74 protein-coding genes, 1 tRNA gene, 1 pseudogene and 2 riboswitches are annotated in these 93,457 nt (G+C 44.3%); of the genes and pseudogenes, 49 read left to right on the forward strand and 27 right to left on the reverse strand.

The features are described 5' to 3' along the window. The first annotated feature begins 242 nt into the window (after positions 1–242). The 16 genes from hybO to JK188_RS00570 all read left to right on the forward strand — a co-directional run bounded on the left by hybO (position 243) and on the right by JK188_RS00570 (position 15,056). Positions 243–1,361 (forward strand): hydrogenase 2 small subunit, encoded by a 1,119-nt coding sequence (gene hybO / locus JK188_RS00495; protein WP_036956217.1) that lies wholly within the window; start codon positions 243–245, stop codon positions 1,359–1,361. A gap of 2 nt (positions 1,362–1,363) precedes the next feature. Further along, a complete protein-coding gene (gene hybA, locus JK188_RS00500; RefSeq protein ID WP_211887402.1) occupies positions 1,364–2,404 on the forward strand; it encodes a hydrogenase 2 operon protein HybA in 1,041 nt (346 codons plus the stop codon). Next, positions 2,391–3,578, forward strand: coding sequence for a Ni/Fe-hydrogenase cytochrome b subunit (hybB, locus tag JK188_RS00505; RefSeq protein WP_036956223.1), 1,188 nt, complete (start codon positions 2,391–2,393; stop codon positions 3,576–3,578). The genes hybA and hybB overlap by 14 nt, the downstream gene beginning before the upstream one ends. Next, on the forward strand, positions 3,575–5,278 hold the full coding sequence (gene hybC, locus JK188_RS00510; RefSeq protein ID WP_211887404.1) for a hydrogenase 2 large subunit: 1,704 nt from the start codon (positions 3,575–3,577) through the stop codon (positions 5,276–5,278). Before hybB ends, hybC begins: the two co-directional genes overlap by 4 nt. Continuing rightward, on the forward strand, positions 5,278–5,772 hold the full coding sequence (locus JK188_RS00515) for a HyaD/HybD family hydrogenase maturation endopeptidase (RefSeq protein ID WP_154627706.1): 495 nt from the start codon (positions 5,278–5,280) through the stop codon (positions 5,770–5,772). The genes hybC and JK188_RS00515 overlap by 1 nt, the downstream gene beginning before the upstream one ends. A 7-nt stretch (positions 5,773–5,779) precedes the next feature. Beyond that, entirely contained in the window at positions 5,780–6,265 is a 486-nt protein-coding gene (gene hybE, locus JK188_RS00520; RefSeq protein ID WP_211887540.1) for a hydrogenase-2 assembly chaperone, read from the forward strand. Continuing rightward, on the forward strand, positions 6,265–6,606 hold the full coding sequence (gene hypA, locus JK188_RS00525) for a hydrogenase maturation nickel metallochaperone HypA (protein ID WP_211887405.1): 342 nt from the start codon (positions 6,265–6,267) through the stop codon (positions 6,604–6,606). The genes hybE and hypA overlap by 1 nt, the downstream gene beginning before the upstream one ends. A gap of 126 nt (positions 6,607–6,732) precedes the next feature. Beyond that, positions 6,733–7,839 carry a hydrogenase nickel incorporation protein HypB gene (gene hypB, locus JK188_RS00530; RefSeq protein WP_211887407.1) on the forward strand — a complete coding sequence of 369 codons (1,107 nt, stop codon included), beginning with the start codon at positions 6,733–6,735 and terminating at the stop codon, positions 7,837–7,839. Continuing rightward, positions 7,830–8,126, forward strand: a complete 297-nt coding sequence (gene hybG / locus JK188_RS00535) for a hydrogenase maturation factor HybG (protein ID WP_036956233.1) — start codon at positions 7,830–7,832, stop codon at positions 8,124–8,126. Before hypB ends, hybG begins: the two co-directional genes overlap by 10 nt. After that, positions 8,110–9,222, forward strand: coding sequence for a hydrogenase formation protein HypD (gene hypD / locus JK188_RS00540; RefSeq protein WP_108478456.1), 1,113 nt, complete (start codon positions 8,110–8,112; stop codon positions 9,220–9,222). Before hybG ends, hypD begins: the two co-directional genes overlap by 17 nt. Before the next feature lies 1 nt (position 9,223). Continuing rightward, on the forward strand, positions 9,224–10,249 hold the full coding sequence (hypE, locus tag JK188_RS00545) for a hydrogenase expression/formation protein HypE (RefSeq protein WP_211887409.1): 1,026 nt from the start codon (positions 9,224–9,226) through the stop codon (positions 10,247–10,249). A 69-nt stretch (positions 10,250–10,318) separates the two neighbouring features. Beyond that, positions 10,319–11,899, forward strand: coding sequence for an ABC transporter substrate-binding protein (locus JK188_RS00550; protein ID WP_211887411.1), 1,581 nt, complete (start codon positions 10,319–10,321; stop codon positions 11,897–11,899). Beyond that, entirely contained in the window at positions 11,899–12,867 is a 969-nt protein-coding gene (locus JK188_RS00555; RefSeq protein ID WP_211887413.1) for an ABC transporter permease, read from the forward strand. Before JK188_RS00550 ends, JK188_RS00555 begins: the two co-directional genes overlap by 1 nt. Further along, entirely contained in the window at positions 12,864–13,676 is an 813-nt protein-coding gene (locus tag JK188_RS00560; protein WP_211887415.1) for an ABC transporter permease, read from the forward strand. Before JK188_RS00555 ends, JK188_RS00560 begins: the two co-directional genes overlap by 4 nt. Next, entirely contained in the window at positions 13,670–14,455 is a 786-nt protein-coding gene (locus tag JK188_RS00565) for an ATP-binding cassette domain-containing protein (protein WP_211887417.1), read from the forward strand. The genes JK188_RS00560 and JK188_RS00565 overlap by 7 nt, the downstream gene beginning before the upstream one ends. Before the next feature lie 4 nt (positions 14,456–14,459). Next, entirely contained in the window at positions 14,460–15,056 is a 597-nt protein-coding gene (locus tag JK188_RS00570; RefSeq protein WP_211887419.1) for an ATP-binding cassette domain-containing protein, read from the forward strand. On the opposite strand, the gene JK188_RS00575 is transcribed toward JK188_RS00570, so the two are convergent. Beyond that, positions 15,057–15,950 carry a LysR family transcriptional regulator gene (locus JK188_RS00575; RefSeq protein WP_211887421.1) on the reverse strand — a complete coding sequence of 298 codons (894 nt, stop codon included), beginning with the start codon at positions 15,948–15,950 and terminating at the stop codon, positions 15,057–15,059. 98 nt (positions 15,951–16,048) lie between these two features. On the opposite strand from JK188_RS00575, the gene JK188_RS00580 reads away from it, so the two are divergent. The 3 genes from JK188_RS00580 (at position 16,049) to JK188_RS00590 (ending at position 19,423) form a co-directional block, all read left to right on the forward strand. Then, entirely contained in the window at positions 16,049–17,380 is a 1,332-nt protein-coding gene (locus tag JK188_RS00580; protein WP_211887423.1) for an MFS transporter, read from the forward strand. After that, entirely contained in the window at positions 17,381–17,773 is a 393-nt protein-coding gene (locus tag JK188_RS00585) for a hypothetical protein (RefSeq protein WP_211887424.1), read from the forward strand. Between the two features lie 180 nt (positions 17,774–17,953). Further along, on the forward strand, positions 17,954–19,423 hold the full coding sequence (locus JK188_RS00590) for an MFS transporter (protein ID WP_211887426.1): 1,470 nt from the start codon (positions 17,954–17,956) through the stop codon (positions 19,421–19,423). A 61-nt stretch (positions 19,424–19,484) separates the two neighbouring features. Here the strand turns inward: JK188_RS00590 and rpoD are convergent. The 3 genes and pseudogenes from rpoD to rpsU form a co-directional block, all read right to left on the reverse strand. Then, positions 19,485–21,353 (reverse strand): annotated as a pseudogene (gene rpoD / locus JK188_RS00595) (RNA polymerase sigma factor RpoD); the annotation flags it as partial. Between the two features lie 164 nt (positions 21,354–21,517). Next, positions 21,518–23,263, reverse strand: a complete 1,746-nt coding sequence (dnaG, locus tag JK188_RS00600; RefSeq protein ID WP_036956253.1) for a DNA primase — start codon at positions 23,261–23,263, stop codon at positions 21,518–21,520. 118 nt (positions 23,264–23,381) lie between these two features. Beyond that, a complete protein-coding gene (rpsU, locus tag JK188_RS00605; RefSeq protein ID WP_001144069.1) occupies positions 23,382–23,597 on the reverse strand; it encodes a 30S ribosomal protein S21 in 216 nt (71 codons plus the stop codon). Positions 23,598–23,970: 373 nt separating this feature from the next. On the opposite strand from rpsU, the gene tsaD reads away from it, so the two are divergent. Continuing rightward, on the forward strand, positions 23,971–25,002 hold the full coding sequence (gene tsaD / locus JK188_RS00610; RefSeq protein WP_211887428.1) for a tRNA (adenosine(37)-N6)-threonylcarbamoyltransferase complex transferase subunit TsaD: 1,032 nt from the start codon (positions 23,971–23,973) through the stop codon (positions 25,000–25,002). A 92-nt stretch (positions 25,003–25,094) separates the two neighbouring features. On the opposite strand, the gene JK188_RS00615 is transcribed toward tsaD, so the two are convergent. Further along, positions 25,095–26,627 carry a methyl-accepting chemotaxis protein gene (locus JK188_RS00615; RefSeq protein ID WP_036956255.1) on the reverse strand — a complete coding sequence of 511 codons (1,533 nt, stop codon included), beginning with the start codon at positions 26,625–26,627 and terminating at the stop codon, positions 25,095–25,097. A 309-nt stretch (positions 26,628–26,936) separates the two neighbouring features. After that, positions 26,937–27,590 (reverse strand): glycerol-3-phosphate 1-O-acyltransferase PlsY, encoded by a 654-nt coding sequence (gene plsY / locus JK188_RS00620; protein ID WP_036956256.1) that lies wholly within the window; start codon positions 27,588–27,590, stop codon positions 26,937–26,939. Positions 27,591–27,705: 115 nt separating this feature from the next. Here plsY and folB point away from each other — a divergent pair, with 115 nt between their 5' ends. Continuing rightward, positions 27,706–28,065: a bifunctional dihydroneopterin aldolase/7,8-dihydroneopterin epimerase gene (gene folB, locus JK188_RS00625; RefSeq protein ID WP_154599822.1), complete on the forward strand. Its 360-nt coding sequence runs from the start codon at positions 27,706–27,708 to the stop codon at positions 28,063–28,065. Positions 28,066–28,121: 56 nt separating this feature from the next. Here folB and JK188_RS00630 read toward each other — a convergent pair whose 3' ends face one another. Both JK188_RS00630 and JK188_RS00635 read right to left on the reverse strand, forming a co-directional pair. After that, positions 28,122–29,357, reverse strand: a complete 1,236-nt coding sequence (locus tag JK188_RS00630) for a multifunctional CCA addition/repair protein (RefSeq protein ID WP_211887430.1) — start codon at positions 29,355–29,357, stop codon at positions 28,122–28,124. A gap of 10 nt (positions 29,358–29,367) precedes the next feature. Beyond that, a complete protein-coding gene (locus JK188_RS00635) occupies positions 29,368–29,979 on the reverse strand; it encodes a TIGR04211 family SH3 domain-containing protein (RefSeq protein WP_036956260.1) in 612 nt (203 codons plus the stop codon). A gap of 280 nt (positions 29,980–30,259) precedes the next feature. On the opposite strand from JK188_RS00635, the gene JK188_RS00640 reads away from it, so the two are divergent. The 3 genes from JK188_RS00640 to hldE all read left to right on the forward strand — a co-directional run bounded on the left by JK188_RS00640 (position 30,260) and on the right by hldE (position 35,600). Continuing rightward, on the forward strand, positions 30,260–31,222 hold the full coding sequence (locus JK188_RS00640; protein ID WP_211887431.1) for a CYTH domain-containing protein: 963 nt from the start codon (positions 30,260–30,262) through the stop codon (positions 31,220–31,222). 11 nt (positions 31,223–31,233) lie between these two features. Beyond that, positions 31,234–34,077 carry a bifunctional [glutamate--ammonia ligase]-adenylyl-L-tyrosine phosphorylase/[glutamate--ammonia-ligase] adenylyltransferase gene (glnE, locus tag JK188_RS00645; RefSeq protein ID WP_211887433.1) on the forward strand — a complete coding sequence of 948 codons (2,844 nt, stop codon included), beginning with the start codon at positions 31,234–31,236 and terminating at the stop codon, positions 34,075–34,077. 95 nt (positions 34,078–34,172) lie between these two features. Then, the gene (gene hldE, locus JK188_RS00650; RefSeq protein WP_036956264.1) at positions 34,173–35,600 is read left to right on the forward strand and encodes a bifunctional D-glycero-beta-D-manno-heptose-7-phosphate kinase/D-glycero-beta-D-manno-heptose 1-phosphate adenylyltransferase HldE; all 1,428 of its coding nucleotides are present in this window, start codon (positions 34,173–34,175) and stop codon (positions 35,598–35,600) included. 88 nt (positions 35,601–35,688) lie between these two features. On the opposite strand, the gene ubiK is transcribed toward hldE, so the two are convergent. After that, a complete protein-coding gene (ubiK, locus tag JK188_RS00655) occupies positions 35,689–35,967 on the reverse strand; it encodes a ubiquinone biosynthesis accessory factor UbiK (RefSeq protein WP_006662951.1) in 279 nt (92 codons plus the stop codon). Positions 35,968–36,192: 225 nt separating this feature from the next. Further along, positions 36,193–36,360: riboswitch (FMN riboswitch) on the forward strand. Between the two features lie 154 nt (positions 36,361–36,514). On the opposite strand from ubiK, the gene ribB reads away from it, so the two are divergent. Together ribB and ygiD are read left to right on the forward strand one after the other, a co-directional pair. Further along, a complete protein-coding gene (gene ribB / locus JK188_RS00660) occupies positions 36,515–37,168 on the forward strand; it encodes a 3,4-dihydroxy-2-butanone-4-phosphate synthase (protein ID WP_036956267.1) in 654 nt (217 codons plus the stop codon). 170 nt (positions 37,169–37,338) lie between these two features. Further along, positions 37,339–38,142 (forward strand): 4,5-DOPA dioxygenase extradiol, encoded by an 804-nt coding sequence (gene ygiD, locus JK188_RS00665; protein ID WP_249215470.1) that lies wholly within the window; start codon positions 37,339–37,341, stop codon positions 38,140–38,142. Positions 38,143–38,234: 92 nt separating this feature from the next. Here ygiD and JK188_RS00670 read toward each other — a convergent pair whose 3' ends face one another. The 3 genes from JK188_RS00670 to tolC all read right to left on the reverse strand — a co-directional run bounded on the left by JK188_RS00670 (position 38,235) and on the right by tolC (position 41,900). After that, a complete protein-coding gene (locus JK188_RS00670; RefSeq protein WP_036956269.1) occupies positions 38,235–39,395 on the reverse strand; it encodes a glutathionylspermidine synthase family protein in 1,161 nt (386 codons plus the stop codon). A gap of 6 nt (positions 39,396–39,401) precedes the next feature. Further along, positions 39,402–40,109, reverse strand: coding sequence for a DUF1190 family protein (locus JK188_RS00675; protein WP_211887435.1), 708 nt, complete (start codon positions 40,107–40,109; stop codon positions 39,402–39,404). A gap of 408 nt (positions 40,110–40,517) precedes the next feature. Next, a complete protein-coding gene (gene tolC / locus JK188_RS00680) occupies positions 40,518–41,900 on the reverse strand; it encodes an outer membrane channel protein TolC (RefSeq protein WP_211887437.1) in 1,383 nt (460 codons plus the stop codon). A gap of 308 nt (positions 41,901–42,208) precedes the next feature. Between tolC and nudF the strand changes: the two genes are divergently transcribed. The 7 genes from nudF to ftsP all read left to right on the forward strand — a co-directional run bounded on the left by nudF (position 42,209) and on the right by ftsP (position 51,295). Then, positions 42,209–42,847: an ADP-ribose diphosphatase gene (gene nudF, locus JK188_RS00685; protein WP_211887439.1), complete on the forward strand. Its 639-nt coding sequence runs from the start codon at positions 42,209–42,211 to the stop codon at positions 42,845–42,847. Between the two features lie 133 nt (positions 42,848–42,980). Then, the gene (gene cpdA / locus JK188_RS00690; RefSeq protein WP_211887441.1) at positions 42,981–43,820 is read left to right on the forward strand and encodes a 3',5'-cyclic-AMP phosphodiesterase; all 840 of its coding nucleotides are present in this window, start codon (positions 42,981–42,983) and stop codon (positions 43,818–43,820) included. Then, positions 43,820–44,410 carry an esterase YqiA gene (yqiA, locus tag JK188_RS00695; protein WP_211887443.1) on the forward strand — a complete coding sequence of 197 codons (591 nt, stop codon included), beginning with the start codon at positions 43,820–43,822 and terminating at the stop codon, positions 44,408–44,410. Before cpdA ends, yqiA begins: the two co-directional genes overlap by 1 nt. Positions 44,411–44,528: 118 nt before the next feature. Beyond that, the gene (gene parE, locus JK188_RS00700; protein ID WP_211887445.1) at positions 44,529–46,424 is read left to right on the forward strand and encodes a DNA topoisomerase IV subunit B; all 1,896 of its coding nucleotides are present in this window, start codon (positions 44,529–44,531) and stop codon (positions 46,422–46,424) included. 36 nt (positions 46,425–46,460) lie between these two features. Continuing rightward, positions 46,461–48,716, forward strand: a complete 2,256-nt coding sequence (gene parC / locus JK188_RS00705; protein ID WP_036956278.1) for a DNA topoisomerase IV subunit A — start codon at positions 46,461–46,463, stop codon at positions 48,714–48,716. Between the two features lie 56 nt (positions 48,717–48,772). Further along, a complete protein-coding gene (locus tag JK188_RS00710; RefSeq protein ID WP_036956280.1) occupies positions 48,773–49,501 on the forward strand; it encodes a 1-acylglycerol-3-phosphate O-acyltransferase in 729 nt (242 codons plus the stop codon). A 378-nt stretch (positions 49,502–49,879) separates the two neighbouring features. Beyond that, positions 49,880–51,295, forward strand: a complete 1,416-nt coding sequence (gene ftsP, locus JK188_RS00715; protein ID WP_036956282.1) for a cell division protein FtsP — start codon at positions 49,880–49,882, stop codon at positions 51,293–51,295. Positions 51,296–51,345: 50 nt separating this feature from the next. Here ftsP and JK188_RS00720 read toward each other — a convergent pair whose 3' ends face one another. After that, positions 51,346–51,960, reverse strand: a complete 615-nt coding sequence (locus JK188_RS00720) for a LysE family translocator (RefSeq protein WP_187129638.1) — start codon at positions 51,958–51,960, stop codon at positions 51,346–51,348. A gap of 202 nt (positions 51,961–52,162) precedes the next feature. Between JK188_RS00720 and folA the strand changes: the two genes are divergently transcribed. After that, positions 52,163–52,657: a type 3 dihydrofolate reductase gene (folA, locus tag JK188_RS00725; RefSeq protein WP_036956287.1), complete on the forward strand. Its 495-nt coding sequence runs from the start codon at positions 52,163–52,165 to the stop codon at positions 52,655–52,657. A 79-nt stretch (positions 52,658–52,736) separates the two neighbouring features. Here the strand turns inward: folA and apaH are convergent, their stop codons facing one another. The 6 genes from apaH to lptD all read right to left on the reverse strand — a co-directional run bounded on the left by apaH (position 52,737) and on the right by lptD (position 59,502). Next, positions 52,737–53,564: a bis(5'-nucleosyl)-tetraphosphatase (symmetrical) ApaH gene (gene apaH / locus JK188_RS00730; RefSeq protein WP_036956289.1), complete on the reverse strand. Its 828-nt coding sequence runs from the start codon at positions 53,562–53,564 to the stop codon at positions 52,737–52,739. A gap of 2 nt (positions 53,565–53,566) precedes the next feature. Then, a complete protein-coding gene (gene apaG, locus JK188_RS00735) occupies positions 53,567–53,944 on the reverse strand; it encodes a Co2+/Mg2+ efflux protein ApaG (RefSeq protein WP_211887447.1) in 378 nt (125 codons plus the stop codon). A gap of 18 nt (positions 53,945–53,962) precedes the next feature. Next, positions 53,963–54,772, reverse strand: coding sequence for a 16S rRNA (adenine(1518)-N(6)/adenine(1519)-N(6))-dimethyltransferase RsmA (gene rsmA, locus JK188_RS00740; protein WP_036956293.1), 810 nt, complete (start codon positions 54,770–54,772; stop codon positions 53,963–53,965). Beyond that, on the reverse strand, positions 54,769–55,761 hold the full coding sequence (gene pdxA, locus JK188_RS00745; RefSeq protein ID WP_211887449.1) for a 4-hydroxythreonine-4-phosphate dehydrogenase PdxA: 993 nt from the start codon (positions 55,759–55,761) through the stop codon (positions 54,769–54,771). Before pdxA ends, rsmA begins: the two co-directional genes overlap by 4 nt. Beyond that, complete coding sequence (gene surA / locus JK188_RS00750; protein ID WP_036956295.1) at positions 55,742–57,064, reverse strand: peptidylprolyl isomerase SurA; 1,323 nt, start codon at positions 57,062–57,064, stop codon at positions 55,742–55,744. Before surA ends, pdxA begins: the two co-directional genes overlap by 20 nt. Positions 57,065–57,132: 68 nt before the next feature. After that, positions 57,133–59,502, reverse strand: a complete 2,370-nt coding sequence (gene lptD, locus JK188_RS00755; RefSeq protein WP_211887544.1) for an LPS assembly protein LptD — start codon at positions 59,500–59,502, stop codon at positions 57,133–57,135. Positions 59,503–59,706: 204 nt separating this feature from the next. Here lptD and djlA point away from each other — a divergent pair, with 204 nt between their 5' ends. Further along, on the forward strand, positions 59,707–60,522 hold the full coding sequence (djlA, locus tag JK188_RS00760; RefSeq protein ID WP_036956297.1) for a co-chaperone DjlA: 816 nt from the start codon (positions 59,707–59,709) through the stop codon (positions 60,520–60,522). Between the two features lie 71 nt (positions 60,523–60,593). On the opposite strand, the gene rluA is transcribed toward djlA, so the two are convergent. From rluA to thiB, 6 genes are all read right to left on the reverse strand, one after another. Continuing rightward, entirely contained in the window at positions 60,594–61,244 is a 651-nt protein-coding gene (gene rluA, locus JK188_RS00765) for a bifunctional tRNA pseudouridine(32) synthase/23S rRNA pseudouridine(746) synthase RluA (protein ID WP_132496533.1), read from the reverse strand. Between the two features lie 76 nt (positions 61,245–61,320). Beyond that, positions 61,321–64,227, reverse strand: a complete 2,907-nt coding sequence (rapA, locus tag JK188_RS00770) for an RNA polymerase-associated protein RapA (protein ID WP_211887451.1) — start codon at positions 64,225–64,227, stop codon at positions 61,321–61,323. Positions 64,228–64,560: 333 nt separating this feature from the next. After that, on the reverse strand, positions 64,561–66,912 hold the full coding sequence (locus JK188_RS00775; RefSeq protein ID WP_211887453.1) for a DNA polymerase II: 2,352 nt from the start codon (positions 66,910–66,912) through the stop codon (positions 64,561–64,563). A 75-nt stretch (positions 66,913–66,987) separates the two neighbouring features. Continuing rightward, entirely contained in the window at positions 66,988–67,686 is a 699-nt protein-coding gene (gene thiQ, locus JK188_RS00780; protein ID WP_211887455.1) for a thiamine ABC transporter ATP-binding protein ThiQ, read from the reverse strand. Next, a complete protein-coding gene (thiP, locus tag JK188_RS00785) occupies positions 67,679–69,283 on the reverse strand; it encodes a thiamine/thiamine pyrophosphate ABC transporter permease ThiP (RefSeq protein WP_211887457.1) in 1,605 nt (534 codons plus the stop codon). Before thiP ends, thiQ begins: the two co-directional genes overlap by 8 nt. After that, positions 69,259–70,263, reverse strand: a complete 1,005-nt coding sequence (thiB, locus tag JK188_RS00790; RefSeq protein WP_211887459.1) for a thiamine ABC transporter substrate binding subunit — start codon at positions 70,261–70,263, stop codon at positions 69,259–69,261. Before thiB ends, thiP begins: the two co-directional genes overlap by 25 nt. 62 nt (positions 70,264–70,325) lie before the next feature. Then, a riboswitch (TPP riboswitch) is annotated at positions 70,326–70,418 on the reverse strand. 113 nt (positions 70,419–70,531) lie between these two features. On the opposite strand from thiB, the gene rppH reads away from it, so the two are divergent. The 13 genes from rppH to JK188_RS00855 all read left to right on the forward strand — a co-directional run bounded on the left by rppH (position 70,532) and on the right by JK188_RS00855 (position 90,114). Further along, positions 70,532–71,065, forward strand: coding sequence for an RNA pyrophosphohydrolase (rppH, locus tag JK188_RS00795; RefSeq protein ID WP_006659219.1), 534 nt, complete (start codon positions 70,532–70,534; stop codon positions 71,063–71,065). A gap of 4 nt (positions 71,066–71,069) precedes the next feature. Further along, a complete protein-coding gene (gene ptsP / locus JK188_RS00800; protein WP_211887461.1) occupies positions 71,070–73,316 on the forward strand; it encodes a phosphoenolpyruvate--protein phosphotransferase in 2,247 nt (748 codons plus the stop codon). 100 nt (positions 73,317–73,416) lie between these two features. After that, positions 73,417–74,313, forward strand: a complete 897-nt coding sequence (lgt, locus tag JK188_RS00805) for a prolipoprotein diacylglyceryl transferase (protein ID WP_036956312.1) — start codon at positions 73,417–73,419, stop codon at positions 74,311–74,313. Positions 74,314–74,503: 190 nt separating this feature from the next. Beyond that, positions 74,504–75,355: a thymidylate synthase gene (locus JK188_RS00810; protein ID WP_036956314.1), complete on the forward strand. Its 852-nt coding sequence runs from the start codon at positions 74,504–74,506 to the stop codon at positions 75,353–75,355. Positions 75,356–75,786: 431 nt separating this feature from the next. Then, positions 75,787–76,308 (forward strand): prepilin-type N-terminal cleavage/methylation domain-containing protein, encoded by a 522-nt coding sequence (locus tag JK188_RS00815; protein WP_211887463.1) that lies wholly within the window; start codon positions 75,787–75,789, stop codon positions 76,306–76,308. Beyond that, positions 76,302–76,916, forward strand: coding sequence for a prepilin peptidase-dependent protein (locus JK188_RS00820; protein ID WP_211887464.1), 615 nt, complete (start codon positions 76,302–76,304; stop codon positions 76,914–76,916). Before JK188_RS00815 ends, JK188_RS00820 begins: the two co-directional genes overlap by 7 nt. Continuing rightward, positions 76,913–77,356: a DUF2509 family protein gene (locus JK188_RS00825; RefSeq protein WP_211887466.1), complete on the forward strand. Its 444-nt coding sequence runs from the start codon at positions 76,913–76,915 to the stop codon at positions 77,354–77,356. Before JK188_RS00820 ends, JK188_RS00825 begins: the two co-directional genes overlap by 4 nt. After that, positions 77,353–77,751 (forward strand): type IV pilus modification PilV family protein, encoded by a 399-nt coding sequence (locus tag JK188_RS00830; RefSeq protein ID WP_211887468.1) that lies wholly within the window; start codon positions 77,353–77,355, stop codon positions 77,749–77,751. Before JK188_RS00825 ends, JK188_RS00830 begins: the two co-directional genes overlap by 4 nt. Further along, positions 77,729–81,103 (forward strand): exodeoxyribonuclease V subunit gamma, encoded by a 3,375-nt coding sequence (recC, locus tag JK188_RS00835; RefSeq protein ID WP_211887470.1) that lies wholly within the window; start codon positions 77,729–77,731, stop codon positions 81,101–81,103. Before JK188_RS00830 ends, recC begins: the two co-directional genes overlap by 23 nt. A gap of 16 nt (positions 81,104–81,119) precedes the next feature. After that, positions 81,120–84,014 (forward strand): pitrilysin, encoded by a 2,895-nt coding sequence (gene ptrA, locus JK188_RS00840; RefSeq protein WP_211887471.1) that lies wholly within the window; start codon positions 81,120–81,122, stop codon positions 84,012–84,014. Then, on the forward strand, positions 84,011–87,622 hold the full coding sequence (gene recB / locus JK188_RS00845; RefSeq protein WP_211887472.1) for an exodeoxyribonuclease V subunit beta: 3,612 nt from the start codon (positions 84,011–84,013) through the stop codon (positions 87,620–87,622). The genes ptrA and recB overlap by 4 nt, the downstream gene beginning before the upstream one ends. Next, positions 87,622–89,514, forward strand: coding sequence for an exodeoxyribonuclease V subunit alpha (gene recD, locus JK188_RS00850; protein ID WP_211887546.1), 1,893 nt, complete (start codon positions 87,622–87,624; stop codon positions 89,512–89,514). The genes recB and recD overlap by 1 nt, the downstream gene beginning before the upstream one ends. A gap of 24 nt (positions 89,515–89,538) precedes the next feature. Then, complete coding sequence (locus JK188_RS00855) at positions 89,539–90,114, forward strand: hypothetical protein (protein WP_036956323.1); 576 nt, start codon at positions 89,539–89,541, stop codon at positions 90,112–90,114. Positions 90,115–90,229: 115 nt separating this feature from the next. Here the strand turns inward: JK188_RS00855 and argA are convergent, their stop codons facing one another. Next, on the reverse strand, positions 90,230–91,570 hold the full coding sequence (gene argA, locus JK188_RS00860; protein WP_154637118.1) for an amino-acid N-acetyltransferase: 1,341 nt from the start codon (positions 91,568–91,570) through the stop codon (positions 90,230–90,232). Between the two features lie 393 nt (positions 91,571–91,963). Here argA and amiC point away from each other — a divergent pair, with 393 nt between their 5' ends. Further along, a complete protein-coding gene (amiC, locus tag JK188_RS00865) occupies positions 91,964–93,214 on the forward strand; it encodes an N-acetylmuramoyl-L-alanine amidase AmiC (protein WP_036956325.1) in 1,251 nt (416 codons plus the stop codon). Between the two features lie 145 nt (positions 93,215–93,359). Here the strand turns inward: amiC and JK188_RS00870 are convergent. Beyond that, positions 93,360–93,436, reverse strand: a tRNA-Met gene (locus JK188_RS00870). Between the last annotated feature and the right edge of the window lie 21 nt (positions 93,437–93,457).

Here is a 93,457-nt window from a genome sequence, read left to right on the forward strand (position 1 = left end):
CAGGATCAAGTGATTAAAAAGCGGTAGGACTAGGATCTCATTTATATTTACACATCAGGTAATTCTAATAAGGTCTCTGCTTATTAGGTGTAATTGGTGAAGCGATTTTGAATACAAATAATACCTAAATTCCTATGCATATTTCTAATATGTGGCGGATTTTATTTATTTTTTGAATGCAAAATCGTAAAGAAAAATAGCCTAATAAATAGGCTCTAAGCCACTCATAATAGGAAATAGAAATGGCAGGAGATAACTCTATTCTTTCTCCCCATGGCATTAATCGCCGTGACTTTATGAAGTTGTGTACAGCGCTTGCTGCGACAATGGGGTTAAGTGGAAAAGCCGCCGCTCAAATGGCTGATGCGGTGAGTGATCCAGAACGTCCACCCGTCATTTGGATTGGTGCTCAAGAGTGTACAGGATGCACAGAATCGTTGCTGTGTGCGACTCACCCAACCCTCGAAAATTTAATTCTCGATACCATTTCTCTCGAATATCACGAAGTTCTCTCTGCGGCTTTTGGTGAGCAGGTTGAAGAGAACAAGCACAATGCTATTGAAAAATATAAAGGTAAGTATGTTTTAGTGGTCGATGGTTCGATTCCACTGAAAGATGATGGCATCTACTGCATGGTGGCCGGAAAACCTATCGTTGAGCATATCCGTATGGCTGCTGAAGGTGCGGCTGCGATTATTGCTATCGGATCTTGCGCTTCTTGGGGTGGGGTTGCTGCGGCTGGGGATAACCCAACAGGCGCGGTTGGCTTAAATGAAGTTATCAAAGATAAAACCGTTATCAACATTCCGGGTTGCCCGCCAAACCCACATAACTTCTTAGCAACAGTTGCCCACCTGATCACCTATAACCGTCCACCAGCGTTGGATAGCAAAAATCGTCCAATGTTCGCGTACGGTCGATTAATTCATGAACACTGTGAACGCCGTCCACACTTTGATGCGGGGCGCTTCGCAAAAGAGTTCGGCGATGCTGGTCACCGTGAAGGTTGGTGTTTATACCATTTAGGCTGTAAAGGGCCAGAAACTTACGGCAACTGTTCAACCTTGCAATTTTGTGACGTTGGCGGCGTGTGGCCAGTGGCAATCGGGCATCCATGCTACGGCTGTAACGAAGAAAATGTGGGCTTCCACAAAGGTATCCACCAATTAGCGAATGTGGAAAACCAAACACCACGTTCCGAAAAACCGGATTTGAATAATAAAGAAGGTGGACAAGTTTCTGCAACTGCCGTGGGGTTAATCGGTGGTGTAGTCGGTCTGGTGGCGGGTGTCAGTGTGATGGCTGTGCGTGAGTTAGGGCGTCAAAAACGTCAAAATGATACCAACTCACGGGGAGAATAACCGTGGATAGACGAAATTTCCTTAAGCTCTCAGCTGGGGGAGCGCTGCTTGCAAGCACCACTTCACCGAGCTTGGCGGGAGCGGAAAATAGGCCGCCAATTCCGAATGCGCTGGGTATGCTGTATGACTCGACACTCTGTGTTGGGTGCCAAGCGTGCGTCACCAAGTGTCAAGATATTAACCATCCTGAGCGCAACCCTGTTGGTCCTCAAACATGGTCAAACAATGACAAACTGACGCCATACACCAACAACGTGATCCAAGTGTGGAGCGATGGCTCAGGCTTGCATAAAGATCAGGAAAAAGATGGCTACGCCTACATTAAAAAACAGTGTATGCACTGCGTTGATCCTAACTGCGTCTCTGTTTGTCCTGTTTCTGCGCTAACCAAAGACCCAAAAACAGGCATCGTGCATTACGACCCAGATATCTGTACGGGTTGTCGTTATTGCATGGTGGGTTGCCCATTCAACATTCCTAAATATGCTTATGACGACAAATTTGGTGCAATTCATAAATGTGAGCTGTGTAACCAAAAAGGCGTAGAGCGCTTAGATAAAGGCGGTTTACCGGGTTGTGTTGAAGTGTGTCCAACAGGCGCGGTGATTTTTGGTACTCGTGAAGAGCTTCTCGCCGAAGCGAAAAAACGTTTATCGCTGAAAGTGGGCGAAGAGTACGGCTTCCCTCGCCAAACTGTTCATCACAATGACCCGAACGTGATGCCAGCACCGAAATACCAGCAGCATATTTACGGTGAGTTGGAAGGTGGTGGTACTCAGGTCATGGTGCTTTCTGGTGTGCCATATCAAAATCTGGGACTGCCAGAGCTAGATGAACTGGCAACCGGTGCACGTTCTGAAAATGTTCAGCACACCTTGTATAAAGGCATGGTTCTGCCTCTTGCGGCGTTAGCGGGACTGAGTTTCTTAGTGTATCGCAATACCAAGAATCATGATTCTCATGACGACAAATCTCATGACCATAAAACGCATGACGACCAAAATCATAAGGACAAGGGGGACGACTCTAATGGCAACGCATGATAAAGAACAGCCGCTAGGTGGGCGTTTAGTCAGTTGGCCAGTGATTGTCTTCGGACCGTTTGTCATCCTGTGCCTGATTTTGATTGTAAAACGTTTAGTGTTTGGTCTGGGTTCAGTCTCTGACCTGAACGGCGGATACCCATGGGGGATCTGGATTGCCTTCGACTTACTGATTGGTACCGGTTTTGCCTGTGGTGGATGGGCGTTAGCGTGGGCAGTGTATGTCTTTAACCGCGGTGAATATCACCCGTTAGTACGTCCTGCACTGCTGGCAAGTCTGTTTGGTTACTCTCTCGGTGGTTTGTCTATCACTATCGACGTGGGTCGCTACTGGAACCTGCCTTATTTCTATATTCCAGGGTACTTTAATACCAACTCTGTGCTGTTTGAAACCGCAGTGTGTATGACTATCTACATCGGTGTGATGGCGCTGGAGTTTGCCCCTGCAATTTGTGAACGCTTTAATTGGAAAGTGTCATTAAAACGCCTGAATAAAGTGATGTTTTTCATCATCGCATTGGGTGCGTTACTGCCAATGATGCACCAATCGTCTATGGGTTCACTGATGATTGCCGCAGGGCATAAGGTTCACCCGATTTGGCAAAGCTATGAAATGTTGCCGTTATTATCGCTACTGACCGCCTTTATTATGGGTTTTTCCATTGTGATTTTTGAAGGTTCCTTATTGCAGTCAGCGTTAAAAGGGCAAGGGGCTGATGAACGACCTCTGTTTGTTAAGTTAACCAATATCCTTCAAGTGTTCTTAGTGCTGTTCTTGGTTTGCCGTTTCGGTGAACTGATTTATCGCGGCAAGATGCACTATGTGATGGCGATGGATTTCTACGCCATGATGTTCTGGATTGAGACTGCATTAATGGTGATCCCGCTGATTATCTTCCGTATGCCATCCCTGCGTACTGACTCAAGATGGTTATATATCAGTGGATTAAGCATGTTACTGGGTTCTGCGCTATGGCGTATGAGCTACTCACTGATCGCCTTCAATCCTGGCGGTGGATATGACTATTTCCCAACCGCAGAAGAGATATTAATTTCCATCGGTTTTGTGGCCATCGAGGTGTGCGCATACATCTTGTTAGTTCGCCTATTACCGATTATTCCAGCAATAAAAAAATCTAATTCAAGTCCTTCTCAGGCCCGAGGTAAAGCATGAGCCAACGTATAACTATCGACCCGGTAACTCGTATCGAAGGTCACTTACGCATTGATTGCGAAATCGAAGATGGAAAAGTCACTAAAGCGTGGGCATCCGGCACCATGTGGCGTGGTATGGAAGAGATCGTAAAAGGGAAAGATGCCCGCGATGCATGGATGATCATGCAGCGTATTTGTGGGGTATGTACCACGGTTCACGGGATCATTTCTGTGCGTACTATTGAAAGCGCACTAAATCTTGAAGTGCCTGTTAACGCGCAATATATCCGTAATATGATTTTGGCGGCGCATACTATCCAAGACCATATTGTGCATTTTTATCAGTTATCTGCGCTGGACTGGGTAGACATTACTTCTGCATTAAAAGCTGACCCAACCAAAGCGGCGAATATGCTTAAAGGGGTCTCTACATGGTCGTTAAACAGCCCTGAAGAGTTCACCCGTGTTCAAAACAAAATCAAAGATTTAGTCGCCAGCGGTCAGTTAGGTATTTTCGCTAACGGCTATTGGGGTCACCCTGCGATGAAATTGTCGCCAGAAGTGAACTTAATTGCGGTGGCTCACTACCTGCAAGCGCTGGAATGCCAGCGTGATGCTAACCGTATCGTAGCACTGCTAGGTGGTAAAACACCGCATATTCAAAACTTAGCGGTGGGCGGTGTTGCTAACCCAATCAACCTTGATGGTATTGGTGTACTTAACCTTGAGCGCTTAATGTACGTGAAATCCTTTATTGACCGTTTAGGGGATTTTATTGAACAAGTGTACAAAATCGACGCGGCAGTGATCGCATCGGGTTATCCAGAATGGTTAGAAATGGGTAAAGGCGCCAAACACTATATGTGTGTGCCTGAAATGCCGATGGATAACAAAAATGGCAGCTTCTTGCTACCGGGTGGTTATCTGGAAAATGGGGATTTCAGTACTTATCGCCCAATCACTAGCCACACTGACGAATACCTGATTAACGGTATTAAAGAGAGCAGCAAGCACGCATGGTACAAAGATAACGAACCTCAAGCCCCATGGGAAGGTACCACAATTCCAGACTACACAGGCTGGGATGATGACGGTAAATACTCTTGGGTTAAAGCGCCAACCTTCTACGACAAAACTGTGGAAGTGGGTCCATTAGCTGACTTGCTGTGCAAACTGGCAGCGAAACATGAGCCAACTGAAAAACACTTTAATGACGTCGTTGGTTTATACCAAACCTTAACAGGCAACACGATCACTAAAGACCAGCTCGAATCAACATTAGGTCGCATTATTGGTCGTACTGTTCGTTGCTGCGTGTTAAACGAAACCTTGTCTATTCAATGGCAAGCGCTGGTGGATAACATCGGTAAAGGCGATCACACCACCTTTATCAAACCAAACTTCCCACAAGATACGGTTATCAAAGGGGTTGGTTTTGGTGAAGTGCCTCGTGGTCTGTTATCCCACTGGGTGGTGGTAAAAGACGGTAAAATTGAAAACTATCAAGCGGTTGTTCCATCTACATGGAACTCGGGTCCACGTAATTTCAATGATGAACCAGGTCCTTATGAGCAAGCGCTAGTCGGAACTACGGTGGCTGATCCATCTAAACCATTGGAAGTCGTTAGAACGATCCACTCCTTCGACCCATGCATGTCTTGTGCGGTGCATATCGTCGATACAGAAGGCTCCGAAGTGACTAAGGTGAAGGTGCTGTAATGCGTATATTAGTCTTAGGTGTTGGCAATATTTTGCTGAGTGATGAAGGTATCGGTGTGCGCATTGTTGAAGCACTCGAAGAACGTTATCACTTACCAGAATGTGTTGAGGTATTGGATGGTGGAACGGCAGGCATGGAGCTGATTGGCGCTATGGCGGATCGTGATCATCTGATTATTGCGGATGTGGTGCTGTCGAGTCAGCAGCCCGGTAGCATTTTGGTACTGCGCGATGCCGAAGTACCCGCGCTGTTTACCCGTAAAATCTCACCCCATCAGTTAGGGCTTTCCGATGTGTTATCGGCGCTGCATCTAACCGATGAGTTTCCAAAGCGTCTGACACTGGTGGGAATTGTGCCTGAGTCGTTAGAACCGAATATCGGTTTAACGGCGACGGGGCAAGCTGCATTAGAGCCTGCACTGCAAAAAGTGATCGAAGTGCTACGCAGTGAAGGGTTAGAGATTATCGCAAAAGAAGAGTGTCTCCATGCCTAATGAATCCATGCCAAAAGAAATCCAAGGTTACTCTCAAAACCCGCAGCCTCTGGTTCAGGCTGCTTTTGAACGAGTCGCTCAGCAATCGATGCATGATTTGTCCTTCTTGCATCCGACAATGGGCATCTATGCCAGTGCATTTTCGTTATTTGAAAATCAATGGGTAGGGGCGGTTATCACCCCTTGGATGTTGAGTGCGATCATCCTGCCGGGTCCTGACCAATATTGGGAGTATCGTGTTGTTGGGGAGAAACTTGGTTTGATTCTCCCTTACGGCGAAATGACATACACCGTTGGGGAACTGGAAGGGCTAACTCAATATTTGGCGTGTTCATTAATGTCGCCATTAGACAGAAAGCTAACTGCAACGCAGGGTGAACATCTGGCTGATGACTGCGCGCGGATGTTGCTCTCTTTACCTGTGACGGATCCTAATGTCCCTAAATCGCCGGAACGTCGCGCTGTGTTCGCTCGTTATCTGGGAGACCAATAATGCATGAAGTCTCTTTATGCCAAAGTGCTGTTGAGATCATTGAACAGCAAGTAAGACAGCATCAGGTGAAAAAGGTGACCGGCGTTTGGTTGGAAATTGGTGCACTCTCTTGCATTGAAGAGAGTGCCCTTCGTTTTTGTTTTGATATCGCGTGCCGCGGAACCGTGGCACACGGTAGTCAATTGCATATCCTGTATCGTCCTGCTCAAGCATGGTGTTGGGATTGTAGTAAAAGTGTTGATGTCCACACTCACGACGCCGCTTGCCCTAAATGTCACGGTTTTAACCTCAAAGTTGAGAACGGTGACAGCCTGCGAATCAAAGAATTAGAAATCGAATAGATTTTTGATCTAAGAACCTTTTGTGTGATTTAGAGCGAAAATTGTGAATTGACCTTGCGGTGAATCAACCTATTTTTCTGATGTTGCACTAAGCTAACTTCATCACTCACTTATGGAGTAATCATTATGTGTAGTACTTGTGGCTGTGCTTCGGGAGAGCGCAGAATTGAAGGTGATGAGCACCAACATCACCATGATCATGACCACCACCATGGACATGATCACCATCACCCTCATGACCATGATCATCACCATGATCACCATTCTCATGGACATGACCATGATCATCATGACCACGACCATCATCACCATGACCACTCTCATGCAGCAGAACATAGTGGTAAAACGGTGATTATTCATCACCATTATTATCATCAAGGTGATGTGAACCACTACTATCAATCTGAGCCCGAAACCTGTGGCGTGAAGATTGAAAAACATAAGCATAAACATAAGCACGAGCATCCGCATTCTCATGATCATAGCCATGAAGCGGAATCCACTTTTGCCCCCGCAGGTGAACACCATGACCTCGATTATGGTCAAGGTGAAGCGGGAACCCATGCGCCGGGTATTAGCCAAAAACGTATGTTACAAATTGAGATGGATGTTCTGGATAAAAACAACCATCTAGCCGAGCACAATCGCGAAGATTTTGTGGCAAAAAATATTTTGGCATTGAATCTCGTTTCAAGCCCCGGCTCCGGTAAAACCACCTTACTGACTGAAACCCTATTGCGTCTGCGTGACAAATTGAACTGCGCGGTGATTGAAGGGGATCAGCAGACTACCAATGATGCTCAGCGTATTCGTGAAACAGGCGTGCCAGCGATTCAAGTGAACACAGGCAAAGGCTGCCACTTAGATGCACAAATGGTGCATGATGCGGTTGACCGTTTAGGTTTGGATGAGAACAGCTTGCTATTTATTGAAAACGTTGGGAACTTAGTCTGCCCAGCAAGTTTTGATCTAGGGGAACGCCATAAAGTTGCGGTGCTATCTGTCACTGAAGGTGAAGACAAACCCTTGAAATACCCGCATATGTTTGCGGCGTCAGACATTATGATCCTCAATAAAATCGACTTACTGCCTTACTTACATTTTGATGTAGAAGCCTGTATTGCCAATGCAAAACGGGTGAATCCGAACATCCAAGTGATCAAAGTCTCTGCCACTAGCGGTGAAGGGATGGATGCTTGGCTAGCATGGCTGGAGACTCAGCTATGTGCTTAGGAATACCGGGTAAAATCGTCGCGGTGGGCGAAGATGTCCACCAATTGGCGCAAGTTGACGTCTGTGGCGTGAAACGTGACGTGAACATTGGGCTGATTTGTGAAGGTGACACGGCAGATCTGCTAGGTCAATGGGTCTTGGTACACGTTGGCTTTGCAATGAGTGTGATTAACGAAGAAGAGGCTCAGGCCACCCTTGATGCGCTAACGGCAATGAGCCAGTTAGACCATGAAGTGGGAGACTTTACAGGGCTAAATTCGGGAGCAACAGATGCAGTACGTCGATGAGTTTCGCGACCCTGCCTTGGCAAAAGCCTTATTGGCGCATATCCGCAAGCGTATTGCGGATATCCCAAGAGCCAAGCAGCGCCCATTACAGTTAATGGAAGTGTGTGGTGGTCACACCCACGCCATCTTCAAGTTTGGTATTGACCAACTTCTTCCTCCTGAAATTGAATTTGTGCACGGACCGGGTTGCCCAGTCTGTGTACTGCCGATGGGACGAATTGATGGCTGCATTGAAATAGCTGAACGTCCTGAAGTTATTTTCTGCACCTATGGCGATGCGATGCGTGTGCCGGGTAAAAATGGCTCTTTGCTGGATGCGAAACGCCGTGGTGCGGATGTGCGGATCGTTTATTCACCCTTAGATGCGTTAAATCTTGCCCAGCAAAATCCTGAACGTGAAGTGGTATTTTTCGGTTTGGGATTTGAAACCACCATGCCGAGTACCGCGCTGACACTACAACAAGCGCGTCTGCGCCAAGTGAAAAACTTCTCAGTATTTTGCCAACATATCACCATTATCCCAACCCTTCGTAGCCTGCTTGAACAGCCTGATGTGCGAATTGATGGCTTCCTTGCGCCGGGGCACGTCAGTATGGTGATTGGCGCCCATCCTTATCAATTCATTACCCAAGAATTCCATAAACCGCTGGTAGTTACAGGGTTTGAACCTCTCGATATTTTGCAATCTCTTGCCATGTTGGTGGATCAAATTGCGGATGGTCGCTGTGAGGTGGAAAACCAATATAAGCGTATCGTGGCGGATGAAGGCAACTTGCTGGCACTGAAAGCCTTGGACGATGTGTTTGAATTGAAAGCCACCAGTGAGTGGCGTGGATTGGGGGAAATTGCAGGTTCAGGTGTGCAGTTAACTCTTGATTACCAAACCTTTGATGCAGAGCTGCGTTTTAATATCCAGCCTCATCAAGTGTCGGATGACCCTCAAGCACGTTGCGGTGATGTGCTCACGGGGCGTTGTAAACCAAATGAATGCCCGCTGTTTGGGCAACGTTGTACACCACAAACGGCATTTGGCGCGTTGATGGTCTCTTCTGAAGGAGCCTGCGCCGCGTATTACCAATATCGTCGGGAGGCGTAAAATGAGCTCGGATTCTAAAAACGTGGTTACTATGGCTCATGGTAGTGGTGGCTTAGCCATGCAGCAGCTGATTGAACAGCTGTTTTTACAGGCTTTTGCTAACCAAGCTCTCGATGAACGTGAGGACCAAGCGCGCCTTTCTCTCGCTGAAATGACCGCATTAGGTGACCGTTTAGCATTCAGTACCGACAGCTATGTGATTGACCCTATTTTTTTCCCCGGCGGCAATATTGGGAAACTGGCAGTTTGCGGTACGGTGAATGACGTGGCGGTTAGCGGTGCTGTTCCCAAATACCTCTCTTGCGGTTTTATTCTTGAAGAAGGTCTGCCACTGTCAGATTTGCAAACCATTGTGGAATCCATGGCGGCAACCGCTAAAGCGGCGGGAGTGCAGATAGTGACGGGAGATACCAAGGTTGTACAGCGTGGCGCGGCGGATAAAGTGTTTATCAATACTGCGGGTATTGGCGTGATCCCAACCGAAATTCATTGGGGCGCTCAGCAAATTCAAGCGGGAGATAAAGTGATTGTCAGTGGGACACTGGGCGATCATGGTGCGACCATTTTAAACTTGCGTGAACAGCTCGGTTTAGAAGGGCAACTCAGCAGCGATTGCGCGGTTTTAACTCCGATCATTGAGCCTTTACGTGATATTGATGGTGTACGCGCTCTGCGTGATGCCACTCGTGGTGGTGTAAATGCTATTTTGCATGAATTTGCGCAAGCCAGTGGTTGCGGTATTTCCATCAATGAAGGGGATTTACCCGTTTCTTCCGCCGTTCGTGGCGTGTGTGAGTTATTAGGTTTAGAACCCCTTAATTTTGCCAACGAAGGCAAATTAGTGATTGTGGTGAAACCCGATGTGGAACAGCAAGTTTTAGCCGTATTGCGTCAACATCCATTAGGCGTTAATGCCAAAACCATTGGTTATGTGACAGAAAATAAACAGGTGAAGCTGGTGGGTATTTTTGGTGCTTCCCGACTGTTAGATTTGCCGCATAGCGAGCCATTACCTCGAATTTGTTAGTTATTTGTACCCTAAAAACGGTACCTGAAAACGGTACCGAAATGAAAAAATCACCGACTAGAGGGATATATGATTAAAAAATTAGCGGTTGCCATGTGTTTAATGGGATTAACCCTGCAAGCACAAGCGGCTGAGCCCGCATCATCTACACACACTTTACGACTTGCCATTGGCGCAGAACCCACTGAAGGTTTTGACCCAATGTTGGGTTGGAGCCACGGTAGTTACTTGCTCCTGCATAGTCCACTCTTAAAGCAAAAAGCGGATCTTTCTTGGCACAGCTATATGCTCGAAAGCTACACGCACAATGCAGATGGTAAAGAGTGGACGCTGACCTTGAAAAAGGATCTGAAATTCTCAGACGGTTCACCGTTAACCGCTAAAGATGTGGTATTCAGCTACAACAATGTGGCAGCGAGCGGCGGTAAAGTGGATATGGGTAACTTCGCGAAAGCAGAAGAAATCGACCCGCTGACCGTGAAAATTACCTTATCCTCCCCGCAAAGTACCTTTATCAACGTGTTGGGATCGTTAGGGATCGTCTCTGCGGATAAGTATGATGCAAAAACATACGCTCATAACCCGATTGGGGCAGGTCCATACCGTTTAGTCGCATTCCAACCGGGTCAGCAACTGATTGTTGAGCAAAACCCATACTATGCCGGTCCTAAAAATGACTACGGCAAAATGGTGTTTGTATTCCTTGATGAAGACGCCGCATTTGCGGCTGCACAGAGCGCTCAACTTGAAGTTGTACGCATCCCGCCAGCGGTCGCAAGTAATGCAAATAATGTCCCTAACATGAAGCTCATTGAGCGTTACAGCGTGGAAAACCGCGGGATCTCATTCCCAATTCCACCGGCTGGCGAAAAAGATGCTCAGGGCAACCCAATCGGTAACGATATCACTTCCGATGTCGCCATTCGTAAAGCCATAAACTACGCATTAGATCGCAAGCTGTTGGCGGAATCTGTCCTTGAAGGTTTTGCTGTTCCTGCTTATACCGGCGTTGCTGGGTTACCTTGGAATAACCCTAAATCGTCATTCAAAGATGGGGATTTAGACAAAGCCAAAGCCATTTTGGAAGAGGCTGGCTGGAAGCTGAATAAAGACGGTTTAAGAGAGAAAAATGGCAAAGTGGCGAAACTCACTCTGTGGTATGCCAGTGGGGACACAACTCGCCGCGATCTAGCCCAAGCGATCCGCTCAAGCTTAAAACCACTCGGCATCGAGATGGACTTAAAATCGGGTAGTTGGGAAACCGTTGAACTGCATATGCATGCTAACCCAACGCTATTTGGTTGGGGCAGCCTCGACCCAATGGAGTTAGTCCATAACTACAGCAGCAAAGCCGCGGGTGTCGGCTTCTACAATGCGGGTTACTATAAAAACCCAGCGGTGGATGAAATTATCGAAGAAGCGCTACGCCAACCTGACCAAGATGCCGCTATTCCGTTATGGCAACAAGTGGACTGGAATGGCAAAGTGGGCGTTGGTATCCAAGGGGATGCAGCATGGGCTTGGTTGATGAATGTCCAGCATATTTACTTATCGAATCAATGTGTTGATTTAGGTAAAAGTGCCCCTGAAATTCACGGATCTTGGTCTGTGTTGAATAACGTCGATGAATGGAAGTGGACTTGTAAGTAATGCGAACGACCTTTGGGCTTTTATTGCGATTTATCTGTCTGTTAACGGTAACAGCGGTAGGGATTTTTATCCTACTAAGCTACTCGCCGATTGATCCGATCAAAGCCTATATTGGTAATGACTTGATGCATGTGCCCCCAGAGCAATACCCGCTAATTGCGGCGCGATGGGGGCTTGACCAACCGCTTTGGATGCAGTTTTGGCGCTGGTTTTCACAAATGCTTCAAGGGGATTTGGGGTATTCGATGCTGTACAATACCCCAGTTTTACAAGTGATTTCTGACCGGATTGTTCCTTCACTGGCTTTGCTCGGCAGTGCGTGGGTGTTTTCCGGCGTGGTTGGGTTTGGACTTGGGTTAGTGGCGGGTCGCTATTTAAACCGCTGGCCTGATAAAATCATTTCGGCATTTTGTTATTTACTTGCCTCAATTCCCGTCTTTTGGATAGGTTTATTGTTGCTTTCCCTGTTTGCGGTTTCTTTAAAATGGGCACCCATTTGCTGCGCATGGCCGATAGGCCTCGATGAACAGACCGCCACATTCTCACAAAAAATTCAGCATTTGATTTTGCCCGTGATTGCCCTTGGCATGTTGGGCGTGGGCACCATTGCCTTACACACCCGTGCGAAAGTGGCCGAAGTGATGAATAGCGAATTTATTCATTATGCACAAGCGCAAGGGGATAAAGGCTGGTCAATGATGGGCTTCCATGTGCTTAAACACGCTATCACCCCTGCGATTTGCTTGCAGTTTGCCTCTGTCGGCGAGCTTTTTAGTGGCGCATTGTTGGCGGAGAAAGTGTTTGCGTACCCAGGGTTAGGACAAGCCACCATTGATGCTGGATTACGCGGAGATGTGCCATTGTTAATGGGGATTGTGATGCTGTGCGCCGTGCTGATTTTCTTCAGTAATACGATGGCGGATTTGCTATTGAAACGGGTGAATAAGGGAGTGATAAGAGAATCATGACCTATAATCCTAATCGCGCACTGATTAAATTAATCCTTTCATTAAGTTGCCTGATTTTATTAGGTGGCTACGCTTTTTGGTTGCTTTCGTCTGATATTGAAATGAGCTTGCTAGATAGGCGACAGGCGCCGTCATTACTGCACTTATTTGGGACAGATAATTTAGGGCGCGATTTATTTGAGCGTACATTTCAAGGGATTGCTACTAGTTTACAAATTGGTTTAACCGCGTCGATAACCAGCGGCATTATCGCCTTGGTGATGGCGGGGTTATCTTCGCTCAATAAAAGCATGGATTATGTAGTACGCGGTATTATTGATGCGCTCCTTGCTCTACCACATTTACTGCTATTGGTGCTGATCTGCTTTACGCTGGGTGGTGGAAAGATGGGGGTGATTTGGGCGGTGGCATTAACCCACTGGCCTAAACTGACATTAATCTTGCGCTCAGAACTGTTGCGAGTTCAGCAAACCGATTACATCATGCTATCCCATCGTATAGGTAACAGCGCCTTTGAGCGTTTACGTTACCATTATTTACCGATGTTGCTTCCTCAATGGATGGTCGGGACATTATTAATGTTTCCGCATTCCGTGTTACACAGCGCCGCGTTAAGTTTCCTCGGATTTGGGCTCGCACCCCATGAGCCATCACTGGGTATCCTGCTTTCTGAAGCGTTACGTTATTTGAGTACTGGTGCATGGTGGATGGTCGTTTTCCCCGGAGCGGCATTGATGGGGTTAGTTCTACTATTTGACCAATTTGCGAAATCGGCTCAACAATTGTGGTTAAGGGAAGCAACATGCTGAAATTTGAAAATCTGGCCATTGATGTGGCGCAATATCGTTGGTTGGGCAAAAAGCAATGGTCTCCACTACTGCAAGATATTTCGCTAGATATTCAACCTGGTGAAATGGTGGCGCTAATTGGCGGTAGCGGTGAAGGTAAAAGCTTATTACTACAAAGCGCATTAGGATTATTGCCAGAAAATATGCGCTGCAAAGGGAATATCGAACTGAATGGTCAAGCCCTGACGGAGAAAACCAAATCTCAGTATCGCGGGAATTCGTTGTGTTATGTGCCCCAAGGGGTGAGTGCGTTAAATCCATTAATTCAGATTGGTCCTCAGCTCGAACGCGCCGCTGTACTCAGTGGGCAGCATATAAAAATGCACGATGTGGCACGACACCTACAAGAATACAGTTTGCAATCGAGCCTAGTGAATCACTACCCAAGCCAGCTCTCAGGAGGAATGGCAAAAAGGGTATTGGCGAGCAGTGCCACGCTTTCTCGCGCGGAATATATTCTCGCCGATGAGATCTCTTCATGGCTGGATGATGGGCATGCGGTGCAATTACTCGATAATATTAAATCTCTATGTCGTGATGGTCGCGGCGTTCTATGGGTGACTCATGACCTTTCTATGGCGGTGCGTTTCGCCGATCGTGTAGCACTACTGCGTAATGGTGCGCTTGAAGAAGTACTGAGTAGCCAAAAACTCAAACAAGGTGGTGGCGGACAATGGATCCAATCTTTATGGAATGCCCTGCCTGAACATCAATTTATGATGTTGGATGAGTGGAGGTAGCCAGATGCTAGAGATTCAAAATCTGCGTATTGAGCAAGCGGGTAGGACATTGTGGGATAACCTGAATTTGTCATTAGCAGACAATGAACGGTTGGGTATTTCCGCTCCCAGTGGATTTGGGAAAACGACGCTAGGACGTGTGCTGGGTCAGTGGCAACAACCAACACATGGACAAATTTTATTGAATGGTGCGCCAGTTCCCCATCGCGGTTATTGCCCAATCCAGCTAGTCCCCCAGCACCCAGAAAAAAGCTTTAATCCCTATCGTACCGTGGGTTCCAGTGTTCGCGATGCATGGGAACCGGATACCCAATGGTTAGATTACCTTTCTATCAAACCGCAATGGTTAGAACGACGCCCCAGCGAGTTATCGGGCGGAGAACTTGCGCGGGTAGCTTTACTCCGCGCCCTCGATCCTCGAACCAAAGTGCTGATCGCTGATGAGATTACAGCCCAATTAGATGCCCATCTTCAAAAGGAAGTGTGGCAGCATTTGATCCGTATTTCACAGCAACGCCCCCTCGCGATGATTGTTTTTAGCCACAATAAAGCGCTGCTAGAGAAAGTGTGTACCAAGGTGTGGACGGTGGCTGTAACTTAGTCACAGCTGTATTTTATCAACCAAAAATTCAATAAATGCCCGTGTTTTGGCGGGTAGAGTCTGGGTATTGGGATAAAGCAATTGAATGTTTTGTTTTGGTAGCTCGAATTCAGGCAACAACCGCACTAATCGCTGTGCTTTTAAATCTTCTTCAACCAGCCATGCGGGGCAAATAGCCGCACCTAATGAGGCTAATGCCAACTGGCGGATGGTTTCTGCTGAATTGGATTCATATCGGCTGTTTAATAAGGGCAACCCAAACTTTTCGCCGTGACAATTCTGCAGAATATATTGGCTATCTTGCAAATTCAGTAACGAATGTGTGACCCATGGAATATGCGCTAAGTCCTCGATATTCTTAATGGAGCATTGATTGGCAAACTGGGGTGTGGCGACCAAATAAATTGCATATTCTCTGAGCTTACGGGATTTTAATGAGGAGTTTTTTAAATTTCCTAATCGAATCGCAATATCGAGCTTTTCAGCTAATAGGTCATCAAAAGAAGAGTTAAAACTGTATTGTAGGCGTAGTTGAGGGTATTGCCGGCAAAATGCTGGGAGTAAAGGCAAAATATAGCGTTGCCCAAATTCATTGGTTGAAGAGAAACGTAATGTGCCAGTTATGTTGGTTGCTAAATTTTGGCTTCTCTCAAAGGCTTCCTCTATCTGTAATTGAATCCGTTTAAAATCATCATAAAAATATTTCCCCACCTCAGTGAGTGCAATATTGCGGGTATTTCGCACCAATAAGCTGACATTTAATCTCTTTTCAAGCTGTTTAACATCAATACTGACCATCGAACGGCTTAGCTCTAAGATCTCTGCGGCTTTGGTAAATGAACCCGAGTCTACAACTTGAAGAAAGCTGGTAATTTGCTTGAGATTTTTTTGCATAATCCATTCGATTGTTTGATTGTGTTAAACAATGATTTTACTTCCTTTGCATCGACAGGAGAAGGGCTGCACTCTACTCTTGGCGACTGGAGGTAGCTATGTCATACCGTTATCAAATCGCTACAGTATTTCTTCTCGGCTTTTTCATTGATTGTATTAATATTTTTATGTCTACCATTGCATTGCCAGATATCGCTTCGGCATTTTCGGCGAGCCAGTCGATGGTCTCTTGGGTGGCGAATGCCTATATTTTAGGGCTCGTGCTGATTATGCCTGTTAGCCTGTGGTTAGCGGGTCGTTTGGGGGAGCGTAAGCTACTTGCTTACTCAATGCTGCTATTTTCCCTTTCCGTTGGGCTATGTGGATTTAGTGATTCTATTTACAGTTTGATTTTCTGGCGTTTTATTCAGGGAATTGCTGGGGGGTTATTAATTCCAGTTGGGCAGGCTTTAGTGTTTGCACTATTTCCTAATCAAGAGCGTCAAAAGATATCCACGATGATCATGGCGGTTGCTTTAATTGCCCCGGCATTTTCTCCGGCGATTGGTGGCATGATCATTGATTCTCTTTCTTGGCGATGGGTATTCTTTGCAAATCTTCCGTTCTCATTGCTGGCAGCATTGTTGGCTTGGTGCTGGGTAAAATCCAGTGAAAAACAGATACGAGAAAAGCCTGATATTATTGGCTTGCTGTTAGTCAGTTTCAGTTTACTGAGCTTATTGATGTCATTTTCCCTTTATAATGATTACCAAAGTTTAGCCCTCGCATTATTGAGTTTTGCGCTTTCTGCCGCTTTGCTGATTGTATATTTACAGTACGCAAAGAAATGCCGAGCACCGATTTTAAACCTGCAATTACTCAAGAATTATAATTTACGTAATGGTTTTATTGTTTATTACGCGGTGCCGGGAATTTTTACGGGCGTTAATTTACTGAATATTTTTAATCTACAAAATAATATCGGATTTAATGCACAACAAACGGGCATGTTTATGTTGGTATATGCGGCGGGTGCTTTGATTTCCATGGTAACTGGCGGCTATTTTTATCATCGTCTAGGTAAGCGAAGCCTATTTATTGCGGGTATCGTTGTGCATAGCATTGGGATCTTGACTCTGTTTTGGGTCGATAACCAAAGCCAATTAATGTTGCTCATTATGGCTTATTTATTAATGGGAACAGGCGGTGGGATCAGTGCGAATACTGCGCAAATTAGTGCATTAATAGACTTTAAAGATAAGGATTTATTGCAAGGTAGTGTGTTGTGGAATATTAACCGTCAGGTGGCTTTTAGTGTGGGAACGGTGGTATTAATTTCCCTCTTTAACCTTGTTTCATTTTCTTCAGAGTTAGTTCGTTATCAATATACGTTTTTCATTGCAGCTATTCTGGGGCTGCTATCGTTAATTTCAGTTATTAAGGGAAAATAGATGGACGCTAAAATGTCGCTGGCAGTACAAAGTGTAATTGATTTACATGTGGTCATTGAGGATGTATTTACAGGGCGCAATCAGGGTGAGAGTTTACCGCTTTTACTGAATAGCTTTGATCCGGATTTTAAAATGGTCACGATCCAAGGACAGGGGATCGCCCACAAAGATGTCATTGCGTTGTTTAGTCAACTTGCTGGCAAAAAGCCTCATTTGACCATCACAATTCAGAATATAGTGCCAATACAGCAGTTAGGAAGTGATTGCTGGATACAGTACCAAGAATTGCAGACCAATGAAGGCGTTTCGTCGTTACGAATTTCAACTGCATGTATTCATGTTGAAAATGAAAAGTGCACTTGGAAATACCTGCATGAAACACCAGTAAAATAACCTAAGTTTTGAAAGAATAGTTACTTAGTGGAATATGAAACGGTCAATAGACCGTTTTTTATGGTTAGCTAACAAAGAATTCTTCATTTTAATTACAAATGATTTTTATTCTCAATATTGATTGACCGTCGGTCAGTTGCGATCTAACATGCGGAAAAGATCGAAAATGGGAATAAGAGAATGAAACGAATTTTTTTGATTATCGCGGTGTGCTTGGGAACGTTTATGGCGACGCTTGATATCAGCATTGTGAATGTCGCTCTCCCTGCAATAGGGCAAGAACTTTCCACTAATCTGTCAATGTTACAATGGGTTATAGATGCCTATGCATTGTGCTTATCGGCATTGATTCTCTCCGTTGGGCCTTTAAGCGATCGTTATGGACGTAAGAGAGTGTGGTTAGTGGGGATCGCAATATTCACATTGGGATCGTTGATTTGTGCTTTGGCATCAAATATCCAATGGCTGCTATTTGGACGAGCCGTCCAAGGCATTGCTGCCGCAGCCCTGATCCCTGGGGCGTTATCTATTATTACGCAGGCATTTAGTAATGACATTGAGCGAATTAAAGTCATTGGTATTTGGTCGGCAGTTAGCGCGTTATCACTGATCATTGGCCCTATCTTAGGTGGTTTTCTAGTGGATACCTTTGATTGGACAACCATCTTTATCATTAATATTCCGATCGGTTTACTGACCTTGGTATTAGGCTGGTTAGGGATCACGGAAAGTGCTGATCCTGATAAAGCGGCGTTGGATCCGGTTGGTCAGTTGCTGAGTATTGTTGCCCTTGGTGGGCTCACGTATGGGTTAATTGAAGCGGGGGAGCTGGGTTGGGATAACTCATGGACTCTGGGAAGTTTAGCGCTTGGCGCTGTGGCATTATTGGGGTTTGTTGCCGTGGAGCTGAAGGCGGCTCGCCCTTTATTACCATTGTATCTATTCAAGAAAAATCCTGGTTTTTTTCAATATAATATAGCGTCATTTGCCCTTGGGTTTGCTACCTACAGTAATGTATTTTTTATCGCGCTGTTCTTACAGAAAGGGCAAGGTTGGGGGGCGTTTGAAGCGGGCTTGCGAATGGCGCCAGAATTTATCGCCATGGCGCTGTTTTCATTTAGTTTTGGTCGGCTTTCCGGGCGATACAGTGTCCGTAACATTATGATTATTGGCTTCTTGCTGATTGCCCTGTCATCCATGTTATTGACGCGAGTGAATGCGGATACCGACTATTTTCTTATTGCTGTGACGTTACTTATTTTGGGGGCGGGCATGGGAATGGCGACGCCGGCAATAGGTGCATTGGTGATGTCGAGTGTTGAAAAAGCCTATTCAGGGATAGCATCTGCAGTGATGAATGCATTGAGACAAACGGGCATGACTCTGGGTATTGCCCTGTTGGGAACGCTAATGACTCACCGAGCAGTCGATTTACTGTTGAGTAATCAACAGATTAATACTCAGCTTTCTACTGAACAGATTATCGAACTCGTTAACCAACATGGACATATTTCATCGACGATGATTGAGCAAGCAACGCGCTCAGCCTTTGTTTCGGGGTTTAACTTGGCGATGTTCGGTGGAGCATTGGCCATTTTGCTTTCATTAGCGTTAATGCTTAAACGCCAGCAAAAAATTAAGTGTGAGTGATAGGTAAAAAAACACCTGCCGAAGCAGGTGTTTGGTTTTGTAGACTTGAAGACGTTGTAGCTTATTCGTCTAAGAAGCTGCGCAGAACTTCTGAGCGGCTAGGGTGACGTAATTTACGCAGCGCTTTCGCTTCAATCTGACGGATACGCTCACGGGTAACATCAAACTGTTTGCCCACTTCCTCTAAGGTGTGGTCAGTGTTCATGTCGATACCGAAACGCATACGCAGGACTTTCGCTTCACGCGCGGTTAAGCCAGCCAGAACCTCATGAGTTGCCGAACGTAAGCTTTCTGACGTTGCAGAATCTAACGGTAACTCTAATGTGGTATCTTCAATGAAATCGCCTAAATGTGAATCTTCATCATCACCGATTGGCGTTTCCATAGAGATTGGCTCTTTCGCAATCTTCAGTACTTTACGAATTTTATCTTCCGGCATTAGCATGCGTTCTGCCAGTTCTTCTGGCGATGGTTCACGACCCATCTCTTGCAGCATTTGACGAGAGATACGGTTCAGTTTGTTGATGGTCTCAATCATGTGAACCGGAATACGGATTGTACGTGCTTGGTCAGCGATAGAACGGGTAATAGCCTGACGGATCCACCATGTTGCATAAGTTGAGAACTTATAACCACGGCGGTATTCAAACTTATCAACCGCTTTCATCAGACCGATGTTACCTTCTTGAATCAAATCAAGGAATTGCAGACCACGGTTGGTGTATTTCTTCGCGATAGAAATAACCAGACGTAAGTTTGCTTCAACCATCTCTTTCTTCGCACGACGAGCCTTAGCTTCACCGATAGACATGCGACGGTTGATGTCTTTAACCTGTTCAATTGTCAGGCCAGTTTCTTCTTCGATTTGACGCAGTCTTTGCAGACAACGCAGAACTTCTTCTTCCACTTCCAGCAGTTTTTCAGACCACGGCTTGTTCATCGCTTTTGCTGCGGTTAACCAAGTCTCGCTGGTTTCGTTGCCACTGAATAAGGTAATGAAGTTCTTCTTAGGCATTTTGCACTGTTCAACGCACAGTTTCATGATAGTACGTTCTTGCATACGAACGCGGTCCATCATTTCACGCATGTTGTTGACCAGATAGTCAAACTGCTTAGGTACTAAACGGAACTCTTTGAAAACTTCGGACAATTGCTCAATAGCTGCCGCAGTTTTCGCATCGCTACGACCATATTGTTTAATATGGGTGCGAGTTTTTTCATATTGTTCGCGAAGATCAGAGAATTTCTGACGCGCTAACTCAGGATCGATGCTGTTATCGTCATCGCTATCGCTGTCATCGCCGTCTTCATCTTCTTCGTCTTCGTCGTCTTTATCTAACTCTTCTTGTGGAAGTTCAGAACCTACGTGGGTTGCTGTAGGGGCTAAATCTTCTTCCGCATTTGGGTCAACGAACCCAGTGATGAGGTCAGATAAGCGGCTTTCGCCAGCTTCGACGCGGTCATACTGTTCAAGTAAGTAGGTGATAGCCTCAGGGTATTCAGCAACAGAGCACTGAACCTGATTGATACCATCTTCGATACGTTTTGCGATGTCGATCTCACCTTCACGGGTAAGAAGTTCGACAGTTCCCATTTCACGCATATACATGCGCACTGGGTCAGTGGTACGGCCGATTTCACTTTCAACACTGGACAATACTTGAGCTGCAGCTTCAGCCGCATCTTCATCCGTGTCGGAAGTATTTTCAGCCAAAATTAAATCATCGGCATCAGGTGCTTCTTCCATGACTTGGATGCCCATGTCATTAATCATCTGGATGATATCTTCAATCTGATCTGAATCGACGATATCTTCCGGCAGATGGTCGTTTACCTCAGCATAGGTTAAATAACCTTGCTCTTTACCCTTGGTGACGAGTAGCTTAAGCTGTGACTGCGGGTTTTGCTCCATAAGACGGTATCCACACTTCTGAGTATTTAAATTGGTGTCGGTCGGCGAAACTAACGGCCAACAAGAACATTTAAAGGGACATTTGACTACGCGCTACGCCCTTTATATTTCGTAGCATTTACAGGCAGTTGCCTTGTTATTTGCGGCACTTAAGCCGTTTTGTATACTATTTTTTGGATGCTTTAAGTTTTCACTCGTGAAAGAGTGATTAGACGGACTTCTTCGCGCTCTTCAGGTGTCAGCCTTTGTGTTCGTTCTTTCGCTATCAGATAGTCGAAACGCTCATCGAGGGCGCTATTAAATAGATGATTTAGAGCATCTATAAAGGTATTTTCCGCTATTTCCTCTATTTCTATATCGTTCCATGTTGCGAGTTTTTCAAGTTGTTTCGCGAAATTATTATCACGATAACGTTCTAGCAACTGCCCAGTGGTCATTCCGGGGGTGGAACGGCAAACTTCAACCAATTCCTGAAATAGAGAAAGCCCCGGCATTTGGATATGGGCAATTCCCTCTAGCGAGGGAACAAGCTCCGAAAAGTTCGGATTTTGCACCAACAACGCGATAAGTATGCGCATTGTTGTTGGTTTCAGTTTGGGTGCCTGATAGTTAACTGGCTCAGTACTCTCTCTATCAATCATAGCAAGAACTTGGGAAATATCCGGTATACCAATGAAATTTCCTAGCTCTTGTGCCATATAAAGACGTAGAGTTTCACCCGGAATCTGTTTTATCAATGGGATAGCAAGTTTACTAATTTTTGCTCGACCCTCTTGGGTTTTTAAATCCACTTGGGGAACTAAAGAGTCAAACAAAAAGGTGGAAAGACTTTGCGCATTTTCCATGCGTTGCTCAAAGGCGTCTTTTCCTTCTTTGCGTACCAATGAATCTGGGTCTTCGCCATCAGGCAAAAACATAAAACGGAGTTGGCGACCATCGGTCAGATAGGGAAGGGCGTTTTCAAGTGCACGCCAAGCGGCTTCTCTTCCTGCTCTATCTCCGTCATAACAGCAAATTACCGTGTCTGTTGAGCGATAGAGCAATTGAATATGCTCAGAGGTTGTAGAGGTGCCAAGTGATGCAACCGCATAGCGGATGTCATACTGTGCGAGTGCTACAACGTCCATATAGCCTTCAACAACAAGTAATTTTGCAAGCTCACTACTATTTTGCGTGGCTTCATAAAGGCCAAAAAGTTGGCGACCTTTATGGAATATATCGGTTTCTGGGGAGTTTAAATATTTTGGCAATGCATCGCCTAACACCCGTCCACCAAATGCAATTACGCGACCGCGACGATCCCGAATCGGGAACATGACCCGCTCTCTAAAGCGATCATAAACGCGACCATTATCATTAGTGACCAGCATGCCCGCTTCATCAAGTTGCTGACGGCTTTCTGGGTTCACGGCAAATTTCTTGAGAAGGTTGTCCCAGCCTGCGGGCGCAAAACCAATCGAAAAATGCGAGATAATATCTGCACTTAAACCACGTTGGCTTAAATAATCTTTGGCTTTATTGGCCGATGGATGATTTAAGGCAGCGCAGTAAAACTGATTTATTTTTTCCATCAATTGGTACAAATTTTGACGCTGATGGAGTTCAATTTGGCTGGTTCCGGTTCCTTTTTCGTAAGGAACATCCAGACCATGTAATGCGGATAACTCTTCTATCGCTTCGACAAAATCTAATTTGTCGTAATTCATCAGAAAATCGATGGCGTTACCATGGGCACCACAACCAAAACAATAGTAAAACTGTCTCTCACCATTGACAGTAAATGATGGTGTTTTTTCGTTATGAAAAGGACAGCAAGCGTGATGGTTCTTACCCTGTTTTTTTAACGGGACTTTTGCATCGACTAAATCAATGATATCGGTACGAGCGAGTAAGTCATTGATAAATGAACGCGGAATTCGTCCAGCCATAAGCCTCTTTTTCGCCTGTTGATGAACGATAATAAGCCGCGCTTCCGTTAGGAAAGCACGGCCTTTAACTGCTAACTACTTACTTGTCTGTATTGGCTGCGATTAAAATCGCAATCAATTAGTACAGACGAGTACGGCGTGCGTTTTCGCGAGCCAGTTTTTTAGCGTGACGCTTTACAGCTGATGCTTTAGCGCGTTTACGTTCAGTCGTTGGTTTTTCATAGAATTCACGACGACGAACTTCTGCTAAAACTCCTGCTTTTTCACAAGAACGTTTGAAACGACGCAGTGCTACGTCGAATGGCTCGTTTTCACGTACTTTAATTACCGGCATGTGCCTCTCACCTCAATAGAAATCGGTTTGTTGCTGGTTTTTGTTCACCAGCCGTCATTTAAAATGGTGCGGAATTTTACTTCAATGAGTACGGGTTTGTAAAGTGCCGTATAAAATTGAATCACGCAAGATCACCTGTTTCACCTCAACTTTATTCAATAAAGTGAGAAAAACCAGATAATAATGAGAATTTGCCACACGAAATTTTTATTACAGGGTTCTGATTATAGACTATACAACTTGGAAAGTCAGCCTTTTGCTGGGATTAATTGTGGGGTTTTATGACATTTTATTGCGCAATGACGCAAATTTAGGCGCGATGACGCAAATTTAGTGGTAGACTTGCCCCCATGCAACAAACAAGGGTAGTGCAATGCGTGTTTTAGGTATCGAAACATCTTGCGATGAAACCGGAATCGCAATCTATGATGATAAACTGGGTTTACTTGCGAACCAGTTATACAGCCAAATTAAAGTTCATGCTGATTACGGCGGTGTTGTACCCGAATTAGCCTCTCGTGATCATATCCGCAAAACAGTACCGCTAATTCAAGCGGCGCTTAAAGAAGCCAATTTATCCCGTGAAGACATCGATGCCGTTGCGTACACCGCAGGCCCCGGCTTAGTGGGTGCATTGATGGTGGGGGCGACAGTGGGTCGTGCACTGGCATTTGCGTGGGATGTACCTGCGGTTGCTGTGCATCATATGGAAGGGCATTTGCTCGCCCCAATGCTGGAAGAAAAAAGCCCTGAATTCCCATTTGTGGCGCTGTTAGTGTCTGGTGGTCATACCCAGCTAATTAGCGTGACGGGCATTGGTGAATACGAACTTCTTGGCGAATCCATCGATGATGCGGCAGGCGAAGCATTTGATAAAACGGCGAAGTTACTTGGTTTAGATTATCCGGGTGGCCCCGTGTTGTCTCGTATGGCGCAGCAAGGTGTAGCAGGGCGTTTTGTTTTCCCTCGCCCGATGACTGACCGTCCGGGGTTAGATTTTAGTTTTTCTGGCTTGAAAACTTTTGCGGCAAATACGATTCGTGATAACCCAGATGATCCTCAAACTCGCGCTGATATCGCCCGTGCTTTCGAAGATGCAGTTGTGGATACACTCGCCATTAAATGTAAGCGCGCGCTTGAGCAAACGGGCTTTAAACGTTTAGTGATGGCCGGTGGCGTGAGTGCTAACCGTACTTTACGCGCTAAAATGGAAGAAGTTTTGAAGCAGCGTGGCGGCGAAGCATTTTATGCGCGCCCTGAGTTTTGCACAGACAATGGCGCAATGATTGCTCTCGCGGGCTTAATTCGCTTAAAAGGCGGAGCAAATGCAGATTTAGGTGTGACGGTTCGTCCTCGCTGGCCTCTTGCAGAGTTGCCACCGTTAGATGAAGGTGCTGTTAAATAAATTATTATGTTCAAAACATAATGAAAACAGGGGGCTAGCGTATTACGTTAGCCCCCTGTTTTATGGTAAAACGTGCTTAGTGCAAGACGTTTTTAGTGCAAGATAGTCACTGCATCCTCTAAGCGAATGGAACGATCTTTAACGTGATTCGCGGTCTCGGTGCTCTGCTCAACGAGTAAGCTACTTTGTTGAGTGATGGACTCCAATTCACTGACGGCTTGTGTGATATCCGAAATCCCAGAAGCTTGCTCCGTTGTAGCATGGCTAATATGGGTAATCAGTTGTGTTACGTTTTGCACTTGATCCACGATTTCTTTCATCGTGTTCCCCGCCGCGTAGACTTGGTCTTTACCGGAACTCACTTTCTTCTCACAGTTATTGATAAGCTCGCGAATATCGTTCACTGCACTGGCGCTGCGGCTTGCTAAGCTACGAACTTCATTGGCGACGACGGCAAAACCTTTGCCTTGTTCACCCGCTCTAGCGGCTTCTACGGCGGCATTTAGCGCCAAAATATTGGTTTGGAATGCAATATCTTTAATCACATCGGTGATCGAATTGATTTTACTGGTGCTGTGTACGATTTCGTCCATAGTGATGACCACCGCATCCATCATTGCACCGCCATTCACCGCTGTTTCACTGGTTTCATTCGATAGCACATCGGCTTTATGGGTATTGTCCGCATTCATCTTAACGGAGACTGCCATTTGGTTCATGGTGGCGGCGGTTTGCTGCATATAGCCTACGGTACGCTGTGTATGGCTATCGAGTTCACCACAATCGCTCACTAACGATTGGCTGCCTTTACGAACGTTATCCACTTGCTCAGAGACATCGTTAATTAGCCAACGACACACTAAGCCCAGCTGACCAATGGAGCGCAGGATCTGCCCAATTTCATCAACGCGGCTCATGTGGTCAATGCTATTACGGTTACCTCGCGCTACGCTTAATGCCTGAGACATAATATTTTCGAGCGGCTTCGCAAAACTGCGCTCTAGCATTACATTGCCGAGTAGCAGGGTTATTAAAGTGAATAAGCTGGTTAGTAGTAGTGCATTACCGGAGAGACCCGATAAACCTGCCATCGCCATCCACAAAACAAATAAGCTGCTGGAAATTAAACGGCAACGCCAGCGAACAGACAGTGTTGAAAGTGAGAATCGACGGCGTTTGGGTAGTACGATCCCCTTATAAATTCGGCGATTACTGCGATTTTCGACTAGGGCTTTATACAGCGGCTCAACTGCGGCGATTTCTTCTCGGGTGGCGCGTAGGCGAATGGACATATAACCGGTGATGACACCTTTTCGCTGCATAGGGATGATATTGGCACGAACCCAGTAATGGTCACCATTTTTACGACGGTTCTTGACGATCCCAGTCCACGGCTCTCCCATTTTTAAGGTACGCCACATATCCGCAAAGGCGGCTTTTGGCATATCAGGATGACGAATAATACTGTGAGGCTGTCCCATTAATTCATCGAGATCATACCCACTGACCTGCACAAAGAAATCATTAGCGTGAATAATATTCCCTTGAAGGTCGCTTGTGGTCATCAAGGTGATATCTTCATCTAAGATATGTTCATTTTGAGTTACATATGGAGTTCTGCTCATTTTATATTCACTTTTATAGTTAAGTTTTCCTTTATATAGTCGACAGCTTTTAATTATTCATTAGTAATAAATTTGCAATATTTTAACTATTTTTTAAAAGTGTGCGCTGCGTTGCGAATAAGTGTAAGTACGTACCAAAATGAGTGAGGTGAGTGTGAGTCAATGCAGTAAAAAATAGGGAAAGTTTTTGATGGTACAGAAGGATGCGATTGAAGAGAAAGGGAAGATAATGGAAACAAAAAAGGCTGAATTCAGCCCTTATTGTTTATCAAAGTAATGACTTATTAGAAGAGTGATTCGTGAAGGAAGCTAATCGTCGTTATCCTCACGTTGCTCTTGAGCTATCTCTTTGGTGGTTTTTTGCTTTTTATTTTTCAATTTCTGCCAAATTCGACTTTCTTGTCCGCGCCATAGACGCTGAATATTGCCATGATGGCGAACAAGCACTAAGCACGACAGCATAGCAACCGGGAAGGTGAATTCAGGCTTAAACCACCACACATAAAATGGTGCCATTAGTGCGCTGACAATCGCTCCAAGGGATGAGTAGCCACTGAGCAATACGGTGAGCAGCCAAGTGCCTGCTACCAGTCCCGAAAGATCCCAGCCGATTGCTGCGATGGATCCAAATGCGGTAGCAACGCCTTTTCCACCTTTAAAGTGGAAGAAAACTGGATAAATATGCCCAAGGCAGGCTGCAATCGCGACCAAGCCAAGATAGAATGGTTGCACATTTAAATAATAAGCAAGCCATACAGGGATCATCCCTTTCAGTACGTCACAGATCAGTACTGAGGCAGCGGCGACTTTGCCGCCGACGCGTAAGACGTTAGTTGCACCGGGGTTACCAGAGCCGTGTTGACGAGGGTCGGGTAATCTTGCCAGACGGCAGATCAAAATAGCACTCGATATTGATCCGCAAAGATAGGCGAAGATTATCATGCCAAGCGCGATAGCACTCATAACTAACTCCAAAAACGGTTTAGGCTATTTATATGTAATTCACTTCAGTCTTGGATAATACGCACATTTTTCCTGAAGTGGTATCAATTCAGCACATAAACGAGAAAATGACGTGATGGATATCGTATTTATTGAACAATTATCAGTCATCACCACTATTGGTGTATATGACTGGGAACAAGATATTGAACAAAAACTTTTGCTCGATATCGAAATGGGATGGGACAATAAACAGGCCGCGATGAGCGATAATGTTGAATTATGTTTGAATTATGCCGATGTCAGCGAACGCGTTGTTAGCTATTTAGAACAGAACAAGTTTGGATTAGTAGAACGGGTTGCGGAAGAGGTTGCTCAACTTCTACTGAATGAATTTTTAACGCCTTGGGTACGTATCCGAGTGTCTAAGCCAGGGGCTGTAGCTCGTGCTGCTAATATGGGCGTGTTGATTGAACGTGGTACGAAAACCAGCTAATGGGGATTGCCTCGTGAATGTTGGCGGTCTATGTGCCGCCAATATTTTCAGCTATTTTAAATCATCACTTTTTGTATTTTTAGCCACGCTTCAACAGCTTGAACACGCTGCTTAGTCAGCTCTTCTCGGATTTGTGCGCCTTGGAAGCCCTGCTCGATAATCGATTTTACGGCAACCGCTTTGGCTATCTCATAGGATTGGCGTAAAAATATTCCTTGAGGATAGGCTTGGTTTTCTAACCCGCCGCGACCTCTGGCATCAGCTTCACTCACTAAACTAAGCTGAAAAATACGCTCAGGTTTACGCCAGCTATCTAATCCATCAAAGATCCCAACAATATCGGCAGCGCTGAGCTTGTTAATCACATGAATCATATCGTGATATTTTGCAGCAAGGCAGGCGAGATCTTTGGTGCTGGTTGGGATCCTGTATCGCTCGCATAAATCGATGATCAGGGGGATCCCTGCTTCCCCATGCTGTGGATGACTCGGCCAGACCGCTTTTGGCGTAAGACCTTTACCTAAGTCATGACATAACGCAGCAAAACGCACATCAATATCTTTCGATAATGTTGCCACCACGCGCATTACCATCAAAATATGGATCCCAGTGTCCACTTCTGGATGCCATTTCTCCGGGGCTGGTACGCCGAATAGGTTATCAATTTCAGGGAATAGGACGGCAAGTGCGTCACATTCACGTAAAACTTCAAAGTAAACTTGCGGTGAATTGGACATCAATGCTTTGTGCGTTTCTGTCCAGACACGCTCAGGGGTGAGATGGGATAGCTCTCCCGATTCCGACATGGATTGCATCAACGCCATAGTTTCTGGGGCAATTCGAAAGCCTTGTTCATAATAGCGAGCGGCAAAACGTGCCACACGCAATACGCGCAACGGATCTTCCAAAAAAGCATCAGAGACATGGCGCAGAACGCGATTTTTGAGATCTCGCACGCCATGATGAGGGTCGACCAGCTCCCCCGTATCACTTTGTGCGATGGCGTTGATGGTCAAATCTCGGCGCAGTAAGTCATCCTCGATGGTGACGTCTGGCGCGCTATAACAGCTAAATCCTGTATAGCCAGAACCGATTTTTCGTTCAGTTCTGGCAAGGGCATACTCTTCGTGAGTCTTTGGATGTAAAAAGACAGGGAAATCTTTGCCTACCTGTTGAAAGCCTTGGGCTAGCATCGCCTCTGGCGTGGTACCCACCACCACATAATCTCTATCCGAGATGGGTAATCCAAGTAATTTGTCACGTACCGCTCCACCGACGAGATAGACTTTCATTTAGGCTCTCTTACATCCAACCATCATTACGTTTTTTACGGCGTGGAATAATGTGAGGCAGAAGTAACCCTAAAATTAATCCAGCACCCGCCACGCCACCACCATACATAAACCACTGTAAAATTAACTCACGGCGACGATCATCCAGATTCACTTCAGCAATGTCTAACTTTTTACCCGCTTTGATAAGCTCGTTTTTCAGTTTTTCATTTTCTGCTTTGAGTTGACGCACTTCGCTATCATTATCAGCCACTTTTTGCTGCATGTCTGCGGTACGAGTATTCCAAGTATTATCAATGTTATCTAACTGTTGACGAAGCTTTTGATTTTCAGCTTCTAACTGTGGAATTCGGCTTTTCATACTTGGGATGTCGCTGAGCTGATCCGTTGGTAACCAAACGGTGCGACCTTTGCCATCTTTAATTTGAGCAAATTTATTATCCACTGAAATCAGTTCAACGGATTCACCTGCGTTTAGCGAGCCAACAATGCGGTAGTTGGTACCCGGACCACTACGGACATAAGTCGATAAATCTTCAGAAACGTAGCGTGTTTCAGCGTTTGCTGTGATTGAAAGGCCTAACCCCATGATTGAAACAAGTAAAAGTGGAATTTTTCGCATAGTGTTTTTATCTTTTCACGGTGAATGAGTGTCTTATTAATTAAATACTAATAAGTAAAGCCTATTGGTGCAAACGTTAAAGCATAGAGTTGTGTAAATGTTGAATGAGAATGAGAACCTTCCTAAGTCACTGGATAATACAATTTTTAAGCATGTTATTGAAACAACCCTCTAAGGGAATTTATGTTTGTAGAATTTTTGGTTTCCGTGCGGTTTTTTTTCTCTGCTCTCAGGGATTGGGGTAATATGGAAGCAGTAAAATTATTAAATAAGGAAATGTATGAACCACATAGAAGTTGAACTCAAGTTAGCGGCTCAGAGTTCTGCTATTGATGCTGTTCGCCAGTGTATTTCGACGCTTTCGCCGCAACATTCGGCTCCTCGCAAGCTGACTAATATCTATTTTGATACGGCACAAAGACAGCTACGTCAATGGGATATGGGATTGCGTATTCGGGGCTGTGATGGTCGTTATGAGATGACGATGAAAACGGCAGGGCAAGTGATTAGCGGATTACACCAGCGTCCAGAGTTCAACGTGGAAATTGATGCCCCTGAAATCAATCTCGCGGCATTTCCAGCAGAGATTTGGCCAGAAGGAACGGATATCGCGCAACTTGAGGATGAGTTGGAAGTTCTGTTTAGCACCAATTTCACCCGCGAAACATGGTTGGTGAAATTCGAAGATAGTGAAATTGAAATTGTCTTCGACCAAGGGGAAGTCTCTGCGGGTGCGAAAGATTTACCGATTCAAGAATTTGAACTGGAGCTAAAACAAGGCTTTGTGGCGGACGTACTGAATTTAGCAAAGAAATTCGCAGATATCGATGGCCTGAATCTATCCTCCCTGAGTAAAGCGGCGCGAGGCTATTCATTACTGGCGAATGAGCCAGTACCTTTAGTTCGTCCTGAGTCTGTGTTTGATTATGAAGAACAACCGATTGAAAAATCACTGTTGCATATGCAGCAACTTTGCCAGCAGCATGAACAGTATTGGCTAGCGGATGGTGAACACGCGCGTCATGGGCTCAGTGAGTTCTTACGCTTTGTTCAGGCTTTCTTAGTGCATTACCAAAACTCTGCACCGCATTTTGTTCATGATCTCCCTCTGGAACAATTACGTTTGGATGTGACTGATGAAACGGTCAGCGCAGAAGGTTTTTGTTACAGTAGCCAATGGCTAAAATGCAAACTAGCCTTTATTCAGTGGTTAACCGCCTTAACGTATACTGATGTCGAATAGGTACTGAATCTATGCCGCTTTCTTCCGAGCTTTTGCAGAACCAACACCAACGTATTATTCAGCAATTTACGGAGCAATCTTCTGAGTTGCTTCCGTTAAATGAATCTGAACTGAATTTTCTCGCATTCAGTGATTTTGCGTTAAAACAGGTTCTCACCCATTCCCGATTTTTACAGCATATCCGAACACTGCCGCCGGTAGGCGATGAATGGACTCGCTATGGGGAATGGCTGGAGGAAGCGCTAGCATCGGTGACGGATGAAGACCATTTGATGCAAGTTTTACGCACTTTTCGTCATCATATGTTAGTGCGTATTGCTTGGATGCAAACCTTAGAATTATGTACTCAGCGCGATACTATTGTGCAACTGAGCGAACTGGCTGAGGTATTGATTGTTGCGGCGCGAGACTGGCTATACAAAGCCTATTGCCTCTTGTGGGGAACACCGTGTGATCGTGCTGGAAACCCACAACCACTATTAGTACTTGGGATGGGGAAACTGGGCGGCAGGGAATTAAATTTCTCGTCTGACATCGACCTGATTTTTGCTTATCCCGAAAATGGGGTTACTCAAGGTGGACGTAAAGAGCTGGATAACGCGCAGTTTTTTACGCGCTTAGGGCAGAAGCTTATCCGCGTTCTTGACCAAGTCACCATTCACGGTTTCGTATATCGCGTTGATATGCGTTTACGTCCATTTGGCGATAGCGGTCCATTGGTCTTCAGTTTTTCTGCTTTGGAAGATTACTACCAAGAACAGGGGCGTGACTGGGAACGCTATGCTATGGTCAAAGCCCGTATCATGGGACCTGACAGCGTTCATTATGCGGATACATTGCGCAAATTATTACGCCCATTTGTCTACCGTCGTTATATTGATTTCAGCGTCATCCAATCCCTACGTAATATGAAAAACATGATTGAGCGGGAAGTTCGCCGTCGTGGATTGGTCAACAACATCAAATTAGGCGCGGGAGGCATTCGTGAAATTGAGTTTATCTCCCAAGTTTTTCAGTTGATCCGAGGTGGGCGAGAACCTGCATTACAGTCACAATCTTTATTTACGGCATTGCAAGGCATTGAAGAACTTGCATTATTACCTGCGCAGCAAGTCACTCAACTGCAAGACAGCTATATCTTCCTGCGTCGGTTAGAGAATTTACTGCAAAGTATCGATGACCAACAAACCCAAACATTACCCGATGATGCTTTAAATCAGACGCGTTTAGCGTGGGGGATGGGGTTTGCGAATTGGGCTGATTTTTATCAGCAACTGAGTGCGAAAATGGCAACGGTACACCAAATCTTTGCAGAACAAATTGGTAGCGATGACGAGGAAGACCAAGTGGAAGAGTGCCATGAAGCGTATATTACGCTCTGGCAAAGCGAGCTTTCCAAAGAGGAGCTGGCAAGTTATTTACCGTCAAAAGATGAACTCGTCGCAGAAAAAATGATCCACGGAATTAACCTGTTCCGCCATGATCTAAATAAGCGCACTATTGGCCCGCGTGGTCGTGATGTTCTTGATGAATTAATGCCAAAATTATTGGCAAAAGTGGGTGAGCGCAAAGATGCAGGGCGAGTGATTGAGCGCATCACGCCATTACTGCTGAGCATTGTTAGCCGAACAACTTATTTAGAGCTTATGCTCGAATTTGACGAAGTGCTGACCCACGTTATTCGTTTGTGTGCGGCTTCACCAATGATTGCCGAGCAGTTAGCCCGCCATCCACTTTTGTTGGATGAATTACTCGACCCGCAATCCTTGTATCAGCCATTACCGCTCACCGCTTACCGTGATGAATTACGCCAATATTTAATGCGTGTACCTGAAGATGACGAAGAGCAGCTATTAGAAGCACTCCGCCAATTTAAACAGGCACAATTATTACGCATTGCCGCGGAGGATATCTCTGGGGTACTCCCTGTGATGAAAGTGAGTGACCACTTAACGTATTTGGCTGAAGCGATTATTGATGCGGTGGTACGCCAAGCATGGCAAATGATGGTCAAGCGTTATGGTGAGCCAGATCACTTAGCGCAGTTTGATGAAAAACAGTACGGATTTGCGGTACTGGGTTATGGAAAATTAGGCGGCTGGGAGTTGGGTTATAGCTCAGATTTGGATTTGGTTTTTCTGTTTGACTGCCCGATGAATGCGGTGACAACAGGGGATCGTTCCATCGAGGCTCGCCAATTTTATCTGCGTGTTGCGCAGCGTATTATTCATCTTTTTAGCACCCGCACGGCTTCAGGGGTATTGTACGAAGTGGATGCGCGCCTAAGACCTTCTGGTGAATCGGGTATGTTGGTCAGCACAATTCAATCTTTCGATGACTACCAAAAAAATGATGCGTGGACATGGGAACACCAAGCGCTGATCCGTGCTCGCATGGTATTTGGTGATAGTTCTCTACAACAAAAATTCACGCAAATTCGTCATGAAACCTTATGTCTGCCGAGAGAGCCAGATGTGCTGCGTGAGCAGGTGCGGGATATGCGTCTGAAAATGCATCGGCATTTGGGAAGCCATCAGGAAAATGAGTTTGATTTAAAAGCGGATCCGGGCGGGATCACTGACATTGAATTTATTGCTCAATACTTAGTGCTGCGTTTTGCTATTGATAACCCAGCGCTGACTCGCTGGTCTGATAATGTGCGTATTTTTGAGTTAATGGCACAGTATGATTTTATGCCGGAAGAAGAGGCGTATGGCTTAACGCAGGCGTATGTCACGATGCGTAACGAGCTACACCATTTAGCGCTACAATCTTTACCGAGTCGGGTAGATAGCCAGCAATTTGCGACTCAACGAGCCTTGGTGCTTGCCAGCTGGAAAAAATGGCTTGAGTAATTGATTAGCTAGCAAATTATTTAGGCGATATCGCGCAATATGCTAGTATTAGCGGCAATTAATTTCAGATTTTCTTTTCATAACTGGAGTGCGGGATGAAAGTAACCCTTCCTGATTATAAGCAAGCAGGTGTATTGGTTGTTGGTGATGTCATGTTAGATCGCTACTGGCATGGACCTACGAATCGCATTTCACCTGAAGCGCCGGTTCCGGTTGTTAAAGTGACCATGGTGGAAGAGCGCCCGGGCGGCGCTGCAAACGTGGCAATGAACATTGCGTCACTGGGCGCAAATTCTCGCTTAGTGGGTTTAACAGGGATTGATGATGCGGCAAAAGCGCTGACCGAGAACCTGAATGGCGTGAATGTGCGCTGTGATTTTGTAGCAATTCCAACGCATCCAACCATTACTAAGTTACGTGTTTTATCCCGTAACCAGCAGCTGATCCGCCTCGACTTTGAAGAAGGGTTCGAAAATGTGGATGCACAGCCAATGTTAGAGCGCATCGAACAAGCTCTGCCACATATTGGCGCATTGGTGCTGTCTGACTATGCGAAAGGTGCATTAACCGAAGTTGAGAAGATGATTGCGCTGGCGAATAAAGCAGGCGTGCCTGTTCTTATCGACCCGAAAGGCAACAACTTCGAACGTTATCGCGGAGCGACCCTGTTAACGCCAAATATGTCTGAATTTGAAGCGATAGTGGGTCGCTGCAAGGATAATAAAGATGTTGAAGAAAAAGGGATGCAGCTTCTTGAGTCTTTAGAGTTATCAGCACTGTTGATTACTCGCTCAGAGCAAGGGATGAGTTTGATCCGCCGTAATGAGGCACCTCTACATTTACCGACTGAAGCACAGGAAGTCTTTGATGTGACAGGGGCTGGCGATACGGTCATTGGCGTATTGGCGGCATCAATTGCATCAGGTCGTCCATTGCATGAAGCTTGTGCATTAGCGAATGCAGCGGCGGGTGTTGTGGTTGGTAAATTAGGGACTTCAACGGTTTCCCCTATTGAATTAGAAAATGCGATCCGTGGTCGCGCAGAGAATGGTTTCGGCGTAATGACCGAAAGCCAGCTTAAACAAGCCGTAGCCGATGCGCGTGCTCGCGGTGAGCGCGTAGTGATGACCAATGGATGTTTCGATATTCTGCATGCAGGACATGTTTCCTATTTGGCAAATGCACGTAAATTGGGTGATCGCCTGATTGTTGCGGTAAACAGTGATGCATCGACCCGTCGCTTGAAAGGGGAAACTCGCCCAGTTAATCCATTAGACCAGCGTATGATTGTGTTGGGCGCATTAGGTGCTGTGGATTGGGTTGTGCCATTCGAGGAAGATACACCTCAGCGTTTGATCTCCGAAATTCTGCCTGACATTTTAGTAAAAGGTGGTGATTATCAGCCAGATGAGATTGCCGGTAGCAAGGAAGTGTGGGCTGCTGGTGGGCAAGTGATGGTACTGAATTTCGAAGATGGTATTTCAACCACCAATATCATTAAAAATATTATGAAAACCAAATAATTAAATATTAATTGGTTTTAGCAAAAGCCTAGCTTTTTGTCTGCATTTAAATGCGTACAGAAGTTAGGCTTTTTTGTTTGTGACTGAATCAATCTTCTTGTTTTTCTTCAATCACTTTTTCATCTGAAAAACGGGCTTCAAGTGCGCTAACGCGCTGCTCCATTTTCATCAGTTTTTCGCGAGTGCGCAGCAAAACTTGCGTTTGAATATCAAACTCTTCTCGGCTGACTAAATCTAATTTGCCAAGCTGAGATTGCAGCAGTGAACGAAGCTTTTTATCAAAGTCTTCACCTAAGTCACGCACGCCTTTTGGCAGAGCACCTTGAATTTGGCGGGCAACTTGTTCAATTTTTTTCGGATCGAGCATTCGCGGGTCCTTCAGTTTCAATATAACATCAGCTTTAAGATAGCGTCAGTTTCACAATAAATAATGTGGGGTAGTGTAATACCTGCGGCGTTATGAATAAACCACCTTCTTCTATTATTATGGAAACACACTGCTTCATCTTGTTTTTATTGGCGAAAAGTGTGAGTAAGTTTCCAGTTTATCGTTTGTTCGTTGCACCATTGAATTATTGGAGTTATATTGATTGCGTAATCTCAGGGCGGGGTGAAAGTCCCCACCGGCGGTAACATGCATCGCGCATGAAGCCCGCGAGCGCTTTGTTATCTTTGGCATTATTGTCATGGATAGGAAAGGTCAGCAGATCCAGTGTGAATCTGGAGCCGACGGTTATAGTCCGGATGGGAGAGAATCACTGTATCTGCATGTTTGTACCTATTGGGTGCAACATTGTTCTACATATTGAATGGCGAAACGGCTGTGAAGTCGTTATGTTTATTCATTTCTCGTACTCCTAAGACTGCCCTGGTTCTGGTAACTCAAATATTGTTAATTTAAGAAGGTTTTTACCATGAATCAGACGCTACTTTCCGAATTCGGTAATCCAACCGAGCGTGTTGAAAATGCAATTGAAGCCCTGCGCCAAGGCAAAGGTATCTTAGTTCTCGATGATGAAGATCGTGAGAATGAAGGTGACTTAGTGTTTGCAGCAGAAACCATGACCACCGAGCAAATGGCAATGACCATTCGCTATAGCAGCGGCATTGTGTGCCTGTGTATTACGGAAGAACGCCGTAAGCAGCTTGATATTCCGATGATGGTGGAAAAAAACACCAGCCAAAACCAAACTGGTTTTACGGTCACTATTGAAGCGGCAAAAGGCGTAACAACAGGCGTTTCTGCGGCTGACCGTATCACAACGATTAAAACCGCAATTGCGGATAACGCGGTACCTGCGGACATTAACCGTCCAGGTCACGTATTCCCTCTGCGCGCTCGTGAGGGTGGGGTATTAACTCGCCGTGGTCATACGGAAGCGACAATCGACTTAGCTGTACTGGCAGGTTTCAAACCCGCAGGAGTACTGTGTGAGTTAACCAACGATGATGGCAGCATGGCGCGTGCGCCAGATGTGGTGAAGTTTGCTCGTGAGCACAACATGACTGTTGTGACTATCGAAGACTTAGTGAACTACCGCCTTCAGTTGGAAAAAAAAGCCAGCTAATTTGCTAGGTTTTTAAAACGTTTTGCTTATAGAGTTATCGGCCACAAAGTTGCACACCTTTGTGGCCTCTTCAAATTTTTTGATGTTCATTCTCATAATTCCCCCACTGTGTTTTTTCTAAAAAAGGGTATGCTGATACTCATTATCCTTCTTGTGGAATTGAGGTCATCATGTCGACAAATAACCAACACTTAACCCATCGAATGCCTGCGGTATTTATCGGTCATGGTAGTCCGATGAACGCGATTAACCATAATTCGTACACTAAAGCATGGGAAAAACTAGGCAAGATCTTGCCTAGACCGCGTGCGATTTTGGTGATCTCAGCACACTGGTATACCCGTGGAACGGCGATCACAGCGATGGTTAAACCGAAAACTATCCATGATTTTGGTGGTTTCCCTGAAGCTTTATACCAAATAGAGTATCCAGCACCGGGCTCTCCAGAACTGGCTAAACAGGTGGCTGAATTACTGTCTCCAGAACCAATTTATCAAGATAAAGAGGATTGGGGGCTTGATCACGGTACATGGGAAATTTTAGTCCGTATGTATCCTCAAGCGGATATCCCTGTTGTTCAGCTCAGTATTGATGGGTCGAAACCGGCTGCTTGGCATTATGAGTTAGGTAAAAAGCTGGCGATATTACGAAATGAAGGGGTATTGATTATGGGCAGCGGTAACGTAGTTCATAATTTAAGAGCGATGGATTGGCAAAATGCTAATGCAGCACCTTATCCTTGGGCAACCTCTTTTGAGCAGTTTGTGTATGACAATTTACGCAGTCACGAGCAGCCACATCCGCTCACAAAAGGGCTAGATCGCGAAGATGGTAAATTATCGAATCCATCGCCGGAACACTTTTTACCTATCTTACCTATTTTAGGGACTTGGGATGGTGAAGAAGGAATAAGTACGCCGGTGGAAGGTATTGTTTCTGCATCGCTGAGCATGTTGTCAGTGCAAATCGGTTAATACTGAGAACAAAAAAATAAGAAAGCGGCACGAAATAGTTCGTTGCCGCTTTCTTTTTATCAGACACCCTATTTTTATCAAACTACGTAATATTAGTCGATAATAATATGTGGGTAGAAACGAGATAAATCCTGAGTAATCAGTTCTTTATCTTCGCGAATGCAGATGCCCGCAGGTTGATCGTTAACTAACCAGCTGCCCACTAATGTGTAACTACCTTCAAATTTTGGCAGTGAGTGGAATTGCTGGATAATCATGCCTTCTTCGCCATAAGGACCATCCGCAGAAGCGATTTCTTTGCCATTTTCGATGACGCGAATATTCGCACCTTCACGGGAAAATAGCGGTTTAATCACATAGCTTTCAAGCTCTGGTTTGTTACCATCCGCAAAGTAGGCTGGTAGCAAGTTTGGATGATCAGGGAACATTTCCCATAACATTGGCAGTAACGCTTTGTTGGAAATAATACTTTTCCAAGCTGGCTCTAACCAACGTACACCCGCATCTTGCAGCTTGGTTGAGAAGATTTCTCTGAGCATAAATTCCCATGGATACAGTTTGAACAGGTTACTAATGACCTGATCTTGTGTATCGGTGAATTCACCTTTTTCACCCAGCCCGATTTCATCTATATACAGGAATTCGGTCGCTACGCCAGCTTCGTTTGCACAGTCTTGCAAATATTGCACTGTGCCGCGATCTTCTTCAGTATCTTGGCAGCAAGCCATATGTAGTAAACGGAAACCGTATTGATCTTTCAGCTCACCAAAACGCTCAATCAGCTGCTCTTGGATGCTGTTAAACTGGTCAGCATTTTCTGGCAGTTTTCCAGCTTCGATTTGGTCTTCTAACCAAATCCATTGGAAGAACGCTGACTCATACAGTGATGTTGGTGTATCCGCATTATTTTCCAGTAGCTTAGGTGGATTTACGCCATCGTAAGCTAAGTCAAGACGGGAATATAATGAAGGCTGCTCACTTTTCCACGAACTACGGACAAATTCCCAACAGTGTTTAGGAATTTGGAAGCGAGCGAGTAATTCATCGCTTTCAACAACGCGCTCAACCACTTTTAAACACATTTGGTGAATTTCAGCGGTGGCTTCTTCAATTTCTTCAACTTGTGCTAGCGTGAATTGGTAATAGGCATCTTCAGACCAGTACGGCTCGCCGTACATGGTGTGAAAGTGAAAACCAAACTCATCTGCTTTTTCACGCCAGTTAGGACGCTCTACAATAGGAACACGTTTCATTACTTATCAACCACCCATTGAACGGGAAGAGGATGAGCTGGATTTCGCGGACGAAGATGAACGTTGCGCTGTCGCTTGTTTGTTGACTGTGTCACCGAAGCCGCCACGAGTAATAGTGGAGGTGGTGGCTGGTTTTGGTGCCATCGCAGTTTTTGGTACGCTCATTGAACGACCACCAGCAACGGCTGGACCATAACTTTTACCCGTCGCATCAACAAATTTACCATTGGCTGGGCTGGCTGGGTTTTTAGAGCTAAACAGCGGTTGAGATGGTGCGCTACCGCCCATCATACGGCCCATCATGTAGCCCATCATTAATGGCATCCACATGCTGCCACTGCTTTGTTGTTGAGCTACTGGCTCGCCAGCTGCTGGTGTGCTTGTACCTGCGATACCTGCCTGAGCTGGTGCCTGAGTACACATTGCTTCACCAAATTCCGCTACGCAATCTTCTTGAGTTGCGTATTTTGGCGCCGTTTTAGCGGCTTCATTCAATGCGTTGTTATACGCAAGGGTGCATTGATCTGCTTGAGATGGATTGGCTTGGCTACAGTCTTGCGCGTTAGTGTACAGAGACACAGTTTCATCGCTCTCTTCACACGCAGACAGCATAAATACAGCACTGACCGCTACAGCGACAGGAGCTAAACGGTATGAGCGCCAAGACTTACGGAAGGCGTTCTGATTAATATTTTTGGTACGCTTCATGGTCATGGTAATTACCTTGAATAAATAATAAGTAAGAGGTTCGAGATGTTGCCCTTAGAATAGGGGATATAGGATAAAAATTAAAGTACAAATGCTGCACAAATAATGGGAAATGATGGATTTAGCGAAATTGATTCCATTTTTGCATATTGTTGGTGAAATCTAATGCCGAGTAATTCCTATTTTTCTTTGATATCAATAAATTAATTATGACGATTTTTTGACTATGGTCTCAATTAACCTCAGTCAGAATTGACTGAATTTTAAGAATTAGATGAATAAATAATACGGTAAGTTATTCATTATTTAGGGAACAGACAAATTCGCGTTATTTTAAAATAAGTGCTTGGATGATAGGGCTAAAAAAATAGCCCGCCATTTGGACGAGCTATTTTCATCGACTAAATTAAATGATTATTTAATTTTTGGTGCAGTCGAGTTGCGAATAATGCTGTCAGGTGAAGTTTGGATCTCTTTACCTAAGCTAGCATTTAAACGAGCAATATCATCTTCGTTTAACGTACCACGCGCAAATTCGATGTTCAGTTGGTTGATCATATAATCGTAACGGGCGTTAGACAGGTTTTGCTTCGCTTGATACAGCGCAGTTGTTGCTGTTAACACGTCAACGATAGTACGAGTTCCCACTTGGTAGCCAGCTTCCATTGCATCTAATGAGCTTTGTGCTGAAACAACCACTTGTTTATAAGCGTTGATGCTACTGATTGATGATGTCACGTTGTTATACGATGAACGGACCAATTGGATGACGTTACGATAAACGCTTTCCAGCTGTTCACTCGCACTTTGGAAACCATATTGTGCTTGTTCAACTTGTGAACTTACTGCTCCGCCAGAATATAGTGGCAGGCTTAATGTTAAACCAATACTGTTTTGGCCATTGTAGCTGTTATTTGCGCCACCGGTACGATCGTAACCGCTACCGTGGTTATAAGTATTTGCTACGCTAGTTGATGCATCTAAGCCTACAGTTGGCATATGACCAGTTTCTGCTAAACGGATGTTTTCACGAGAAACGTCTTGCGCTAAGCGGGCGCTCAGTAAACTCAGATTACGTTGCTCTGCTTCTTTTAAGATAGATTCAACATCGTCTGGATTAGCGGTTTTGAAGCGGTCGATATTTAAAGAGGCTAACTGGCTATAGTAAACACCGCTGACTTGGCGCAGTTTTTCAACCGCGTTAACTAAATCATTGCGACCCGCCACTTCTTGTGCAATCACGCTATCGTAATTTGCACGGGCGTTTTGCACGTCAGTGATTGCGACTAAGCCGACGTTAAAACGTTGCGTTGTTTGGTCTAACTGGCGGTAAACCGCTTCTTTGTTAGCTTGGATATAAGATAACGCATCAATGGCTTTCAATACATTAAAATAAGCCGTTGCGGTATCTAAAATAAGCTGTTGCTGGCTTGTCTGATAGGTAACATCAGAAATTCCTGCGGTTTTTTCTTGAAGATCCAACTGACGCCATTTTGACATGTCAAACACAGTCTGGGTCAATTTCAATGATGCATTAAGACCCGTGCTTTCGGTGTTGCTTGCATCACGATAACCGCTGCCATAAGTCGCTCCAGCGCCTAAACCTAATTGCGGTAACAGCGGGCTACGTGCTTCGTTGATTTTCTCAAAAGCTTGATTACGTTCAGCAAATGACTTTCTGAGTTCCGGGTTACTGTCTTTAGACTTTTGGTAAACCTGAAGTAAATCTTCTGCGTAACTATTAGCACTGAGACCCACAAAACTCATCGCAATAAAAAGGGGAAGCAGTTTCTTCATTTGGATTCCTTGATTAAACAGCAAATTATATGGAGCCTGTTGTCTAAAACTTATCATGTTATGGACGATGATAAGCTGTTGGAACTCTGAAAAGAGAGACCGTTCTCAAAACAGACCCTATTGTTGCTCATAAATTTGAATAATGGCGCACATTGTAACAGAGGTGTGGCACGGAAAACGGTAGCCTTTTGTGCCATTTAGTCTCAATTAGTTTAAACATTACCTCATCTAAGGTTAAAAAACCTTAAAAACTGATTTAATCCTTCCATCTTTGTTAGTATAAAAATGAAGGGATTAGGAGACTATCAATGAATAATAAAATCGAAACCCCGATTAAATACAGTAAAAATGATATTGAAATTATATCTAAGCGTAAATTATTTAACGGTTTTTTTCAAATGATTGAATATCGATTTAAACATCGATTATTTGAAGGTGGCTGGAGCAAAGAAATTGTTCGCGAAGTGTTTGAAAGAGGGCATGCGGGGGCAATACTGCCTTATGATCCACAAACCGATAATGTCGTATTAATCGAGCAAATTCGATTCCCTGCTTTTGAATCAAGCGAAACGCCATGGTTGTTAGAGATAGTGGCGGGAATGATTGAAGACAACGAATCCCCTGAAGAGGTGGTTCGTCGCGAATCAACGGAAGAAGCGGGTCTCACTATTGGACGCATAGAAAAATCGATTAGCTATTTATCAAGCCCTGGTGGCACCAGCGAACGGATTCATGTTTTTGTTGGAGAGGTCGATAGCTCGTTGGCAAAAGGCATTCATGGCTTAGCCTCAGAAAATGAAGATATCCGAGTGCATGTCGTGAGCCGAGAGCAAGCTTATCAATGGGTTGAAGAGGGCAAAATTGATAATGCGGCAACCGTGATAGCCATTCAATGGCTACAACTGAATCACCAAAAGCTGCAAGAAAAATGGGTGAAACTGATTTAAATAACCATTAATCTAGTGAAGTGTGTGCTGATTAGCAGATATTGAATGGATAGTTAGGTTAAAATCAGTGACCTATGTACTTGATGGTTTAGGTGATAATACTTAGCGCTATTTTTAAGGATAAAGGAATACTTTGGACAGCCAGCTTAAAGTGACTGCTAATAACCCTAAAGTTATTAGAATCTTACAAGTTACTGATACGCATCTTTTTGCTGATACGGAAAACACCCTTTTAGGGATCAATACTTACCGAAGCTATCAGGCGGTACTTGATGCGATTGCAGAACAAAACTTACCTGTCGATTTAATCGTCGCCACAGGGGATCTCGTTCAAGACCAATCACCTAAAGCCTATCAACATTTTGCGGCTGGGATTGAGCGCATTCCTGCACCTTGTGTTTGGCTACCGGGAAATCACGATTACCCGCCAGCGATGGTAGGCACCTTAAAAATTGCCGGCATTTCGAGTGCCAAACAGATATTTATTGGTGATGACTGGCAAATTTTAATGCTAGATAGCCAATTACAAGATGTTGCTCACGGTGAGCTTTCTGAGCAGCAACTGGAATGGATGAAACAGTGTTTAGACGAGCAGCCGACACGCACGACACTGATTATGCTGCATCATCATCCATTACCTTCTGGCTGCACTTGGTTAGATCAGCACAGTTTACGAAACTCACATATTTTGGCGGACTATCTTAAAAACTACCCCAATGTGAAAGCGATGCTGTGCGGGCATATTCACCAAGAGATGGATGAGAACTGGCATGGTATCCGTTTATTAGCAACGCCATCAACCTGTGTACAGTTCAAGCCTCATTGCACCAATTTTGCTTTAGATACGGTTGCTCCGGGCTGGCGCTATCTGGAACTAACGGTGAATGAGCAAGGTGAAAAAGTGATTGAAACCCAAGTTTATCGTTTAAATACTCAGGAATTTAGCCCTGACTTTGATTCAGATGGTTACTAATGGCAACGTTACTGTATATTCATGGATTCAATAGCTCTCCACTGTCTGAGAAAGCAAATAATCTTAAACAGTGGTTGGCGGTGCATTATCCTCAGATCAACATGATTGTTCCGCAATTGCCTAATTTTCCGCAGCAAGCGACAAAATTACTGGATGATATTCTTGTCGAACATCAGCATGAAACAATCGGTTTAGTGGGTTCTTCATTGGGTGGTTATTTTTCCATTTATTTTTCTGAGCGTTACCAAATTCCCGCAGTATTAGTGAACCCAGCGGTACGTCCGTTTGATTTGCTCAGCGATTATCTTGGGGAAAATACTAATCCATATACCCATGAAACGTATGTGTTAGAACCCAAACATATGCATGAATTGAAGGCTTTGCATCTCGAAAAGATACGTTCACCAAACTTACTTTGGTTATTGCAGCAAATGGGGGATGAGGTACTTGATTATCGTCAAGCCGTTGCCTATCTTTCAGAGTGTAAGCAAACGGTGGAACCGGATGGGGATCATGCATTTGTTGGATTTGAACGTTATTTCCCGCAGATCATTCGCTTTTTGTCTCTGGTTGATAAAGCAGAGAAATAGTGCGAAAACGCCAATACACTGTTATTATCAACAGTAATTCACTGATTGAATATACCCAATCTTCTTGAATTATTTAGGGTATAGTTCAATTAATCATCTATTACCGCAGAATGACAACATGACTCAATCTAGTTATAACGCAGAGGACATTGAAGTTCTCAGTGGTTTGGAGCCTGTTCGCCGTCGTCCTGGCATGTATACCGACACCAGCCGACCGAACCATTTGGCTCAAGAAGTAATTGATAACAGTGTCGATGAAGCCTTAGCTGGACATGCCGGACACATCCAAGTGATTTTATACCCCGATCAATCCCTCGAAGTGATTGATGATGGGCGTGGTATGCCTGTTGATATCCACCCAGAAATGAAAGTCTCCGCGGTTGAACTGATTTTAGGACAACTGCATGCTGGGGGAAAATTCTCCAATAAAAACTATCAATTTTCGGGTGGTTTGCACGGTGTTGGTATCTCCGTGGTCAATGCGTTATCAAAGCGTATTGAAGTCACCGTGCGCCGTGATGGCCAAGTTTATCAAATTGCGTTTGAAAATGGCGAAAAAGTCGAAGATTTACAAGTCATTGGTACTTGTGGCAAACGCAACACCGGAACCAGTGTCCATTTCTGGCCTGATGAAAGCTATTTTGATAGCCCGCGTTTCTCCGTTTCGCGCTTAACTCATAACTTAAAAGCAAAAGCTGTTTTATGCCCTGGCGTACAAATTACGTTTAAGGATCTGCTCAATGAAACTGAGCAAAGCTGGTGCTATAGCGATGGGTTAACCGACTACTTAATGGAATCGGTGGATGGTTTTGATGCACTGCCTGCCAAGCCGTTTACCGGTGAATTCTCTGCTGAAGTTGAAGCCGCTCAATGGGCGCTATTATGGTTGCCTGAAGGTGGCGAGCTACTGACGGAAAGCTATGTTAACTTGATCCCAACAGCGCAGGGCGGTACTCACGTTAATGGGTTACGCCAAGGCTTACTTGATGCGATGCGCGAATTCTGTGAATTCCGTAATATTTTGCCGCGTGGAGTGAAGTTATCTGCGGATGATATTTGGGATCGCTGCGCCTATGTTTTATCTGTGAAAATGCAAGATCCGCAATTTGCAGGACAGACGAAAGAGCGCCTTTCTTCCCGTCAATGTGCAGCGTTTGTTTCTGGTGTGGTGAAAGATGCCTTTAGCTTATGGCTAAACCAGAATGTTCAAGTTGCTGAGCAATTGGCTGAAATGGCGATTTCTAGCGCCCAGCGTCGCCTGCGTGCGGCGAAAAAAGTGGTGCGTAAGAAACTCACGAGTGGCCCAGCATTGCCGGGTAAATTAGCGGATTGTAGCTCTCAAGATCTCTCCATGACAGAACTGTTCTTAGTGGAAGGGGACTCGGCAGGTGGATCGGCGAAGCAAGCGCGTGATCGTGAATATCAAGCCATCATGCCGCTGCGCGGTAAGATCCTCAATACGTGGGAAGTTTCTTCAGATGAGGTTTTAGCCTCCCAAGAAGTTCACGATATTTCTGTCGCGATTGGTATGGATCCTGATAGCGAAGATATTTCTCAGCTACGATATGGAAAAGTCTGTATCCTCGCGGATGCGGACTCCGATGGACTGCACATTGCCACATTGTTGTGCGCCTTGTTTGTGCGCCATTTCCCTAAATTGGTCAAAGAGGGGCATGTCTATATGGCAATGCCGCCACTGTATCGTATCGATTTAGGCAAAGAGACTTACTACGCATTAGACGAAAGTGAAAAAAATGCGGTATTGGAAAGATTAAGCCGTAAAAAAGGCAAACCAAACGTCCAGCGCTTTAAAGGACTGGGTGAAATGAACCCGCCACAATTGCGTGAAACGACGTTAGATCCAAATACTCGCCGCCTCGTTCAGTTAACTATCGATGATGATAATTACACAGAAACTATGTCGAAGATGGACATGCTTCTGGCTAAAAAACGCTCGGAAGATCGTCGTAACTGGCTGCAAGAAAAAGGCGATACGGCAGAAATTGAGGTCTGATCATAATCGGATGAATAAGAGTAAGGAACGTATTGAATGAGTGAAATTACTCATGACGGTGTGGAGCGTTTACCGCTTCATGCCTTTACTGAAAACGCCTATCTGAACTACTCGATGTACGTCATCATGGATAGAGCGTTGCCATTTATCGGCGATGGACTTAAACCTGTTCAGCGCCGAATTGTGTATGCCATGTCCGAATTGGGGCTGAGCAACACGGCAAAATATAAGAAATCAGCCAGAACCGTCGGTGACGTATTAGGTAAATATCATCCGCACGGTGATAGCGCCTGTTATGAAGCGATGGTGTTGATGGCGCAGCCATTCTCCTACCGTTATCCTTTGGTTGACGGTCAAGGAAACTGGGGGGCTCCAGATGATCCGAAATCCTTCGCTGCGATGCGTTATACCGAGTCTCGCTTATCAAAATATGCAGAAGTTCTGCTCAGCGAATTAGGTCACGGTACCGTTGATTGGGTACCTAACTTTGACGGTACATTAAATGAGCCGAAAATGTTGCCTGCCCGTCTGCCAAATATTTTATTAAATGGTACCACGGGGATTGCCGTGGGTATGGCGACCGATATTCCACCACACAATGCGCGCGAAGTGGCAAGTGCGCTGGTGGCACTACTGGAAAAACCAAAGTTAAATCTTGATGAGATTATGCAGTTTATTCCGGGTCCTGATTACCCAACGGAAGCTGAAATTATCTCTTCACCGGAAGATATCCGTAAAGTTTACCAAAACGGTCGTGGCTCAGTGCGTATGCGTGCGGTATGGGAGAAAGAAGATGGTAATGCGGTAATTACAGCGCTGCCTCATCAAGTTTCCGGCGCTAAAATCCTTGAGCAGATTGCAAACCAGATGCGCGCGAAAAAGCTGCCAATGGTCGAAGATCTACGTGATGAATCAGATCATGAAAACCCAACGCGTTTAGTGATCGTTCCGCGCAGCAACCGCGTGGATCTTGATCAAGTGATGACCCACTTGTTTGCAACGACAGATCTTGAAAGAAGCTACCGTGTTAACTTAAACATGATTGGCTTAGATAACCGTCCGGCAGTGAAAGGATTGGTTGAGATCCTCACTGAGTGGATCACGTATCGTCGTCAAACAGTACGTAATCGCTTAAACCACCGTTTAGAAAAAGTATTAAGACGCCTGCATATTTTGGATGGTTTACTCATCGCTTATTTGAATATCGATGAAGTCATTGAAATCATTCGTAATGAAGATGAGCCAAAAGCCGTCTTAATGTCGCGCTTTAATATTAGCGATACCCAAGCCGAAGCGATTTTAGAATTAAAACTGCGTCACTTAGCGAAACTCGAAGAGATGAAAATTCGCGGTGAACAGGATGAATTAGCCAAAGAGCGCGATGAGTTACAGGCTATTTTAGGCTCAGAAGCTCGTTTGAATACTTTGATTAAGAAAGAGATTCAGGCAGATGCTAAAGCCTATGGTGATGATCGTCGTTCGCCGCTGCAAGAGCGCGAAGAAGCCAAAGCACTTAGCGAGCATGAAATTCTGCCTTCGGAGCCGATTACTGTCGTCTTGTCTGACATGGGCTGGGTGCGTAGTGCGAAAGGGCATGATATCGAGCCAAGTAATCTGAGCTACAAAGCGGGGGATAGCTTTAAAGGCGCCGCCCGTGGTAAGTCTAATCAAGCGGCGGTATTCCTTGATACCACTGGACGTAGCTATTCTGTCGATCCGCTGGAATTACCTTCTGCACGTAGCCAAGGTGAGCCGTTAACAGGGAAGTTAACACTTCCACCGGGCGCGACGATTGAGCATGTGCTGATGGCGCCGGAAGAGCAGAAATACTTAATGGCGTCTGATGCGGGTTATGGTTTTATTTGCACCTTTAATGATTTGGTGACGAAGAATAAAACCGGTAAGGCGTTGATGTCGTTGCCTGAAAATGCAAAAGTAATGGCGCCGATTGAGCTAAATAACGAAAAAGAAGATTTGTTATTAGCCATCACGAAAGCCGGTCGCATGTTATTATTCCCTGTGTCTGACCTCCCGCAATTATCCAAAGGGAAGGGGAATAAAATCATTAACATCACAGGGGCGCAAGCCGCAAGTGGTGAAGACTTACTGGTTTGGTTAATGGTGATCCCACCTCGAGCCTCGATCACACTCTATTTTGGTAAGCGTAAACTGAAATTTAAATCAGAAGACTTACAGAAATACCGTGCGGAGCGTGGACGTAAAGGAACATCGTTACCGCGTGGTTTACATAACATTGAACGTATTGATGTTGATTCTGTGGATACAGAGTAAAAATAACAATAATTCAAGGGCTTGGTTAAAGCCCTTTTCATAAGTTAAGGAATATTATGCTAGCGCTAATTAGAGCTATCATTGTGATCATATTTACGATTTGTGTGTGTGTAGGTGGCAGTATCTACTGCCTATTTAGCCCACGAAATCCAAGACATGTGATGACGTTTGGTCGTATGTTTGGGCGTTTGTCCCATGTGTTCGGTATTAAAATGATTGACCGTGTTCCGGCTAAGGCAAAGGATTACGGTCCAAGTATTTATATCGGTAACCATCAAAATAACTATGACATGGTCACTATGTCGAATGGTGTTCAACCAAGAACCGTTACTGTGGGTAAAAAAAGCCTTGTTTTGATCCCATTCTTTGGCTTCTTGTATTGGATCACGGGAAATATTTTGATTGACCGTGGTAACCGTTCGAAAGCCCATAACACTATTTCCCAAGTTGCCGAGCAGATTAAATCTCGTAAGATTTCAGTCTGGATGTTCCCTGAAGGAACTCGTAGCCGTGGTCGTGGTTTACTGCCATTTAAAACGGGCGCATTCCATGCTGCGATTGCTGCTGGTGTGCCAATTGTGCCTGTTTGTGTGTCTACTACACAAAACAAAATTAGCTTGAACCGTTGGAATAATGGTCATGTGATTATTGAAATGTTGGATCCGATAGATACCTCGAAATACTCTAAAGATCAGGTTCGTGAGCTGTCGGAATATTGTCATGACTTGATGGAAGCTAAAATTAAAGAGTTAGATAAAGAAGTTGAAGAGCTGAACAAACGCTAATCTCAATACTTTTATTAAGTTCTATGATTTTACTAAGTTAATTGGTATCGATAGTGGGAAGTTTATTCAGAACTTCCCACTATGTTATTCTGGCGATGTTATTTTCACTGCGAGACTTTTACTACACTATTTCTGCCGTTATTTAATCCCATCTGTAATTATTACCATTCAAATTTATTATATTTTAATTATTGATACATATATTTTTAGAATTCTATGCCCTTTCGCGATATGATGACTCGCAAATTTGTCGCAAGATAAATTATTGAATTCCAAATAGTGGTATCACCAGCATATACCTAAAAATACTCGTATAAATCACTAATTTATAATGATTTATTAAAATAACTTGCTGGTTTTTTATTTAGCGGAGAATCTATGTTATTCAGTCGTTGCCGATCATTGCTGATTAGCGGGTTGGCTGTGTGCTTATTGCAGGTATCAACTTATGCGAGTGCAGAAGGAACGACCGCACTCCCTGTTCCACCCTTGCTAGAATCCCGTTCGGGACAGCCACTCTTTTTAACATTACAAAAAATCCATTGGTCTTTCGATGGTAAATATTCTGCGGAAGTTTTAGGGATTAATGGTTCTTATCCAGGCCCCACTATTCGCGTAAAAAATGGCGATGATCTCAAACTTATCTATAGCAATAGGTTACCTGATGCCGTTTCAATGACCATTAGCGGGCTACAGATCCCAGGCACACAAATTGGCGGTGCAGCGAGACAAATTTCGCCAAATGCAGATTGGTCACCGGTGATCCCTATTCGCCAAAATGCGGCAACGCTTTGGTATCACGCGAATACTCAAGGTAAAATGGGACAGCAAATCTACAATGGTTTACTGGGAATGTGGATTATTGATGATGATTCCACAAAAGAGTTACGTTTACCAAAACATTACGGCGTAGATGATTTCCCGATTATTATTCAAGACAAACGTTTGGATAACTTTGGCGTTCCTGAATATCACACTGATGAGAATGGATTCCTCGGGGATACATTAGTGGTTAACGGTGTGCAAGATCCCTACATTGAAGTTTCTCGTGGTTGGGTACGTTTAAGATTATTAAACGCGTCTAATTCCAGACGCTATGTGATGAAAATCAGCGATGGCCGTCCTTTCGTGATGATAGCGTCAGACCAAGGATTGCTCACGGTGCCTGCCAGCGTACAAGAACTTTCACTTGCACCGGGAGAACGTCGTGAAGTGCTGATTGATATGGCGAAAACGGCTGAACTGACGATTACAGCAGGGGAATCTGCCTCGTTGATGGATCGCGTAAAAGGGCTATTTGAACCGTCGAATAATTTAATTTCCACTAATGTGCTAACCATCAAAGCGACGGGATTAATGTCATTGGTGACGGATGATGTTCCAAAACAATTAGTCTTGGATACCACACAAATTACCTCCTCGATTACTAACCGCGATATCCAGCTAAATGATCCTGTAGGCATCAATGGCGTGAAATTGGACACGGGGCGTGTGGATATTACTTCTCGCCAAGGCAGTTGGGAGCGTTGGAATGTCAGCAGTCAACAGCCTCAATCTTTCCACATTGAAGGTGTTCGCTTTAAAGTGATCAACTGTAATGGGCAGCCAGCTCAGCCAGATAACTTTGGATGGAAAGATACGGTTTGGATTGATGGGCGCTGTGAACTACTTGTGCAGATGCTGCAGCCGTCTTACAACCATTTCCCATTCCTGTTTTATAGCCAAAACCTTGAAAAAGCAGATTTAGGCTCAGTGGGACAACTGGTTATTACACCTGAAGATGGTAGTAACTAATTGAAATACCAGTAAAAGCCCGCAATTAGCGGGCTTTTTTACGTTAAAAATTAGCTTAATGCTACGCGTATGCCGAATGCGACTAGCACCACGCCAAGGACTTTATCCACATATTTTTGTACTTTTGCTAGCCCTTTTCTAACGGGGGCACTTTGAATTAAGCACACCAAAATTGGCCAGTAAATCACGGCTAGACCCCAAATAATAAAGGCGAACCAGAGCTTTTCTGAGAATGTCGAATCCACACTAAGCACTTGAGTAAAAATCGCTAAGAAGAATAACGTTGCCTTAGGATTTAAGACATTACACAAGAAACCTTGCATGAACGCTTTTTTGAATGTGACATGCTCATGTTGATTGCTCATTAAATCAACACTCTGAGCCTTTTGCGGCATCAGGCTTTTAATCCCAATCCAGATTAAATACGCCGCACCAGCATATTTAAGAATGTTAAATAACCATGGTGTTGTGGTGATCAACACAGCAAGCCCAGCCACGCAATAAGACATATGAAGTGCAATAGCAACGATAATACCAAGGGCGGTCATCATGGCTGCGGAACGTTGGTAACGCGCTGCATTCTTGATAATTAAAAAGAAATCTGGACCTGGTGAGATCATGCCAAGAGCGGCAATCGTCGCGACCATGATACTGGTCTGATACATAATGTAATCTCTTTATTTTAGGTTGAACTAAACTGAGTAATAAGGGACTAAAAGCGTTGTAAACATCGTTTAGTGCATTGACTTGAGTCGTTCGAGTATAAGGGATTGAGTGGTATTTAAGGAAGATTAAATTTAGTCGACGAAGTATGTCTGTTTCCGTATAGTGTGCACAATTTTTATATTTCGTTTCTAAGGTGGTTAGATGAATATTAGCTTAATCGCAGCAATGGCGTTCGATCAGGTTATCGGCATGGAAAATGCGATGCCTTGGAATTTACCAGGTGATTTGGCGTGGTTTAAGCGTCAAACATTGAATAAACCTGTGATTATGGGACGCGTGACTTATGAAGCGTTAGGTCGTCCTTTACCGCAGCGTGTCAACATTGTTTTGAGCAGTCAAGCAGGCACAGAAACTGGCGTTATCTGGGTTAAATCAGTTGAAGAAGCATTAGAAGCCGCGAAGGCAGTTGAAGGTGCTGATGAGATTATGGTGATTGGTGGTGGTAAGGTTTATCAACAATTCCTTCCAATGGCGAATAAACTCTATTTGACTCACGTGGATGCTGAAGTGATTGGGGATACACATTTCCCTGCTTACGAGCCTGATGAATGGGACTCTATTTTCACTGAATATCATGAGGCAGACGAAGCGAATAGCCACGGTTTCTGCATTGAAGTTCTGACTCGTCGCGTTTAACCGTCGCTACTCTAGTCAACAAAAATGGCACTGTTAGGTGCCATTTTGCTATCTATCATTTGGTATCTAGAGTAAACATTCACTCTTTGCGACGTTTCTGGTGAGATTTCTGTCTATGGAATGTTTTAGTTTCCCAGTGCAGCAGCGTTAAATCCCCTCCCCAGCAACAGCCCGTATCCATCGCATACACATGTTCTGGTGTAAACTTACCTTCCAATGATGCCCAGTGACCAAAGAAAATGGCGTAATCTTCAGGGAATTGACTTGGTAGAGAAAACCACGGCTTCAGTGGTGCAGGGGCTTTAGCTGGACTCTCTTTGCAGATCATATCCAGTTGCCCATTTGGAAAACAATAACGCAGGCGGGTGAGGGCATTGGTGCTGTAGCGTAAACGCGCTAGCCCCATCAAACTTTCAGACCAATTGTTTGGCATGTCGCCATACATAGAGTCGATAAACAGCGGATATGCATCGCTAGAAAGCACGGCTTCCACTTCGCGGGCGCACATTTTTGCGGTTTCGAGATCCCACTGTGGCGTAATACCAGCGTGGGTCATGACCATTTTTTGCTCTTCATCGACTTGTAAAAGTGGCTGACGGCGTAACCAATTGATTAGCTCATCGATATCGGGCGCATTGAGTAGCTCATCAAGATGGTCTTTAGGCTTATTGCGACTGATTTTGCAGTAGATGCCAATCAAATGTAGGTCATGGTTGCCTAACACTAAGCGTGCTGATGAGCCTAAACTTTTCACATAGCGTAAGACTTGCAATGACTCGGGTCCACGAGCAACAAGGTCACCCGTTAGCCATAATGTATCTTGCTGTGGATCGAAATTCACGCTATCGAGAAGTTCCCGCAGCTCACGATAACAACCGTGTATATCACCTACAATATATGTGGACATAATTAATTAATCAGTGTTGGGATAGCGAGACGAAATGCAGGAATATCAACATGAAAGTGATTTCCTTGCTCGCTCAGCATAACGTAATAGCCTTCCATCGTACCCATTGGTGTTTCTAAGATAGCACCGCTGGTATAGCGATATTCTTTGCCCGGTAGGATAACGGGTTGTTCTCCCACCACGCCTTCACCTTGCACTTCAGTTTTACGGCCATCACTATTGGTAATGAGCCAGTAACGGCTCATTAGCTGTATAGGAATTCGCCCTAAATTGCGGATACAAATAGTATACGCAAAGACAAAACGGGCAATGTCAGGCTGGGATTGGCTTTCTATGTAGACACTTTGAACTTGGATGCTCACATTGGGATCATTCAGCATAGTGCCTCCTCAGATTCTCTATTCCGATAAATTACACAGATAGTTTGCCATCTTACAATAGTGCTCAACGGAGATATTCTCAGCGCGCGTTCCCGGGTCGATACCCAGCTCGGTTAACTGCTCAACGCTGAATAAATCCCCAAGACTATTGCGGATAGTTTTACGACGTTGGTTAAATGCTTGAGTTGTAATACGGCTCAATACTTTAATATCCTTCACTGGGTATGGGTTTTCCTTGTGAGGGATCAATCTTACTACCGCAGAGTCCACTTTTGGTGGTGGCGCAAAGGCAGTAGGCGGAACTTCAAGCACAGGAACAACATTGCAGTAATATTGCGCCATAACGCTTAAACGACCGAAAGCTTTACTTCCTGGACCTGCTACTAATCGATTAACCACTTCTTTTTGCAACATGAAATTCATGTCGGAAATTTGGTTGGTGAATGTAAACAGGTGGAACATCAACGGTGTTGAGATGTTATAAGGCAAATTACCAAATACGCGTATTGGCTGTCCAGCTTGTTTCGCCAGTTCACCAAAATCGACAGTCATCGCATCTTGCTGGATGATGGTTAGCTTATCTTTCAGCTGTGGATGGACATGCAGACGAGCAGCAAGGTCGCGGTCAAGTTCGACAACCGTCATTTTATCCATGCGGCTACCAACAGGTTCAGTTAATGCACCAAGACCCGGACCAATTTCTACAATGGCCTGTCCTGGTTGTGGGTGCATTGCATCTACAATACTGTCGATAATAAATTGGTCAGTTAAAAAGTTCTGCCCGAAACGTTTGCGGGCAAGGTGCCCCTGATGGACTCGATTATTCATGAATTCTTTTGTGTCATTTGGATAGCTAATTTCAATGCGGTGATAAAACTGCCCGCATCGGCTTGACCCGTACCTGCTAATTCAAGCGCTGTGCCGTGATCGACTGAAGTACGGATAAATGGCAGACCAAGGGTAATATTTACCGCTCTGCCGAAACCTTGGTATTTTAACACAGGTAGTCCCTGATCGTGATACATCGCTAATACTGCGTCTGCATCGGTTAAATACTTCGGTTGGAAAAGCGTGTCTGCGGGTAAAGGACCGATTAAGGTAATGCCTTGCTTACGCAAGGTTTCTAGAGCTGGAATGATGGTTTCAATCTCTTCCATTCCCATATGTCCGCCTTCTCCGGCATGAGGGTTAAGCCCACAAACATAAATGTGCGGGTTTTCAATGCCAAACTTGGTTTGCAGGTCATGATGCAAAATGGTGATCACTTCATGCAAGCTTTGTTGGGTAATTGCCTCGGAGACATCTTTTAGCGGCAGGTGCGTGGTCGCTAAAGCGACACGTAATTCTTGTGTTGCGAGCATCATCACAACGCGGTCGCAGTGGCTTCTATCTGCGAAAAATTCGGTATGTCCACTAAATGGAATACCAGCGTCATTAATAATGCCTTTGTGAACAGGCCCCGTTACAACGGCAGAAAATTCACCATTCAAACAGCCATCACAAGCGCGGGCTAAAGTTTCAGTAACATATTCACCATTACGCACATCGAGTTTTCCAGCTTCTGCCGGTGCATTCAGTGAAACGGGAACAATCGACAATTGTCCAGCAACAGAAGTTTGTGGCTGTTTTGCATCATATTCGCGTAATGTTAGTGGTAAATTGAGAGTTTTAGCGCGTTGAAGAAGCAGGTCTGGGTCTGCGCAAGCCACAAGCTCGACAGGCCATGCCTGCTGAGCAAGTTGGATCAGAAGATCTGGGCCTACCCCGGCAGGTTCACCGGGGGTGATGACGATTGGCTTATTTTGCTTGTTCATCATTAGATTGGCTTTGGCGACCATCAACGATATTCACATAAGCCGCAGCACGTTGTTCTTGCATCCAAGTCTGCGCTTCTTCGTTAAACTTACGATTGAACAGTAAACGGTACGCTTGATCTTTCTTCGCGGCATCAGTTTTATCGACACTGCGAGTATCTTCTAACTGAATTAAGTGCCAGCCGAAACTTGAAGGTACAGGTTGGCTGATTTCACCTTTTTTCAGTTTCATCAGTGCATCACGGAATGCAGGGTCGTAAACATCAGGCATATTCCAACCTAATTCCCCACCTTTTAATGCACTACCTGGGTCTTCGGAGTTCTCTTTAGCCGCTTCTTCAAATGAAATTCTGCCGTTACGGATCTCTTGAGCCAGTTGAGTCAGTTTTTGTCTTGCTGTTGCATCATCCATAATTGGTGATGATTTTAGTAAGATATGACGCGCTTTCACTTCGGTGACGGAGATTGGCTGGTGAGTATCACCAGTGACGTCATTCACACGTAAAATATGGAAGCCTACACCAGAACGAATTGGACCAACGATATCGCCTTTCTTCGAGTTTTTCAGTTGGTCAGAAAAGACCACTGGCAGCTCTTGCAGACGTGACCAACCCATGTTTCCACCTTTCAGTGCTTGAGGGTCAGCAGAGTAAGCAATTGCTAATTTACCGAAATCTGAGCCTTTTTTCAGGTCAGTTAAGATTTTATCAACTAACGATTCTGCTTTTGATAACTGTTCTGGCGTTGGGTTCTCTGGCAGTGGGATCAGAATGTGGCTTAAATTCACACCTTTCTGAGCATTCATTTGAGAATCCATTTGCTCAGCTAATGCATCAACTTCCTGAGGCAAAATGGTGATACGGCGGCGAACTTCGTTGTTACGCACTTCCGCTAACAGCATTTCCTTACGGATTTCGCTGCGGTATTTGCCCATATTGATACCATCCGCAGTCAGGCGTTTTTCCATCTGCGGTAAGGTTAAATTATTTTGGCGAGCAATATCCGCGATAGTCGCATTCACAGCTTCTTCAGGGATATTAATCTGCATTTGGTTAGCCATCTGCAACATGATGTTATCCATAACCAAACGGTCGATGATTTGCTGGCGCAGGGTTTGATCATCAGGAACTTGTTGATTTGCATTACGTGCATTCAACTTCACTGTATTGATCATATTCTGGACGTCGCTTTCAAGTACAACTCCGTTGTTGACAACCGCAGCCACTTTATCCATTTGCTGTGGCGCAGCTAAACTTGCAGAGCTTGCGAACATCAGTCCCAGAATAAGCGTTCTCCAATTCTTCATAATGGTCCTATAAAATTGACTTTTATTCCGCATATGCGGGCTAATCGTGATCGTTATGTTGTTTGTTATCAGAAAGCACGTTGATAAGGAATAATACCTTGTTTCAACATCTCCTGACTACCTAAACTATGATTGTTATTTAGGCCTCTAAGTTCCACGTTGATAGACCATTTATTGTCATATTCGCTGTTGAACTTCTCTTTTTGCCAACCTACAATCTTACGTTCATACCCTAAATTCACCGCCCAACAGCAGGCATTGTACTGTAATCCGACTAGCTGGCTCGCCGATTGTTGCTGCTTAGTATCGTAATAATAAGAGCCAACAAAGCCCCAGTTATCACTTAATGGCCAACTTACCACGGTGCCTACTTGTGAAATACCTTGTTGGTATTCTGGTAATGTGTAGGTATAACCACCCGCAGTATCTTCACGGCGGAACGTTGCTTGAATATAGTCACGGTCAACAAAACGGTAATTCAGTTGAATCAGTCTATCGGCATCAAAGCGATATTCAGTAACTGCGTTCCCCATGGTGACGCTACCAAGGCGGCGGTCATATTGTAATCCGCCACGAATCCCCCAGTTTTCATCAATGTGCCACATGGCATCGGTTGCCCACATTAATGAACCTGTATCACTCTTATCATCGATTTTCAGGTTTGAATTACCCGCACGTGGGCGCTCTAAATAGTAAATTTGCCCGACGGAGAAATTGAAGCGTTCAGCTAAATTTTCATCATAAATACGGGTGGTTAAACCGGTTGTGAACTGGTTAGCCGAAGCGATACGATCTAAACCACTGTAAATACGATCGCGGAACAGACCTGTATAGTCAGACTGTAATAGTGCGGAGTCGTAGTTATTGATATTGTCCTGATCTTTATACGGAATATATAAATATTGAACTCGTGGCTCTAAAGTTTGAACAAAATCACTGCCTTGGAATAAGTCGCGCTCAAATACCACCTTTGCATCACTCTTAAACATTGGCAGCACGCGGGTGACATTTTTATCTAAGCTACTATTCTTTTTGACATCAGGAATATCTTGGTCGTAATGCGTTGCCATCAGCTTGATGCTGTTGTTCATTTGCGCCCAACCGTTAGACAGCGGCATGCTGACTTCTGGCTCGATATGCAAACGGGTCGCGTCTGGGTTATTTTCACCTACGCTGGTAAAACGAGCGGCTTGTGCGTAGGTATGGAAATCCAACATACCGACGTTATTTTGGTAATAGTTAAAATCGATTTGCGGTTCAGCTTTATAAGCACGACGATTCGGGTCATCAACAAAGACTTGGAACTGTTTGTGAGACACTTTCATGTTCCAATTGGTATCAGAATAGCCGACGTTAAATTTCTGCGTGGCATAACCATCAGTGGTACTACCGTACTGAGAGCTAAAGTCAGTAAAGTATTGACGGTCACTTACTTTGGTGTAGTCGGCACCAAAGTTCCAGTGCTGAGCAAAGGTCCCTGAGTGGCGCCAGTAGAATAACCAGCGGTCATCACTGTCACGGGCATCACGCTTACCATTTTCTTTATCTTTAATATAAGCACGATCGTGATTAATAAAGTCAAATGCCATGGTGCCCGTACCTGGTGTGATTAAATAACGGAATTCGTTATTTAATTTAACGCCACGGTGGGTCATAAATTGTGGCGTAATCGTCGCATCGTAATTTGGCGCGATGTTCCAATAATACGGCAGTGTGAACTCTAACCCGTCATTGTTGGAATAGCTTCCCATTGGAATTAAGAAACCGGAACGACGCTTGCTACCAATCGGCAACTGCATATATGGGCTATAGAACACCGGCACATCGGCAATACGGAAACGAGCATGCCAAATTTCTGCGACCTCTTCTTCACGGTCAATAATCACTTCAGAGCCAGCAACGCTCCATGTATTACTGCCCGGTAAGCAGCTGGTGAAAGTCCCGTTTTCCATAATGGAATAGCGGTTTTCACCTCGCATTTTCATTTTTTTCGCGTCACCGCGACCTTGACGACCTACCATCATGTAGTTACCGTCATCAACGTCAGTGTTTTTATTATCTAAGTTTGACCACGCTGAAGGGCCTTTCAGGATAATTTGAGGGTCATCGTAATGGACATTCCCCGTCGCCGTCACTTCACGAACCGGTTCTTCACCCTCTTTTTGGGTTTGTGTCAGTTTAACGTTATCTGCTGTGAGAGTCTGGTTGCCCTGCTGAATATCAACGTTACCAGTATATTCGACAAAATTAGGGTATTCCCCTGTGACGTCGTCAGCTTGAATCTCAATCGGTAAGCTATTTTGATCACCAGAGATAATAGGTTTGTCATAAACAGGCACCCCAAGCATACATTGTGCTGCAAGATCAGCATGTGCTTGCTGGCTATAAATAGCCGCCCATACCATGGTGGCGATTATTGTGGGATAACTTTTCTTCATCATTAAATAGGGAGTCCGTCAAATGGGCACAGTCGGCAAACGCTCAAAGACTATCTTAGCCAACCCGTTTTCGCCAGTATAATATCAAAACTGGAATAAACGTAGTTAGCAACTTGTTAGGCTCTTTATCGTTATGCACAAAAGCAGAATGGATAGTATGATAATGCAAAATTGCATTCTGAGCATTGAAGAATTGAGGGATATATGCACTATTGGGGTAAAATTATTGGGGTGATACTCGCTATTGTCTCCGGTTTAGGGTTTTGGGGAGCATTAGCCGGCTTACTGATTGGGCACGGTTTTGATAAGGCTTCGGCTCAACGTAAGTTTGCTGGCGCCTTCAATAAGCGCGATAGGCAAATTATTTTCTTCGCAAGTACCTTTCAAATATTAGGGCATTTAACCAAGTCAAAAGGGCGTGTCACGGAGACTGATATCCAGTTAGCATCGAACCTGATGGACAGAATGCAACTGCACGGAGAAACTCGCAAAGCCGCTCAACAAGCCTTTAGAGAGGGGAAATCCCCAGACTTTCCACTGCGTGATGTTCTTAAACAATTACGTATGGCTTGCTATGGTCGTTTTGACCTTGTTCAGATGTTTCTGGAAATTCAATTACAAGCTGCTTTCGCGGATGGAACCCTACATCCTAACGAACGAAAAGTGCTATTTATTATTGCGGAAGAGCTGGGTATCTCCCAAATTCAGTTTGAGCAATTCTTAGATATGATCCAAAGCGGTCGCCAGTTTGGTCATGGTTATTCTCAGCAGCAGTCTGGAGGCTATTACCAACAAAATAATGGCCCTACGCTGGAAGATGCCTGTAAGGTACTTGGGGTTTCCGTCGATGATGACCCAACGAAAATTAAGCGAGCGTACCGTAAGCTGATGAGTGAGCATCATCCCGATAAGCTGGTTGCTAAAGGTTTACCGCCAGAGATGATGGAAATTGCTAAGCAAAAAGCACAGTCAATTCAGGCGGCTTATGATCTTGTTAAAAAAGAGAAGGGTTTCAAATAACTTCAGTTTTTAAATAACTTAAGTTTTTAAATAATTAAAGCGCTTAAACCAGCCTAAGCGCTTCAATGAGATTAGAAATCTGGTGGGCAAGTAAAATGCATTGGTGTGCCATATTCAGGGTGAGTGATATACAGCTCCTGCGCATGTAATTGCAAACGTGGTGCCAATGCCAATGCTTCTTCATGGGCATAAAATCTGTCACCAAGAATAGGGTGTCCCAGCGCGAGCATATGAACACGTAGCTGATGAGAGCGTCCCGTAATTGGCGAAAGTTTGACTCGCGTTGCCTGCTCTTCATATTCTAAAACTTGGTATTCGGTTTGAGCCGATTTTCCGGTTTCAAAACAGACTTTCTGCTTAGGGCGATTCGGCCAGTCACAAATTAGCGGTAAATCCACCAAACCCTCAGGTTTTTCCAAATGACCCCACACGCGAGCCACATAGTGTTTTTTCGGCTCCCGTTCCCTAAACTGACGCTTGAGTTCACGCTCAGCCGCTTTATGCAGAGCGACGACCATAACGCCACTGGTTGCCATATCTAAACGGTGAACGGACTCTGCCGCAGGATAATCCCGCTGAATACGGCTCATGATGCTGTCATGGTGCTCAGGGGCTTTCCCTGGTACAGAAAGCAAGCCGCTAGGTTTATTGACTACAATAATATGCTCGTCTTGGTAGAGTATATGTAGCCATGGTTCCGTAGGGGGATTATAGGGTAACATTTTTTATCCTTTATTCTTCACGCTGTAGCGGTGTTGGCTGCTTTCAGCCAGCACCGCTAGTGCCGAGCTACATGCTCTACTGATGCGTGACAACCACTAAGCGGATAGCGTCGAGGCGCCATGAAGCTTGGTCGATGTTGGTCATCAATTGGCGACGCTCTTCCTCGATAATATCGAGTTCTTCATCACGGATATTTGGGTTAACCGCTTTTAGCGCTTCCAAACGAGACAGCTCCAGAGTCAAGGCTTTATCAGCGGCTTCTTTGGCATTCTCAATAATGGATTTTGCTTCTTTCTCGACCATCGGTTCAGAGAGGCGCAATACAGAATGCACCTCGTTTTGTACCGCATTGACTAACTTGCTCGCCATATGACGGTTGATGGCATTTAATTGGCGGTTAAAACTCTCAAACTCCACTTGTGAAGATAGGTTATTACCTTTTAAATCAATCAATAAGCGAACTGGGGTCGCCGGTAAGAAACGGCTGATTTGCAGCTGTTTCGGAGCCTGAGCTTCTACCACATAAATCAGTTCGGTTAGCAAGGTACCTACTGGCAACGCTTTGTTTTTCAACACAGAAACTGCACAGCTACCCGTATCGCCGGATAACACTAAATCCAAACCGTTGCGGATGATCGGATGTTCCCAGCTAATAAACTGCGTATCTTCGCGGGAAAGCGCTTGTTCACGGTCAAAGGTGATAGTGCAGCCATCTTGCGGTAATCCTGGGAAATCAGGCACTAACATATGGTCGGATGGCGTGAGGATAATTAAGTTATCGCTCTTATCTTCTTGGTTGATCCCAACGATATCAAACAGGTTCAGCGCAAAGTTAACCAGCTCAGTTTCGTTATCGCCTTCACCAATCTCTTCGGCTAATTTATTACCGGCTTCACCACCATTTGAGTGCATTTCCAGCAAGCGGTCACGACCTTGCTCTAACTGCGCTTTGAGTGCATCGTGCTCTTCGCGGCAGGTTTTAATAAATTCATCAAACCCGTCAGTGATGGTTGGCTCTGCCATAAATTGCAGCAGTTGTTGGTAATATTTATCGTAGATAGTACGGCCGGTAGGGCAAGTATGCTCGAAAGCATCTAAACCTTCATGGTACCAACGGATCAACACAGCTTGTGCGGTATTTTCCAAGTAAGGCACGTTGATTACGATATCGCGGCTTTGACCAATACGATCCAAACGACCAATACGCTGCTCAAGCAAGTCAGGGTTGAATGGCAGGTCAAACATCACTAATTGGTTAGCAAACTGGAAGTTACGACCTTCTGAACCAATTTCAGAACACAGCAATACCTGTGCGCCTTCTTCTTGTGAAGCAAAGTATGCCGCAGCGCGGTCACGTTCTAGCAGGGATAAACCTTCGTGGAATACTGCCGCGCGGATCCCTTCACGTTCACGCAGAACTTGCTCAAGCTGTAATGCTGTAGCGGCTTTGGCACAGATAACCAGTACTTTTTCATGGCGATTTGCGGTTAAGAAGCCCATCAGCCATTCAACACGTGGGTCGAAGTTCCACCAAGTAGCGTTTTCGCCTTCAAATTCTTGGTAGATTTGTTCTGGATACAGCATCTCTTTCGCGCGAGTTTCCACATCCTTTTTTGTGCCCATAATGCCAGCGACTTTGATTGCCGTTTGGTATTGAGTTGGCAATGGCATTTTTAAAGAATGCAATTCACGGCGTGGGAAGCCTTTGACACCATTACGGGTGTTTCTAAATAACAGGCGGCTAGTACCGTGTCTGTCCATCAGCATATGGATCAGTTCTTGGCGAGCGGCTTGGCTGTCATCGCCTTCAAGATTAGCAGCTTTTAATAACGGCTCAATATCTTGTTCTTTGATAAGCTCGTTAAGCAGATTTTGCTGATCATTCGTCAGCTTATCACCCGAAAGAAGCAGTGAAACTGCATCAGCGACAGGGCGATAGTTTTCTTGTTCAGCTAAGAATTCTTGGTAGTCATGGAAGCGGCTAGGGTCGAGGAGGCGCAAACGCGCAAAATGGCTCTCTTGACCTAATTGCTCTGGTGTTGCCGTTAGCAGTAAAACAGAAGGAACGTGCTCTGCTAAGGTTTCAATCACTTGATATTCACGGCTTGGGGCAGTTTCGCTCCATTGCAGATGGTGAGCTTCATCGACGACCATCATATCCCAGCCCGCTTCGACGAGTTGGTCAAAACGCTGTTTATTACGACGAACAAAATCCAGAGAACACAGGACTAATTGTTCAGTTTCAAATGGGTTATCGCTGTCGTGTTGGGCTTCGCTGTAGCGGCTATCATCAAACAGAGAAAAACGCAGGTTAAAACGACGTAGCATTTCCACCAGCCATTGATGCTGTAAGCTATCTGGGACAATGACCAATACTCGCTCAGCACGACCTGCCATCAATTGTTGATGGATTATCATACCCGCTTCGATGGTTTTCCCTAAGCCCACTTCATCCGCCAGTAAAACTCGTGGATTGTGGCGCTTACCGACTTCGTTAGCAATATGCAACTGATGCGGGATCAAACTCGCGCGGATCCCTCGCAGGCCCGTAGATTGGTGTTTAACTTGTTCGCTTTGAAATTTACGTGCGCGAAAACGCAGAGCAAAACGATCCATACGATCGATTTGACCGGCGAACAGTCTATCTTGTGGCTTATTAAACGTTAGCTTGCTATCAAGGAACACTTCTCTCAGGCTGACATCCGCTTCTTGGGTGTCTAAACGTGTTCCTGTGTAGGTCAATAACCCTTTATCTTCTTGAATACTTTCAACTTGTAGCTGCCAACCTTCGTGACTGGTGATGGTATCACCTTCGTTGAACATCACTCGGGTAATTGGGGCATCACTACGTGAGTACAGTCGGTTTTCCCCAGTGGCAGGAAAAAGCAACGTCACCATACGGGCATCAATAGCCACGACGGCGCCTAACCCAAGTTCGCTTTCTGTGTCGCTGATCCAGCGTTGACCAAGAGTAAATGGCATAGGTTTAATTTAATTCCATAATTTTGATTGTTTATTTTTAGATGTTTAAGACAACTAACCGGTGTCTTTGCCCAGTGTTGATATAACGGTTATATACCAAGGGTGATGCGAAATTTTTTAATCGTTTTGCCGTTTGGCAATTATAGCTCTTTTCTTTTTCGAGTCGCGCTGCTCGAATTATGATGAGTATAGCCGATTTTCTCGCCAAGCTGTGCGTATAACAGGTCGAGATATCAAAGGGGCGTTATATTAATTCAACATTCGCTTATCGTCACCTGTTAAAAATGCGGCAATTGTAATAAGAATTGTACAATTCTCGCTGTTCGTTAGGCTTTAAAACAAAAGATTAATTTGCCCTGTCAAAATGGCGTCAAAATCATCTTGCAGAAATGGAAGAATTCCATCGGCGATAGGTTTGATTTGCTTAAGAATATAGTGCTCATAGTCAGGTTTCGCGGTCACGGTCTCTAATGGCTCAGGACCCGCCTGAGTGATGATATAACTGATCCACCCCCCATTTTGATATTGCAATGGGCGCTGTAATTGCAAATTGTACTCATCGGCTTGGCGTGCGGCTCGTACATGAGGTGGCACATTACGTTGATAATCTGACAATTTACGCCGTAGGCGCTTGCGGTAAATCAAGCGATCGTCATATTCTCCTGAACGAATGGCATGAATATAGTCGCGAATAAATTCCCGATAAGGCTGGCGATAAAAAATGCGCGTATACAGCTCTTTTTGGAAGTTTTGAGCGAGAGGTGTCCAGTCTGAACGAATGGTTTCTAAGCCTTTAAAAACCATCGTATCTTGGCTTAAACCCGCATAGCGTTTTTTACTGCCTTGGTCTGTGCCTCTAATTGTTGGCATCAAAAAGCGCCGATAATGGGTTTCATACTCAAGCTCGAGCACACCATCAAGTTGCCACTCTTCTTTAAGATGCTGTTTCCACCAATTATTTACATGGTCACGCAGTTGATAGCCCACTTTTTGAGCTTGTTCATCAGTATGGGGATCTCGTAGCCAAACAAAGGTGGAATCGGTGTCCCCATAAATTACCTGATATCCTTGGGATTCAATCAATTGTTTGGTAATTCGCATGATTTCATGACCGCGCATGGTGATTGACGCGGTTAATCGTGGATCAAAAAAGCGGCATCCATCGGCACCCAAAACCCCAGCAAAAGCATTCATAATAATTTTGAGGGCTTGAGAAAGCGGGGCATTTTTTTGCTGTTTGGCTTTATCACGACCTTGCCAAATATGGCTGACAATATCTGGCAAGCAATGGGTTGTACGGGAAAACCAAGCACCGCGAAACCCTTCAACAGAATGTTCAGGTTCTGGGTGTGCAAGCCCTTCAATCATGCCTGCTGGGTCTATTAAAAAGGTGCGAATAATCGAGGGATACAGGCTTTTATAATCCAGCACCAAAACGGAGTCATACAAACCCGGCTGTGAATCCATCACGAACCCACCGGGGTTAAGCTGAAATTTTTGTTCTGAAAGTGTGGGGGCAACAAACCCTAAGCGGTGTAGCCGAGGAATATATAAATGGGAAAAGGCGGCCACCGAGCCTCCCATGCGATCGGCTGCTAACCCCGTGACCGTCGAGCGCTCTTGCAAGAACGCCATTAAATCGGTTTTCTCAAAGATGCGATGTACCAAAATACAGTCTTGAATATTGTAATGGGCGAGGGCGGGTTTATCGTGAGCAAAGCGGCGGTTAATTTCATCCATGCGATCATAGGGAGTATCAATCGCTTTCCCTTCCCCAAGTAGCTGTTGGGCAACGGACTCCAAGCTGAATGAGCTAAAACTCCATGTCGCCGATTTTAACGCATCAATACCATCAATAATTAAGCGACCTTCAGCAGAGGCAAAAAAGACACCTTGCTTAAAACCGTGTTCTCGCCATTCGAGTTTTTTCCCTTGCCGACCGAGCAACAGAGGGATGCCATAGCGCTCTGCATGCTTTTGTAAAACTTGCAAATCAAACTGGATCAGATTCCAGCCGATGATGGCATCGGGATCGTACTGTTGCAGCCATTCGTTCAATTTTTCAAGTAATTGAGGGCGGCTGGTGGCATACACGAGTCGATGTTGGTCATTCAGAGCAGGACCTTGATCGGGTCCCAACATAAACACCACATTGTCACCGCAGCCAGATAACCCAATGGAATAAAGCTCCCCATGTTGGCTCGTTTCAATATCGAGAGAAACGGCGTGCAGTGTCGGGCGATAACCTTCACAAGGTTTGAGTTGATATTTCCCCTGATGATTGCGAGAAAACCACACGGGAGCGGTAATAAAGCGCTCCATTAAATAACGCTCACAAGGGCGAATATCGGTTTCCAGCAGTTCAATGCCTAATGCTTGGCAGTTTTTATCTAGGTTTTGTAATTGACGATATTGCTGGCAATAGATGGCGTAGACTTTTTCGCGTTTGAAATCTCGCAGTTCCACGGATCGATAGCTGATATCAGCTTGTCCTTCAATTAAATGGCGTACTAGGGAAAACTTGGATTCAGGTAAAAAACCCACGGCTTGTTGATAGGGAACAATGACTTTTTGCGGTTTGTTATCCGTGAGTAACCAATAGCTTACCTCGATACCGTAGCGGGTATCTCGCCAATGGCGGCTAAGAATAAAGCCTTTTTCAGCGGGGGTGTTTGACTGAGACATAAAGGAAACTCGCGTAAATAATCTGCAAATTAATATACGCGAGTAGTGGAAATTTATACAGTATTATTTGTTGGGCTAATTAGAAATGCCCAATAATGCAGAAGCGTCGGTTTTGCCTTGTAATAGTGTTTCGGTATCACCGTCATACACAATTGCGCCATCAGCGATCACTAAGCTGCGAGGGGCGATTTGTAGCGAGTCTTCAATACTATGGGATACCATTAATAATGTGATGGATTTATTCACGCAAACGTCATTGAGTAGTTGCAGCATTTCACTGCGCAGCGCAGGGTCAAGGGCGGAAAATGGCTCATCCAGCAATAAAATCGGTTGATTGCGAATTAAACAGCGTGCGAGTGCGGCTCGTTGACGCTGCCCACCGGATAACTGCGCTGGTGTTCGATCTAAACAGTCGGTTAAACTGACCTGCCGCGCCATTTGCTCGACTTCAGCCATTTGCGATGCACTCAAACGTAAGCTCGGTTGTAAACCTAGCCCAATATTTTGCCTTACGGTTAGGTGAGCAAACAGGTTATTTTCTTGAAATAACATGGAAACAGGGCGTTTAGCTGGGGGCGTAAATGTATGATTTTCACCATTTAAGGTAATCGTACCGCTGCGAGGAAATTGAAACCCACTAATTAGGCTGAGCAGCGTGCTTTTGCCTGCGCCACTAGGACCCATTACGGCAACTCGTTCCCCCGAAGCTACCGCAATATCAAAATGCATATTTAGGTTATCGTATTGATAATCTAGATTTTGTAATTCAATCATGAGTTTTCCCCGATAGGCGTTCGAGTAGGCTAAACAGGCAGAAACAGAGTAACAACAATAACATCGCGGTAACCGCGCCATCATTGGTTCGATACGCGCCAATCTGTTGATAAAGATAGTAAGGCAAGGTACGGAACTCTTCATTACCAAACAAGGCGACCACGCCAAAATCTCCAATCGAAATCACGCAAGCGAATGCCAATGCTTGTGCGATAGGTTTGCGTAATGCTCGTAATTCAATGATTTTAAATCGATTAAAACCAGTGATTTCGAGTGATTGGCATAACGGATTATAGCGTTGAGCCAGATCTCGCATTGGGTTATCCAGTACCTTTAGCGCGTAAGGGATAGCGAGTAAGGCGTTAGTCATGATCACCAACGGATAAGGAGTTTCGGGTATTCCAATGGTTTCATTGAAAAAGATAAAAAAGCCTGTCGCCAGCACAATACCCGGCATCGCCAGAATAATCAGCCCGCTTAGCTCAATAGCTTGTCCAAGTTTTAATGCATTTCTTAAACGCAGTTCACGGCTACTCCATAGCAGCATTAGTGTGAGGATCACGCACAAAATTCCAGCACAGAGTGCAATAAACAGTGAGGTCAATGTGGCTTGCCATAACGCAGATTGCTGTAAAACATCCAGTAATTGACCGTTGAGCCCATCAACAATGACCGCTAATAACGGCGGAATTAATAGCAAAATAGCTGCAGCAATCACCAGCCAGTCACGTAAACGGCGAAACAGGTTATCGGCAGGATCAAACCATGATGTTTGGTGGCTAAATCCAACGGAAAAGGCATGGTTAATACGTTGGCAAATAAGCATTAATCCTACGCAACATCCCAACTGAATTAACGCAAGCAGTGTGGCACGCCCTAAATCAAAGTCGTAGCTCAGTGCTTGGTAAATCGCGAGTTCGATAGTGGTCGCCGCAGGGCCACCGCCCAGAGCCAGTACTGTCGCAAAGCTGGCAAAACAGAGCATAAAAATCAGCGCGCCTGTTGGCAACATCTGACGGCGTAAATAAGGCCACTCTAAAAGGGTAAATTGTTGCCACTCATTGAACCCTAATTGAGCGGCGCTTTGACGCTGCTCAATGGCAATATTTTCAAGGGATTGCAGCAACATCCGGGTGGCGAGTGGCATATTGAAAAAGATATGCGCCAATAAAATGCCACGCAGACCATAAGGGGAAAACTGATAATCAACACCAAGCCATAGGCACAGTTTTGCTAGCCATCCGGTTTGTCCATATACCGACAAAATACCGAAAACGGCGACTAAAACGGGTAAAACAAGCGTCATTGCACACAAGCGGAGCAAGAGCATTCTTCCCCAAAATCGCCGGCGATACAGAGCTCTTGCAAGAAAAATAGCGGGAATAATGGAAAAAATAGCGGAAAGCAATGCCTGCCAAAACGTAAAACCGATGACATGCCATAAATAATCGTCGTCGATTATCTCGCGGAGGGAAACTTCAGGTGCGAAAAACCACAGCGCCCCAAAAGCGAGCAGGGCAACGACGATTAAAAGACCGGAGGCTATTGCCCCCGGTAATAAGGTTAAATTGATTAACGACTGACGGCGGTTTGCCATAAACGTGTCCACGTTTGACGTTCTTTAGCCACTTCTTCCGCGCTAAATTGCAGGGATTTAGCAGGCAGTGGTAGCACGTTATACACTTCAGGCAACGGCATATCGATAACCGGATACATCCAGTTAGTGGTTGGTAATGTGCCTTGGAATTCAGGGGTTAACATAAATTGTAAGAACTGTTTTGCCAGCTCAGGTTGAGGGCTGTGTTTCAATCTTGCCGCCACTTCGACTTGCATATAATGCCCTTCATCGAACAGTGCTGCCGCGTAGTTGTCTTTCTTATCATTTAAAATTTGGTAACCCGGCGAGGAGGTGTAGCTCAGGACAAAATCTCCTTCACCTTTTAAGAACAAGCCATAAGACTCACTCCAACCTTTGGTCACGGTCAGTGTTTTGGCTGCCATTTTCTTCCATGCATCAGCCGATTTATCACCGTAGATTTTCTCAATCCACAACATTAACCCTAAACCTGGGGTGCTGGTGCGCGGATCTTGGTAAATGATTTTCCAATTATTTTTGCTATCAAGCAGTTCATCCATGCTTTTTGGCGGTTGCTTGATTTTATTGGTGTCATAGATAAAGGCGAAATAACCATAATCATAAGGAATGAATGTTTTGCTTGTCCATTCGATAGGTAATTTAAGCGCATCCGTTTTGATATCTGCTGGGGCAAATAAGCCGGTTTTTTCTGCGGAATCGAGCAAGTTGTTATCTAACCCTAAGATAATGTCGGCTTTGCTTTTTTCCCCTTCCATACGTAGGCGATTCAGTAGTGCAACACCATCCCCTAGAGAAACCAGTTTTAACTCGCATTCACATTGAGCTTCGAAATTCTTTTTGATTTGAGGACCTGGTCCCCATTCTGCAGCAAAGGAATCATAGGTATATACCGTCAGCGTTGGTTTTTCGGCAGAGGCGAATGCAGCAAAACTTAAGGTGGTTAAGGCAATGAGTGAGGTAAAGAGTTTATTTTTAGTCATTGTAATTCCTGCGTAAATCATAAAAAAAACACAGGATTTGAGGAGGGACCGATACAATAATTTGTAGGCGGTAGCTCAAATCCCTACGCCGGTATTAGCCGGATCAGGTTCTACGGGTTATTTCTCAGCCCAAATTGGCACCCCGTTGAGACGCAGACTATTGTAATTACTTCAGACATATCTGCAAACTGTATTGATATAGGTTTACCAGTTTGGGTATGTGTGAAACAATTAGGCATCTTTCAAATTTGGTTATTGAGGTAGTCTAGTGATCGATGATGATGGCTACCGCCCGAATGTAGGAATTGTAATTTGTAATCGGCAAGGTCAAGTCTTATGGGCTCGCCGTTATGGTCAGCATTCTTGGCAATTTCCTCAAGGTGGGATTAACCCGGGGGAATCGCCAGAACAAGCGATGTATCGTGAGTTATACGAGGAAGTCGGACTACAGCGTAAAGATGTAAGGTTACTTGCATCTACCCGTAATTGGTTACGCTACAAATTACCTAAGCGTTTGGTGCGTTGGGATACAAAACCTGTTTGTATTGGACAGAAACAACGTTGGTTTTTACTTCAACTCCAATGTAATGACGCCGATATAAACGTGCAGCGCAGTAAATCGCCAGAATTTGACGGCTGGCGGTGGGTCAGTTATTGGTATCCTGTTAGGCAAGTGGTCTCTTTTAAGCGCGAAGTTTATCGCCGCGTGATGAAGGAATTCGCTCCCGTAGTTATGCCTCTGCAGGAACAGAAATTACCACAACGACCTGTTTTTAATAATCGTAGGCGCGGAGTTAAGTAAGCCTATGTTGACGCGTTTACGTGACATTGTCGAAAAGGTCGCGATGGCGACCAGCCTGACTCAAGCTCTTGAAGTTTTGGTCAATGAGACGTGCAAAGCGATGCGCACCGATGTGTGCTCGATTTACTTAGCCGATCATCCTCGCCAATGTTATTACCTAATGGCAACCCGCGGGCTGAAAAAGCCTAGCGGGATTGCTATTCGTTTAGGATTCGACGAAGGGGTTGTTGGCGCAGTCGGTCGGCAATCGGAAATGTTGAACCTCGCCGATATTCGCGAACACCCGCAATTCAAATACCTTCCCCAACTCAAAGAAGAACAGCTCAAAGCCTTTCTTGGCGTGCCTGTCGTTTATCGACGCCAATTACTGGGCGTGCTAGTGGTTCAGCAGCGAGAAAAACGGTTATTCAGCGAAACTGAAGAGTCCTTTATGGTCACGCTATCGATGCAGTTAGCGGTGATTTTATCCCAAGCGCAAACAAAAGGTATTTTCGGGCAATATCGACAAAATCGCCTCAAAGCTATCCCTGTTTCTCAAGGAATTTCGATGGCTTATGGTTGGCAAGATACCTCCCAACCTTCTTTAGACAATGTGTATCAAGCGACCACATTGAATATTGATGAAGAGCGTCAACGCTTGGTGATAGCGCTGGAAAGTGCGGCGGCAGAATTTCGTCGTATTAGTAAGCGGTTTATGGCGAGCTCATCGAAAGAAAGCGCAGCTATTTTCGACCTATATAACCACTTGCTTAATGACCCCCAACTGAAAAAACGGTTATTTACGGCGATTAATCAAGGGGCGGTGGCTGAATGGGCAGTGAAAACCGTCATCGAAGATTACGCTTTGCAGTTCTCACGTTTACGTGACCTCTATTTAAGAGAGCGTGGCTCTGACCTTCGCACCTTAGGGCAGCGCTTATTATTTCATCTCGATGATTCACTGACACCCACTAGCCAATGGCCAGACCGTTTTATTTTGGTGGCTGATGAGCTAAGTGCGAGCGTTCTTGCTGAATTACCGCTTGAGCAATTAGCGGGTGTGATTGTGCGCGATGGTGCAACGCACTCCCACTCTGCAATCTTGATCCGAGCGATGGGGATCCCCGCGATTATGGGGGCGGATATTGAGCCTTCCTTATTACATAATCGCCATCTGATTTTGGATGGCTATCGTGGCGAAGTGTTTATTGAGCCTGAAAATTTTATTGCTCAGGAATACCAGCAAATTATTGAAGAAGAAAATGTACTTAGCCGATTAGCGGAAGGTACGCTTTCTCAAGATGCAGTGCTCAAAAATGGCGAGCATGTGGATATTTGCCTCAACGCCGGATTGAGCCCTCGCTATGAACAGCAAATTCATGATGGGGTGGATGGTGTTGGATTATATCGAACCGAACTGCCATTTATGCTGCACAATGGCTTTCCATCAGAGGATGAACAGAAGCAGTTATATCGGGATGTACTGCAACTTTTTGCAACGAAACCGGTGGTATTAAGAACCTTAGATATCGGTGCGGACAAACAACTGCCTTACATGCCGATCAGCGAGGAAAATCCTTGCTTGGGGTGGCGTGGGATCCGAATCATGCTGGATCAGCCTGAAATCTTTTTGATCCAGTTGCGTTCTATGCTGAGAGCTAACCAAGATACGGGCAATTTACGTATTTTATTGCCTATGATCACTAGTATTAATGAAGTGGATGAGGCGATCGGGCTGATTAATCGCGCCAGAAATGAAGTGAGCCAACAACTCGGAAAATCGATTGATTTACCTCCAATTGGCGTGATGTTGGAAGTGCCTTCACTCTTGTTTTTGCTGCCAGAGTTAAAGCAGCGAGTTGATTTTATTTCGATAGGTACCAACGACTTTACACAATATTTACTCGCCGTCGACCGTAATAACACTCATGTGGCGGCGCTCTATGATAACCTGCACCCTGCGGTGGTGCGTTTTCTATCCATGGTACATATGGAATGTCAGCGTATAGGCCTGCCGATTAGTGTGTGCGGCGAAATGGCGGGGCAGCCATTAAGTGCTATGGTGCTGATTGCATTAGGTTATCGTAGTTTGAGTATGAGTGGGCGCAGTGTTCCTCGCATGAAATATTTAATTCGTCAGCTTGATCCTCAATTGATGGCTGAGTTAGTGCCTGATTTGCTCGGCGCAGAAACCAGCGAAAATGTTCGCCATAAGATTAGCGAGTTTATGGAAAGAAATGGACTTGGTGGTTTTGTGCGTGGCGGGATCTAGTTTGATCTTCTATGTTATTAATATGTAATTATATGCTGGCAATAACCTCGTGTTATTATGCGACATAATTTTTGACTCAATTATTTTAAAGTGGGGAACGATGAGTAACAGTTACTTAGCATTTCCGGAAATTGATCCCGTAATGTTCTCGATTGGCCCAGTCTCTTTGCACTGGTATGGTTTTATGTACCTTGTCGGATTCGTTTTTGCGCTATGGTTAGCGGGACGTCGCGCTTCTAAGCCAAACAGTGGCTGGACAAAAAATGAAGTCGAGAACTTGTTGTACATTGGTTTTGTCGGTGTATTTGTAGGTGGACGACTTGGCTATGTTTTCTTCTATAATTTGCCTGTTTTCTTAGATGACCCTCTGTATCTGTTCAAAGTGTGGGATGGCGGCATGTCCTTCCACGGTGGCTTGATTGGGGTTATCTGTGCCATGATGTGGTTTGCCTATCGCACGAAACGCCGTTTCTTACAAGTTTCTGATTTTGTTGCACCGTTGATTCCTTTTGGTCTTGGAATGGGGCGTATCGGTAACTTTATTAATGGCGAGCTATGGGGACGGGTTACCCTAGATACACCATGGGCATTTTTATTCCCTCATTCAAGAAGTGAAGATATCCAACTTGCGGCACAAGACCCCTCTCTGTTGCCTATTCTTGAGCAATACGGTGTATTGCCAAGACACCCATCCCAGCTGTATGAAATGGTTTTAGAAGGTATCGTTTTATTCTTGATATTGAATTTATTTGTACGTAAACCTCGCCCAATGGGGAGCGTATCGGGCCTGTTCCTTATCGGTTATGGTGCATTCCGTATCATCGTTGAATTCTTCAGACAACCAGATGCACAATTAGGTTTATTCGGTGGTATCAGTATGGGGCAAATCCTCTCGATTCCGATGATTATTATCGGTGTATTGATGATTGTCTGGGCTTACAAATACGGTAAAAATATCCCAGCCCATAAGCCCGCTAAAAACGTTGAGAGCAAGTAGCGTAGATAGCCAGTAGCGTCGATAGCAAGTGGTGCAGATAGCGAGTCGCGTAGACAGTAAATAACGTAGACTGTAATAACATAGACAGCAAATCGCGCTAATAAGCAGTAAATTAAGTCATTTTCGGTTTGTGTTATTGAGGGATATTCGATAACACAAACCGCCTGTATTTCGGAGTAAGAGAGCCACTATGAAGCCGTATCTTGAGTTATGCCAACGTATTATCGATGAAGGTCAATGGGTTGAAAACAAGCGTACTGGTGTTCGCTGTTTAACCGTGATTAATGCCGACCTCGAATATGATGTGGGCAACAATCAATTCCCTTTAATTACGACGCGTAAAAGCTTTTATAAAGCCGCTATTGCCGAGTTATTAGGGTACTTGCGTGGCTATGATAATGCAGCGCAGTTCCGTGAAATTGGTTGTAATACTTGGAATGCCAATGCTAATGAAAACCAAGCATGGTTAGATAACCCACATCGTAAAGGTGAAGATGATATGGGGCGCGTTTATGGCGTCCAAGGTCGCTCATGGCAGCGCCCTGATGGCTCTCATCTTGACCAATTAAAGAAAGTGGTTAATAACCTGAAAAACGGTATTGATGACCGCGCGGAAATTGTGACTTTCTATAACCCCGGTGAGTTCGAAATGGGCTGCTTACGTCCTTGCATGCACACTCACACGTTTTCACTTCTTGGCGATACGCTGCATTTGACGTCATACCAACGTAGCTGTGACGTGCCTCTTGGGCTTAATTTCAATCAGGTTCAATGTTTTGTACTGCTGGCGCTAATGGCGCGTATTACGGGCCACAAAGCCGGTAAGGCTTATCATAAAATTGTGAACGCACATATTTATGAAAATCAACTGCCTTTAATGCGTGATGTTCAATTAAAACGTGAACCATACCCATCTCCAAGCTTGACGATTAACCCTGAAATTAAAACCTTGGAAGATCTTGAAACGTGGGTAACAACTGATGATTTCATCTTAGAAGGTTATCAGTGCCACGAAGCAATAAAATATCCATTTACGGTTTAAGCTAGGCTGATTGATGCATCAGGTTGACTGGTGCATCAGTTTGGTTAACGTAAAGGTATAGGCGTGAGCACCGCCTATGCCTTTATTATTTTTGTCATTCTTACTATTTTACTGTCCTCTAATCTTTGACGCCGCTTCATATCGTTATCTCCCTATTATTTTTTCCATTACCTTTGTCGCTCTATTCACTGTTGTTATTTCCCATTTCTCGCTTCATTCCCGCAGACTATTTTTAGCTGTTTATCTTCGTTTTCGAGACAACTTTTTTATCTCTCTATTTCATTTTGCGAAGCCGTTTCCAAAAGCATTTAAGGTAAATGCAAAAGTTACATTTTGCTGGGAAGCGCTACGAAGAATGGTAAATGAGGGCTGTTGGGCTGAGAGGTTTTCACCCAAGCTCCCTGTAGAGAATGATTGTGAGGAATCAAGAAATGCCAGAACAGACAAATTTGATACATGGAAAAATAAAGTGGCTAAAGCGCAACATTGATGAGCCGGGATTCACTTTAATTGAAATACTGGTTGTTCTGTTTCTGTGTTCAATAGTGGCTTTACCGGCGTTTTATCAATGGCAACAGCAAGTGAAGCGGCTACAGCTTATTGATGCTGCGAGGCAAACTGCCGAATTTATCTACAGTAACCTAATGGAAGGCATTTATTTAAATCAGCACCGTATTGTGACGGTAAATTTCACATCAAAAGAGTGGCGTTTAGTTGTTATCGATGCAGAGACTGCACAAGAAATCAGCCAATTTAAAGGCGATAAATTTGAGAGCATTGAGCTTAAATATGCATCTAGAGAATTAATTCATTTTTACGGTAGGCAAGGAACAAGTAGCCCTTTTCGAATTGAGCTCAGTAATGAAAGTGACCAAATATCCGTGATTATTTCATCTTCAGGTCGGGTACGTAGTTGCAGCCAGCAAACGTTGGCAGGCGTTCCTAAATGTTAAATGACACTAAAAAGCATAAAGCAGAAAAGGGGTTTTCTCTGCTAGAAACACTGATTGCAATGCTAATTGGTTGTTTGGTCTGTATTGCAGCGATGAATACGATCCCTGTGTTATTTAAGCAACTATTTCAGACTTTTTTTCAATATCAATTGGATAGGGAGGTCCGGCAGGTGTTGATTAATATGGAAAAAGATTTTCGTCGAATAGGTCATTGCAGCCAGTCACCTTCCAAGCCTCATTGTGAAGGAAAGGCAATTACCATTGGTGCTAAGTTCTTAAGCCGTCAGGCCAATTCTTGCATTATTTTTGCCTATGATCAGGATTTATCTGGGCAATGGGTTATAGGACAAGGCCGTTCATTACATTCCGATTTTTTTGGATTTAGACTCAACAACAATAAGCTCGAGTCTAACCGTAATGTGACAAACTGCGATGGTACCCGCTGGCAGTCGTTGTTTGATCCTAATATGGTAAAAGTGAATCAGCTGACTTTTGAGTGGCAGCCAAGCAAAAAAATTTTAGGGATATCTATGACGGTGGAAAGCATGTTATTGCCTAATAAAACGTTTGATTATCACTCCTCTGTACTGCTAAGGAATGTACCATGAAGGCAAAAAATGCGCAGCAAGGCAACATTGCCTTAATCATGGTGATGGTTTTAATGAGTGTTGGGCTCATACTCTTAAAGGCATTACATTACTACCAAGCTCGAGCTAGCCATGAATTAATCCGCGAAGAAAAATATTACCAATCATTTAATTTAGCAGAATCAGCATTGTCATGGGGGCTCGCTCAACATTGGAAATTGAAAGCTGAAAAGGTGAGTCCTTGGGTGTGTCAGAGAGAAACAAATCATGGGTGGGTTAGCTGTCTTAAGCATTATAAAAATAATCAATTCATTTTATCGGGTAAGGGGGAATTTTCGAAGAATCAATCGCTAACGATATATCGATGGGTTGTACCAATATGGAATGAAGGGCGTATACAAGCCCGTGAAAATGGCTGGATAGATTACTGCCCTGTGGCAATTAAAGGATTTTGCCAATGAAGAATTCACAGCAAGGATTTGCACTGGTAGAGTCGATGATTGCGGTGGTTGTTTTTGCTATCTTGCTGATAGCTCTGCTAAACTACAGCCAATATATCGCTTTGAATTTTAATCAAATATATCAAGGTTCACAGGCAATTCGATCTCTACATGGAACATTAGAAGGAAAACACTCTTTTAATGATAAGGTTCCATGGAAAATGGAGTCACAGTTTCAAGAAGAACAGTATCAAGAAGGCAATCCTCAAAGAGAGCAGATGAAAATCGTGCATTCTGTAAGCCTTGGGGGCTGTGGTGAATCTAAGGTGTCCTTGTTCGTGGGCAAGAAACTGTATTCGATAAGTCGCTGGCAGTGCGCAAAAGGAGAGAGTCATGTTTCAGGTTTATCATTCTAATCAATTAGATCTGCTCAAAGAGCTAATTGCACACTTAATGGAGAATGACCCTCTCACTCATCCTTTTGAGCAAGAAATTGTATTAGTACAAAGCCCAGGTATGTCCCAATGGCTACAGATAGAGCTTGCTAAGCGTTTTGGAATAGCCGCCAATATTAACTATCCATTACCCGCTACGTTTATCTGGGATATGTTCCGTCGAGTGCTTCCCGATATCCCCAAAGAGAGCGCCTATACTAAACAAGCGATGACCTGGAAGTTAATGACGATTTTGCCAAATGTTATTAATGAAACTGAATTTCAGCCTCTACGTCACTATCTACAAGACGATTCAGACAAGCGTAAATTACATCAACTATCAGGGCGTATTGCCGATTTATTTGACCAATATTTGGTCTATAGACCTGAATGGATTGCGCTGTGGCAACGTAATGAATTGATTGACGGGCTCAGTGAAAATCAATTGTGGCAAAAAAGATTATGGTTATGTTTGGTGGAATATACAGAGCAGCTTGGTCAATCGCCTTGGCATCGAGCAAACTTGTATCAGAGTTTTATTGATAAGCTAAAAGCATCACCAGAGTTAGCTAAAAATTTACCGTCACGCTTATTTATTTGCGGTATTTCATCCTTACCACCTGTGTATTTGCAAGCACTCAACGCGATTGCTGAACACTCAGATATCCACTTAATGTTTACCAACCCGTGCCGTTATTACTGGGGAGATATTCAAAGCAGTGCCTTTTTAGCGCGATTACAACAACGGAAATTGCGCCACTATTTGGATAAGCACGAAATTTCCCGCTTTAAAATTGATGAGCATGCAGCCAATTTATTCAACGCGGAAGGTGAGCAGAATTTAGCAAACCCACTGTTAGCATCGTGGGGCAAGCTTGGGCGCGATAATTTATATTTTATTTCCCAAATAGAGGCAGCCAATGAAGTGTCAGCCTTTGTTGATAATGGGCGAAATAACCTTCTCGAAAATTTGCAGCAAGATATTCTCGACCTTGAAAATCACGCTCAGCTAGGCGTGACTTTAGATGAGTATGAAAGTAGCTCGCAGAAGCGCTCACTTCCTCAGTGTGATCAATCCGTGACATTTCATTCATGCCATAGTGCTCAGCGTGAAGTTGAAGTTTTACAGGATCGTTTATTGGCCCTATTTGAAGAAGATCCTACATTAACGCCCCGCGATGTGATTGTCATGGTTGCTGACATCGACAGTTATGCGCCATATATTCAGGCTGTGTTCGGTAACACCAGCTCATCACTCTATATTCCATTCTCCATTTCGGACAGAAAAGCGCTACAAGCACACCCAATCCTACAAGCATTTATTATGTTATTGGATTTACCTCAAAGCCGATTTTCAACGGAGCAAGTACTGACGTTATTAGAGGTTTCAGCGTTTGCTGCTCGTTTCGATATTGATGAGAGTGAACTGAGTTTATTAAGGCGTTGGGTCAATGAATCCGGAATTCGCTGGGGGCTTGATGATGATAACGTCAGAGCACTATCGCTACCGGTTATTGGGCAAAATACATGGCAATTTGGTTTAAGCCGAATGTTGCTTGGCTATGCGATGGATAGCCGTAATGGCCCATGGAATGGTGTGCTGCCATACGATGAATGTAGTGGTCTCGCAGCTCAGCTGGCCGGGAAATTAGCATTACTCGTCGATACACTTAGAGAATGGCGAACACGCTTAGAGCAAGAACGCACGCTCGATGAATGGAAAGATATCTGCCAGCAGTTAATCGATAGCTGCTTTAAAGTCGATAGTGAAACTGAAGTTGTCTTAGCATTACTCACGACACAGTGGCATAAAATTATTGAAAATGCGTTGACCGCCAACTACCAAGAAACTATCCCATTACGCTTAATTCGCGACGAGTTATCGGTTTGTTTTGATGATGAAAAAATTAGCCAGCGTTTCCTCGCTGGTGCAGTGAATTTTTGTACGTTAATGCCAATGCGTTCTGTACCATTTAAAGTGGTTTGTTTACTGGGTATGAACGATGGTGCATACCCACGTAATATGCCACCACTCGGTTTCGATTTAATGGCAGAAAAAGTCCAGCGAGGCGATAGAAAGCGTCGTGATGATGACAGATACCTATTCTTAGAAGCATTAAATTCAGCGACAAAACGGCTTTATATTAGCTATATCGGACGTTCTATTCGAGATAACCAAGAGTGCAATCCATCGGTATTAGTCACTGAATTATTGGAGTATATCTGTCAGAGTTTCTGCTTAGATGGCGATCAATCGTTGAATATCGATGAAAGTGCACAGCGGCTAAAACAGCATTTGATTATTGAACATAATCGAGTGCCATTTGCGAAAGAGAATTTTGCCTCTGGCTCTCTTTATCAAAGCTTCGCGCAAGAATGGTTGCCCGCTGCAAAAAGTGCAGAGCAAGCGGCTAAGTCGTTTACGTCAATATTAAAACAACGTGAACCTATTACAGAGTTATCGTTAGAACAAATTTTACGTTTTTACCGTCACCCTATCCGTGGGTTTTTCCAGCAGCGTTTGAAGGTTCATTTCTCGATTGAAGAGACTGAACTTCCAGAAGAAGAGCCTTTCGTATTAGGTGGATTGCAACGCTATAAAATTAATGACCAAGTGTTAGATTTGTTAGTCAAAGATGAAGATCCAAATCCTCTTTATCATGCACTAAGAGCCTCGGGGCAATTACCTGCAAAACAATTTGGTCAGCTATTTTGGGAGAAACAATTAAATGATATTGCTCCATTAGCTGAAAAAGTGAAAGAGTACGGCGATCGACGTGTCGATTATCCGATTGAGTGTGAAATACATGAGATAAAAATTACAGGCTTATTGCGAAATGTTCACGAGTCAGGAATATTGCGTTATCGACCTGCTTATCTTACTGCTAATGATGGCGTGCAATTATGGATAGAACATTTGTTTTTTAATGCTTTTATTCGTGCAGGTGAAAGCATCGCATTAGGGCGAGAAAACAGTGTTTGGCATTTTTCTGCCATATCCTCAGAGCGTGCAAAAGTACACTTGAATACGCTTATTGAAGGGTATTGTGAAGGAATGAATACGCCGCTAATACTGTTAAATCAGAGTGGTTGGAATTGGATTTCGGCGTGTTTTGATAAAAAAACAAAGGAATATGACTTTACGTCAGAAGATGTGCAGCAAAAGGCGTTATCGGCGCTACTGCAAAGCCTACAAGGAAGCCAAATGAAAGTGGGTGAAATGGAAGATGATTATGTATTGAGAGCTTGCAGAAGCATAAATAGTTCGTTGATTGAATCGCTGCTGAGTAATACTCGGCGCTTCTTACTGCCGATGGCAGAGTACTTAAAATAAGGGAGAGCATCTAAGAATGTTACGATTATCGAAACATATCGCTCATTTATTCTTGTTATCACTACTATTTATAGGTAGTGCTATTGCAGCGCAGCCGCTTTGGCAAGTTATGCCAGAAACTATTAATAAAAGCGTCAGTGATCCGCGAGAATATAAAGCAATCAAACTCAACAACGATATGACGGTTTTACTGGTTTCAGACCCTAAAGCGACTAAATCGTTAGCGGCAGTTTCATTACCCGTCGGGAGTATTGAAAACCCGAACAGTCAGTTAGGGCTCGCTCACTACTTAGAACACATGGTGTTAATGGGCTCTAAAAAATACCCTGAGCCAAGTAGCTTCTCTGAGTTTTTACAAAAACACGGCGGAAGCCATAATGCTAGCACTGCACCACATCGTACCGCCTACTATTTTGAAGTTGAAAATGGAGCTCTTGAGGCTGCTACGGATAGACTAGCGGATGCACTCGCTGAGCCGTTACTTGACCCCGTGAATGCAGATAAAGAACGTAATGCTGTCAATGCTGAACTCACCATGGCTCGTGCGCGTGATGGTATGCGTATTTGGCAAATTCGTTCCGAAACGCTAAATCCTGCCCATCCAAACTCTCGCTTTGCAGGTGGAAATCTGGAAACGTTGAAGGACAAGCCCAATAGCAAGCTCCAAGATGAGTTAGTGAGTTTCTACAAACGTTATTACTCAGCAAACTTGATGAATGGCGTGTTGTATGGCGACCAATCTATTGAACAATTAGCGAAAATTGCCAATGAAACCTTTGGCCGTATTCCTAATTTTAATGCTTCAGTACCAGAGGTTACGATCCCCGCAGTGACGGATAAAGAAAAGGGGATTGTGATCCACTATGTTCCCTCTCAGCCACAAAAAGCATTGCAAATCGAATTTAGTATCAAAAACAATATGGCCGATTTTCGTAGCAAGAGTGATGAATACATCGGCTACTTAATTGGAAATCGTAGTCCGGGAACGTTATCTGATTGGCTTATTTCCCAAGGATTAGCAGAAGGTATCAGCGCATCTGCCTCGCCAAATGCAGATCGTAATTATGGTTCATTCTCTATCTATGTCACATTAACGGATAAAGGGTTAGCGGAACGAGATCAAGTTATCGCGGCTATTTTTGCTTATATTGATTTGATTAAAAACCAAGGGGTTAACCAAGATTATTTTGATGAAATAGCGAAAGTGCTTAATTTATCATTTCGTTATGGCTCCATTGTCAGAGACATGAACTATATCGAATGGCTTTCTGACCAAATGATCACTATGCCTGTTAATCACGTTCTAGATTCTGATTATGTTGCAGACAAATATAATCCTACGGCGATAAAACAGAGACTTTCTGAACTGACAGCACAAAATGCACGTATTTGGTTTATTAGCCCGAATGAACCGAGTAATAAAAAAGCTTACTTTGTCGATGCGCCTTACCAAGTCGATAAAATCAGTGAAAAACAGTTCACTGAATGGGCTGATTTAGAGTCAAAAATGACCTTTAAATTACCAAAATTAAACCCTTATATTCCCGATAACTTATCCCTGATTAAAACGGATAAAGCGTATAAACATCCTGAAATGGTTTATCAGGAAGGGAATATACGTGTGCTGTATATGCCAAGTCAGTATTTTGCTGATGAGCCGAAGGCAAGTATTACGTTAGACCTGCGTTATAACGATCAAGACAAAACAGCAAAATCTCAAGTGGTAGGTTCTTTACTGCAATATATTTCATCGTTAAAAATGGATGAATTACAGTATCAAGCTTCTGTAGCTGGGATGTCAGTCTCTGTCTCTCAAGGGATTGGATTACAGTTAAATGCGAGCGGCTATACTCAGCATTTATCGGAGCTGTTTTTATCCATGACCAAGGTGTATTTAAGTTTTGAGCCAACAGAAAGAGAGTTGATTCAGGCAAAATCTTGGTACAAAGAACAAATCGAAGTGGCAAACAATGCGAAAGCATACGAGCTAGCCATGCAGCCATTGCAGCGCCTTAACAGTGTTCCGTATTTTGAACAGGAGCAACGGTTAGCCGCTTTAGACACGATCACTTTGAAAGATATTACGGACTACCGTAGTTCCGTCGTTGAAGGTGCCGCCTTACAAGCATTAGTTGTGGGTAACATTACTCAGCAGCAAAGTATTCAAACTATCCAAGATGTCAGTAAGCTGTTAAAGAGCAAAGGTAAAAATTGGTGGAGTGGTGACATCGTTGTGGTGAATAAAACCTATCTAGCCGATTTCCATAAGCAAGGTAATAGCAGCGATAACGCATTGGCCGAGTTATTTATTCCTGATGGTTATGACCGTATCGATGGTGCGGTTCTGTCTGGTATTTTATCTAAAATTGTTCAGCCGTGGTTTTACGACCAATTACGAACCAATGAGCAACTAGGTTATGCCGTATTTGCTTTCAAGGTGGGGCTTGGTGATCAGTGGGGTATTGGCTTCTTGCTGCAAAGTAATGCCAAAACACCAGATTATCTCAATACTCGCTATCAAGATTTCTATAAAGTCACTTTGGATAAGCTGAAAAAATTACCTTCTGCTGAATTTGAACAATATAAACAATCGATTATTACGGAAATGAAACAGCCGCCACAAACATTCTATGAAGAGGTTGGGCGCTATGGTTCCGATTTTTCTCGTAATATTTTCAGTTTTGACTCTCGAGATAAAGTCTTATCGAGATTAGAGACAGCCACTCAAGCTGAAGTGATTGCATATTATGAAAATGCGGTTTTAAAACACCAAGGTTTGGCGATGGCATCTCAAGTGATTGGTCAGGGTGCTGATGAGAAATCAGGGTATGCAAAACTGAAAAACTGGGTATTGTACCCACAAGCTTCAGATCTTCAGAAAATGTTGCCTATCAAGGAAAATGCTGAGTGAATAAGGTGCAGATGAGTTCCCAATTGTTAGATGCCTATAAACTCCCGTTACGTGGACAGCGGTTAATTGAGGCATCGGCTGGTACAGGTAAAACCTATACGATAGGGATCCTCTATCTGCGCCTATTATTAGGTTTAGGGAATGAAAATGCATTCCCTCGACCTTTAAGTGTTGAAGAGATTCTGGTTGTGACCTTTACTGAGGCGGCGACCAATGAATTACGCGGGCGTATTCGTGAGCGCATCCATAAGATGCGTTTGGCGTGTTTACGTAATGGATTGGGATTCGAATCGGAACCAGAATATCTCACACTATTAACGGAGTTACCAAGTGAAGAGCAACGCGCTTTTGCGGCGAATTGGCTATTAGCCGCTGAGCGCCAAATGGATGAAGCCGCTATTTACACCATTCATGGTTTTTGCCAACGAATGTTAGCGCACAATGCGTTTGAATCAGGCATTTTGTTTGAACAAACCATGATCCAAGATGAGTTTCCTATCCAGAAACAAGCTTGTGCGGACTTTTGGCGTCGTCATTTTTATCCTCTGGATTATTCGATGACCAAAGTGGTTCATGCCGAGTGGAATGGACCTGAAGCACTCTTGAACGAAATTAAGCCGTTCTTGCAAGGGGATATTCCCTTTATTATCAATCAGCCGGAATTACCTGAAACTCTTGAAGAACGTCATCAACGTTTGATTGGTTTAATTCAGAATTTAAAAGATTTATGGACAAAAAATTCTGCTGATTTTGAAAAGCTAATTTCTGATTCTGATGTAGACAAACGCAGCTACAGCACACGTTATTTACCTACATGGTTAGAAAAAATAACCGAATGGGCAGAGCAAAGCACTGATGATTATCAACTGCCAAAAGATATCTTAGAGCGTTTTTCGCAATCTCGATTAGATGAAAAATCTAAAAGCGGCTCAGGGCCTTCTCATACAGTCTTTAGATTAGTTGATGAGTTACTTGCCCAAGCGCTGACGATTAAAGATTTGATTATTCCTCAAGCGATTAGTGAAGTACGCCAGACTATTGTTCATGAGAAGCAAACACGCGGTGAGTTAGGTTTTGATGATCTACTGACTCGCTTAGATAAAGCGTTGCATCAAGATGGTGGGGCATTACTTGCCGAAGCAATTGCTAGGCGTTTCCCAGTTGCGATGATTGATGAGTTTCAAGATACTGACCCACAGCAATATCGTATTTTTCAGTGTATTTATCGGGAAACTGATGATACTGCATTGCTGTTTATCGGAGACCCGAAACAAGCCATTTATGCATTCCGTGGTGCGGATATCTTCACGTATATTGCGGCGAAAAAGCAAGTTAGTGCTCACTATACGTTGGAAACAAACTATCGCTCATCCCAGAGTATGGTTGAAGCTGTAAACCAGGTTTTCCATCACGCTGAAAATCCATTTATTTTTGAACAAATTCCATTTCAAAGCGTTAATTTTGCGGCTCATAATAGCCACAAAAAACTGATCCATGATGGGAAAGAAGTGAAAGCGCTTACTTTCTGGCAGCAGCACGCTGAAGGGGTCTCTGTTTCGGAATATGAACAAGCCCTGGCACAGCAATGTGCGGCGCAAATAGGGCAATATCTTGCTGGTGGTCTGCAAGGTTCAACCTACTTTGAAAATAAGCAGCAGCAAACGCCTGTAGAGGCCTCAGATATCACCGTATTAGTTCGGAGCCGCCGTGAGGCGATATTGGTCCGTGATGCGCTAAATCAACTTAATATCCCATCGGTGTTTCAATCAAATCGAGAAAGCGTGTTTGCGACCCAAGAAGCCAAAGAAATTCTCTGGCTATTATTGGCCGTATTAACACCAGAAAAAGAACGGGTATTGCGCAGTGCCTTAGCGACGGGATTATTGGGCTTAACGGCAGAAGATATTGATAGCCTAAATTACGATGAAAAAGCCTGGGAAAATGTCGTTGATGAGTTTGCTCACTATGCTGTAATTTGGCGTAAACGCGGTGTTCTACCCATGTTACGTGGGATTATGTCTCAAAGGCATATTGCTGAAACCTTGCTATCGGGTTCTGAAGGTGAACGTCGTTTGATGGATCTCATGCATATTGGGGAATTACTGCAAGAGATGTCTCTCCAGCTTGAAGGTGAGCACACACTAACCCGTTGGTTAGCGCAGCAGATTGCCCACCCTGACCATCAATCAGATGCACAACAAATGCGTCTTGAAAGTGATAGGCATTTAGTACAAATCAGCACCATTCATAAATCCAAGGGGTTGGAATATAAAATTGTTTGGTTACCGTTTGCCAGTAACTTCCTACCTCAATCAAAAGGTCTGTTTCACGACCGTGATGATTACATAGCGAAACTCGATCTTGATGATACCGAAGAGTATGTCGAATTAGCGGATGAAGAGCGTTTAGCTGAGGATTTACGCTTATTGTATGTGGCACTCACTCGCGCTATTTATCACTGTAGTGTCGGAGTCGCTCCGCTTATCAAAGGTAACCGTAAAAAATCAGGTAATACGGATTTGCACCTATCCGCGCTGGGATATTTGCTGCAAAAAGGGCAAGAAGGTGACAGTGTATTACTCAGCAGCATGCTCGATGCACTCAGTAATGATGTGATTGATGTGCAACCGATAAACTCCCCTGAAATGGTAAGGCTGAATTTAACTAAAGAGACCAGCGATGAGTTATCAGCGAGGGTGGTTTCTCGACACTTTGATGATAGCTGGCGTGTAACAAGCTATTCGGGTTTGAGTTATAGCGCATCCCATGGAGAAGAAGATCAAACCTTATCGGCCGAGCAATTTGCTAACTCATTAGCCCCTAAGATGGATATTGAAGTCAGTCATGATGTCGAGACACAAGAAATACAAGAAAATCAGCTGACCCCTCACCAATTCCCTAAAGGCGCTGCACCCGGTACATTTTTACATAGCTTAATGGAAGAAATTGATTTTTCAGGTGGCATTTCTTCCGAATGGCTAGAAGAAAAACTGCAAGTAGCAGGCTTTGATACTCAATGGGTTCCTATGTTACAAGGCTGGTTGAATGCCATTTTGAATGTACCGTTAGCCGATGATGGGCTCTGTTTGTCGGCTATTCCAGCTCAAGATAGATTGGATGAAATGCAGTTCTATTTACCGATTGATAGCTTGCTCAATGCAAAAGATGTTGATCGCGTTACTCACAAGTATGATCCTCTATCAAAACATTGTCCTCCGCTTAATTTTGAGCAGGTACAAGGTATTTTAAAAGGCTTTATAGACTTAACCTTCTGTTGGAAAGGGCGGTTTTATTTATTGGATTATAAGTCCAACTATTTAGGCGAAGATGCCTCTTATTACACTCAAGAGGCGATAGCTGAAGCAATGATTGACCATCGATATGATCTGCAATATCAGCTCTATTCGCTGGCATTACACCGTTTTTTACAACAGAGGATGCCAAATTACGATTATGAAACTCATTTTGGTGGCGTTTATTATCTCTTTTTACGGGGTACGGAACGTATAGATTCTCAAAATGGTGTCTTTTTCTATCGACCAACAATTGAATTTATCAGTGAGTTTGATGCGCTATTTCATGATGCTCAATCTAAGGAGCCACAATGATGAAAGCGTTTTTTAATCAAGCTATTGAAGCGCGTATATTCACACCTCTTGATGTGCAATTCGCTTATAACGTTGCAAATGAAGATAACCCGATTTTATTGTTAGTGGCTGCGCTGCTTAGCGCAGAAACCATGTCTGGGCATGTCTGTTTAGCACTGGATGATATTCGTCCTGACGTGTTATTTATGGGAAGACACCCTGAATTTACAGCGCAATTGTGGCACATGATTGGGGAGCCAAATCAAGCCTCTATCAGAGCGGCGTTATTATCGAGCGAATCTGTGTGTGAAGTCGGAGGAGAGTCTGTTGCCCCATTGCTGCTATCAGGTGATTTTCTTTATTTCCAGCGTATGTGGCAATACGAGCAGTGCGTAGCTCACTTCTTTTCAGAGACTGAATTATCTGATGTTGATAATGCTAAAATTCAGCTGATTTTAACGACGTTATTCCCTGAGTCAACGCAGATAGATTGGCAGAAAATTGCCGCCGCTGTTGCGTTAACGAGTCGAGTTTCAGTCATTTCCGGGGGACCAGGAACAGGTAAAACAACAACGGTAGCGAAAATTTTAGCAGCGCTGATTAAGTTAGGTCATCAGCAGCAACATCGCTTACGTATTGAATTAGCTGCCCCAACAGGTAAAGCCGCTGCGCGTTTAACGGAGTCATTAGGGTATGCGATGAAACAGCTACCATTAAATGACGATGAGCGTGAATTACTTCCCACTCAAGCCAAAACGTTACATCGACTATTGGGTGCTCAACCTGAAAGCCAGCAGTTTCGTTATCATCGTGATAATCCGCTTGCGCTCGATATCTTGATTGTCGATGAAGCTTCAATGGTAGATTTGCCCATGATGGGTAAGCTCATTGAAGCACTGCCTGACTCTGCCAAACTGATATTTTTAGGCGATAAAGATCAGCTCGCTTCTGTTGAAGCGGGGGCTGTTTTAGGGGATATCTGCCGTTTTGCGAATAAAGGCTATAGCCCTGAACGAGCCGCTCAGTTGGAGCGATTGGCTGGATGCTCATTAAGTGAATTCACCTCAAATAAAGGGCCTGCTATCCGTGATAGCTTATGTCTATTAAGACACAGCTACCGTTTCTCTGCCGATTCAGGAATTGGTCAGCTAGCTTTTGCCGTCAATACCGGAAATGTGAAGCGGGTGGATGATATTCTTGCGCAGAATTTCACGGATATTCATAACTATATCCCTAGTGCCATGCCAGATAACGAAAAAGACGCCGAAGCCGAAATGAGCGAAAGTTACGCCAATATGTTATTAGATGCGGTCGGGTTTTATCAGCACTATTTATTAGCCGTTAAAGCGAGGGAAAAACCTGCCGATGTCCTACATAAATTTAATCAATACCGTCTACTTACCGCATTGAGGGAAGGGGCTTACGGGGTTTCAGGTCTAAATGACAAACTTGAAAAATTACTTCATCGCCAAGGGTTAATTACAAAACCATATAATTTGAAGCATAAGCACTATGTTGGAAGACCGATTATGATCAGCCGCAATGATAGTGCACTAGGTCTCTTTAATGGCGATATTGGTATTATCTTGTTAGATGAAGAGCGGCAGATGAGAGCCTACTTCCAGTTTCCTGATGGCACCATTCGCGGGATCCAACCAAATCGACTGCCAGCACATGAAACGGCTTACGTGATGACTGTTCATAAATCTCAAGGTTCGGAGTTTGCTCATACCGCCTTGGTTTTACCTTATGTATATTCGCCGGTGATTACCCGAGAGCTCGTCTATACCGCGATGACACGAGCTAAGAACGAACTTTCATTGTATGGCAGTAAAAAGGTGTTACGTCGTGCGATAGAAACCCCCACTAAACGCCGTAGTGGCTTAGCGCTACAGTTTGAGCAGTTAAATTAATTCCCAGACATTTAAGGTACCAATATGGAAAATCAGCAACAAATGACCGCCGTGACAGTAACATTGAATGCCAAAATTGATCCTGCTCGCCGTGCAGATTTGGAAGATGCATTTGATCAAGCTATGGAAAAATTAGGCAAAGAAGGGCAAATCCAAGTCAGTGGTGGTGGTACCCAATTAGGTGAAAATGGCGAAGTTGCTGAGTGCGATATTGAATTGGCACTAAGTGATGCAAGTGATGAGAATATCAGCCTGATTATTCAAATGTTTTCGGCGATGTTAGCCCCTAAAGGCTCTCGCTTAACTATTCATGGTGAAGACGTTCAAATCGACTTTGGAGCGGATGAAGGGCTGGCGATTTATTTCAATGGCACAGATTTAGCGGATGAAGTCTATGAAAATAATGATATTAACGATCTTTTTGATCAGCTTGATGAAGCGGTCGAAGATATCGGCGGGATCCACGGTGTTTGGGATGGTCCAACAGAAACTGCATTCTATTTTTACGGTACCTCTTTTGCTGAAATGGAAGCGATTTTACGTCCATTGTTAGAGCAAAATCCATTGTGCGAAAAATGCCGAGTGGTGCAAATCGCTTAACTTAATATTAGGTCGCATTAAAGAAAAACCCAGAGTATTACTTGAATATCTGGGTTTATAAACGCGAGTTAGAGAGTATGGCGAACTACTTTGTTTGCCAACTTTCTGAAGTACTTCAAGCGGCTTGGCTTTTAATATCCAGCATTAAGATTTTTGATTTACGCTGATAGTTATAAAGAGCCTGCTTTTTGACTGGAAGCATCTCAATTTCTGCCGGAATAAAACCACGTTCTTGGAACCAATGAATACTCCTTGTGGTTAAGACAAACAGCTTGTCCAGCTCTAGTTGCTTAGCTTGTGTCATAACCCGCTGTAGCAGTTCTTCACCCCGAGAGGAGCTACGATAATCAGGGTGTACTGCCACGCAAGCCATCTCCCCGAGTTTTTCTTCGGGATATGGGTAAAGTGCTGCGCAGGCGATAACCAAATTATCGCGTTCAATGATTGTGAACTTATCGATTTCCATTTCGAGTTGTTCCCGTGAGCGTCTAACCAGAATACCTTGCTGCTCAAGGGGTCTGATTAGCTCTAAAATCCCACCAATATCATTGATATTTGCACGGCGAGTTTTTTCTGAGCTTTCCATGACTATCTGCGTACCGATACCATCACGGGAGAAGAGTTCCTGGATCAGCGAGCCATTTTCTTGATAGCTAAGTAGGTGGCTACGGCGTACACCTCGGCGACAAGCGGAAGCTGCACCTCGCAAGAAGCGAACTGTTCCAGAGTAATAATCTCCTTCAGACTCCAATTCTTGGATCCGTGTTTCCGCCTCATTTGGGAATAGCTCAGACAGAATATTACCGTCCTTATCAGCCACCCCTTGAGATGAGCAGAAACCAATCAGTTTTTCGGCTTTGATTTTAACAGCAAGCTGAGTTGCAATCTCTTCCGAGGTGAGGTTAAAGCTTTCACCTGTTACGGAAACCGCCACGGGACCAATTAACACGATAGATCCATTATCGAGTTGAGCATTGATGGCATCTTCGTTGATGCGACGAATACGACCGCTATGGCAATAATCAATTCCATCATCAACACCTAAAGGCTGTGCGATCACAAAATTACCGCTAACGACGTTAATGTGCGCCCCTTGTAATGGTGTATTACCTAAACTCATCGATAAACGAGCCGTAATATCAAGCTGCAATGCTCCAGAAGCTTGCTTAACATATTCAAGGGTATTCGCATCAGTGACACGGGTATGTTTATGATAAATGGCGTCATAATTATGCTCAGCAAGGATTTCTTCGATTTGAGGTCGAGCGCCATAAACAACGACAATACGAATGCCAAGGCTATGAAGTAGCCCTATATCATTGACAATGCTAGGAAAATTTTCATGCGCAATTGCTTCACCGCCAAGCATGATGATAAATGTCTTGCCACGGTGGGCATTTATATAAGGTACCGAATGGCGAAATTCATCAACCAACTCGGTGCTGCGCTCTTTCATAATCACCTTCTTAACTGAATTTTTATTCGCAATAACTGTATTTTTATTCTTTTTGGTGGGAAATATCAAGTAAAAGTTAGGACAATAAAAGTAACAAATTTATTTTTAAGGTTTACATATCTCTAAATATAAATGGATATAATCACAACAATGCAATCTGCATATCAGATTATTGCCAATAAATGTTATTCGGCAATTGAGCATCATTAACTATTTAAATTACGCAAGTATGGCGTTTATATTGCATTGAATAGATGCGTGCTGGGATATAAATAGAATAGATTGGTAATGACAAAGGATGAAGAACTAGATAGAGTGCGAATTAGTCGCTAATATATTATCTCTTGTCTTAGATATTATTAAACTTTTCAGGATATAGATTCGGAATTATTGATGAGTCATCAAGATCACAGCCCATCAAAACGTCGCCTATTGCAAGGTGCGGCGGCAGTTATGCTATTAAGTGTCAGCCCATTCGGTTTTGCTGCCAGTAGTAGCGTTGTTGCTGTTCGTATTTGGCCAGCCTCGAGTTATACCCGTATTACTCTAGAATCCAGCATTCCTTTAAAGTATCGCCAGTTTGTTTTAAACAATCCTGAGCGTATTGTTGTTGATTTAGAGGGCGTTCAATTAAATAACGTTCTTAAGAATATGGGAAGCCAAATTCAGTCTCGAGACCCTTACTTAAAATTAGTGAGAGTCGGGCAGTTTGATCCTAAAACGGTACGTTTGGTTTTTGAAGTTAAAAACAAAGTGTCTCCTCGATTCTTTACCCTACCGCCAGTCGCTGAATTTAAACACCGTTTAGTTATGGATTTCTATCCGGGTAAAGGCGTTGAAACCAACGATGACCCATTATTGGCGCTCCTTGAAGATTACAACAAAGGTGATTTAGAAGAGAGCATGCCAGTACAGGCGAAAAAACCAGGGAAAGCGGGTACCGATAGGCCGATTGTTATTATGATTGACCCAGGGCATGGTGGGGAAGACCCCGGTGCGATTGGTAAGTATAAGACCCGTGAAAAAGATGTGGTTTTACAAATCGCCCGTCGCTTGAAAACGCTGATTGATAAAGATCCGAAAATGCGGGCATATATGACGCGTAATGAGGATGTCTTTATTCCATTAAAAGTCCGCGTGGCGAAAGCGAGAAAAATGCAGGCTGATTTGTTTGTTTCTATTCATGCGGATGCCTTTACCAACCGTTCAGCGAATGGTTCATCGGTCTTTGCACTCTCCACGAAAGGGGCAACCAGTAACACGGCGCGTTACCTTGCTCAAACTCAGAACGAAGCTGACTTAATTGGTGGGGTGAGTAAAAGCGGCGATGCGTATCTCGACCATACCATGTTAGATTTGGTGCAAACGGCAACGATCAATGACAGCTTAAAGTTTGGGGATGAAGTTTTAAAACGTATGGGGCGCGTTAACCGGCTACACAAAAACAAAGTGGACCAAGCTGGCTTCGCGGTATTAAAAGCCCCCGAAATTCCATCTATTTTAGTGGAAACAGCCTTTATCAGTAACTTAGAAGAAGAGCGTAAACTCAAAACAGCTAAGTTCCAACAGCAAATGGCTGAGTCGATTTTTGAAGGGATCAAAGCTTATTTCCGTAATGGGGGCGAGTTAGCTATCCGTAATTAATCGTGATATTTTTGGTATCGAAGAAGGTGGCAAACAGTAATGTGAGTCGCCTTTTTTATTGGCTGAAAACAAGAAATTAAGTGATTAAAAATCTGTTTGGGTTTTGATATAACTAAGAAAGACAAAGAAAAGAATAAATAAGAATTGGTTGCGGGGGCTGGATTTGAACCAACGACCTTCGGGTTATGAGCCCGACGAGCTACCAAGCTGCTCCACCCCGCGACTGAAGAGGTTAAATACTGT

The organism is Providencia sp. JGM181 (assembly GCF_018257375.1).
Taxonomy (GTDB): domain Bacteria; phylum Pseudomonadota; class Gammaproteobacteria; order Enterobacterales; family Enterobacteriaceae; genus Providencia; species Providencia lanzhouensis.

What these genes read in the sequence shown, in the direction of transcription:
- JK188_RS00590 (WP_211887426.1), top strand. Translation starts at nt 17,954, where the DNA reads ATGAAACGAATTTTTTTGATTATCGCGGTGTGCTTGGGAACGTTTATG.
- thiB (WP_211887459.1), bottom strand. Translation starts at nt 70,263, where the DNA reads ATGACTAAAAATAAACTCTTTACCTCACTCATTGCCTTAACCACCTTA.
- thiP (WP_211887457.1), bottom strand. Translation starts at nt 69,283, where the DNA reads ATGGCAAACCGCCGTCAGTCGTTAATCAATTTAACCTTATTACCGGGG.
- JK188_RS00575 (WP_211887421.1), bottom strand. Translation starts at nt 15,950, where the DNA reads ATGCAAAAAAATCTCAAGCAAATTACCAGCTTTCTTCAAGTTGTAGAC.
- hypB (WP_211887407.1), top strand. Translation starts at nt 6,733, where the DNA reads ATGTGTAGTACTTGTGGCTGTGCTTCGGGAGAGCGCAGAATTGAAGGT.
- rsmA (WP_036956293.1), bottom strand. Translation starts at nt 54,772, where the DNA reads ATGAATAATCGAGTCCATCAGGGGCACCTTGCCCGCAAACGTTTCGGG.
- hypD (WP_108478456.1), top strand. Translation starts at nt 8,110, where the DNA reads ATGCAGTACGTCGATGAGTTTCGCGACCCTGCCTTGGCAAAAGCCTTA.
- JK188_RS00570 (WP_211887419.1), top strand. Translation starts at nt 14,460, where the DNA reads ATGCTAGAGATTCAAAATCTGCGTATTGAGCAAGCGGGTAGGACATTG.
- folA (WP_036956287.1), top strand. Translation starts at nt 52,163, where the DNA reads ATGAATATTAGCTTAATCGCAGCAATGGCGTTCGATCAGGTTATCGGC.
- JK188_RS00820 (WP_211887464.1), top strand. Translation starts at nt 76,302, where the DNA reads ATGTTAAATGACACTAAAAAGCATAAAGCAGAAAAGGGGTTTTCTCTG.
- ribB (WP_036956267.1), top strand. Translation starts at nt 36,515, where the DNA reads ATGAATCAGACGCTACTTTCCGAATTCGGTAATCCAACCGAGCGTGTT.
- hypA (WP_211887405.1), top strand. Translation starts at nt 6,265, where the DNA reads ATGCATGAAGTCTCTTTATGCCAAAGTGCTGTTGAGATCATTGAACAG.
- lgt (WP_036956312.1), top strand. Translation starts at nt 73,417, where the DNA reads ATGAGTAACAGTTACTTAGCATTTCCGGAAATTGATCCCGTAATGTTC.
- hybE (WP_211887540.1), top strand. Translation starts at nt 5,780, where the DNA reads ATGCCAAAAGAAATCCAAGGTTACTCTCAAAACCCGCAGCCTCTGGTT.
- thiQ (WP_211887455.1), bottom strand. Translation starts at nt 67,686, where the DNA reads ATGATTGAATTACAAAATCTAGATTATCAATACGATAACCTAAATATG.
- JK188_RS00560 (WP_211887415.1), top strand. Translation starts at nt 12,864, where the DNA reads ATGACCTATAATCCTAATCGCGCACTGATTAAATTAATCCTTTCATTA.
- argA (WP_154637118.1), bottom strand. Translation starts at nt 91,570, where the DNA reads ATGAAAGAGCGCAGCACCGAGTTGGTTGATGAATTTCGCCATTCGGTA.
- dnaG (WP_036956253.1), bottom strand. Translation starts at nt 23,263, where the DNA reads ATGGCTGGACGAATTCCGCGTTCATTTATCAATGACTTACTCGCTCGT.
- JK188_RS00580 (WP_211887423.1), top strand. Translation starts at nt 16,049, where the DNA reads ATGTCATACCGTTATCAAATCGCTACAGTATTTCTTCTCGGCTTTTTC.
- rluA (WP_132496533.1), bottom strand. Translation starts at nt 61,244, where the DNA reads ATGTTACCCTATAATCCCCCTACGGAACCATGGCTACATATACTCTAC.
- JK188_RS00515 (WP_154627706.1), top strand. Translation starts at nt 5,278, where the DNA reads ATGCGTATATTAGTCTTAGGTGTTGGCAATATTTTGCTGAGTGATGAA.
- JK188_RS00635 (WP_036956260.1), bottom strand. Translation starts at nt 29,979, where the DNA reads ATGCGAAAAATTCCACTTTTACTTGTTTCAATCATGGGGTTAGGCCTT.
- hldE (WP_036956264.1), top strand. Translation starts at nt 34,173, where the DNA reads ATGAAAGTAACCCTTCCTGATTATAAGCAAGCAGGTGTATTGGTTGTT.
- JK188_RS00675 (WP_211887435.1), bottom strand. Translation starts at nt 40,109, where the DNA reads ATGACCATGAAGCGTACCAAAAATATTAATCAGAACGCCTTCCGTAAG.
- JK188_RS00630 (WP_211887430.1), bottom strand. Translation starts at nt 29,357, where the DNA reads ATGAAAGTCTATCTCGTCGGTGGAGCGGTACGTGACAAATTACTTGGA.
- ptrA (WP_211887471.1), top strand. Translation starts at nt 81,120, where the DNA reads ATGTTACGATTATCGAAACATATCGCTCATTTATTCTTGTTATCACTA.
- JK188_RS00555 (WP_211887413.1), top strand. Translation starts at nt 11,899, where the DNA reads ATGCGAACGACCTTTGGGCTTTTATTGCGATTTATCTGTCTGTTAACG.
- hybG (WP_036956233.1), top strand. Translation starts at nt 7,830, where the DNA reads ATGTGCTTAGGAATACCGGGTAAAATCGTCGCGGTGGGCGAAGATGTC.
- glnE (WP_211887433.1), top strand. Translation starts at nt 31,234, where the DNA reads ATGCCGCTTTCTTCCGAGCTTTTGCAGAACCAACACCAACGTATTATT.
- JK188_RS00615 (WP_036956255.1), bottom strand. Translation starts at nt 26,627, where the DNA reads ATGAGCAGAACTCCATATGTAACTCAAAATGAACATATCTTAGATGAA.
- hybB (WP_036956223.1), top strand. Translation starts at nt 2,391, where the DNA reads ATGGCAACGCATGATAAAGAACAGCCGCTAGGTGGGCGTTTAGTCAGT.
- plsY (WP_036956256.1), bottom strand. Translation starts at nt 27,590, where the DNA reads ATGAGTGCTATCGCGCTTGGCATGATAATCTTCGCCTATCTTTGCGGA.
- JK188_RS00710 (WP_036956280.1), top strand. Translation starts at nt 48,773, where the DNA reads ATGCTAGCGCTAATTAGAGCTATCATTGTGATCATATTTACGATTTGT.
- hybO (WP_036956217.1), top strand. Translation starts at nt 243, where the DNA reads ATGGCAGGAGATAACTCTATTCTTTCTCCCCATGGCATTAATCGCCGT.
- JK188_RS00775 (WP_211887453.1), bottom strand. Translation starts at nt 66,912, where the DNA reads ATGTCTCAGTCAAACACCCCCGCTGAAAAAGGCTTTATTCTTAGCCGC.
- hybC (WP_211887404.1), top strand. Translation starts at nt 3,575, where the DNA reads ATGAGCCAACGTATAACTATCGACCCGGTAACTCGTATCGAAGGTCAC.
- rapA (WP_211887451.1), bottom strand. Translation starts at nt 64,227, where the DNA reads ATGCCATTTACTCTTGGTCAACGCTGGATCAGCGACACAGAAAGCGAA.
- tsaD (WP_211887428.1), top strand. Translation starts at nt 23,971, where the DNA reads ATGCGTGTTTTAGGTATCGAAACATCTTGCGATGAAACCGGAATCGCA.
- lptD (WP_211887544.1), bottom strand. Translation starts at nt 59,502, where the DNA reads ATGAAGAAAAGTTATCCCACAATAATCGCCACCATGGTATGGGCGGCT.
- JK188_RS00825 (WP_211887466.1), top strand. Translation starts at nt 76,913, where the DNA reads ATGAAGGCAAAAAATGCGCAGCAAGGCAACATTGCCTTAATCATGGTG.
- recC (WP_211887470.1), top strand. Translation starts at nt 77,729, where the DNA reads ATGTTTCAGGTTTATCATTCTAATCAATTAGATCTGCTCAAAGAGCTA.
- amiC (WP_036956325.1), top strand. Translation starts at nt 91,964, where the DNA reads ATGAGTCATCAAGATCACAGCCCATCAAAACGTCGCCTATTGCAAGGT.
- JK188_RS00585 (WP_211887424.1), top strand. Translation starts at nt 17,381, where the DNA reads ATGGACGCTAAAATGTCGCTGGCAGTACAAAGTGTAATTGATTTACAT.
- parE (WP_211887445.1), top strand. Translation starts at nt 44,529, where the DNA reads ATGACTCAATCTAGTTATAACGCAGAGGACATTGAAGTTCTCAGTGGT.
- rpsU (WP_001144069.1), bottom strand. Translation starts at nt 23,597, where the DNA reads ATGCCGGTAATTAAAGTACGTGAAAACGAGCCATTCGACGTAGCACTG.
- JK188_RS00855 (WP_036956323.1), top strand. Translation starts at nt 89,539, where the DNA reads ATGGAAAATCAGCAACAAATGACCGCCGTGACAGTAACATTGAATGCC.
- hypE (WP_211887409.1), top strand. Translation starts at nt 9,224, where the DNA reads ATGAGCTCGGATTCTAAAAACGTGGTTACTATGGCTCATGGTAGTGGT.
- ptsP (WP_211887461.1), top strand. Translation starts at nt 71,070, where the DNA reads ATGTTGACGCGTTTACGTGACATTGTCGAAAAGGTCGCGATGGCGACC.
- djlA (WP_036956297.1), top strand. Translation starts at nt 59,707, where the DNA reads ATGCACTATTGGGGTAAAATTATTGGGGTGATACTCGCTATTGTCTCC.
- surA (WP_036956295.1), bottom strand. Translation starts at nt 57,064, where the DNA reads ATGAAGAATTGGAGAACGCTTATTCTGGGACTGATGTTCGCAAGCTCT.
- JK188_RS00565 (WP_211887417.1), top strand. Translation starts at nt 13,670, where the DNA reads ATGCTGAAATTTGAAAATCTGGCCATTGATGTGGCGCAATATCGTTGG.
- JK188_RS00815 (WP_211887463.1), top strand. Translation starts at nt 75,787, where the DNA reads ATGCCAGAACAGACAAATTTGATACATGGAAAAATAAAGTGGCTAAAG.
- parC (WP_036956278.1), top strand. Translation starts at nt 46,461, where the DNA reads ATGAGTGAAATTACTCATGACGGTGTGGAGCGTTTACCGCTTCATGCC.
- JK188_RS00640 (WP_211887431.1), top strand. Translation starts at nt 30,260, where the DNA reads ATGAACCACATAGAAGTTGAACTCAAGTTAGCGGCTCAGAGTTCTGCT.
- JK188_RS00550 (WP_211887411.1), top strand. Translation starts at nt 10,319, where the DNA reads ATGATTAAAAAATTAGCGGTTGCCATGTGTTTAATGGGATTAACCCTG.
- JK188_RS00720 (WP_187129638.1), bottom strand. Translation starts at nt 51,960, where the DNA reads ATGTATCAGACCAGTATCATGGTCGCGACGATTGCCGCTCTTGGCATG.
- yqiA (WP_211887443.1), top strand. Translation starts at nt 43,820, where the DNA reads ATGGCAACGTTACTGTATATTCATGGATTCAATAGCTCTCCACTGTCT.
- JK188_RS00670 (WP_036956269.1), bottom strand. Translation starts at nt 39,395, where the DNA reads ATGAAACGTGTTCCTATTGTAGAGCGTCCTAACTGGCGTGAAAAAGCA.
- apaH (WP_036956289.1), bottom strand. Translation starts at nt 53,564, where the DNA reads ATGTCCACATATATTGTAGGTGATATACACGGTTGTTATCGTGAGCTG.
- JK188_RS00810 (WP_036956314.1), top strand. Translation starts at nt 74,504, where the DNA reads ATGAAGCCGTATCTTGAGTTATGCCAACGTATTATCGATGAAGGTCAA.
- recD (WP_211887546.1), top strand. Translation starts at nt 87,622, where the DNA reads ATGAAAGCGTTTTTTAATCAAGCTATTGAAGCGCGTATATTCACACCT.
- tolC (WP_211887437.1), bottom strand. Translation starts at nt 41,900, where the DNA reads ATGAAGAAACTGCTTCCCCTTTTTATTGCGATGAGTTTTGTGGGTCTC.
- nudF (WP_211887439.1), top strand. Translation starts at nt 42,209, where the DNA reads ATGAATAATAAAATCGAAACCCCGATTAAATACAGTAAAAATGATATT.
- JK188_RS00830 (WP_211887468.1), top strand. Translation starts at nt 77,353, where the DNA reads ATGAAGAATTCACAGCAAGGATTTGCACTGGTAGAGTCGATGATTGCG.
- folB (WP_154599822.1), top strand. Translation starts at nt 27,706, where the DNA reads ATGGATATCGTATTTATTGAACAATTATCAGTCATCACCACTATTGGT.
- ftsP (WP_036956282.1), top strand. Translation starts at nt 49,880, where the DNA reads ATGTTATTCAGTCGTTGCCGATCATTGCTGATTAGCGGGTTGGCTGTG.
- ygiD (WP_249215470.1), top strand. Translation starts at nt 37,339, where the DNA reads ATGTCGACAAATAACCAACACTTAACCCATCGAATGCCTGCGGTATTT.
- ubiK (WP_006662951.1), bottom strand. Translation starts at nt 35,967, where the DNA reads ATGCTCGATCCGAAAAAAATTGAACAAGTTGCCCGCCAAATTCAAGGT.
- pdxA (WP_211887449.1), bottom strand. Translation starts at nt 55,761, where the DNA reads ATGATGAACAAGCAAAATAAGCCAATCGTCATCACCCCCGGTGAACCT.
- apaG (WP_211887447.1), bottom strand. Translation starts at nt 53,944, where the DNA reads ATGCTGAATGATCCCAATGTGAGCATCCAAGTTCAAAGTGTCTACATA.